Raw genomic sequence first — 85,440 nt, 5'->3', positions numbered from 1 at the left:
CGACCGGGGTTGGCCTTCGCTTCGGCCTTGCGAGCCGCCTGGGCCTCACGGGCCTCGGCCATCGCCTCGGTCTTCTTCTTGTGCGGACCGAGAACCATGATCATGTTTCGGCCGTCCTGCTTCGGGTTCGACTCGATGAACCCGAGGTCCTCGACGTCCGAAGCCAGACGCTGCAGCAGTCGGTAGCCGAGCTCCGGCCTGGACTGCTCGCGACCGCGGAACATGATCGTGATCTTGACCTTGTCGCCCTGCTTGAGGAACCGGACGACGTGACCCTTTTTGGTGTCGTAGTCGTGCGGGTCGATCTTCGGCCGGAGCTTCATTTCCTTGATGACCGTGTGCGCCTGGTTCTTGCGCGCCTCACGGGCCTTCATGGCCGACTCGTACTTGAACTTCCCGTAGTCCATGAGCTTGCAGACCGGCGGGCGTGCGCTCGCCGCCACCTCGACCAGGTCGAGGTCGTACTCCTGCGCAAGCTCCAGGGCCTTGGCAAGCGGAACAATCCCGACCTGCTCGCCGCTGGGACCGACAAGTCGCACTTCGGGAACGCGAATCCGGTCGTTGATGCGGGGCTCGGTGCTGATGGATCCTCCTCGGTAGCACCACACGGCGGTCTGGCGGACAGCCGTGTATGTCTCTGATGACAGTGGACCAACCACCGCGGCACATGAAAAATGCCCCGACGGGACACAGGCGGGGCTCCATGAATTACCGGAGCACCGCCGCGGTCAACCGCGGGGCGCACTTTCGGACGACTCCACCGTCCGTACGGAACGGTGGTGGCCGTCTGACCGGGTGACCTGCCGTCCCGGAGGACAGTCAGGTGGGAGATCGGAGCCTCCACTTGTGGGCCGAGCACATACATGCCCGGCCGGTCGTTACACAAGGTTAGCAGCTTGGGCCGATATCGGCTAACCGAGGCCAACTGGGGCCGGGAACCGCCCGGGACCTATCGTGTGGGGCATGAGTGACACCCCTCCCCAGAACCCCGACTTCGACAGCATGACCCGCGACATCGCCGAGGTCCCCGCGGTCGAGGTCCTCGTGACGGTCGCGGTCAACCTGATGAGCGCCGCCGCCGTGAAGCTCGGTCTGACCGAGGAGGGCGACAAGTACAAGGACCTCGACGAGGCCCGCAAGCTGATCCACGCGCTGGCCGGGCTGCTCGACGCGAGTGCCACCGAGATCAGCTCCTTCCACGCGTCCCCGCTGCGCGACGGCCTGAAGTCGCTCCAGCTGGCGTTCCGCGAAGGGTCCCTCGTCCCGGACGAGCCCGGCCAGGGCCCGGGCGAGAAGTACACGGGTCCCGTCTACGGCTAATCCCTAAGAACGTACGTACAAGGGCTCGCCCGGTGGCGTCGTCCCGGCCGGCAGCAGTGCCAGGTCGAGGCCGCGCACCAGGCGGGCCCTCAGTGTCTCGTCGGCGGCGAGCCGCCCCGCGAGCGCGCGGGCGGCCTCGCCCGGTGCCGCTGACGCGTCCAGGACGAGTGCGAGGGTGCCGTCCGCGTGGCCGGGGCCGAGGTGGGCGCGCACGACGGCGGGCTCGGCGGCCACCGCGGCGCGTACCGCCTCGACCACGGCGGGATCGGCGAGCGGGTCCGCCGTCGTGCGCCCCTCGGCGAGCGCCAGCAGCGCGGAACCGGTCAGCTCGTAGGTGACGGGGCCGGCCAGGTCGAGAACCAGCGTGTCGGCCTTCTCGTGCGCGGCCGCCTGCAGGGCCTGGTGCAGGGGGACCGCGACCGGGCGCGCCGCGGGGTCCCAGCGCGCCAGCGTCTCGGTGGACGTGAAGGCGGGCAGGGCCGTACGGCCTCCGGCCCTCAGGGTCGGCACCGCCATGTCGCTGGTCTTCTCGTGACGCAGTCCGTTCCCGTCCTCCTCCACCTCGCCGAGGACGGCCACGACGGGCACCAGCAGCCGGGCGCCCTCGAGCGCCTCCAGGACGGGCCCCACGGCGGTGCGGTCCTCGGCCCAGGCCGCGAGCGCCGCACTCAGCCGGGGATCGGCGGAGCCGTCGTCGTCGGGGAAGCCGGAGTCGGGAATGTTCTTGTTCGCCACGGTCCCCGACCCTATCGGGGGGATGCCGCCGCGCTGATGCGGCCCCGGAAACCCGGTGGTGACGGCTCTCACCCGATTCTCAGGTCTCGCTGACACGGCTCTCACGCACGCCCAACGCCGGGCACAGCCGGGGCCCCGAGCATCGCGGGATGGCCCCTCACCGAGCTCGTCGGCGGCGCACCCGCCCCTCCGGACACAGGACCCTCCTCTGCGCGGCGGTCGCCTCCGCCGTGCTCGTGGGCGGTACGGCGGCCGGAACCGTGTACGTGAAGGCACAGGCGCACGACCGGGGTGGCCTCGTATCCTCCTCCTCGGCGGCGTCCGGCGCGTCGCCGGCGGCATCGGAACCGACGAGCGGGGAGACATCGGTGGAACCCGTCACGGAGCCCTCGGTGGACCGCGCCGCGCTGCTCGCCGAGGGGATGCGGGCCGTGACCGTGGCGCCCGGCGTCAAGGTGTCGGTCGCGGTGCTCGACCTGGACTCCGGTGAGAGCGCCGCGTACGGCGGTGGAAGCTTCGACACCGCGAGCATCGTCAAGGTCGACATCCTGGCGACGCTGTTGCTCCAGGCGCAGGACGCGGACCGGCGTCTGACGGCCCAGGAGAAGACGTACGCCACCGCGATGATCACGAACAGTGACAACGCGTCCGCGTCCGCCCTGTGGGACGCCATCGGGCGGGCGGACGGTCTCGACGCGGCGAACGACCGCTTCGGCCTGCACGGCACCGAGGGCGGGGACGGCGCGCTGTGGGGGCTGACCCAGACCACGGCCGCCGATCAACTGGCCCTTCTCCAGCAGGTGTTCGGGGACGACTCACAGCTCGCCGAGGCCTCGCGGACGTATCTCCAGGGCCTCATGGGCGAGATCGCCGCCGACCAGCGGTGGGGGGTCTCGGCGGCGGCCGACGGCTCCGGGTGGGCCCTGAAGAACGGGTGGCTGCCGCGCAGTACGACCGGGTTGTGGGACGTCAACAGCGTCGGGCGGATCACCGCCGGCGGCCACGACTATCTGGTGGCGGCCCTGTCCGACGGCAACTCGACCGAGGCGCGGGGGATCTCGCTGGTGGAGGCCGCGGCGCGGGCGGCGGTCTCCGCGTTCTCCGCCACCTGAGTCCGCGGAGCGGCGCTTCGGCAGCCGCTTGAGCAGCATGTTCACCTTCAGCTGCGCGCCTGCTCTCCCCGAAGGAGCGCCTCAGCCCCGGCCCCTGGAGCGGCGTCTCAGCCCCTGGCGCGGCGCCTCGCTCCCGCGGCCCCTCCACAGCAGCACCGCCGCGGCCAGCAGGGCCACACCGGTTCCGCCCGCCGCCGGACCCACCCAGCCGGAGGCCCCGTGGTCCTCCCGGGGTGCGTCGGGGCCCGCGCCGAAGTACTTCCTGCCGTACGCCGCGGCGTGCAGGTCCTCCCCCTTGAGCCGCCCCGCCGCCTGGATGGCGGCCGCGGGGTCGATGAAACCGAAGCCGCGGGAGTCGTCACGGCCGCCGCTGGGAGCGTTGCGGGCGGTGTCCTCCAGGAGCTTCTTGATCTGCGCCGGGGAAAGGCCCGGGTGGGCGGCCTTGATGAGCGCGACCGCGCCGGAGACGAAGGCGGAGGCGGCACTGGTGCCCCAGCCCTCGTAGTACCGGTCGTCCGGGTCGGCGATGACGACGTCGACACCGGGAGCGCTGACGGTGGCGTACCAGCGGCGGGTGGAGAACGACGCGTGGGTGCCGTAGCGGTCGACGGCCGCGGCGGCGATCACACCCGGGTAGGCCGCCGGGTAGGAGATGTGGTCGCCCTTCTCCCCGCCGTTGCCCGCCGAGGCGACCACGACGGCGCCCTTCTTCAGGGCGTACTGGACGGCGGCGTCCTCGGCGGGCTCGGGGTGGGCGGACTTGGAGTCGTCGCCCAGGGAGAGGTTGATGACGTCGGCGCCGTGGTCGGCGGCCCAGCGGATGCCCTCGGCGAGGGCGTTGCCGCGGGTGCTGCGTGCTCTCGTACGGGAGGAGTCGCCGTCCTCGAGGATGACGCGGACGGGGAGGATCTTCGCCTCGGGGGCTATGCCTAGGACACCGTCGCCCCTGCCCGCGCCGTGTCCGTGGCCCGCGATGATGCCCGCCATGGCGGTGCCGTGCCGGGCCCACGCGCGCTGACCGCGGTGCGCTCCGAAGCCGACCATGTCCTTGCCGGGAAGGATGTTGCCGGCCAGGTCCGGGTGCTGGTCGTCGACGCCCGTGTCGAGGACCGCCACCGTGATGCCGCTGCCCTTCGTCGTGCGCCAGGCCTGCTGGGTGTGCATGGCGTCGAGGGCCCACTGCTGGGCCCGTATGCCGTCGGCGTACGCGGTGGTGGACGGGGACAGCGTGAGGGACGCGGCCAGCAGGACACCGAGGAGCGCGGCCCGGCGGGTGGGGGTGCGGGTCATGACGGCTTCTCCGAGGCCGAGCCGACGGTTCTGCGCAGGCTTCGCTCGACGCGGTCGGCGAGGCCCTGCGCGTCGTTGCCGAGACCGGCCTGGGCCGGGGCCGTCGTCACACCGGGCCTCACGGCGTCCGCGGCGGGCTGCGGGGCGGTGACGACACGTCCGTCGGCGAAGCCGGAGACGGCGTAGACGACGACGGGGGCGTCGGTGAGGACGGACACCGTCCAGGACGCGCGCTGGGCGTCGCCGAAGCCGGCGGCGACGGTGCCCTTGACGGCGTAGGGACGGGGCATCAGGTCGGTGCGCCGGTCGAGTCCCTGCTGCTGGAAGCGGGCCTTCAGGGAGGTCATGGCCGCCGCGTCCGTGTTGGTGAACAGCAGCCCCACGGTGGTGATCTGACTGTGTGTCACATCGGTGTAGGTGGCGCGCAGCAGCCGCAGGCAGCCGACCGGAGCCAGGACCTGGCGCAGGAGCGGGTCGAAGGCGTTCGCGCAGTCGCTGTCCGGGGCCACGGCGATACGGGTCCAGGTGCGGTCGGCGCCGCCGGGTCCGGCGCCCTGGCCGTCGACGGTGGGCGGGAAGAGCTGGTCCACGGGCACGCTGTGCCACAGGCCGGCCGCCGCCGCGAACGAGCTGAGCGCGCCGTCCGCGCCCGCGCTGTCCCCGGTGAGCCAACTCCCGGTCACCGCACCGCCGATGAGCCCGAGGCCCAGCACGAGGCAGGCCGCGGTCGCGACGAGCCGGGGACGGGTACGGGCGGCGCGGACGGGGACGGTACGCAAGCGTGTGGTGGCCTGGTCGAGGGGGTCATAGGTGTCGAAGGAGTCGAAGGAGGTGAAGCCGTTGTTGGTCTCGGGTTCCGCGAACGACACGTAGGGGCGTCCGGTGCCCGGCGCCGGGCTTGCGGGGGTGGGGGGTTCGGCGGTCGTACCCCCCGGGTTGGACCGCAGCCGTCCGGTCGTCTCCGTGATCCCGTCGTCGGGCACGCCGGACCGCCGGGCGGCGGGTGGCGCGTCGGGGAAACGGGCGGAGGCCGGGGGCGGGGGCGGGTTCGTGGGAGCGGTACGGCGGCCGGGGACGCGCGGGTGGGCGGGCTCGTGGTGCGGGGCCGGGGCGCGCGGCGGTTCGGGGGTGCGGGTGACGCTCGGCGCGGAAGCAGACGGGGACGCGGACGGTGCCCCCGCCGGGGAGGACTCGGTGGGCCCCGCGCCTCCTGTGGACCCGTCGGAGGCCAAGGGCCCTGAGGACCCCGCGGACTCGGGGGACAGGGAGGACCCCGAGGCCGAGGCCGAGGTCGCCCAGGAAGGTTGCGTCTCCTGGAAGGGCCGGAAGGGGCGTGACGGCGTACGGGATCCGCCGTCCGCGTGCGGGCCGGTGTCCTTGGAGGCGTCGGACGCCCGCGCGCGACGGACGTCGGGCGCCTCGTCGACGGCGGAGCCACCCGGTGCCTGTCCCCAGGAGTCCTCGCCGGGGCGCGGGACGGTCGTCGCCGCAGGCGGTTCCCCGGGGCTGGGCAGCGACCAGGGCTCACCGCCGACGGGTTCCACCGGACGGGGCCGCCAAGTGGCGCCCGTGGGAGGGTGATCGGGGCGGGGCGGCACAGCGGGCCCCGTCTCGGGAGACCGCTCGGGCCATGGCGGGGCCGCCGGACGCCGTGGCATCGTCTCCCCTCCGGTGGGAGAGGTCCCGGACCCGTGCGGGGCCACCGGACGGCCGGGCCCCGCGTCACCCCGCGCGTCGGCGGTCACGGAACGAGGGGGCGTCGCCGGCCGGGGCGGCGCCGTGTCCGCCCGCGCCGGGAACCGCTCGGTCCTGGACGGGGCGGCGTCCTGGCTCTCCGAGGGACGCTCGGCACGTCCCGGTCGCGCGGGCCGGAAGAACCCGGCGTCACCTTGCTCCGGCGACCACTGCGGACGGGAGGGCCCGGCGTCGCTCGCGGGGCTCTCGAGGCTCGCGGAGCTATCGGGGTCGTGCTCGGGACGGCGGTCCCGGGGCGTGCGTCGGAAGAATCCCGTGTCATCCGGCCCGGACGGCCGTTCCGTGCGGGAGGCCGGTGCGGTCGGCGGGCGGTGTGCCGCGGTGCCGTCGTCCGTGCGGGACCCCGCCTCTCGGTGAGGCGGGGTCCCTCCGTCTGTCGCCGTGCCCTCGGGAGATCCCGTCCCCTCGGGAGTCCGGTCCCCCTCGGCGGACCGGCCCGTGGCGGGCGGCTGTTCCGGGTGGGGTGGGACGGCCGGGCGCGGCGGGAGGGAGGCACGACGCGCTTCCGTGCTCATGCACCCCCCGTTTCCTCGTACCCGGGCAACCGATCCGGCCCGGAGTCCGCCGGGCCGTCCACCTGTACGTAAGGGACCACCCCGGCGACTCATCCGTCACGGGACACGCATACCCGCGCCGACGGACCGTCATCCCGGGCAGGCGCCGCCCGGACAAGGTCGTTCGCCCCTCGTTCGCGTCACTCTACGGGTTGACGTGGGCCTGAAGGGAACCAGTCCGAGACCCCGGGGCATCTGCCCGGAACGTCCCCCTACCCTGCGGTAATCGAGTCTGGCAGGCTTCGCTCATGACTGCCCGCGCCGCAGACCGGGCCCGCTACGACCGGGCCACCGCTCACCTCGACGCCCCCCTCGCGATCGTGGACCTGGAGGCCTTCGACGCGAACGCGGACGACCTCGTCCGCAGGGCGGGCGGAAAGCCGATCCGGGTCGCCAGCAAGTCCGTACGCTGCCGCGCCCTGCTCGAACGCGTCCTCGCCCGGGACGGCTTCGCGGGGATCATGTCCTTCACCCTCGCGGAGTCGATCTGGCTGGCCCGCTCCGGTTTCGACGACGTCCTGCTCGCCTACCCGTCGGTGGACACCGCGGGGTACGCGGAACTGACCGGCGACCCCAAGCTCGCCGCCGCCGTCACCGTCATGGTCGACGACCCCGCCCAGCTCCGGCTCATCGACGGGGCCCGCCGGGGCGGCACCGAAACCGTGCGGGTCTGCCTGGAGTTGGACACCTCGCTCAAGCTGCTCGGCGGCCGGGTCCGGGTCGGGGCGCTGCGCTCGCCGCTGCACTCGGCCGAGCAGGTCGCCGGGATGGCGGAGGCAGTCGTCGGCCGGCCCGGCTTCGAGCTGGTGGGGATCATGGCGTACGAGGGCCACATCGCGGGCGTCGGCGACGCCGTCGCGGGGCGGCCCTTCCGCTCGCGCGCCGTCAGGCTCATGCAGGCCACCGCCCGCAAGGAGCTCACGCGACGGCGCGCCGAGGTCGTCCGCGCGGTGCGGGCGGTGGCGCCCGGCCTGGAGTTCGTCAACGGCGGGGGCACCGGCAGTGTGCAGCAGACGGCCGCCGAGGACGCGGTGACCGAGGTCGCGGCGGGCTCCGGGCTCTACGTTCCTCGCCTGTTCGACAACTACACGTCCTTCAGCGGACGTCCGGCCGCGCTCTTCGCGCAGCCCGTCGTACGCCGTCCGGGCGTCGGGGTCGTCACGGTGCTGGGCGGCGGCTATCCGGCCTCGGGGGCGCCGGGCGCCGACCGGCTCCCGGTCCCCCACCTTCCGGAAGGGCTGCGCTACGACCCCCAGGAGGGGCCGGGCGAGGTGCAGACCCCGCTGCTCGGCTCCCCCGCGGACGACCTGCTCATCGGGGACAAGGTGTGGTTCCGGCACGCCAAGGCCGGGGAGCTGTGCGAGCGGTTCGACGCGCTGCACCTGGTGGAGGGCGACGAGGTGACGGCGACCGTCCCGACGTACCGCGGAGAGGGCCGGACCTTCCTCTGAGGCGCGCGGCGCGGGGCCGCTACCGGGAGGAGCCGATGCTGCTGCCCACTCCCCCGCCGGTGTCCGTGTCGCCCGTCGGCCGGATCCCCTCGGTGATGCGGTCCATGTCGGCGAGCGGCGGTCCCTCGGCGCCGGCGTCGAAGGCGAAGCGGACGATGACGGGAGACTCCGAGCCCACGCTGGAGGCGAACGCCAGCGACTCGACGTATCCGCCCGGTCCCACCCCGGTCCTGACCCGCCAGCGCACCAGGTATCCGGCGCGGCCCGCGACGGCGACGGAGCCCGCCTTCAGCAGCCGGTGGGACGTGACGCCCCGGTAGGGGCGGCCGCCGAGGACGTCGCGGTCGTAGGCGGTGTTCGCGGCGTCGTCGATGTCCTGCTCGGCGAGGGCCTTCGGGGAGCGTTCGGCGTTCGCCGTGACGGTGCGCGAGGCGACCCGGCCGTGGCGGCACAGGCCGGGGTCGCCGGGGCAGTCGTACGTTCCGGGGGTGGTCATCACGACGTCGTCCTCGGCGACGTCGACGGGTTGGACCCAGCCCTCGGGCAACGGCAGCGTGATGCCGTTGAGCTCGTCCACGGCGACGGACGGGGCGCCGGAGCGCGGCGCGGAGGGGCTCGGTGCTGAGGAGGAGGCGCCGGTCGGGGAGAGCGCCGCCGACGGTGTGGAGGGTGTGCCGGACGGTGTGGTGCGTGCCGCCGCGGCGCTTCCGCCGCCGCCGTCGTCGTTCCGGCCGAGGACGAGGACGCCCGTGACGATCGAGGCGACCAGGACGGCTCCGGCGATTCCGGCGGCGACGAGTGCCACGGCCCTGGCACGGCCGGAGCCGGGGCGGGGGGCCGCCGGTTCCGGTGGGCCGAGGGGCGGCGGGACGATCCCGGGCCGCCTCCGGTGATCGGTCCACGCGGTGCCGTCCCACCAGCGCTCGACGAGCGGGTACGACGGGTCGCGGTACCAGCCGGGCGGGGGTGTCATGCTCATCCCGGCACTCTAGGACGCGCCCCGAACGTCAGTACATGGTGCTCAGTGCACGGTGTCCTTCTGGTCGGGTACGACCGAACCGTCGCCCCTCAGGACGGGTTCCCTGCCGCCGTCGGTCGCGTTGTAGGCGCTCGTCGAGCACGGGTACGGCTCCGGCCTGCGCGGCAGCGGCTCGATGAACATGGGGTTGACCAGCCAGCGGCCGTCGGCGTCGTCGTAGGCCCGGCACATGAGTTCGCTCTTGTTGCGGTTGAGCACGAGATGCGCGCCGGTGGCGTCCCCGACGAAAGTGACGTCGGTGTCGGCGTCGCCGGCCGCGAGCGCGACGCGGTGGCGCGGGTCCTGCCGCTCCCAGGCCGCGGCGCCGTGGACACCGTAGATCTCCTGGTTGATCCAGCAGCGCTTGCCGTCGATGTAGGGGATGGCCTCGCCGCGGGTCGCCGGTACACCGCCGCAGCCCTGGTTCCAGGGAGTGATCCGCCCGTGCCGGTCGAGGACGGACCGGATGGCGATCGTGTGCCGCGCGTCGACACCGACGCCGCGCGACCAGACCTCGGTGACCGGTTCGGAGCCCGCCGAGACGATGTAGACGTCGAATCCGGCCCGTTGCAGGGTACGGATCAAGTCACGTTGCCGGGCGTAGTAGCGGACGTACGCCGGGAGGGTGTGCGTGCCCACCGTGCCGGTCGAACCGACGGGCGCGGCCAGGGCCTCGGTACGGGCACGGCGGGCGTAGGAGGTCAGCTCGGCGACGGTGTGTCCGGCGAGGAGCTGGGGCACCCAGGCGTACTGGGGGACGGTGCGCCGGCGGTTCCAGTCCCCGGCGAAGGCGGCGGCGCCGCCCATGGTCCGCCCGGTCTCGCGGATCTCCAGGATCTCGTCGGCGCAGCGGGGGCCGGCCGAGGTGGGGAGGGGAGCGCCCACGGGGGTGGCGGTGCCGCAGGCGGTGGTCAGTGCCCGGTCGGCCGCGTCGGTGAGCCACTCGCTGGTGTCCTTCCAGCGCGCCGGGCGCAGGATCCGGTCGTGCCGCAGGATCCAGGCGAGGGTGGCGTCGGTGACGTCGTTCTTGGTGACCGTGTTGTCCCAGTCGAACGCGGCGACGGGGGTGTTCCCGCTCCCGGAGCAGGTGCCCCGCGTGTCGATCAGACGTTGCAGGCGGGCGCGGTTGTCGCCGTACCAGCTTCCGGAGAGCCGCGGACAGCCGGGGCGGGGCCCGGCGGGGACGGGGGCCGCGGCCGCCGGGGTGGCGGCCGCGACCAGGGCCCATACGAGAGCGGCACGGACGGATCGGAATCGCATGGGTCGTGCATACACCGGCGCGGTCTACAGGGGCGTGACGTACGCGCCCGAGATCCCTCCGTCGACCAGGAAGTCGGAGGCGTTCACGAAGGAGGAGTCGTCGCTGGCGAGGAAGGCGACCGCCGCGGCGATCTCCTCGGCCTCGGCGAACCTGCCGACCGGGATGTGGACGAGACGGCGCGCGGCGCGCTCGGGGTCCGTGGCGAACAGCTCCCGCAGGAGCGGGGTGTTGACCGGTCCGGGGCACAGGGCGTTGACCCGGATGCCTTCGCGGGCGAACTGCACACCCAGCTCGCGGGACATGGCCAGTACGCCGCCCTTGGAGGCCGTGTACGAGATCTGGGAGGTCGCCGCGCCCATCCGGGCCACGAAGGACGCCGTGTTGATGATGGAGCCCCTGCCCTGGCGGCGCATGTAGGGGATCGCTGCCTTGCAGCACAGGTAGACGGAGGTGAGGTTGACCTCCTGGACGCGCTTCCAGGCCTCCAGGCCGGTGTCCAGGATGGAGTCGTCGTCGGGCGGCGAGATGCCCGCGTTGTTGAAGGCGATGTCGACCGAGCCGTAGGTGTCGTGCGCCGTCCTGAAGAGCGCCTCGACCTGCTCGGGGTCGGTGACGTCGACCTTGACGAAGATCCCGCCGACCTCGTCGGCGGCGGCCTTGCCGCGGACCTCGTCGACGTCGCCGCAGACGACGTGGGCGCCCTCGGAGGCGAGCCGGCGGGCGGTGGCGAGTCCGATGCCGCTGCCGGCGCCGGTGATGACGGCGGTGCGGCCGACCAGGCGGCGGCAGACGTTCCCTGCGGTGGCTTCGGTCGCTTCGGTACCTGTGGTGGCTTCGGTACCTGCGGTGGCTTCGGTCACTGTGCGGGGCCCTCCGTGCTGATGAAGACGTTCTTGGTTTCGGTGAAGGCGGTGAGCGCGTCCGGGCCGAGCTCGCGGCCGATCCCCGACTGCTTGAAGCCGCCGAAGGGGGTCCAGTAGCGGACGCTGGAGTGGGAGTTGACGGACAGGTTGCCGGCGCGGACGGCTCCGGAGACGCGCAGCGCCCGCCCGACGTCACGGGTCCAGATGGAGCCGGCGAGACCGTATGCGGTGGCGTTGGCGAGCCGGACCGCGTCCGCCTCGTCCTCGAAGGGCAGGACCACGGCGACCGGGCCGAAGACCTCCTCGACGGCCACCCGGGCGTGCGGTTCGACGTCGGTGAGGACCGTGGGCGGGAACCAGAAGCCGGGGCCCTCGGGGGCCTTGCCGCGGATCCCGGGAAGGCCGGCCGGGACGTACGACCGGACGCGCTCCAGCTGCGCCCGCGAGATCAGCGGGCCCATCTGCGTCGCCTCGTCGGACGGGTCGCCCACCACGACGGACTCGATCGCCGGGGCGAGGAGCCCGAGGAAGCGCTCGTACACGGAGCGCTGGACGAGGATGCGGGTGCGGGCGCAGCAGTCCTGGCCGGAGTTGTCGAGGAAGGACATGGGGGCGGCTGCCGCGGCGGCCTCGATGTCGGCGTCGGCGAAGACGATGTTGGGGCTCTTGCCGCCGAGCTCCAGGGTGACGCGTTTGAGGAGAGCCGCACCCTTCGCCAACACTTGTTTGCCCACGCTCGTGGACCCCGTGAAGACGATCTTCGCGACGCCGGGGTGCTCGACCAGCGCGTTGCCTGCGACGGGGCCCGCTCCGGGAAGCACCTGCAGAAGGTGCTCCGGAAGACCCGCTTCCAGGGCGAGTTCGGCCAGCCGCAGTGCGGTCAGGGGGGTCGTCTCGGCGGGCTTGAGAACGACCGCGTTGCCGGCCGCGAGCGCGGGGGCGGTGCCCCAGGCCGCGATCGGCATCGGGAAGTTCCAGGGAGCGATGACGCCCACGACACCGAGGGGTTCGAGGAGGGTGACGTCGAGGCCGCCCGGGACCGGGATCTGACGGCCGGTCAGCCGTTCCACTCCCCCGGCCGCGTAGTCGAGCAGATCGCGGACGTTGCCCGCCTCCCAGCGGGCGTTGCCGAGGGTGTGCCCGGCCTCGCGGACCTCCAGCCGGGCGAGTTCCTCACGGTGTTCGTCGACGACGACGGCGAACCGGCGCAGGAGCCGGGCCCTGTCACCGGGTGCCAGCGCGGCCCACCGGACCTGCGCCCGGCCCGCCCGCAGGACGGCGGCGTCCACGTCGGCCTTGGTGGCGGCCGGGACGGTGGCGACGACCTCCTCGGTGGCCGGGTCGAGCACGTGGAGCTCATGGACGACGTCGAGTTGCGACTCGTGCGACTCGTGCGACTCGTGCGACAAGAAGGACCTCACATACGTTCGAAGGAGCGGCGCAGCTCCCAGTCGGTCACCGCGGCGTCGAAGGCCTCCAGCTCGACGCGCGCCATGTTGCGGTAGTGCGCGACCACCTCGTCGCCGAAGGCGGCCCGCGCGATGGGGCTGTTCTCCCAGAGCTCGGCGGCCTCGCGCAGGGTGGTCGGCACGTGCTCGTACGCCGAGGTGTAGGCGTTCCCGGTGCACGGCTCGGGCAGTTCGAGCTTGTGCTCGATGCCGTACAGGCCGGCCGCGACGAGCCCGGCGACGGCCAGGTGCGGGTTGACGTCACCGCCGGGCAGCCGGTTCTCGAAGCGCATCGAGCGGCCGTGACCGACGACGCGCAGGGAGCATGTGCGGTTGTCGTACCCCCAGGCGACGGCGGTCGGCGCGAAGGAGCCGGGCTGGAAGCGCTTGTACGAGTTGATGTTGGGCGCGTAGAGGAGGGAGAAGTCCCTGAGCGCGGCGAGCTGTCCGGCGAGGAACCGGCGCATGGTCTCGGACATGCCGCCGGGGTCCTGGGCGGTGCCCGCCATCACGTTCGTCCCGTCGGCGTCCGCGAGCGAGAGGTGGATGTGGCAGGAGTTGCCCTCGCGCTCGTCGTACTTCGCCATGAAGGTGAGCGAGACGCCCTCCTGGGAGGCGATCTCCTTGGCGCCCGTCTTGTAGACGGCGTGCTGGTCGCAGGTGACGAGGGCCTCGTCGTACTTGAAGGCGATCTCGTGCTGGCCCGGGTTGCACTCGCCCTTGGCGGACTCGACGGTGAGGCCCGCGGCCTGCATCTCGTTGCGGATGCGGCGCAGCAGCGGCTCGATGCGCCCGGTCCCCAGCACCGAGTAGTCGATGTTGTACTGGTTCGCCGGGGTGAGGCCCCGGTAGCGCGCGTCCCAGGCCTGCTCGTAGGTGTCCTTGAAGACGATGAACTCGAGTTCGGTGCCGACCTGGGCGGTCAGGCCCCGTTCGGCGAGCCGGTCGAGCTGGCGGCGCAGGATCTGGCGTGGGGCCGCCACCACCGGCGAACCGTCGTTCCAGGCGAGGTCGGCGATGAGCAGGGCCGTGCCCGCGTTCCAGGGGACGCGCCGCAGGGTGCGGGGGTCGGGGTGCATGGCGAAGTCACCGTAGCCCCGCTCCCACGAGGACATGGCGTAGCCGTCGACGGTGTTCATCTCGGTGTCGACGGCGAGGAGGTAGTTGCAGCCCTCGGTGCCGTGTTCGAGGACCTCCTCCAGGAAGAAGCGCGCGGCGAACCGCTTGCCCTGGAGGCGTCCCTGCATGTCGGGGAAGGCCAGGACGACGGTGTCGATCTCGCCGCCCGCGACGAGGGCGCGCAGTTCCTCGACAGCGAGCGGGGGTGTGCGGTCTGCCACCGGAATAGCCTCCTTGGGTCAGCCGAGAGCCATAAGGTATTGCCGCGTACCATTGCTTGGGAAGGGGGCACGACCAGATGACGCAGGCGGGTCCTGACCGTGGTCCGGGAGGCGCGGGCGACGGGCTGGCGCCGGTGCTGCGCCCGGTGCGGGCGGGCAACGGTTTCGAGGAGGCACTGGAGCAGATCCTCCAAGTGGTCCGGCTCGGCCTGGTGCCGGGCGGCGAACGGCTGCCCTCCGAACGGGAGCTGGCGGAGCGGCTCGGGATCAGCCGGGTGACCCTGCGCGAGGTGCTGAAGGTGCTGCAGGACCAGGGTCTGGTCGAGTCGCGGCGCGGCCGGTACGGCGGCACCTTCGTCCGGCCGAAGGACACGGCACCCGGCCAGGACGAACTGCGCCGCCGGATCAGCGGGGTCGACATCGAGGACGTACTGCGCTTCCGGGAGGTGCTGGAGGTGGGGGCGGCCGGACTGTGCGCCGCGCACGGGCTCGACGACGACCGGGCCGGCCGGCTGCGCGAGGCGCTCGCCCGCACCCATGACGCGCCGCTCGCCGACTACCGCCGCCTGGACACGATGCTCCATCTCACCCTCGCGGAGCTGGCCGGCTCCCCGTCGCTGACGGCCCAGTACGCGGCCGTCCGCGCGTCCGTCAACGACCTGCTCGACTGCATCCCGCTCCTGGTACGCAACCTGGAGCATTCCCAGCGTCAGCACACCGCGCTGGTCGAGGCGGTGCTCGACGGGGACGCGGACGGAGCACGGGAGATGATGCGCGAGCACTGCGCGGGAACGGCCGCGCTGCTGCGGGGCTTCCTGGCGTGAGCGGCGGGTGGCGCGGTGCCGGTGTGATGCCGCCGCCCGGCCCTCGCGGGTGAGAGCATCCGCCAAAGGCATGTTTTTGATCCATTGAATTCGGACAGGGAGCGCAGAGTGGGCAGCAGACCGCTGATCGGCGTGAGCACGTATCTGGAGTCCGGGGCGCGCTGGGGCGTGTGGGAGCTGGAGGCCGTGCTGCTGCCGGCCGGCTATCCGCGGCTGGTCCAGCGGTCCGGGGGGCTCGCCGCGCTGCTGCCGCCGGACGAGCCCTCGGTGGCGGCCTCGGCGGTCGCCCGACTCGACGCGCTCGTGGTCGCGGGCGGCCCGGACGTCGACCCGGTCCACTACGACGCCGAGCGCTCCCCGCGCACGGGTCCGCCGACTCCCCGGCGCGACGCCTGGGAACTCGCCCTGATCCGGGCCGCGCTGGACGCCGGAACCCCGCTCCTGGGCATCTGCCGGGGCATGCAGCTCCTCAACGTCGCCCTCGGCGGCACACTCGTCCAGCACATCGAGGGCCACGTGAAGGACGTCGGGGTCTTCGGCCGGCACGACGTGACACCCGTGCCGGGCACGCTCTACGCGGAGATCGCGCCGGAGTCCTGCGCCGTGCCGACCTACCACCACCAGGCGGTGGAGCGTCTCGGCCAGGGCCTGACAGCGTCGGCGCACGCCGCGGACGGCACGGTCGAGGCGATCGAACTCCCCCGCCCCGACTGGGTGCTGGGCGTGCAGTGGCACCCGGAGATGGGCGAGGACCTCCGGGTCGTACGGGCGCTGGTACGAGCCGCGTCCTGAGCCGAGGCCGGACGGGCCCGGCCGCGCACCGCCTCCCTGAACCGGCGTCGTACGGGCGCTCCCGCGAACCGGCCTCCCCGAACCGACACCGCACGGGCGCTCCCGCGAACCGCCTCCCCCAACCGTCCGAGCTCGGCGGCACCCTCGTAACGCCACCGCCCGACGCGCTTCCGGCACCCCACCGGCACCCTGCCGGCGACCCGCGCGGCAGCCGGGGCTACACCCCGCGCGTCAGCGACAGCAGGTCGCGTGCCGGGCCCGTGGGGCGGTGGCCCGTGGGCCACACCGCCCGAAGGGCCCTGCGCAGCTCGACGCCGGAGAGCGGGACGCTCACCAGACGGTGGGTGGCGAGTTCCTCGCCGAGGGCCAGTTCGCTCAGGACGGCTGGGCCCGCGCCGCTCACCGCGGCGGCCTTGACCGCCGTCGTCGAGGACAGCTCGATCAGGGGCCGGGCCAGACCCCCCAGCGCCGCGTCGAGCACCTGGCGGGTGCCCGAGCCCTCCTCCCGCAGGATCAACGGGGTCGCCGCGAGCTCGGACCCCTCCAGCGGTGCCCGGCGCCGTGCCCACGGGTGTCCCGGCGACGTCACCACGATCAGCCGGTCGTGCGCGATGACCGTGGAGTCCAGCCCGGCGGGAACCGAGAGTCCCTCCACGAAACCCAGGTCGGCCTCGCCCGTGAGGAGGCGTTCGGCGACGGCGGTGGAATTGCCCGCGAGCAGGGACACCGCCGTGTCCGGACGCTGCCCGCGCAGCGCGATCAGCCAGCCCGGCAGCAGGTACTCGGCGATCGTCATGCTCGCCGCCACCCGCAGTCGCGAGTCGCGCCGGTCCCGCAGCGCCTGTGCCCCCGCGTCGAACACCTCGGCCGCCTCCACGACCCGCCGCGCCCAGTCCGTGACCAGCGCGCCGGCGTCCGTGAGACGGGAACCCCGGGGGGAGCGGTCGACGAGCGCCACGCCCAGCTGCCGTTCCATGGAACGGATCCGGCTGCTGGCCGCGGGCTGCGTGATCCCGAGCTCCCGCGCGGCCCGTCCGAGGCTCCCGAGCCGGGCCACCGCGAGCAGCAGCTCCAGCGCCCCGAGATCGGGTACCCGGTGCGCGATCCCGACCGCGGCCGGCCCACCGGCGCCCCGGCCCCTGACCGGTTCACCGGCCTGTGCCGCCCTGCCGTCCGTCGGTTCCTCCGCGCTCGCACCCATAAAGCCAGCTTATGCCCCCATAGACCGGTACTCCCTGGCGGGGAACCCGTACCGGCGGGACCGTGGAGCCATGGTCACCGCAGCCCATCCCGTCCTCCCGCTCACCGCCGCCGGAACCCGGCGCCCGCGCGCCGCCGCCGTCCGCCATCTCGGCCCGAACTGGTACGCCTCGGTCATGGGCACGGCGATCGTGGCCACCGCGGGGGCCGGACTCCCCGGCACCGTCCCGGGTCTGCGGACCTTCTGCCTCGTCGTCTGGGCGCTCTCGGCCGTCCTGCTCATCACCCTGCTCGGCGCCCGCGCCCTGCACTGGACGCACCATCGCGACCAGGCCCGCGCCCACCTCCTCGACCCGGCCATGGCCCCCTTCTACGGCTGCCTCGCGATGGCCCTGCTGGCGGTGGGCGGCGCCACGCTCGTCGTGGGCCGGGACTGGATCGGCGTCCCCGCCGCGGTCGCCGTGGACGCGGTGCTGTTCGCAGGAGGAACGGTGGCCGCCCTCGCGGCCGCCCTGGCCGTCCCCTACCTGATGATCGTGCACCACCGCATCCGCCCCGACCAGGCAACTCCCGTCTGGCTGCTCCCCCTCGTCGCGCCCATGGTCTCCGCCGCCGTCGGACCGCTGCTGGTCCCGCACCTCCCGCCGGGGCAGGCCCGCGAGGCCCTGCTCCTCGGCTGCTTCGCGCTTTTCGGGCTCAGTCTGCTGGCCACCTTCCTGATGCTGCCGGTGATCTTCGCCCGGCTCCTCACCGGGGGGCCGCTGCCGCTCGCCCTCACCCCCACGCTGTTCCTCGTCCTCGGTCCGCTCGGTCAGTCCACGACCGCCACCGGCAAGTTCGCCGACTTCGCGCCGGGGGTCGTACCGGCCCCGTACGACCAGGGCTTCGCCCTCCTGGCGGTGCTCTACGGGGTTCCCGTCATGGGCTTCGCGCTGCTGTGGCTCGGGCTGGCGGCCGCGATGGTGGCACGGGCCCGCCGCCGGGGCATGGGGTTCTCGATGACGTGGTGGGCGTTCACCTTCCCCGTGGGGACCTGCGTCACCGGCGCCGAGTCGCTGGCCCGGCACACCGGTCTCCTCGCTTTCGACGGAATCGCCGTCGCCCTGTACGCACTCCTGGTCGCCGCATGGGCCGTGGCCGCCGTCCACACCCTGCGGGGCGTGGTCAGCGGGGCGCTGCTCGCAACGCCTCGATGAAAGCAGCCTCTTGGGTCGCGTCTTCAGCGCGGGAAGCGGGATCGCATGACGTGGATCAAGCCCTCATTGCGCTCAGGGGCAGCGGCTGGTCCGTAGGAACGGTGGCTTGATCCAAGTGAAGGCGTGTTCACCAACCTCCTGCGACTGTGGGGTTGTGGCAGCCACGGCACCGGAAGCCGATGTCTGGTCTCGTCCCGGACAGTTCTTGGAAGGAGAGAGGGCCGGCCCAGTCGCTACAGGGCGTCGAACGGGGGAACGATGCGGACGATGATGATGAGTGGGGCGCGCGGGGCCACGAGGAAGCAGAACCAGCCGCCGGCCGCGTCCATACGACGTAGGCCGCCCGGTCTTGGGCCGTTGCCGGGATCACTGACGTCGATTCCCGTACTGGCGAGCTCGACGAGTTGGCCGACCAGGCTTCGACTTCCGCCACGACGTGGGCCGGGAGGCCGCCTGCCACGTGGTCGTGATCAGGGCCGTATTCCCAGCGCCAGTCCGGACTCACCCGGTCGAGAGACCGACGGCCGCGTGGGCTTCGTCGAGAAGTCGTCCGATCTCGGCGGCGGCGTGTCGTGCCTGTGGGGCGTCGCCCGCTTCGGCGGTGCTCTCCCAGCGGCGGAAATCCGCTGCCAGACTGGGCTGACGCTGGATGTGGACGTAGACGGCCCACTGGGTGACGAATCGCCGGAGAGGGGCAGCATCGGAGCCCTGCCGGGACTGGTCGGCCGCTTGGTCCAGCTCCCGGGTGAAGGCGGGGAGCGAGGCGGGCGCGATCTGACTGATGGCCTGCCGTAGCGTGGCGACCGTTGCAGGCGGCTGCGGGATGAGCGGTTGCTCAGCGGCTGGGGTGGTCACGGCTGCTCCCATGGACGCGATTCTGTCCCACGCCTCAGCCTGGTGGGCAGGAGCATTTTCGCTTCCGCCCGAACGAGTGAGGGAGAAGCGATTCAGCTGTCGCCCCGACCGGCCCCGGGGGCGCAAGTTTCCGTGAGGCTGGAGTCGCCTGTTCCCGTGAGGCCTGATGATCACGACAGGTGGACGATCGGCGTTGTGCTACATCCCTTTGGCATCTCCTGGCGCTGCTCGCAGCGCCCCGCCGAGTACCCCCGGCGCCCGCGCCAGCGACGGCCCGTACCAGGTCAGATGCCGTCCGTCGACCAGGGCACAGGGCACGTCCCCGAAGGCCTCGGGGCCGTCGTCGGGGGTGAAGCGGTACGGCTCGTCGGGCAGCACCACCAGTTCCGGGGCCGCCGCGCGGAGCTCGGCGAGAGGGATACGGGGATAGCGGTCCTCATGCCCCGCGTACACGTTGTCGACGCCCAGGCGCGCCAGGACGTCCCCGGCGAAGGTGTCGCGGCCGAGGACCATCCAGGGGCGCCGCCAGATCGGCACGATCGCGGCCGTCCGGTGCTCCGGGGCGGGCAGTCCGGCCCAGGCCGACTCCGCATCGTCGAGCCAGCGGGGCCGGGTCCGCGCCCCGCACGCCGTCAGCACCCGGTCGAGTTCCCGGAGCGCTCCCGGTACGTCCCTGACCTCCGTGACCAGCACCTCGATCCCCGCCGCGCGCAGGGCGTCCAGATCGGGGCCGCGGTTCTCCTCCTCGTTGGCCACCACCAGGTCGGGACCGATCCCCACGATCCGCTCGACCCGGGGACTCTTGGTGCCGCCGACCCGGACGACGTCGAGGTCCGGCGGATGGCTGCACCAGTCCGTCGCGCCGGCCAGGGCGCCGGGGACGGTGACCGCGACGGCCTCGGTGAGCGAGGGCACGAGCGACACGACCCGTGGTGCGCCGGTGCTCGTCGTCCCGGTCATGGGCGCGTCCCCCCTGCCGTGACCAGCGGGGGCGAGGTGACGGCAGCGATTTCGACGACGTGACGGGAGGTCCCGGACATGGCGCCAGTATCGCAGTGGCCCCCGGCCCGGATCCGCGCGGGCGGGTCAGCGCCTGCCGAAGCCGTGGTGCTCCTCCACCGCCTCGATGTGGTCGGCGACCTCGACGACGATCACCCGGGTGTCCGGCACGGTGGCCCGCCACCGATGGCGCACTCCGCCCGTGAGGTACAGCGTGTCGCCGCGCCCCAGACGGTGCGCGCGGCCCTCGGCCTCGACCTCGACGGCGCCGTCGGCGACGTACATCAACTTGTCGTTGCGGTGCTGGAGTTCGCGGCCCTCCTCGTGGTCACCGACGAACTCCGTGGCGTGCAACTGGTGGTGACCGCGCACCAGGGGGCGCGTGCGGGCTTCGGAAGCGCAGCCGGCACCGTCGTCGGCGCGCACGACATCGACACTGCACGCCGGGTCGGCCGCGGCGAGCAACTCGACGGCCGTGGTGCCCAGCGCGTCGGCGACCCTCTCCAGGGAGCTACGGCTCGGTCTGGCCCGCTCGTTCTCCACCTGACTGAGGAACGGGACCGACAGGCCGCTGCGCGCGGCCACGACCGCGAGGGTGAGCTCCAGTGCCCGGCGCCGCCGCCGGACGGCCGCGCCCACCCGAAGGGGTTGTTCTTTGTGGTCGCCCATCGCTCCGGCTCCCTCCCACGCGTCGTCGGTCCACCGCTTCGGTCCACGCCTCGGGCCCCTTGCCCCTGAAGAGTTGTTTGCACCCTACGCATGTTCGGCAAACCGTTTCATGCGGCCGTCATATCGCCGTCATGTCAGGGGAGGGCGAGGGTCACAATTCGCGCCAACAGCCGAGTTGCCCCGCCTCCCCCGGCACCGCGGCCGCCCTCCGGACGAAAGGGCTGACCAGGAGGGCCGGACGTCCTTCCCGAGGTGCCCCGGAGCAATGCCGACCCCACGTCGGCCTCATCTCCCCGCGGCGGCGTTCCGAGGACGGTACCGGTCATCTCCGCCACCACGCGCCCCCAGGACTCCAGGACGCGGTCCGGCCGCCGGCGGCGGACCACACCGGGATGCGAAGTCCCCACGCGTTACGTTGAGTTGGCGACCCGTGTCGCACCGTACACGGTCGTGGCCGGTCAGCTGGGCCGTGCCGTCGCGCGGGACGGTGAGGCGCGTCGTGTCCTCGGCACGGCGCGAGGGGGTGCGGGGCGCGTCGTGGGCGCGGGCCGCCTCCGGGCGGGCCGGGGTCCGGGCCGGGGCGGCCGTGGACGGCGACGTGGTTGTCCGGATCCGGTGCGTACGCGTCGACATACCCGTCCCGGCCGTCCAGCGGCGGCGACACCCTCGGCGGGGCGCGGCGGGCCGGGACGCGCGGACCCGTGGGGGTTGCGGCCGCCGCGCGGAATCGACCGTCACCGAGGGGCGGGCGGCAGGCGGCCGACGGAGCGAGGGGTGGGGGGGGCCGGGCCCCGGGGGCCCGCGGCGGCGGGGGGGGGGCCCCCCCCCCCCCGGCCGGGGCGGGCGGGGGGGCGCCCCCCCCCCCCCGCCCCCCCCCCCCGCCCCCGCCCCCGCCCCCGCCCGCCCCCCCGGCGCCGGTGCGTGCAGCGCCCCACACCCTGGGTCCCGCGACGGTGACGAGGGGTGACACGAGACCGAAGGCGACGCGGATCGAGGCAGCACGGCTCGACGGGAGGGCGCACCGTCAGCACCCGACAGCGTCCGTCCGGCTCCTCCGCCCCTTCCGCGCCATGCGGCACGGTCACGCAGCGCACACGCCCATCCCGGGCCGACGGGGCCGTCCCCGCTCCCCCGCCGCCGGGAAGCACTACCATCGGCCAGCATCGGCGGGCGGCCGCCCGACCCTCAGGCCAGGGAGCGAAACGTGCTGATCACCCACGACACCCGGTGCGCCCTCGACACCGTGGTGGATCTGGTGAACACCGCGCCGGAGGACGACACGGCGGACGGACTCGCGGATGTCCCGTCCCTCGCCGATTTCGTACGAAACCACGAAATCAGTGACGTCGGTGTGCTGTCGGAGCGGGATCTCGCGGCCGTACACGGGGTCCGCGGCCGGTTCGCCGGGGTCTTCGCCGCCGACGAGCCGCGGATCGCCGCCGGGCTCATCAACGAGCTGGTCGCCGCCGCGGGCACCACGCCCCGTCTCACCGACCACGACGGCTACGACTGGCACGTGCACTACTTCGCACCCGGCGCCTCGGTCGCCGACCACCTCGCGGCCGACTGCGGGATGGCGCTGGCGTTCTTCGTGGTCGCCGGGGAACAGGACCGGCTGCGCCGGTGCGAGGCACCGGACTGCCGGCGGGCCTTCGTGGATCTCTCGCGCAACCGCTCGCGCCGCTACTGCGACAGCCGGACGTGCGGAAACCGCCTCCACGTGGCCGCGTACCGGGCACGCCGCAAGGAAGCCGCGGGCTGAGGGGTCCGCCGGGGGTTCCGGTCACGAACGGAGCGCCGCGTGACGGACCCACGCCTGACGGACCGGCCTGTGACGGACTGATGCGGGACGGACTGGACGGCGGCGGGCTACGGAGCCCTCGGCGGGTGACGCCAGGGGCTCCGTGTACGGCTCAGAGCAGCAGCAGGTCGTGCAGCGAAGCCATGAGCAGGAGACAGCCGATCACCGCCAGGAAGATCATCAGCGGTGGCTGGGAAAGTGCGAAGAGACAACCCCGCCGCTCCTCGGACGGCGGGGCGGGGTCGCTCTGTGTTGTGTCCAGCATCTCGCGGCGATGATGACGCAGCCACCACCCGCTTCGCGATCAACACGCCCGGGATGACAGCGAGTTCGCCAATATCCTCAATATCCGCGATGAGCAGGAACGAACGTGATCGTTTCCGCGACCCGCGTGATCCGCCGTGTCGCTTCAGACCGCGCGCGGCGTCATATGCCGTGCTTCTTCAGGATGGCCTCGATGTCGCTGAAGTCGTCCCCGGCGCCGGAGGCCCGGGGACTCGTCGCGGGGCGCGCGGCCGGGCGGGAGCCCTGGCTCAGCGAGGGCGCCGAGGCGGTGGGGGCCACCGCCTCACGCCGGGCGGCCCTGGCGGCCGCCTTGCGTTCCTTGCGTGTTCCGCCGCCGCGACGCTCCACGGCCTGCACTGTCATGAACAGCAGCCAGGCCGCGGCGAGCACGGCGAATCCCGCCCACGCGGTCGGGCTGAACGCGGTGTCGGCCAGCCAGCCGACGACCCCGGTCATCACCAGTCCGACCGGCACCAGCGCGTAGGCGGCGATGCGGGCGGCGGCGAGGAAACGCTTGCGGTAGGCCGTGACCGCGGCGATGCCCAGGCCGGCGGCGGAGACGGCGGAACAGACGGTCTCGGCAATCATCCGGTCCTCCAGGGCAGGCCTCGACGGGGCGGGGGCGGTTCGTCCCTTCCATCCTGCACCGCCCCACGCCCGATATGCCATGCTCCGGGCATACCTCAGGGACATCTCCGGGTCGGGGTCCTCCCCAGGTCCCGGTCCGCAGGTCACCGGGCCGCGCGCCCTCGGTCCCGTGTGGGCCGGCGGACCCGGGACTGGGAGACTGGGGGCATGAACGACTCCTCCGCACGCACCACCGCCGTCCTGGACGTCTGGTGCGAACTCCAGTGCCCCGACTGCCGCGACGCCCTCGACGACCTGCGCGCGCTGCGCGCCCGCTACGGCGACCGGCTGGAGCTGCGGCTGCGGCACTTCCCGCTGGAGAAGCACCGGCACGCCTTCGCCGCCGCGCAGGCCGCCGAGGAGGCCGCGGAGCAGGGCCGGTCCTGGGAGTACGTCGAGGCGGTGCTCGGCCGTGTCGAGGAGCTGGACCGCGGGGGCGAGCCCTTCCTGATCGAGATCGCCCGTGAACTCGGCCTGGACGCCGAGGAGTTCGACACCGCCCTGATCGACGGGCGGCACATCCTGATCGTCGACGCCGACCAGGCCGAGGGCAAGGCCATCGGGGTGACCGGCACCCCGACGTACGTCATCGGCGGCGAACGGCTCGACGGCGGCAAGAGCCGGCAGGGCCTGCGCGAGCGCGTCGAGGAGATCGCCGACCGGCTGCTGGCCGAGAACGCGTAGCGCCTTCGGAGCGGGTGTGCCTCAGAGCAGGTTCTTGTAGAGGTGGTACGAGCTCGTCGTGTAGCCGAGCGACTCGTAGAGCTTCTCGGCCGGGGTGTTGCCCGCGAACACGTTCAGGCCGATGCGGTCCCGCCCGCCGGTGACCGCCTGGGCCTCGGCGAGCAGCATCAGGGTGCGCCCGTGACCGCGGCCCCGGTGCGCCGCGTCGGCCTCGACGTCGAGCACGTACGCCGTGTCGGGCCACAGCCCCACCCACAGGGTGCCGACCGGGGTTCCGTCCTGCTCCAGGACGCTGATCAGCGTGTTCTCGCTGGCCAGGCCGTCCGGCATGAACCTGGCGTGCCCCTGGTCGGTCTTGGAGTACGCCTCCGCCTCCGGCACGCCCCACTCGATCAGCGCGCGGGCGAAGGCCTCGCGCTCGGCGGCCAGCCAGGGCACGTACTCGGCCTCGGTCATGGGCCGCGCGACGCTCCCGGCGGGCAGTCCGGGCGGCGGCCCGTCCAGGCGCTTGGTCATGTTGCGGTTGCTGAGGACGTATCCGAGCGTCGTGGCGAGCCGGAGCGCGGCCTCCGCGTCCCCGGGCACCGAGGTCTCGACGCGTCGGCAGCCCCAGCCGCGCGCCACCTCCTCGGCCGCGAGCGCGGCCACCGTGCCCCGGCCCCGTCCGCGGTCCGGCTCGTCGATGCCCAGCTCCCCGATCACCCCCACGGTGGGCCCGTACTCGGGATGGGTGGAGAGCTGGACGCCGCCCACGGGGCGGCTGTTCACGCACACCTGGTAGTGGCGGGACAGCGCCCCGCCGGCTCCGCGCTGAAGCGACTCGGTCGGCCGCAGGGTAGTGGTCATCAGGGGTGTTCTACCCGCCCCGCGGTCCCTCGTCATCCCGATTTACGACCGCCGCCTGACCGTTCACCGCCGACGACGGACCGGGACCGGGGCTCCGGGCCGTGGCGCGGGTGGTCGGGCCCGGCCGTCCTACGGATCGAGGTCGTGTCCGGCCCGCTCGTCGAAGATCCGCATCGCCTTGGCCGTCACCGGTCCTGGCGCGCCCGGGAGTTCGCGCCCGTCGGCCCGGTGCACGCCCTGCACGTCCCGCAGGGTGGAGGTCAGGAAGATCTCGTCGGCGCGCTCCAGGACGTCCAGCGGCAGGTCGGACTCCCTGGCGCCGGTCCACTCGACGGCGAGCGCGCGGGTGATGCCGGCGAGGCAGCCGGAGGCCACCGGCGGGGTGTGGATCTCGCCGTCGAGCACGACGAAGACGTTCGACCCCGTGCCCTCGCACAGCTGCCCGACCGTGTTGGCGAACAGCGCCTCGGACGCGCCCTGTTCGCGCGCGCGGGCCAGCGCGACCACGTTCTCGGCGTACGAGGTGGTCTTGAGGCCGGTGAGGGCGCCGCGCTCGTTACGGGTCCACGGCACGGTGATCACGGCGGTGGAGTCGGGGCGCCGCGCGGACTCGCCCAGGGCGACGACCAGGGTCGGACCCCGGTCGCCGCGGTCCGAGCCGAGCGGGCCGTGACCGCCGGTGTACGTGATGCGCAGGCGGCCGAGCGGCATCGGGGCGGCGTCCAGGACGGCCGCGCAGGCGCGGCGCACCTCGTCGCGATCGGGGTCGGGCAGCCCGAGGCCGCGCGCGGAGCGGGCCAGCCGGTCGAGGTGCCGGGTCAGCGCGAACGGCCGCCCCTCCACCGCCTTCACGGTCTCGAAGATGCCGTCGCCCACGGTCAGTCCGTGGTCGAAGACGGAGACACGGGCGGACTCGCTGTCCTGCAGCCCGCCGTCGAGCCAGATCTTCACGTCAGGATCCCTTCACTCACCTCGAATGCTCCCGACGCTACAGCGAGCAGTCGGGACGCCTTCAGCTCGGTCTCGCGCCATTCGCCCTCGGGGTCGGAGCCCCAGGTGATGCCCGCCCCGGTGCCGAACCGTAGGACGCCCTCCTCCCGGTCGGCCCAGAAGGTGCGGATGCCGACGGCGAGTTCCCCGGTGCCGCGGTCCGCGTCGACCCAGCCGATGCCCCCGCAGTAGGGGCCGCGTGGGGCGGTCTCCAGCGCGTCGATGATGTGCAGGGCACTGGCCTTGGGGGCGCCGGTGACCGAGCCGGGCGGGAAGGCGGCGGCGAGGAGTTCGGGCCAGCCGGCGTCCTCGCGCAGCTCGCCGCGGACGGTGGAGACGAGGTGGACGAGCCCGGGATGCTTCTCGACGGCGCACAGGTCGGGCACGGTCACGCTGCCGGTGGCACAGACCCGGCCGAGGTCGTTGCGGACCAGGTCGACGATCATCACGTTCTCGGCGTAGTCCTTCTCCAGCAGGTCGGCCTCGGTGCGACCGGTGCCCTTGATGGGGCCGGACTCGACCGTGCGGCCGGTGCGGCGCAGGAAGAGTTCGGGTGAGGCGGTGGCGATCTCGACGCCCCGCCGGGGCAGCCGGACGGTTCCGGCGTACGGGGCGGGGTTGCCGCGGGCCAGCAGTGCGGTCAGGGCGTCCAGGTCGGCGTCGGGGGCGAGCGGCGCGGACAGGACGCGGCAGAGGTTGGCCTGGTAGACCTCGCCGGCGGCTATGTGGTCGCGGATGCGGCGGACACCCCGCGTGTACGCGGCGCGGTCGAGCGACGACGTCCAGTCACCGGCGGCCGGACCGCGCCACAGCCCGGGCACGGGAGCGGGCACGGGTTCGCGCCGTACGTCGGCGAAACGGGCGCAGACCAGACGCCCCTCGAAGTCCGCCGAGACGGCCCAGAAGCCGGTGGAGTCCAGGGCCGCGGGGTCGTCGGTGACATCGAGGAGACCGGTCGCGACGAGGTCACCGAAGCGGGCGAGAGGAGGCAGGTCGAGCACGCAGTCGAGTCTAGGGCGGGTGACCTGCGGGTGCCCTGACCGTGTCCTCGGGTGGACAGACCGCAGCACGCTGCGCAAACGCGTTTTTGTACTGGCCCGGGAATCCGCTAGAGTTCAACACGTCGCCGGGACGCGTGAGCCGACCGGAAACGACAAGCGGACGTAGCTCAGTTGGTAGAGCGCAACCTTGCCAAGGTTGAGGTCGCCAGTTCGAACCTGGTCGTCCGCTCGCAGGACAGTGGGGGATCCACCCGAACCCCCGCACTCCTGGTGGAGTGGCCGAGAGGCGAGGCAACGGCCTGCAAAGCCGTCTACACGGGTTCAAATCCCGTCTCCACCTCCAAGGACGATTAGCTCAGCGGGAGAGCGCTTCCCTGACACGGAAGAGGTCACTGGTTCAATCCCAGTATCGTCCACTGGATCGCCCCGCACTGGTGTGCGAGATCCGAACCCGCGCGATTAGCTCAGCGGGAGAGCGCTTCCCTGACACGGAAGAGGTCACTGGTTCAATCCCAGTATCGCGCACGCAGTACGCCGCGGATCCTGTATTTTGAGGTCCGTCCCGCGCGATTAGCTCAGCGGGAGAGCGCTTCCCTGACACGGAAGAGGTCACTGGTTCAATCCCAGTATCGCGCACCAGCCAGAAGCCCCCGGCCGTCTCGTACGGTCGGGGGCTTCGTCGTGTGCGCCACGCCCGGCCGGGGACACCCCGGCCGGCACGTTCACGACGAGAAGAGCATGTGCCCGAAGCTCTTGTGACGGTGGTGGCCGCCGTGGCCGCCGCCGTAGTGACCGCCGCCGTGGCCACCGCCGTGCGGGGCGCCCCAGGCGGGCGCGGGAGCGGACGGGTACGCCTGCGGGGCGGCCGGGGGCGGCGGCGCGGGCTGCGACCACTGCGACTCCACGCGGGTCAGCGCCTCCAGCTCGCCGTAGTCGAGAAAGATCCCGCGGCAGCCGCTGCACTGCTCGATCTGGACACCGTTGCGGTTGTACGTGTGCATCGGCGCATGGCACTTCGGACACTGCATGCTCGGCTCAACTCCTCGCCGGTCGGTACTGCTTCCGCCAGGACAGACACTGCCCGGCATCGATCGGTTGCACCCTACGTCGTCGGACCAGGTCCCAACTGCGGCGGGACGGCTCCCATTCGGGCGCAGGCGTCGATCACGGCCTGCTGCACCTCGTCCAACGGGCGGTCCGCGGCGACGGACTTGGCGATCGCCAGAGCCGCGGTCTGCACCGTGAGGGCGCGGGCCGCCACGTCCAGGGCGGGCCAGGGGTCGCCGTCCGCGGGGACCGCCGGGCCTGCCGCGCCCCGGTAGGCGGTCAGGAAGCGGGTCCAGTCGTCGGGCGGGAGAAGGCCGCAGGCGTACCAGGCAGCCGGTCGGGCCAGATCCCAGGCCGGGACGCCCGCACCGAGGTCGTCCACGTCGATGAGGAGCCAGCGGCCGCCGGGCGCCGGGTGGCGGACGAGCTGGCCGAGGTGCAGGTCTCCGTGACACAGGATGTCCGGGCCGGGCATGGCCGCCTCGGCGCGGGCCCAGGCCGGGAGGCCCTCCCAGGCGCGCAGGACCGGAGCGGTGGCCGGGTGCGGACCCGCCGCCCTGAGCCGCGCGATCGCCCGGGCCGCCTTGACGGGGCCCCGCATGGGCGGCAGACCGGCCGGAGCGGGGGTGCGGTGGAGACGGGCGAGCAGGATCGCGGCCGCCTCCCAGGGGGCCTCCTCGGGGGCCTCGGGGTCGACGGGGGCCCCGTACGGCCAGAAGGTGACCGGCCGCCCGTGGAGGTCGGCGGGCTCCGGGCGGAGCGGGGCGAGGAGGATGCCGGCCAGGGCGGGGTGCGCGGCGACCGCGAGGCGGCGGGAGAGGCCGGCGGGATCCGTGGCGGACGCGTGGGCCTTGGCCACGGTGTCTCCGTGGCGTACGACGGTGCCGTCGGGCCGGTCGGCGAGGACACTGTCCCGGTGCGCGCAGGCGCCGGTCGTGGGGTGGGCCGCGCTCCGCGCCCCGGCGGTCAGGGCGGGCAGCACATCTGCGGTCACGGGTCCCCCTGGGTGCGTTCGGTACCGGGCGAGCGTACGCAGCGGGGCGCGCCGCGAGGAATCCCGCGTCCCTCGGTCCCCGGCCCCCTCGTCCGACCCCGGCGCCCGATGTCAGGTTCCCCGGGCCGCCAAGGCGGCCGACGGCGGGGCGGGAGCGGCACGGGTTCGGGGTCGCCGGAACACGGGAACACCGGATCACCGGACCCGTCGGGCCAAAAAACAATGCCCGCGCAGCTCCCCAGCTGCGCGGGCATCTTTTTGCCGTCCGCCGCACCCCCGTCCCCACGGGGTTTCATGGCCGGATGTCCCCGCCCGGACCGCTCATCCGGGCCTGGGGCGCCGCTCAGCGCCCCAGCATCACGCCCACGGACGACGCTTGTGTGACCACTGCCTCCCAGCCGCCGAAGACGACCACGAGCAGGGCCGCCAGAGGAAGGACCATCGCTGTCGCCACCAAGGGGTGGCGCTGACCCTGACGACGCGGGCGGAACGCGGCGCTGTATGCCCTGCGTCCCTGCGTGCGGATCGCCGTCCGCGGTGCCGTGTGGGCCATGGTCCCTCTCCTGACCGAGCATCTGTGTGGTTGGCAGCGGCGGGTGTCTGACCTCGGGGGACGAGTGCTGCACCCGCCGCTTGACCTCAAATCTATGGGCGCGGCGGCACCGGGTCGTCATGCCCTCGTACCGATTGCCGGGCCTCCCGGAGGATGAGCGATGACCTGCTGTGTACTCCCCTGGGTGGAGACGAGGACCTAGGTCTCAGGGTCTTCCCGGAGGGGGCGGCCGGCGCGCCCCTACTGTTCCGAACGGTCCTCCCTGGGCACCGGCTGCTCGACCAGCGCCAGCACTCGCGTCGCCATGAAGCGCGCGGTGCGCACGACTGATCCGTTTCGGGTGACTTCGCTCACTTCCACGACACCTCGGCGTACCGCTGTCTCCACCCTGCGGCCCGCCCTGCTCGCCACCACCTCGTACGTTCGCGTCGTGTCCCCGGCATCAACGACTATCTCCACGCGATCACCCTTCACAGGCCCAATCCCCCTTCTGCGACGGATGGTTGGGATCACAGCCGGCCCAAGGCCGCGCTGTTCGCAGCTTCCCTGACCACCTCTCAAGTTTCCCACCCGGCACTGACAATCGGTCGGGCCGCGAGGGCGCGGCCTCTGCGCGCTCCCGGCCGCGGAAACGTAAGCTGTGGCTCGTCAAACGGACCGGGCAGCGGGGATGGACATGGCGATGATGCGCCTGAGGCGCGAGGACCCGCGTGTCGTCGGCTCGTTCAGGCTTCACAGACGGCTCGGCGCGGGTGGGATGGGCGTGGTCTACCTGGGCTCCGACCGCCGTGGGCAGCGGGTCGCGCTCAAGGTGATCCGGCCGGATCTGGCGGAGGATCAGGAGTTCCGGTCACGGTTCGCGCGCGAGGTCTCGGCGGCACGGCGGATCAGGGGCGGCTGCACGGCCCGGCTCGTCGCCGCCGATCTCGACGCGGAGCGGCCCTGGTTCGCCACGCAGTACGTGCCGGGGCCCTCGCTGCACGACAAGGTCGCCGAGGAGGGCCCGATGGCGGCCGCCGACGTGGCCGCCGTGGGCGCCGCGCTCTCCGAGGGGCTCGTGGCGGTGCACGAGGCGGGGGTCGTCCACCGCGACCTGAAGCCGTCCAACATCCTGCTGTCCCCGAAGGGGCCGCGGATCATCGACTTCGGCATCGCCTGGGCGACCGGGGCCTCCACCCTCACCCATGTGGGTACGGCCGTCGGCTCGCCCGGCTTCCTGGCGCCCGAGCAGGTGCGCGGCGCCGCCGTCACCCCGGCCACGGACGTCTTCGCGCTGGGAGCCACCCTGGCGTACGCGGCGACCTCCGACTCGCCCTTCGGACACGGCAGTTCCGAAGTGATGCTCTATCGAGTGGTGCACGAGGAACCGCAGCTGCACGGTGTGCCCGACGCACTGGCTCCGCTCGTCCGGGCCTGTCTCGCCAAGGACCCCGAGGAGCGTCCCAGCACGCTCCAACTGTCCCTGCGGCTCAAGGAGATCGCAGCTCGCGAGGCACAGGGCATGACGGACGTCCGGCCGCCCGCGCAGCGCAACGACCCCGACCGGCCCACGGGGCGCCTCGCCGAGCAGTACGCCGAGCAGCCCACCCAGCGCCGCCCACAGGGCACTCCCCCGCCGCGCACCGGCGGAACGAACGGCGGCGGCTCCCGGCCGGTGCCGTCGGGTTCGCGCCCCGCGCCCTCCCGGAACACCGGGCGCTCCGGCAGCCGGCCCGCGCCCCGCAGCGGCACCGGGCGACAGGGGCCGCGGACCACCGGGACCGGGCGCCGGCCCGCCAACCCGCGGCTGCTGCGGCAGCGGCTGTTCGTGTTCGTCGTGGTGACGCTGCTCGTCGCCCTGGGCATCGCGGTGGCGCAGGGCTGCCAGGGTCCGGCGCGAGGACTCGACGACGGGGACGGGCGCCAGGTCGTACGAGTCCTCGGGCAGGAGCGTCCGCTGTCCCGGCCCGCGCCCATAAGGGACACCGGGAGCGCGCGGCACGGGGGCGTCAGCGGGACGGACGGCTAGCCCGAAGCACGAGGCCGCACGGAGATCCGGGCGTCCGGGCGACGTCCGCGCGTCCGGGACGGAGACCGGAACGGCTCACGCCCTCCCGCGACCGGACAACGGCCGGTCAGACGCCGGGGCGCCCCGTCGCCACCGCGTAGAACGCGACCGCGGCCGCCGCACCCACGTTGAGGGAGTCGACGCCGCGCGCCATCGGGATGCGGACCCATTCGTCCGCCGCCATCAGGGCCTTCGTGGACAGGCCGTCGCCCTCCGCGCCGAGCATCAGCGCGACCCGTTCCATCCGGTGCGGGGCCGCCTCGTCGAGGGACCGCGCCTTCTCGTCCGGGGTGAGGGCGAGCAGCGTGAAGCCGGCCTCACGGACCGACTCCAGGCCCCTGGGCCAACTGTCGAGGCGCGCGTACGGGACGGAGAAGACCGCGCCCATGGAGACCTTCACGGAGCGGCGGTAGAGCGGGTCGGCGCAGTCCGGGGAGAGCAGGACCGCGTCCATGCCGAGGGCGGCGGCGGAGCGGAAGATCGCGCCGATGTTGGTGTGGTCGTTGACGGACTCCATGACGACCACCCGGCGGGCGGACCCCAGGAGTTCGTCCGCCGTCGGCAACGGTTTGCGCTGCATGGAGGCGAGCGCGCCGCGGTGCACGTGGTAACCGGTGACCTGCTCGGCGAGCTCCGGGCTGACCGCGTAGACCGGTGCCGGCAGTTCGTCGATGACATCGCGCATGACGTCGACCCACTTGGCGGACAGGAGCATGGAGCGCATCTCGTAGCCGGCGTCCTTGGCGCGTCTGATGACCTTCTCGCCCTCGGCGATGAACAGGCCTTCGGCGGGTTCGCGCTTGCGGCGCAGTTCCACGTCGGTCAGGCCCGTGTAGTCGCGCAGACGCGGGTCGTCGGGGTTCTCGACGGTGATGAGATCGGCCACAGGGTGATACTGCCTTGTCCTGGGTGCGGTGCCAACGGCTGGGAAGGGGTCGGGTTACCCCGGGTTACTCGGATACGTCCGGAGCCGGCCGTACCGGTTGTCCGGGGCCCACGTTCACGACCTCGCCGACGACGATCACCGCGGGCGGCTTCACGTCCCGCGCGACGACGGTCTCGGCGACCGTCGCCAGGGTCGCGTCGACCCGGCGCTGCGCGGCGGTCGTGCCCTCCTGGACCAGGGCGACGGGGGTGTCGGCCGGCTTGCCGTGGGCCATCAGGGTCTCGGCGATCCGGCCGATCTTGTCGACGCCCATCAGGACGACGAGCGTGCCGCGCAGGGCGGCGAGGGCCGGCCAGTCGACGAGGGAGCGTGCGTCGCCGGGGGCGACGTGCCCGCTCACCACGGTGAACTCGTGTGCGACACCCCGGTGGGTGACCGGGATACCGGCCGCACCGGGCACCGAGATCGAACTGGAGATACCGGGGACCACGGTGCAGGCGATGCCCGCCTCCGCGAGCGCCTGGGCCTCCTCCATGCCACGGCCGAAGACGAAGGGGTCGCCGCCCTTGAGACGGACGACGGACTTGCCCTGTCTCGCGTGCTCGATCAGCGCGTTGTTGATCGCCTCCTGGGCCATGTACCGGCCGTACGGGATCTTCGCCGCGTCGATGACCTCGACGTGCGGCGGGAGTTCGGCCAGCAGGTCGCGCGGGCCGAGGCGGTCGGCGATGACCACGTCGGCCTCGGCGAGCAGTCGGCGGCCGCGGACCGTGATCAGGTCCGGGTCGCCGGGGCCGCCTCCGACCAGGGCGACCCCCGGGGCACGGGTGCGGTGGTGCGGTGCCACCAGAGTGCCGTCGCGGAGTCCCTCGACCACCGCGTCGCGGATCGCCGCCGTGTGCCGGGGGTCGCGGCCCCGCGCGTCCGTCGTGAGGACCGCGACCGTCACACCCTCGCTGTGCCCCGTCGCCGGGGTCCAGGCCGTCGCCGCGTCGGCGTCGTCGGAGCGGACGCACCAGACGCGGTGCCGCTCGGCCTCGGCGGAGGCCGCCGCGCTCGCCCGGGGGTCGCTGGTGGCGATCAGGGCATACCAGGCACCGGCGAGGTCGCCGTCCTCGTAGGGACGCCTGGTCCAGGTGATCTCGCCCGCGTCCGCCATCGCCTCGACGGAGGGGGTCGCCTCCGGTGACACGAGGTGGATGTCCGCGCCCGCGGCGATGAGCGCGGGGAGGCGGCGCTGGGCCACCTGGCCGCCGCCGAGGACGACCACGCGGCGGCCGGTGAGGCGGAGGCCTACGGGGTAGGCGGGGTGTTCGGCCATGGCGGTGCGGCTCCTCGTGCGGACGGTGCGGGGGGCGCGCCGCGGCTGTGGAGCGGCCCTGACGTGGGGATTTTAGGCGCCGGCCCGGTGAACGGGCCAAGTGGGGGTCTCTTCCCTGACCCGCTTCCTCCCGAAACCGGGGCTGTGCCCCGGCCCGGCGTGCGGGCGGGTTCGCGGTGGTGGGCAGGTGCTCCGCACGGCGGAGCACCTGCCCACCACGCCCGGCCGGCTACTTCTCGGTGACCCCCGCGGAATCAAACGTGGCCACCTCGTGCATGGCGCGCGCCGCGCTCTGCACCACGGGCAGGGCCAGCAGGGCGCCGGTGCCCTCGCCGAGGCGGAGGTCGAGGTCGATCAGGGGGCGCAGTCCCAGCTTGTTCAGGGCCGCCACATGGCCCGGCTCGGCGCTGCGGTGGCCCGCGATGCAGGCCGCGAGCACCTCGGGGGCGATGGCGCGGGCCACCAGGGCCGCCGCGCCGGCGCTGACGCCGTCCAGGATCACCGGCGTACGGAGGGAGGCACCGCCCAGCAGCAGGCCGACCATGGCCGCGTGTTCGAGGCCGCCGATGGCCGCGAGGACGCCGATGGGGTCGGCCGGGTCGGGCTGGTGGAGTTCGACGGCGCGCCGCACGACCTCGGTCTTGCGGGCCAGGGTCTCGTCGTTGATGCCGGTGCCCCGGCCCGTCACCTCGGACGGGTCGGCACCGGTGAAGACCGAGATCAGGGCGGCGGACGCGGTGGTGTTGGCGATGCCCATCTCACCGGTCAGCAGTGCCTTGTTGCCGGCCGCCACCAGGTCGCGGGCCGTCTCGATGCCCACCTCGATCGCCGCGGTGACCTCCTCGCGGGTCATCGCGGGACCGGTGGTCATGTCGGCGGTGCCCGCGCGGACCTTGCGCGGCAAAAGCCCCGGTGTCGCGGGGAGGTCGGAGGCGACGCCCACGTCGACGACACAGACCTCCGCGCCGACCTGGTTGGCGAACGCGTTGCAGACCGCGCCGCCGCCCAGGAAGTTGGCCACCATCTGGGCGGTGACCTCCTGCGGCCACGGGGTGACGCCTTGGGCGTGGACACCGTGGTCGCCCGCGAAGATCGCGACAGCGGCGGGCTCCGGGATCGGCGGCGGGCACATCCGGGACAGACCCGACAACTGGGCCGAGATGATCTCCAGCATGCCGAGCGCGCCCGCGGGCTTGGTCATCCGCTTCTGCCGCTCCCAGGCCTCGCCGAGCGCCTTGGCGTCCAGCGGGCGGATGTTGGAGACGGTCTCGGCGAGCAGGTCGTGCGGCTCCTCGCCGGGCAGCGCGCGCCGGCCGTACGTCTCCTCGTGCACGACCCAGGACAGCGGACGGCGCTTGGACCAGCCCGCCTGCATGAGCTCGGGCTCCTCGGGGAACTCGTCGACGTAGCCGACGCAGAGATACGCCACGACGTCCAGGTGTTCGGGCAGGCCGAGGGCGCGGACCATCTCGCGCTCGTCGAAGAAGCTGACCCAGCCGACACCGAGGCCCTCGGCGCGCGCCGCGAGCCACAGGTTCTGGACGGCGAGCGCGGACGAGTACGGGGCCATCTGCGGCTGGGTGTGCCGCCCCAGGGTGTGGCGGCCGCCGCGGGTCGGGTCGGCGGTGACGACGATGTTCACCGGGGTGTCGAGGATCGCCTCGATCTTCAGTTCCTTGAACTGCTTGGCACGGCCCTTGGGCAGCGACTTGGCGTACGCCTCCCGCTGGCGGGCCGCCAGTTCGTGCATCGTGCGGCGGGTCTCGGCGGAACGGATGACGACGAAGTCCCAGGGCTGGGAGTGGCCCACGGACGGCGCGGTGTGCGCGGCCTCCAGGACCCGCAGCAGGACGTCGTGCGGGATCGGGTCGTTGCGGAAGCCGTTGCGGATGTCGCGGCGCTCGCGCATCACGCGCAGGACCGCCTCGCGTTCGGCGTCGTCGTAGCCGGGGGCCGCCGGGCCGGTGGACTCTCGTACGTCTTCCACTGCGGCCGTGCTCTCTTCCTGGTCGGCGACCTGGGTGTCCAGGTCCTCCGCTTGCTGTGCGACGACGGGGTCCGCGTCGAGCGGCTCCGGTACGGGGGGCGCCTCGGCCTCGCGGGGTGCGGGCACCGGGGCGGCGTACTCCTCCTGGTGGGCGGGAGTCTCCGTGGTCCGTCCGGGCGCGGTCTCCGGCGGGCCGGCGAAGACCGGGGCCTGCTCGTGGGCGGGCTCCTCGGCCGGGAGCCACTCCTGCGTGGGCAGCGGCGGCACGGTCATGGCGTGCGGCGGGGTCGGGGCGAGGTGCGGGGTCGTCGGCACCTGTCCGTCGACGGGCACGAAACGGCCGAGCGAGTCGTCCGCCGAGGGTTCCGCGGAAACGTTCCGGAAGCCGGCCTCGTCACGCGCCTCGCGCTGGAGTTCCTCGCTCTGGAGGTCCTCGCCGTGGAGGTCCTCGTCGTGCGACGGGCGCGCCGCGTGGGACGGCTCGTCGTGCGGCTGGTTCGCGGGCGGGTGCGACGCGTCGCCGTGTGCGGCGACGCCGACCGGGGCGCCGGCGGCGGCCTCGGCGAACGCGGCGTGCGCCTCGGCGGAGGGCGCGAACTGGGCGGCCTGGACCGGGAAGGCTCCGGCGCCGGGCACCGCCCGGCCGTACGAGTCGTCCGCGGCCGGTGTCCGCGCCTCGGCGGACTCGGGCATCAGGGAGGGCACCTGGGGGTGCGGGCCGGATGCGGGCTGCGCGGCCTCCGCGAATCCGCCCTCCGCGCCGCCCGCTCGGCCACCTGCCGCGACGTGCGCGAACCGGTCCGCCGACTCCGGGATGCGGACACCGGCGTCGACGAACCGGACGGCGCGGTCCGGGAACCGCGCCGCCTGCTCCGCCGCGTGGGCGGCCTGCTCGACGAAGGGGACGGCTCGGCCCGCGAAGTGCACGCCCTGATCGGTGAGGTGGCCCGCCGGGTCGGCGAGGTGGACGGACGGGTCACCGGCGTCCGGGTGAGCCGCCTGGTCCTGGTGGGCGGCCCCGGCCTGGGCGAGCAGGTCCCGCGCGGCCTCGTCCCGGACGGACTGGAACGCCTGCTCGGGTGTCAGGCCCCCTTCGTCCACGGGAACCCCCGCGGGGGTTGCGGCGTACCCCGCCGCGTGGGCGCCGGGCACCTGCTCGGCGGCGACGTCGTCCGCCGCCGGCTCCGTGCGCGAAACATCGCCGACCGCCGTGAAGGAATCGGCGTCGGGGGCCGCGGGGACCCGGGGGTCCGGCGTGTGGGTGGCCTCGGGGCCCCGCGCGGCCTCCGCACGCGCCGACGAGAGGTGCTCCTGCGCGGGCTCGGCCGTGCGGTCGGCCTCCGGTGCCGCGGGCGTGTGGGCGAGAGCCGCGTCCGCGTCCGCCGCGTCGACGGCGAGGGGGGACGCGAGTCCCGCGTGCCCGGCCTCTTCGACGGCCCGGTACGCCAAGGGGGACCCTGGGGTCTCCAACGCTTCGTCGTGCGCCGGCGCCGCCCCGAACGCCGTCTCCGGTCCGGCGGCGAAGCCGGCCTCGGAGTCCTGCCCCGCGGCCGGGACGACCGTTTCTTCAGCCGTCGGCCCGGGACCCGCGGGCGGCGCCCCCCAGGGCACCGCGCCCTGCGGCGGGATCTCGGAGAGCTGCGGCACGTCGAGGTATTCGGGACCCAGCGTCGCGGGACCGGCGTGCCGGACCACGCTCGCCGGGTGCGTCGCGTGGGCGGGGGTGGCGAGCGGTGCGGAGGCGGGTCCGCGGTCGGCGAGCGAGCGCACCGGTCCCGCGGAGACGTCCGGGGTCGGCGGGCCGAGGTGCAGGGGACGGCGCGGCGCGACCGGCTGCGCGGCGGGTACGGGGCCGGCTCCGCGGACGGCGCTGAGGTCGACCGCACCGCTGTCCCGGCCCGCGGTCTCGTGCGGACCCGGTTCGTGGAGGGGCTGGGGGGCCGGCGGGCCCACCTCGTTGCCCCAGGCGCCCTGGGCACCCGGCATGAGGAGCAGGTCGTCGTCGTCGGCGTGGTTCTCGGAGGGGTCGAGGAAGGTGTACGCGTCCGGGGCGGGGGCGCCCGGCTGCTCCACCATGCCTGCGTTCTCCGGCAGTCCCTCGCCCGGGACCTGGCCGGTGTCGGTCATGCGTACCCCTCGCCCATCGGTTAGTGCTTCCAAGTCCTGCTCGCCCGGAACGGCGCACCGACCGCCCCACAGTGAAGAACGAGCGTGCGTGCCCAGCGGCACGAACGACCGGCCAACAAAGACGACAAAGCCATTAACTGGCATTGTCCCGGTCGTCCGACCCTCGCGACAGCTTGATCCGCGACGGCCCGCTGTGGACTGCGCCACGTTGCGCGTCCTCCGGTTCTGCCGTACCACACTCGCCTCAAAACGGGCGCGTTTTCCGGACATTGACCCACGAAAGGCCGATCGTCCGGGCGCGGTACAACGATCGGCCAGCCTACCGCGCGCGGTACGACAACAGGATCACGGGTTGCGGTCGGGAAGTCGGCCCGTGAGCAGGAACGCGACGCTCCGCTCCGTCTCCGTCCAGGCCCTCGTGTCGAGTTCGACGGACTGGATGAGGGCACACGCGACCTGGTAGCCGTGCTCGGTGAGGTCGCGGCCGACGAGTTCGGCCGCGTCACGGGTCGCCGCGTGCGTCACGATGCGCTGCGGACGGCGGTCGGCGACCGCGGAGACGACCTCCGCGCCCCCGCCGCCCACCCGCACGACGTCGGGTTCGGGGAGGTTCTCCAGGACGTGCGGGGCGTCGCCGTGCACGATCTGCATCTGCACGCCGTAGCGGCGGGCGGAGTCATCGGTGCGGGTACAGGCCACCAGGTCGCGGTCCACCGCGATGACGGCGGCGCCTGTGCGGGCGGCCTCGGTGGCGAAGGCGCCGCTGCCGGACCCGATGTCCCACACCAGGTCACCCGGGCGCGGGCCCAGGCGGGCGAGTTGCGCCGCGCGCAGCAGATCCGTTTCGCCTTCTCCGAGCGCGCCGCCGTACGCCTCGGCGGGCAGCGCCCAGCCGCGCGGTTCGGTGGCCGGGTCGCGTCCGGCGATCCAGCCGCCGTCCTCGGCCGCGGCCACGAAGCCGCCGATGACGATGACGACGTTGGGGTCGCGCCAGGTGTGGTCGGCGGCCTTGTCGGAGGTGAGGATCGTGACCCGCTCGCGCGCGGTGCCGAGTTCCTCGCAGATGACGAAGGTGCGGTGGACGCCTTCGAGGAGCAGGCCGAGTTCGGCGGGGCCCGCACCGGGCGAGGTGAGGACGGCCACCTTGGTATGGGCTCGACATACATTCACCGCGCGTCGCAGCGAGCGGCGGTGTGCGACGACCACATGTGCGTCGTCCCAGGGCATTCCGGCGCGGGCGAAGGCGGCGGCGACCGAGGAGACAGCGGGCACGACCTCGACCTCGAGGCCGAACTCGGGAGCGCGCAGGGTGCGGACGACGCCGAAGAAGCCGGGGTCCCCGTCGGCGAGGACGACGGCGCTGCCGCGGTGGCCCGCGATGCGGCGGGCGGCGAGGGCGACGCTGCCGAGCCGGATGCGTTCGGCGCCCCCGGGCACCTCGGGGAGCGTCAGATGGTGTGCGGCTCCGGCCACCAGGGTGGCCGCGCCGAGGGCGGAGCGCGCCGCCTCGGTCAGGGGGGAGCCGTCCCAGCCGATCACCGTGACGCGGTCGGCCATCGTCGTCAGTCTCCAGAGGGTCTTCGCAGGTCGTCGGGGGGCAGCCCATGAATGGGCTCCGTGAGGGTACCTGGCGTCGCCGGACGGGGCCGCGCGCGGGTCCCACCAGGTGCGAGAGCGGTTCCGCCGGGCCTCAGCGGTGGCGTCGGGCGTGAGCGGTGCCGAGGGGCGTGCGCGGTTGTCGGGGTCCGGCCGCGGGTGCCCCCGGGTTCCGGGTCCGGATCGCCCTGGTGCCCGGCTCCGTGTTCGGTCCCGTGCCCGGCTCCGTGTTCCGTCCCGTGCCCGGCTCCGTGTTCCGTCCCGGGTTCAGTTCCAGTCGGAGAACGACGTGAAACCGCTGGAGTCGGCGAGTTGGTCGCCGACGCCTTCGAGGTCCTCCGGGAGGAGGCTCCAGACGATGAAGTCGGTGCGGTGGTCGACCCAGCGGCCGTCCTCGGTGCGGCTGTGCGCTATGCACGCGTTGCGCAGCACGCCCTCGCTGATGCAGCCGATCTTCTGGGCGACCTGCTGGGAGGCGGTGTTGTCGGCCGCCGTGCGCAGCTCGATGCGCTCGAACTTCTGCTCACGGAACAGCCATCGGGCGGTGACGAGCGACGCCTCGGAGGCGTAGCCCTCGCCGCGGGCCCAGGGGGCGATGACGTAGGAGAGTTCGGTGGAGCGGATGTGCCAGTTCGTCTTGCCGAGCTGGATGACGCCGACCAGCCGCTGGGTGAGGAACTCGGTGACGGCGAGGTCGAGGCCGCGGCCCGCGTGGCGTTCCGCGGGCGCGTACTCACCGATCCAGGTGCGGGCGGCCTCCTCGGTGAAGGGCCGGGGCACGTCGGTCCAGGCCGCGACCTGCTCGTCGTTCATCATTTCGGCCAGGGCGGGGACGTCGTCCTCGTCGAGCGCGCGCAGGACCAACCGCTCCGTGCTGATGGAGATGTCGGGGAAGGTGCTAGTCATGCGCAGCTCCGTAACCGTCGGGGACTTGGGGCCGTCGGAACCTGCGGGCCCGCTGAACTGCCCAGCATGCAGCATGAAAGCACTCAGCCGCACCACGGGGTCCTCCCCCAACTGCCCGAAGGGGAACAGGGAAGGACCGCCGGATGCGGATGTGGGCCCCGTGCGGCGGCACGGACCGTCGGAACGGATCAGAACGAGGGGATGACCGAGCCGGCGTACTTGTCCTCGATGAACTTCTTGACCTCGGGCGAGGTGAGGAGCTCGGCGAGCTTCTTCACCCGCGGGTCGTCCTCGTTGCCCTTCTTGACGGCGAGGAAGTTGCCGTACGGGTTGTTCGTCGCCGACTCCAGGACGAGGGCGTCCTTGGCGGGCTTGAGACCGGCGGATATGGCGTAGTTGCCGTTGACGACCGCGGCGTCCACGTCGTCCAGGGAGCGCGGGGTCTGGGCCGCCTCGACCTCCTTGAACTTGAGGTTCTTCGGGTTCTTGGAGATGTCCCGCGGGGTCGCCTCGTTGCCCACGCCGTCCTTGAGGGTGATGAGCCCCTTGGAGGCGAGCAGCTTCAGGGCGCGCGCCTCGTTGACGGCGTCGTTCGGGACCGCGACGGTCGCACCGCTCTTGAGGGCGTCGGCGCTCTTCACCTTGTGGGAGTACAGGCCGAGCGGCTCCAGGTGCACGGTGACGACGGGCACGATGTGGGTGCCGCGCTTCTTGTTGAAGTCGTCCAGGTACGGCTGGTTCTGGAAGTAGTTGGCATCCACCGAGCCGTCCTCGGTCGCCGTGTTCGGGACGATGTAGTCCTGGAACTCCTTGACCTCCAGGTCGAGGCCCACCTTCTTCGCCAGGTTCTTCTTGACGAAGTCGAGGATCTCGGCGTGCGGGGTCGGGCTCGCGGCGACGATCAGCGGGCCGCTCGTGTCGGAGGCGGAGGCGGAGTCCTTGTCCGAGCCGCAGGCGGAGAGACCGAGGGTGAGGGCTCCGGCGGCGAGGACGGCGGTGGTGATCTTGGCAGTGTTACGCACGAAAAGTGCCTTTCCTGAGGGGTGGAGCGTCCCCGTGTTCGGGTGGGACGGGGAAGACCGCTGGGGGTGAGGTATGCGGGCGGCCCGGCTCAGACGGCCTTGCCGACGTCGGCGGTGGCGGCCTCCGCGGTCGTGGGCGTCCCGGCCTTGAGCAGCCGGAGCCTCGGCGCGGCGCCGGAGTGGCCGCCGCGTCGGTGCAGGCGGCGGGCGGCGTGGTCGCCGGCGAACTGGATGACGGAGATGACCACGGCGAGGATCGCCACGGTGATCCACATCAGCCCGGTCTCGAAACGCTGGTAGCCGTAGCGGATGGCGATGTCGCCGAGGCCTCCGGCGCCGACGGTGCCCGCCATCGCCGAGTAGCCGATGAGGGCGACGACGGTGGTGGTCGCCGAGGAGATCAGCGAGGGCAGCGACTCCGGTACGAGCACCCTGCGCACGACGGTCCAGGTGTTGCCGCCCATCGACTGCACGGCCTCGACGAGCCCGCCGTCCACTTCGCGGACGGCCGTCTCGACGAGCCGCGCGAAGAAGGGGATCGCGCCGATGGCGAGCGGCACGATCGCCGCCTCGCGACCGATCGTCGTTCCCGTGATGGTGCGCGTGAAGTTCATCAGCGCGACCATCAGGATGATGAACGGCATCGAGCGGGCGATGTTCACGACCTGTCCGATGACCTTGTTCGCGGAGAGGTTCTGCAGGAGTCCGCCGCGGTCGGTGAGGACGAGCAGGATGCCGAGCGGCAGACCCCCGACGACGGCGATCAGCGTGGACCAGCCGACCATGTAGAGGGTGTCCCAACACGCCTGGGACAGCAGCGGCTGCATCTCCGACCAGGTCACTTGGCACCGTCCTTCGCGAGTGCGGGCTCCTGGCCCTGGATGTCGATCTGCAGGCCCTGCTCGCGCAGGAATCCGATCGGCACGACGTTCTCGTCGTAACGGCCGGGCAGTTCGATGCGCATCCGGCCGACCTGCTTGCCGCCGACGGTGTCCATCGCGGCGCCGAGGATCGAGATGTCGATGTTGTAGGTGCGGGAGAGCTGCGAGATGACGGGCTGTGTCGCGGCCTCTCCGTGGAAGGTGACGTCGATGACCGTGCGGTCGTCACCGGAGGCGTCGCCACTGACCGGGAAGAGCGCGGAGGCCAGCTCGGAGCCGGGGGTCGCGAGCAGTTCGCCGACCGTGCCCGACTCGACGATGCGGCCGTTCTCCATGAGCGCGGCCGAGTCGCAGACGGTCTTGACGACGTCCATCTCGTGGGTGATGAGCAGGACGGTCAGACCCAGTTGCCGGTTCAGGTCGCGGATCAGCTGGAGGATGGAGCGGGTGGTCTCGGGGTCGAGGGCGCTGGTGGCCTCGTCGGAGAGCAGCACCTTGGGGTCGCCGGCCAGGGCACGGGCGATGCCGACGCGCTGCTTCTGGCCGCCGGAGAGCTGTGCGGGGTAGGCCTTCGCCTTGTCGGACAGGCCGACCAGGTCGAGCAGACCCAGCGCCTTGGTGGAACGTTCCTTCCCCGAGATGCCGAGGATTTCGAGCGGCAGCTCGACGTTCTCCTGCACGGTGCGCGAGGACAGCAGGTTGAAGTGCTGGAAGACCATGCCGATACGGCTGCGCGCCTGGCGGAGCTCCTTGCCGGCGCGCGGACCGCGTCCGACGAGCGCGGTGAGGTCCTGTCCGGCGACGGTGACCGTGCCGGCGGTAGGACGCTCCAGGAGGTTGACGCAGCGGATGAGCGAGGACTTCCCGGCGCCGGACTGGCCGATGACGCCGTACACCTCGCCTTCGCGGACATGCAGATCGACGCCGTCGAGGGCGGTCACTTCACGGCCGCGCGAGCGGTGAGCCCGATAGATTTTCGTGAGGCCCGTTGTCGTGATCACTGGGGATTCCGTCACTGTCGAGTGCGGGGCGTGGGTGTGCGCCGGCACGGGTGCATTCGGTCTTGAACGCGGCACGGTTCTCGCGATGGCGAGGGCGAGGGAACCGGGGGGAACCCGGAGGAGAACGTGTGCGCGGGGCAGCCCCTGTCGCGTACGCGGTACGGACTCAGGGCGCGGTGGTCCCGCTTCGGGGCGCGGGATCAGGCGGTGGTGCGGGGGCCCTCTAGAAGGCGCACATTCGACACATACAGCGAGCACCGGGCGTCATGGTCGCCTCGGTCGCAAGGGTGCGGCTGCTCGTCGTGGTCATGGAGTGAAGTAAAGCAGACGGAGTGACTCGGCCCGGAACCGCTGTCCGCATCGTGGACAGCGGTGGACACTTCTCAGCCGCGGACGGAGATCTCCACACCCCCGTCCGTGACCAGCGCGGACAGGGCCGAGAGGTCCTTCACCACGAGGTCCGCGACCAGCTCGGACGCCGTATGGGTTGTGGCCAACGCCACGGTGGTCATGCCGGCGGCGCGGCCCGCCTGGAGGCCGGCCGGGGCGTCCTCGAAGACGACACAGCGGGCCGGGTCGACTCCCAGCTCACGGGCGGCGAGGAGGTAGGGCTCGGGGTCGGGCTTGCCGCGGGTGACGTCGTCGGCGGAGACCAGGGTCTTGGGCCGGATGCCGACCTCGTCGAGCCGGGCCTCGGCCAGCCGCCGGGTGGCGGAGGTGACGACGGCCCAGCGCTCGGCGGGCAGCGAACCGAGGAAGGCGGCGGTTCCGGGCAGCAGCCGGACGCCGCCCGGAACGTCCTCGACCTCCAGCTGCTCGATGCGTGCCAGGGCCTCGGGGACGAGGTCGGCGGGCAGCAGGTCGGCGGCTATCTCGACGGCGGGGCGGCCGTGCAGTTCGATCCGGGCGAAGTCCTCGGCGGTGATGCCGTACTCCCGCGCCCAGCGCGTCCAGCAGCGGTTCACCGACTCGAGGGACGAGACGAGGGTTCCGTCGTTGTCGAACAGCAGGGCGTCAGCGTGGATCTTCATGTCCCCGACCCTACGGGGCGGCCGGGGGCGAGGGCATCGGGCCTTTTGGCCCGTAATAGGGTCACGGCATGCTTGATGCCCTGACGGTCGCGACCGCCGTCGCCGCGCTCGCGCTCGCCGCCTGGTGCGGCTGGGCCGCCTTCCGTGATCAGCCCACCAAGGACTGGCACTTCATCGGCATGGCCGTGGTGTCACTGCTCGCCGCGGTCCAGCTGGTGATCGGCATCGTCCAGCTGGTCCGCGGCGAGAAGGCGGAGCAGGGCACGACGATCTTCGTGGCCTATCTGCTCGGGGCCTTCGTGTGCGTACCGGCCGTAGCCTTCATGTCGCTGACGGAACGCACCCGCTGGGGTTCGATCACGGTGGCGGCCGGCGGCGTGGTGCTCGCCGTCCTCGAAGTGCGCCTGTACGACATCTGGGGAGGCTGACGTGACGAAGGCCGAGGTCACCGTGACCGAGGAAGAGACGACCGGGCGGAAACGGACGCGGCTCATCAGCGGTCCGGGCATGCTGCTGGTCTGGCTGTACGGGGTGATGGTCGTCGGCGCCGTGTCGCGTTCCGCCGTGCAGATCTCGACGGAGTTCGACAAGGCCCCGCTCGCCTACTCGCTGTCGGCGGTGGCCGGCCTCGTCTACGGCTTCATCACGTACTCGCTCGTCCGGGGCGGCGAGAAGGCCCGAAGGGCGGCGCTGGTGTGCTGCGCCGCCGAGCTCGCGGGTGTCCTGATCGTCGGTACCTGGACGCTGGTGGAGCCGTCCGCCTTCCCCGACGCCACCGTGTGGTCGGACTACGGCATGGGGTACCTGTTCATTCCGGTGCTGCTGCCGCTGTCGGCCATGTACTGGCTGCGTGGGCGTACCGCGGGGAGCCGCTAGTCCGACCGCGGGCCGGCGGAGGTGCGTACCGCCGGTCGCGGGTCTCCCGGCCCCTTGTCGCCGCGCCGGCCGGGCGGGCGTGGCTACGCCGTCGTCGCGTAGGTCTCCGCGGGCTTCTCCAGCACGATCACGGTGACGCCGTCGTCGCCCTTCGAGGTGCCGACCGTCTCGTAGCCCACGCTTCGGTACAGCCGCAGGTTGCCGCCGCCGCGCTGACCGGTGTGGAGCTGGATCCTCTTGGCGCCGCGCTCTCCCACCAGGACCGCTTCGGCCGCGCGCAGGAGCCGGGCGCCGATCCCGTGACGCTGCATGCGCGGGTGGACGATGAGCTTGTTGAGCCGGGCCGTGCCGTCGGGGTCCACGGTTCCGCGGACCGAGGCCACCACCTCCTGCCCCAGCCGGGCCACCAGGACCGTACCGTCCGCCAGCTCCGACCTGAGGGAGTCGAGCGGCTGCGTGAGCGGCTCGATGCCGTAGTCGCCGGACAGCTCGGCCTCGTTCTGGTAGCAGAGGTACTGCAGCTTGAGGATCTGCTCTGCGTCCTGCTCGGTCGCCCCCGAGATGGTCACGCTCATGCCCATGTGTGCATGCCTCCCGCTCACTTGTTCCACCAGTTGTTCCCCACTCCTATCCCCGTGGTCCGCGGGCCGCAACCACCGGTGCCAGCAATCGCCGCAGACATCCCAGACATCTGGAACGTTCTGGACCAAGACTGCCCTGTGAGATACCCAACTCACCCGCGATCTCACGGTAGGTGAGGTCTCTTGGGGAGAGCAGTGCCGCCATGAGGCGCGGGCAGCGGCCGGGCAGCCGGCGCACGGCGGCGTGCAGTGCGCGGCGGGAGTCGGCGGTCAGCGCGCGCTGCTCGGGGCCGGGCCCGCCCGGATCGGCGGGTTCGGAGCCGTACGGCTGTTCCCGGCGGGCCGTACGGCGGGCGCGGCGGGCCTCGGAGCGCACCGCGCGGCGCAGCCATCCCTGGGGGTCGGCGGGCGGGCCGGCCGAGTCCAGGCGCTCCAGGAGGCGGAGCCAGACGGCCTGTTCGAGGTCGCTCTGTTCGGTCCCGGTCGCGTGCGCCTCCGCCGAGGCCTCGGCGACGAGCAGCGGACGCAGCGCGGAAACCATCTCGTGGGTCATGTGCGGCGGGACGCGGCCGCCCCGGCGGAAGGTTGCCGGGACGGCCGGGTGTCACCCCATCGGGGTGCCCGGATCATCCGTTGACGAAGTCCTCGCGGGCGAGGAGCGCGGTGTCCGCGTTGTCGGAGAAGACGCCGTCGATGCCGGTGGCGAAGTAGGTCCGGAAGGCGCCGAACGCGTCGCCGTAGGCGTTCGGGTCGGTGCCCCGGCGGAAGTCGGCGGGCAGGAAGACGTTCTCGTTGCGCATGGTGTAGGGGTGCAGGATCAGGCCCGCGCGGTGCGCGTCGGCGACCAGGGTGGTCGGCGTGGTGAGGGCGCCGCTCGCGTCCTTGGGGATGACCAGGTCGAGCGTGGGGCCGATGCCCTGGGCGTACGAGGCCAGCCACTTCAGGCCCGCGGGCTTGACGAGGTCCGCGACCGTGCGCGGGTCCCCGGTCGCGACAAAGTCCCAGGGACGGGTGTTCGCCGCGGAGAGCAGGACGACGAGCGGGTTGTCGACGAGCTTGTCGAGGCGCTGGATGCTGCTCGGCTCGAAGGACTGGATGATGACGGGCGAGTTCTTCCCGTCCTTGCCGTGCTTGCGCAGCACCTTGGCGAGGCGCTCCTCGAGGCTCAGACCGAGCGCCCGGAAGTAGGTGGGGTGCTTGGTCTCGGGGTAGATCCAGACCTGCTTACCGCGCTTGCGGGTCTGCTCGTCCTGCCACTGGAGGACCTCTTCGAAGGTGGGGATCTCCCAGCGGCCGTTGTAGAGGGTGTTGTTCGGGCGGTTGGCGGGGATGCGCTCGACGGCCCGCAGGGTCTTCAGCTCGGCGAGCGTGAAGTCCTCCGTGAACCAGCCGGTGGTGGGGACGCCGTCCAGGGTCTTGGTGGTCTTGCGGCCGGCGAACTCCGGGTGCGCCGACACATCGGTCGTTCCGCCGATTTCGGGCTCGTGCCGGCAGACGAGGTGTCCGTCCTTGGTGGGGACCAGGTCGCCCGCCTCGACGACGTCGGCCCCCAGGTCGAGCGCCAGCTGATAGGAGCCGAAGGTGTGTTCGGGCCGGTAGCCGCTGGCGCCGCGGTGTCCGATCACGGTCGGCTTCGGCAGACTCCGGTACCCGCGGCCGTGACCGCCGCCCCCGTGGCGCTCGTCGGCCCGCGCGGCGCCGGACAGTCCGAGGACCGCTCCGCCCGCGCCGAGCACGGCGGCCCCGAGAAGTGCCCGCCGCGCAGTGCCCCGGCCCTGCCCGTTCGACTCCTGCGACTCCTGTGACTCCTGCGTCCCCATGTGCGCTCCTCCTGCGTACCCGCCCTGCACCTGTCAAAGCGCGTCGATCGTAGGGGCCCTTGCGTGACGGGAGGGAGACCCGGGGCGGAACACCTGGGCTCCGCCCGATGGCGTACGGGAGGCGGGTGGTGACGGATCGTCGGGCGGGGGGCGGCCGACCGGGGGGCTTGCGCCGTCCGGGGGCGACTTCCGTCACATCGTGTCGAACGGGTGACACATGCTCGACCGCAGGCCACGGCAGGTAAACATTGGTCAACAGTGCGTGTCCGGGCCGTGAACCCGATGTGCAATCACCCGGGACCCGCGAGTATCGTCCTCACCTGCACAGACTCATACCGAATCCCTTGACACCGGAGGGCCCGTTGTCCCGCTTCGTGCTCATCAAGGCAGTGCTCGGACCGATCATGCGCCTGATGTTCCGCCCACGGGTGGAGGGCGTGGAGCACATCCCGGGCGACGGTCCGGTCATCCTGGCCGGCAACCACCTCACGTTCATCGACTCGATGATCCTGCCCCTGGTCTGCGACCGGCAGGTGCTCTTCATCGGCAAGGACGAGTACGTCACCGGCAAGGGGTTCAAGGGCCGCCTCATGGCCTGGTTCTTCACCGGCGTCGGCATGATCCCGGTCGACCGGGACGGCGCCAACGGCGGCGTCGCGGCGCTGATGACCGGCCGTCGCATCCTGGAGGAGGGCAAGGTCTTCGGCATCTACCCGGAGGGCACCCGCTCCCCCGACGGACGCCTCTACCGCGGTCGCACCGGCATCGCCCGGCTCACTCTGATGACCGGCGCGCCGGTCGTCCCGTTCGCGATGATCGGCACCGACAAGCTGCAGCCCGGCGGTGCCGGGATGCCGCGTCCCGGCCGGGTCACCGTCCGGTTCGGCGAGGCCATGGAGTTCTCGCGGTACGAGGGTATGGACCGTGACCGCTATGTCCTGCGCGCCGTGACCGACTCGGTGATGACCGAGGTCATGCGGCTTTCGGGCCAGGAGTACGTCGACATGTACGCCACGAAGGCGAAGGCGGCGTAGGGACGGGGCAGCCGCACCGGCGAAGCGTCGTCGGTGCCGCGACAGGCGACGCCCGTACGGAGGAACGTCGCCTGTCGTCGTGCTAGATCGCTAGATCCCGCTCTCCAGTTTCTGACCCTTCAGCAGGAACCAGGCCGCTGCCGCGGTGGCGAGCAGTACCGCCGCTCCGATGCCCGAGGCGAAGGCCAGGCCGTCCACGAAGGACGTACGGGCCGCGTCCAGCAGTGCCTCCGAGGTGTGCGCGGGGAGCGCGGCCGCCGCCTCCACCGCGCCGCCGAGGGACTCGTGAGCTCGGGCCGGGGTGCCGGCCGGCCCGGTGAAGCCCGCGTACACGCCTGTGACGATGGAGCCCAGCAGGGCGATACCGAGGGCGGCACCGAGTTCGTACGCCGTCTCGGAGACCGCGGAGGCCGCGCCGGCCTGCTCCTTGGGCACGCTGGAGAGGATCACGTCGGCGGTGACGGTGAACGAGAAACCCGCGCCGACGCCGACGGCCAGCAGCGCGGTGCCGAGCAGCGAGTAGCCGGTGGACTGGCTCAGCAGGGTGAGCGCGGCGAGCGCGAGGCCGACCGCGGCGAGCCCGCCGGAGACCACGGCACGCACCGAGTACCGCCGGGCGGCCGAGCCCGCGACCAGACCCGCCCCCACCGCACCGATGGCGGCGGGCAGTTCGGCCAGGCCCGCCTCGAACGGCCCCCGGCCCTGCACCAGTTGCAGATACTGCGAGAGGAAGAAGACGAGTCCGGACATCCCGAAGACGGTCAGCAGATCGGCGGCCACGGCCGCCGAGAAACCCCGGTTGCGGAACAGTCGCATGTCCAGCAGAGGTATCGGCATGCGGAGCTGGCGCTGTACGAACCCGTACAGGGCCCCGGCACCGAGCACACCCACGGCCACCGGCTGCCAGGCGAACCCGTGCATGGCCAGTTCCTTCACCGCGTACACGATGCCGATCATGCCGACGAGCGAGAGCGCGACGCTGGCCAGGTCCCAGGGACCGGGGTTCGGGTTGCGCGACTCGGGCAGCAGCTTGATGCCGACGGGCACGAGGACGAGCATCACGGGCACGTTGATCAGGAAGACCGAGCCCCACCAGAAGTGTTCGAGCAGGAAGCCGCCGACCACGGGTCCGACCGCGGTACCGGCGGACGCCGTGGCGCCCCAGATCCCGATGGCGAGGCTGCGTTCGCGCGGGTCGTGGAAGAGGTTGCGGATCAGGGCCAGCGTGGCGGGCATCAGGGTCGCGCCCGCGACACCGAGCAGCGCCCGCGCCAGGATCATCAACTCCGGTGTCGTGGCATAGGCGTTGAGCACGGATATCGCGCCGAACACGGTGGCGCCGATCAGCAGCAGCCGCTTGCGGCCGATGCGGTCACCGAGGCTGCCCATGGAGACGAGCAGGCCGGCGATGACGAAGGAGTAGACGTCGCCGATCCACAGGAGCTGGGTGCCGGAGGGCTCCAGGTCCTCGCTGATGTAAGGGGTCGCGAGACCGAGCACGGTCGCGTCGACGGCCACCAGCAGCACGGCGAGTACGAGGACCGAGAGCGCGAGCCAGCGGCCCGGTCGCTTCTCCGCCTTCGCCGTGTACTCGCCCGCCTTCCCAGCCTCGTCCGAGCCGTGGACACCCCCGTGCCGCAGGGTGCTGGTCATGATCACTCTCTCCGTAGCGCGCCGCCGAGCAGCAGCTCGACGATCATGAAGGTGAAGTCCTTGGTGGCGACCCGCCCCTCCAGCACCGCCCAGGCGCCCGAGGCGATCAGCCCGTAGAGCGCCTCGGTGAGCCAGGCCGGGGTGAGGTCGATGCGGAATTCGCCGCTGTCCTGGCCGCGCCGGAACAGCGCGGCGATACGGGCGTCGAGCCGGGCCCAGCCCTCGTTCTGCTCCTCGCCCTCGAACAACTGGTTCTCGGTGTAGAGGAAGGCGAGGAGTCCGGCGGCCTTCTCCAGCTCGCGCACCAGACGGCGCAGCGCCTCCTGCGCGGTGCCGTCGTCGAGGCGGGCGGCGTCCAGGGCCGCCTCGCACTCCTCGATGCCGAGCGCCTCCAGCGCCCGTACGAGCGCGTCGCGCCCGGCGAACTGGCGGTGCAGCGTGGCCCTGCTGATCCCGGCCGCTCGGGCGACCTCGTCCATCGTGGCGGTGGATCTGCGGGTGAGGAGGGCCGCTGCACTGCGCAGCACGTGGTCACGGTCGACAGCCATGAGACAAGGGTAACCCATATGAGACACTCATGTCTCATCGGAAGCGTTGACGTCTCACACATCCCCCGCTCGGCCGGGGTCGGGGTTCCTCAGTCCTCAGTGCCAGGGCAGCCGCGCGCGGCGCTCCCAGTACGCCCCCGGCTCCTCGGCGAGGGCGTCGAGGCGGGCCAGCCGGTCCTGGCCGAGATCGACGACGGCGGCGTGCAGGTTCGAGGCGAGCTGGCCCGCGGTGGCCGCGCCGGAGAGAACGACTCCGGCCCAGGGCCGGCACAGGACGAAGGCGAGGGCGACGGCGTCCGCGCCCAGCTCGGTCTGCGCGGCCACGGCGGCGACGGCGTCCGGCACGCGCCCGGTGGCGAGGCGGCCGTTGGCCATGGCCTCCTTGACGATCACCGTGAGTCCGGCGTCGTGCGCCTCGGCGAGCGCGGGCGCTGCCGAGGTCTCGAGAACGTTATACGTGGACTGGACGGTACGGAAGAGGGGTGCGCCGTCGACGGTCACGGCGAGCGCGGCGCGGATCGCGTCGGCCTGCGCCGGCCCGCTCGTGGAGAAGCCGATGGAGAGGCCCCCGGCCGCGGCTTCGGCCAGCTCGGCGTGGAGTTTCCTGTCGGTGAGGGCCGGGCTGTCCGGGGTCACCGAGTGGATCTGGTAGAGGTCGAGCCGGTCACCGAGCAGCTCCGCGGTCTCGGCGCGCTGCCGCTCGTAGGTGGCGAGATCGTGGTCCTTGACCTCGTGCGCCTCGGCGTCGGTGCGCCAGTCCGCCGTGTAGGTGTAGCCCCACTTGCTGCCGACCACGACGTCGTCGACGCCGGGACGGGAGCGGAGCCAGTCGGCGAGGAACTCCTCGGCGCGGCCGTACGAGCGGGCCACGTCGTAGTAGCGCACGCCCTGCGCGTAGGCGGCGTCGAGGAGTTCGTGGGCGCGCTCACGCAGGGCGTCGACACTGCGTACGGCCGGGAGGTCGTCCTCGCGGCCGAGGGTGATGTAGCCGGGGCGGCCCACCGCGGCCAGGCCGAGCCCGATGTGCGCGGTGGGAGTCGTGGCTGAGGCGAGGCGGGCGAAGGGCATCGCGGGCTCCGTTTCGATCGGCTCCGTACGGCTCCCGACCAACGTAACCCGCGATGCCCCCGCCCCACCGGACCCACCGCTTCTTCCGCCCGGCGCTGCCACTTCCTGCCCGACAGCGCTCGAACTTGCCCAGCGTCGCTCACATTTGCCCGGCACTAACTGTTCTCGGCCGGAGGCTGATGTCGGCCGGAGGTTCGCTCAGGTCCGGGGCCGACCGTTCCCGGACCGCGTCACTTCTTCCGCTTCGCCGTGGCCCAGGTGTGCTGTGCGCTCACGTCGGACCTGATCTCCGCGAGCTGCACGGCGACCGCGCTCGGCGCCGTACCGCCACGGCCGTCGCGGGAGGCGAGCGCGCCCGGCACGTTCAGGACGGACCGCACCTCGGGGGTCAGCTGCGGGGAGATCTTCGCGAACTGCTCGTCGCTCAGGCCGTCGAGCTCGATGCCCTCGGCCTCGGCGACCTTCACGCACTCGCCGGCGACCTCGTGCGCGACACGGAACGGCACGCCCTGCCTGACCAGCCACTCGGCGATGTCGGTGGCGAGCGAGAAGCCGGCCGGGGCCAGTTCCTCCATCCGCTCGCGGTGGACGGTGAGGGTGGCCATCATGCCGGTGAAGGCGGGGAGCAGGACCTCCAGTTGGTCGCAGGAGTCGAAGACCGGCTCCTTGTCCTCCTGGAGATCGCGGTTGTACGCGAGGGGCAGCGCCTTGAGCGTGGCCATCAGGCCCGTCAGATTACCGATGAGGCGCCCGGACTTGCCGCGCGCCAGCTCCGCGATGTCCGGGTTCTTCTTCTGCGGCATGATCGACGAGCCCGTGGAGAACGCGTCGTGGAGCGTGACGAAGGAGAACTCCTTCGTGTTCCAGATGATGACCTCCTCGGCGATCCGGGAGAGGTTCACACCGATCATCGCGGTGATGAAGGCGAACTCGGCGGCGAAGTCGCGGGACGCCGTGCCGTCGATCGAGTTCGCTGCCGAGCCGTGCTCGAAGCCGAGGTCCTTGGCGACCGACTCCGGGTCGAGGCCGAGGGAGGAACCGGCCAGCGCGCCCGAGCCGTAGGGCGAGACGGCCGTGCGCTCGTCCCACTGGCGCAGGCGCTCGGCGTCCCGGGACAGCGCCTGGACATGCGCGAGGACGTGGTGCGCGAAGAGCACGGGCTGCGCGTGCTGGAGGTGGGTGCGGCCGGGCATCGCGACGTCCGGGTGGGCCTCGGCGAGGCCGATCAGCGCGTCCTGGAGGTCGGCGGCCAGGCCGCCGATGATCCGGGCGTGGTCGCGCAGGTACATCCGGAAGAGGGTGGCGACCTGGTCGTTGCGGGAGCGGCCGGCGCGCAGCTTGCCGCCGAGGTCCGGGCCGAGACGCTCCAACAGGCCGCGTTCCAGGGCGGTGTGGACGTCCTCGTCGGCGACGGTGCCGACGAAGGAGCCGTCCGCCACATCGGCTTCGAGCCGGTCCAGGCCTTCGAGCATCCGGGTCAGCTCGTCGTCCGAGAGGAGGTCCGCCTTGTGCAGCACGCGCGCGTGGGCACGCGATCCGGCGATGTCGTAGGGCGCCAGCCGCCAGTCGAAGTGGACGGACGCGGACAGCCTGGCCAGGGCCTCGGCGGGACCGTCGGCGAAACGGCCGCCCCAGAGCCGTACGTCACCGCTGTTGCTGCTCACTTGCGTTGCTCCTCAAAGATGGCGGTGTGCGACCGCCTCCGCACCCAGGAAAGTGAGGAGGCGGCCGTCAGGCTAGTGCGTACGGGGTGGGCTTCGGTGTCACCCCAGGTCGCGCTTGGCGGCGATCTTCGACGACAGCCCGTAGATGTCGATGAAGCCCTTGGCGGCCGCCTGGTCGAAGGTGTCGCCCGTGTCGTAGGTCGCCAGGTCGAAGTCGTAGAGCGACGCGTCGGAGCGCCGGCCGGTGACGACCGCGCGCCCGCCGTGCAGGGTCATCCGGATGTCCCCCTCGACCTGCCGGCCGGCCTCGTCGATGAAGCCGTCCAGCGCGCGCCTGAGCGGGGAGAACCACTGGCCGTCGTAGACGAGTTCGCCCCAGCGCTGTTCGACCTGCCGCTTGTAGCGGGCCAGTTCACGCTCGACCGTGACGTTCTCCAGCTCCTGGTGCGCGGTGATCAGCGCGATCGCGCCCGGAGCCTCGTACACCTCGCGGGACTTGATGCCCACGAGCCGGTCCTCGACCATGTCGATCCGGCCGACGCCCTGGGCGCCGGCGCGCTCGTTGAGCTGCTGAATGGCCTGGAGGACGCTGACGGGACGGCCGTCGACGGCGACCGGCGCGCCCGCCTTGAAGGAGATGACGACCTCGTCGGCCTCGCGGGGTTCGGCCGGGTTCGCGGTGTACTCGTAGATGTCCTCGATCGGCGCGTTCCAGATGTCCTCGAGGAAGCCCGTCTCGACGGCCCGGCCGAACACGTTCTGGTCGATGGAGTACGGGGACTTCTTGCTGGTGGCGATCGGGAGCCGGTTCGCCTCGCAGAAGGCGATCGCCTTGTCGCGGGTCATCGCGTAGTCACGGACCGGGGCGATGCACTTGAGGTCGGGGGCCAGGGCGACGATGCCGGCCTCGAACCGCACCTGGTCGTTGCCCTTGCCGGTGCAGCCGTGCGCGACCGTGGTGGCGCCGTGCTTGCGCGCGGCGGCGACGAGGTGCTTGACGATCACCGGCCGGGAGAGCGCGGAGACCAGCGGATAGCGGTCCATGTAGAGGGCGTTGGCCTTGATCGCCGGGAGGCAGTACTCGTCGGCGAACTCGTCCTTCGCGTCCGCGACCTCGGCCTCGACGGCACCGCAGGCGAGCGCGCGCTTACGGATGACGTCCAGGTCCTCGCCGCCCTGGCCGACGTCCACGGCGACGGCGATGACCTCGGCGCCGGTCTCCTCGGCGATCCAGCCGATGGCGACGGAGGTGTCCAGACCGCCGGAGTAGGCGAGTACGACGCGCTCGGTCACGGGATTCTCCTTCGCAGTGCATCCGCTGGTATGCATGAGTATGCAGAACCCTGCATGATTCGTCAATCGAGACTCACCCTCGGGGGCCTCGGGACGTCCCGGGGTGAACACGCCGGGGAAATCCTTAGACAAGCGAAGCACCTTGCCCGATAATCGTTAGACATGGGAAAGACTTATGAACGCATCGACGGCCGGCTGCGCACGTTCATCGAGGCCCAGCCACTCTTCTTCACCGCGACCGCGCCGCTGTCCCCGGACGGCACGATCAACCTCTCCCCCAAGGGCGTCACCGGTTCGTTCGCCGTGCTCGACGAACGAACCGTGGCCTACCTCGACTTCGCCGGCAGCAACGCGGAGACCATCGCGCACCTGCGGGAGAACGGCCGGGTCACCCTCATGTGGTGCGCCTTCCAGGGGCCGCCGAACATCGTGCGGGTGCACGGCCACGGCGAACCCGTCTTCCGTGACGACCCGCGCTTCAAGGAACTGCTCACGCACTTCCCCGGCGTCGACCCCACCCCGCACGGCCTGCGCGCGGTCATCGTCGTGACGGCCGAGCTCGTCCGGGACACCTGCGGCTACGCGGTGCCCTTCATGTCGTACGACGAGGACCGCGACCTGCACGCCAAGCGCTTCGGCCGCGAGGACGACACCTCCCTGAACACCTACTTCAGCAAGAAGGAGCACATCGCGACGAGCCTGGACGGCCTACCCGGGCTGCCGCTCCCGCTGCCGCCCACTACCGTCTGAGCCATGCGCCTCGGAGCCGTCGCCCTCGCGTCCGCGTCCCTTCTCGCCCTCGCCCCGAGCGGGCCGCCGCCCCTGCCCGAGCAGCTCGCGGACACCGGCGGCGGCAGCCAGCTGATCACCGCACAGGCGCCGCGCGCCGACGCGACGTCGGGCACGCTCACCTGGTGGGACCGGCGCGACGGACACTGGGTGAGAACCGGGTCGGCGGTGGCGCGCTTCGGGGCCAGGGGGCTGGTCGAGGGCGGCTCACGCAGACAGAGCACGAACACGACACCCACGGGGCTGTACGGCCTCCCGTACGCGTTCGGCATCCGGAAGGCCCCGGACGGCACCCGCACCCCCTACCGCCGGGTGCGCCAGGAGTCCTGGTGGTGCGAGGACAACGACTCCCGCTCCTACAACCGCTGGACCGAGCCCCGCCCCGCCGACTGCCGGGCCACCGAGTCCGAGCACCTGATCACGTACGACCCGCAGTACGCGTACGCCCTCGTCGTCGGCTTCAACTACGACAGGCCGGTACGGGGTCGCGGCGCCGGCATATTCCTGCACGTCGACGGGCGCGGGGCGACCGCCGGCTGCGTGTCCGTGCCGGTGGAGGCCATGCGACGGATCCTCGCCTGGGTCGATCCCTCGCGAGCACCGCACATCGCGATCGGAACGACGGGAGGAGGCACCGCCCTGACCCGGTACTGAGGTGCCGGGGGCGACGAGGCGGACCTGCGGCTCGTCGCCCGGCGCTCTCGATGCCCGGCGCCCGGCACCAAGCGCCCAGTGACCGGGTCCAGGTGCCCACGTGCGTGTGCCCACAAGCGTGTGCCCACCCGTGTTGGCCCACTCGCGTTGACCCACCCACGTTGACCGACACCAATGTGCCAACACATGTGGGCCAACGTGCGTTCGCCGATGCGCAGCGTGCCGAATACCCGAATCGTCCCCGTCCGTGCGGCCACCTGCCCCGCCGGGGGCCACCGGCACTCACGGAATCGGGACCGGACTGCGCAGCCACTGAACGCACAGCCGTCGGCGCCCGTATCTCTGGGCCAGGGGACCCCTCCCCTCACCCCGTCCCCAACGGACGTCCACGGAGGAACCGTTGTCCACGATCGCCGGTGGCCGCGCCGCGCGGCGCCAGACCCTGCGCCGAATCCGCCCACGACGCTCCCCCGCAGTCCCCCTGCTGCTCGCCGTCTGGGCGGGCGCGGCCGGGGTCATCTGGCTGTGGTGGAGCAACACCCCGTCCATCGCGGACGACAACAGCAAGATCCTCAACGCGGGCCGCATCACGGGGCTGCTGGCCGGGTACCTGATGGCATTGGTGGTGCTGCAGATGGCCAGGGTGCCCGCCCTGGAGCGCCGGGTGGGCTCGGACCGGGTCGCGCGCTGGCACGCGATGAGCGGCCGGTACACGCTCTGCCTGGTCCTCGCCCACCTCGTCCTGATCATGTGGGGCTACGCGCTGCAGGCGGGCAAGAGCTTCGGCGACATCGTCCAGCAGACCATCGACTCGATCGACCAGTTGCCCGACATGGGCAAGGCGGCGATCGGCACCGGTCTGCTGTTCCTCATCGGTCTGCTCTCCATCGGCCCGGTGCGCCGCAGGATGGGCTACGACACCTGGTACCACATCCACCTGCTCACCTACGCCGCCGTCTTCCTGACCTTCTGGCACCAGCTGTCCACGGGCAACGAGTTCGCCGTCGAGCCGACCGCGAAGACCGTCTGGTACGGGCTGTACGGGTCGGTGACGGCGCTGGTCCTCTGGTACCGGATCCTCGCCCCGATCCGGCTGAACCTGAAGCACCGGATGCGGGTCGAGGCGGTCGTCGAGGAGACGCCCGGCATCGTCTCGGTGCTGATCAGCGGACGCAAACTGCACCGTATGGGTGCGGAGGCCGGGCAGTTCTTCCGCTGGCGCTTCCTCGCGCCGGGCATGCGGCTCAGCTCGCACCCGTACTCGCTGTCGGCGGCGCCGCGCCCCACCATGCTGCGCATCACGGTGAAGGCGATCGGCGACCACAGCTCCGCGCTGCGTGACCTGCGGCCCGGCACCCGGGTCTGGGCCGAGGGCCCCTACGGAGCGCTGACGGCGGCCAAGCGCAGCCGCGGCAAGGTCCTGCTGGTGGCCGGCGGTGTCGGCATCACGCCGATGCGGGCGCTGTTCGAGACACTGCCCGGCTCGGCGGGCGATCTGACCCTGCTCTACCGGGCCAACACCACCCAGGACCTGGCCCTGTGGGACGAGCTGGCCTCGATCGCCGAGGAGCGCGGGGCCCGGCTGATGTACGCGGTGAACAGTCCCGAGGGAGAGCGGCCGGACATCTCGGCGGAGACCCTGAGCCGGAAGCTGCCCGACATCGACCACCACGACGTCTTCATGTGCGGGCCGCCCGGCTTCGCGCAGCAGGTCTACGAGGCACTGCGCGGCGCGGGGGTCCCCGCCCGCCGCATCCATCACGAGTCGTTCGAGATGTGAGCGACGGGAGTCAGGAGCGATGAAGAAGAGCCACCCCATTCGACGTGCCGTGCTGGCCGGCGCCGCCACCGTGTCCGGGATCGTCCTGCTGCTGTCGCTGAAGCCCGCCTCCGATCCGGCGTCCGCGTCGGCGCAGGGCGCGGCGGCATCGCAGCAGTCGGCGGCGGCGCAGGAGTCGCCCCAGGGCGGCACCGCGCAGCAGTCGTCCTCGGGTGCCCGGACCGTCACCGGCGACGTGGCCCAGACCCAGTACGGCCCTGTCCAGGTCCGTGTCACCGTCAGCGGCGGCAAGGTCACCAGGTCCGAGGTCGTCCAGATCCCGAGCGGTGGCCGCAGTACCGAGGTGAGCAACAGCTCGGTGCCCAAGCTCAACCAGGAGGCCGTCGCCGCGGGCAGCGCCGACATCGACGCCGTGTCCGGTGCCACGTACACGAGTGCCGGGTACAAGAAGTCGCTGCAGTCGGCGCTCGACAAGGCGAAGGCCCAGGGCGGCGGGGCGTCGGGGTCGGCGGGGACCGCCGGTGCCGCGGGCCCGGCCGGCTCGGCGGGCTCGTCCGGTTCCTCCGCGGCACCCCAGGCTCCCGCCGCGCAGGCCCGCACCGTCACCGGAAACGTGGCCCAGACCCAGTACGGCGCCGTCCAGGTCCGTGTCACCGTCAGCGGTGGCAAGATCACCAAGGCCGAGGCCGTCCAGGCGCCCAAGGGCGGTCTGAGCGACCAGAAGACCGCGATGGCCGTTCCCAAGCTCAACCAGGAGGCCGTCGCGGCCGGAAGTGCCGACATCGACGCCGTGTCCGGCGCGACCTACACCAGTACGGGATACAAGCAGTCCCTGCAGTCGGCCCTGGACAAGGCCGGTGGCTGACCCCTCCCAGGAGCCGCACGCGCTGCGGCACGCAGAAGAAGTCATGGGTACCGTCTTCTCGTTCGACGTGCGCGGCGGCGAACCCGACGTCGTCCGGGCCGCGTTGGATGAGGCGGTGGCCGAACTCCACAAGGTGGACGAGGTGTTCAGCACCTATCGCGAGGACAGCCAGCTCTCCCGTCTGGCACGCGATGAGCTGAGCGTCGAGGAGTGCGATCCGGAGGTCGGCGAGGTGCTCGGCCTGTGCGCCGAGGCGGAGCGGCTGAGCGCGGGCTGGTTCAGCACGAGGTACGGGGGGCGGCTCGATCCGACCGGCCTGGTGAAGGGCTGGGCCACCGAACGTGCGGCCCGCCGCATGGCGGCGGCCGGCGCGAGCGGGGTGAGTGTGAACGGGGGCGGTGACGTCCAGCTGTTCGGAGTTCCCGGTTCCCACCGTCCCTGGCGGGTCGGCGTCTCGGATCCGCTGCGTCCCGGTGGGCTCGCGGCCGTGGTCTCCGCCGCCGGTGTGGACGAGCTGGCCGTGGCCACCTCCGGCACCGCCGAGCGCGGCGCCCACATCGTCGACCCGAGCACCGGCCGCTCCGCGGTCACCGACCTGGTCGCCGTGACCGTGGTGGGTCCCCGCCTGACCTGGGTGGACGCCTGGGCGACGGCCGCCTTCGCGATGGGTTCCCGCGAGGCCCTGAGCTGGCTGGAGTCCCTTCCGGACATCGAGGCCCTCCTCATCACGGCGGGCGACGAGGTGCGCTGCACCGGTGGGCTCGCCCAACGCCTGGGATGACCGGAGCGGCCCCATCAGGGGGCGCGGGGAACCGCGCGACCAGCCCGTGCGGTCCGCAGCCGAACACGAGCATGCGGACATAGGACATACGGCATACGGCATACCGAAAGGGAGGGGCACCCCCGGTCAGGGGTGCCCCTCCCCTCGCGACTCCGTCAGTGGTCGTTCTGGGCCAGCCGCAGCAGATGGTCTGCCAGCGCCTGCCCGCCCGTCGCGTCCCGGCTGATCAGCAACAGTGTGTCGTCGCCGGCGATCGTCCCGAGGATGTCGTGCAGTTCCGCCTGGTCGATCGCCGAGGCGAGGAACTGCGCGGCCCCCGGCGGGGTGCGCAGGACCACGAGGTTCGCGGACGCCTCCGCGGAGATCAGCAGTTCCGAGGAGAGCCGGCGCATCCGCTCCTCCTTCGCCGACTCCCCCAGGGGCACGCGCGGGGTACGGAAGCCGCCCTCGCTCGGCACCGCGTAGATGAGGTCGCCGTCGTTGTTGCGGATCTTCACCGCGTTCAGCTCGTCCAGGTCCCGGGAGAGTGTCGCCTGCGTGACGTTCAGCCCGTCGTCGGCGAGGAGCTTCGCCAACTGGCTCTGTGAGCGCACCGGTTGCCGGTTGAGGATGTCCACGATCCTGCGGTGGCGTGCGGTACGGGTCTGCGGCACGGCAGGCCCGGCATGCTCGTGGTCCTGCGCCTGACTCATCGTCGTCGTCCCATTTCTCAGGATCCATCCCCGTTGACTGCGTCGAGGACGCCGGGAAGGGCTCCGAGCAGGACGTCCACCTCGTCGTCGCTCAGGTTCAGCGGGGGCATCAGCCGTACGACATCGGGGGCGGGCGCGTTCACCAGGAGACCGGCGTCCTGAGCCGCTTGCTGCACCTGGGGCGCGAGCGGCTCGGTGAGCACGATACCCAGGAGCAGGCCGGCGCCCCGGACGTGGTCGACCAGCGGGTGTCCGAGTGACTCGATCCCGTCCCGCAGCCTGGCGCTCGTACGCTTCACGTTCTCGAGGAGCCCCTCGGACGCGATGGTGTCGAGAACGGCGAGTCCGGCGGCGCAGACGACCGGGTTCCCGCCGAAGGTCGTCCCGTGCTGACCGGGCCCCAGGAAGCCGGCGGCCCGGCCGAACGCGACGGTCGCGCCCAGGGGCAGTCCGCCGCCGAGACCCTTGGCGAGCGTGACGATGTCCGGCAGGACGCCCTCGTGTGCCTGGTACTCGAACCAGTGGCCGGTACGGCCGATTCCGGTCTGCACCTCGTCGAGGACCAGCAGCGAACCGGTGGCGGCGGTGATCGCGCGGGCCGCCTTCAGGTAGCCGGCCGGTGGCACGACCACACCGTTCTCGCCCTGGATCGGCTCGATGACGACGAGCGCCGTGTCGTCGGTGACAGCCGCGGCCAGCGCCTGCGCGTCGCCGTACGGAACGTGTGTGACGTCACCGGGCAGGGGCAGGAAGGGCTCCCGCTTGCCGGACTGGCCGGTGAGCGCGAGGGCGCCCATGGTCCGGCCGTGGAAACCGCCCCGGGTCGCCACCATGTGCCCGCGGCCGGTCAGCCGGCCGATCTTGAAGGCGCCCTCGTTGGCCTCGGCGCCCGAGTTGCAGAAGTACACCCTGCCGTCGCGGCCGAAGAGCTGGAGCAGCCGTTCGGCGAGCGCGACGGGCGGCTCGGCGACGAAGAGGTTGGAGACATGGCCCAGCGAGGCGATCTGCGTGCTGACGGCCTCGACGATCGCCGGGTGGGCGTGGCCGAGCGCGTTGACCGCGATACCGCCGACGAAGTCGAGGTACTCGTTGCCGTCGGCGTCCCACAGCCGGGTGCCCGCGCCGCGGACGAGGGGGAGCCGCGGGGTGCCGTAGTTGTCCATGAGCGAGCCCCGCCACCGCTCGGTCAGTTCCTGGTTGGCGGTCATACGGCGTCCCCCTCCTGCGCGTCCGGCACGACCATCGTGCCGATCCCCTCGTCGGTGAAGATCTCCAGCAGGATCGAGTGCTGGACCCGGCCGTCGATGACGCGGGCCGTGGTGACGCCGTTGCGTACGGCGTGCAGACAGCCCCGCATCTTCGGCACCATGCCGCTGGCCAGTTCGGGCAGCAGCTTCTCCAGTTCGGAGGCGGTCAGCCGGCTGATCACCTCGTCGCTGTGGGGCCAGTCCTCGTAGAGGCCCTCGACGTCCGTGAGGACCATGAGGGTTTCGGCGCCAAGTGCCGCAGCGAGTGCCGCAGCCGCCGTATCAGCATTGACGTTGTAGACATGTCCGTCGTCCTGGGAGCGGGCGATCGAGGAGACGACCGGGATCCGGCCGTCGACGAGCAGCGCCTCGATGGCGCCCGTGTCGACGGCGGTGATCTCGCCGACCCGGCCGATGTCGACCGGTTCGCCGTCGATCTCGGGCAGATGCTTGGTGGCGGTGATGGTGTGCGCGTCCTCGCCGGTCATGCCGATGGCGAGCGGTCCGTGCTGGTTGAGCAGTCCGACCAGCTCACGCTGGACCTTTCCGGCCAGCACCATCCGTACGACGTCCATGGCGTCCTCGGTGGTCACCCTGAGGCCCGCCTTGAACTCGCTGGCGATGCCGTGCCGGTCGAGCTGCGCGCTGATCTGCGGGCCGCCGCCGTGCACGACGACGGGCTTGAGCCCGGCGTGGTGCAGGAAGACGACGTCCTGTGCGAAGGCGGCCTTCAGCTCCTCGTCGATCATGGCGTTGCCGCCGAACTTGATGACGACGGTCTTGCCGCGGTGCCGGGTCAGCCAGGGCAGCGCCTCGATGAGGATCTGGGCCTTGGGGAGTGCGGTGTGCTTCCGCGTGATGTGGCTCATGAGGAGTAGGCGCTGTTCTCGTGGACGTAGTCGGCGGTGAGGTCGTTGGTCCAGATGGTGGCGGTGGCGGCGCCCGCGGCGAGGTCGGCGACGATGTGGACCTCGCGGTAGCGCATGTCGACGAGTTCGCGGTCCTCGCCGACCCCGCCGTTCTTGCAGACCCACACGCCGTTGATGGCGACGTTCAGCTGGTCCGGCTCGAAGGCGGCCCCGGTGGTACCGATGGCGGACAGCACGCGTCCCCAGTTGGGGTCCTCACCGTGGATCGCGCACTTGAGGAGGTTGTTGCGGGCGATGGAGCGGCCCACCTCGACGGCGTCCTCCTCGGTCGCGGCGCCCACCACCTCGACCCTGATGTCCTTGCTGGCGCCCTCGGCGTCCCGGATGAGCTGCTGTCCGAGGTCGTCGCAGACCGCTCGTACCGCCTCGGCGAACTCCGCCGGGTCGGGGGTGACCTCCGAGGCGCCGGAGGCGAGCAGCAGCACGGTGTCGTTGGTCGACATGCAGCCGTCGGAGTCGACCCGGTCGAAGGTGGTGCGGGTGGCGGCGCGCAGGGCGCTGTCGAGGGTCCCGGTGTCCACGTCCGCGTCCGTCGTGAGGACGACGAGCATGGTGGCGAGGCCCGGAGCGAGCATGCCCGCGCCCTTGGCCATGCCACCCACGGTCCAGCCGTCGCCGGTGCGCACCGACGTCTTGTGCACGGTGTCGGTGGTCTTGATGGCGATGGCGGCCTTCTCGCCGCCGTGCGGGCCGAGCTGGGCCGCGGCCGTCTCCACACCCGCCAGCAGCTTGTCCATCGGCAGGAGGACGCCGATGAGTCCGGTGGAGGCCACCGCGACCTCGCCGGCGTTGAGGTCGAGTACCGCGGCGGCCTTCTCCGCGGTGGCGTGGGTGTCCTGGAAGCCCTTGGGGCCGGTACACGCGTTGGCGCCGCCGGAGTTGAGGACGACGGCGGAGACCTGGCCGCCTTTGAGGACCTGCTCGGACCAGAGCACCGGCGCGGCCTTCACGCGGTTGGAGGTGAAGACGCCCGCGGCGGCCAGACGGGGCCCGTTGTTGACCACGAGGGCCAGGTCCGGGTTGCCGTTCCCCTTGATGCCTGCGGCGATGCCGGAGGCGGTGAAGCCCTTGGCGGCGGTGACGCTCACGGTGCCACTCCGATCGTGGTGAGACCCAGCTCCTCGGGGAGCCCGAGGGCGATGTTCATGCTCTGGACGGCCCCGCCGGCCGTGCCCTTGGTCAGGTTGTCGATGGCGCTGATCGCGATGATGCGGTGCGTGGCTTCGTCGTGTGCGACCTGGACCTGAACGGCGTTGGAACCGTAGACGGACGCGGTGGCGGGCCACTGCCCCTCGGGCAGCAGCCGGACGAAGGGCTCGTCCGCGAACGCCTTCTCGTACGCGGCCCGTACGGACTCGGCGGTGACCCCGGCTCTGGCCCTGGCGCTGCACGTGGCGAGGATGCCGCGGGGCATCGGGGCCAGGGTCGGGGTGAAGGAGACGGTGACGGGCTCGCCCGCGGCACCGCTCAGGTTCTGGATCATCTCGGGGGTGTGCCGGTGCCCGCCGCCGACGCCGTACGGGGACATGGAGCCCATGACCTCACTGCCGAGCAGATGGGGCTTGGCCGCCTTGCCCGCGCCGGAGGTCCCGGAGGCGGCGACGATCACGGCCTCGGGCTCGGCGAGTCCGGCCGCGTAGGCCGGGAAGAGCGCGAGGGAGACGGCCGTCGGGTAGCAGCCGGGTACCGCGATGCGCTTGGACCCCTCCAGCGCGGCGCGGCCACCCGGCAGTTCGGGAAGGCCGTAGGGCCAGGTGCCGGCGTGCGGCGAGCCGTAGAACCGCTCCCAGTCGGCCGGGCTCGCGAGCCGGAAGTCGGCGCCCATGTCGACGACGAGGACGTCCGGTCCGAGCTGCGCGGCGACGGCCGCGGACTGCCCGTGCGGCAGCGCGAGGAACACGACGTCGTGCCCGGCCAGCGCCTCGGCGGTCGTCGGCTCCAGGACGCGGTCGGCGAGCGGCGGCAGATGCGGCTGCAGCGCGCCCAGGCGCTGGCCCGCGTTGGAGTTGCCGGTCAGGGCGCCGATCTCGACCTGGGGGTGCGCCAGGAGCAGACGCAGCGCCTCGCCGCCCGCGTACCCACTCGCTCCCGCCACTGCTGCGCGTACCGCCATGGAACCCTCCTCCTAGATGGCATGACTATACGTATCGATGCACGTTTATGCAAAGAGGTCATGGGAAGGCCCGGACGCGGGTCAGGGGTCGGCGGCGAGTGCGCCGAGGTGCGCGGCGCGAGGTGCGCGGAGTCGGCAGCGTCCGCGGAGCCCGGGTCGACGATCGTCGGATGCGCGCGCGGGGCTCGGTGCGGTCACCCACCACGTGGTCCCACCCATGCGCACAGCGTAGATCGCGGCACGCACGGGTGGGATGGTCCCTCCCCGCCGGGGAGGGAAAAGGAGGCGGGAAGCGAAGCTCGGAGGTGGCGGAGGTCAGGAGCGCGAGTCGCGGGGCTGGGCCGCGCGCTGCGCGTTCCGCTCCTTGATGCGCTCCTCTTCCTCGCGGACCTCGGCCTGGGTGGCGCGCTCCCGGCGCAGCCAACCGGGGTCGTCCTGCTTCAGCGCGTCGATCTGCTCCGTGGTGAGGGGCTCGGTGACCCCGCCGCGCGCGAGCCCGGCGATGGAGATCCCCAGCCGCGCGGCGACCACGGGCCGGGGGTGCGGACCGTTGCGCCGCAGTTCCTGCAGCCACGCGGGCGGGTCGGTCTGCAGCGCGTTCAGCTCGGCGCGCGAGACGACGCCCTCCTGGAACTCGGCGGGGGTGGCTTCGAGGTACACACCCAGCTTCTTCGCCGCGGTGGCGGGCTTCATGGTCTGGGTGGTCTGGTGCGGCGTCATGGTGTCAAGGGTATCGAGCGTGTGCGCGACCTCCGACCACGACCGATAGCCTGGCGAGGTGACAGGCTCGGAAGTACCTCCTTCGTTCCGGCTCGCCTATGTCCCGGGAGTGACGCCCACGAAGTGGGTGCGGATCTGGAACGAGCGGCTGCCCGACGTCCCCCTGACCCTCGTCGCGGTGTCCGCCGCCGAGGTGTTCGACGTGCTGCGGGACCGTGGCGCCGACGCCGGATTCGTACGGTTGCCGGTCGACCGGGAGGACCTCAGCGCGATCCCGCTCTACACCGAGACGACGGTCGTGGTGGTCCCCAGGGATCACGTCGTGGCGGCGGTCGACGAGGTGAGCGCCGAGGATCTGGCCGACGACATCGTGCTGCACCCGCTCGACGACACCCTCGGCTGGGAGCGTCCGCCGGGCCGGCCCGCGTTCGAACGACCCGCCACCACGGAGGACGCCATCGATCTCGTGGCGGCGGGCGTCGGGCTGCTCGTCGTGCCCCAGTCGCTCGCGCGCCTGCACCACCGCAAGGACCTCACCTACCGGCCGCTCACGGACGCCCCCGAGTCACGCGTCGCGCTGTCCTGGCCCGAGGAGGCGACCACCGATCTGGTGGAGGACTTCATCGGGATCGTCCGGGGCAGGACCGTCAACAGCTCACGCGGACGCTCGCAGACGTCGGCGTCCCCTTCGGGCGCGGCATCGGGTTCGACGTCGGATTCGGCTTCGGCTTCGGGCAAGAGCCGGCGTCCCGAGTCGGGTGGCGGGCGGAAGAAGCCCGCGGGTGGCAGGGCGAGCGGCACGGCGGGGGGCCGGGCGGGCGGCAAGAACCCCCGCGGCGGATCCGGAGGCTCCGGTGGCGCCAAGAGCGGCCGGCGGGGCAAGCCCCGCCGGCAGTCGTGAGCAGCCCATGGGTGAGTTGTGGCCGGTGGCCGACGTCCTGGCGTACCTGACCGGGAGCTGGCGGGTGGAGCGTTCGGTACGGGATCGCGCGAGCGGCGCGGAGGGCTGTTTCACCGGGACGACCGCGTTCTCACCGCTCGACGACGGCGGCGACGGGCTGCTCCATCACGAGTCCGGCCTCTTCACCTGGCAGGGCTCGTCCAGGCCCGCGGAGCGCACGCTGTGGTTCCTGCCCGGACAGCGCGCGGGCACCGCGGCCGTCCGGTTCTCCGACGGCCGCCCCTTCCACGACCTGGACCTGACCACCGGCCGGCACGTCGCCGACCACCCGTGCGCGGCGGACCTCTACCGCGGCGAGTTCACGGTGTCCGGCGCGGACCGCTGGCGCACGCGGTGGCGGGTGGGCGGGCCCGCCAAGGACCTGCTCCTCACCACCGAGTACACGCGGACGCGCTGAGAAGGCCGCCGACGAGACGGACGGACCTGCCGGTGCCGCGGTACTAGCTGTACCAGCCGTACCAGCTGTACTAGCCACGCTGTGCCGACGCCTCGAGGCGCAGGTTCCAGCGGCCGTTGTGCCCGGTGAGGGTCATCGTCGACAAGGGGCGCACGTCGATGTTCCAGTACGTCGTCGGCTGGGCCCGCAGCGCGTAGACGAGCGCGGCCCGCACCACGGAGGGTTCCGCGACCGCGATGATCCGGCCGCCGTCGTCCGCCGGGCGGGTGTCGAGCCAGCCGCCGACACGGGAGATGAAGGACATCAGGGACTCGCCGCCGTGCGGGGCGGAGCGCGGGTCGGCGAGCCAGGCGTCCACGGCCGACGGCTCGCGGGCCATCGCCTCGCCCAGGGTGAACCCGCGCCAGCGGCCCATGTCGCAGTCGCGCAGCGCGGGTTGGACCAGCGGCGCGAAGCCGAGCGCGTCACCGGTGGCGCGGCTGCGCGGGGTCGGTGAGCAGTAGCGCAGCTCGGCCGCCGCCAGCGGCACCAGATCGGGGGCGGCGCGCTGCACTTCCTCCCAGCCGGCCTGGTCCAGCGGCCGGTCGTCCTCGAAGCGCTCGGCGAGCAGCGACGAACTGCGCGCGGCAGCGACGAACGTGACCCGAAGATGCATGGGCAGATCGTGGAGCGCGGGACTCCGCAGGTCAAGGGGGGCTACGCTCGGTGTTCGCGGGCTTACCGCGGTGCGAGTGCCATCCACCGGTCGGGGCGGTCCAGCGGCTTGAAGCCGAGCTTCTCGTAGACGCCGTGCGCGTCGTGCGTGGCGAGCAGGACCCGGCGCAGACCGAAGGGTTCGAGGTGGTCGCGGACGGCTGCCACCAGGGCGGAGCCCAGTCCCTTGCCGCGGACGGACGGGGCGACGTAGACGTCGCAGAGCCAGGCGAAGGTCGCCTCGTCGGTGACCACTCGGGCGTACGCCACCTGCTCGCCCGACGGGCCGTCGTACACCCCGAAGTTGAGCGAGCCGGCGATCGCGCGCTCCTGCTTCTCGCGGGGGAGGCCCAGGGCCCAGTACGCGTCCGTGGAGAGCCAGTGGTGCACGCGGGCGACATCGATGCGGGCCGGGTCCGTGGAGATCTCGTAGCCGCCGGGGAGCTGCTGTGGGTCGGTCATGCGGGGAGGCTCGCAGGTCGGCGCGGCGGGGTCGAGCGGTTTTCGTCACCGCCGCGAGAAGCGGGGGCCGGATGCGTGGCAGGCCGTCGGGAGCTGCCCCGGGCCCGGCGCAGCCTCCCGCCCCCGGCGGCCCGGACTCAGCACGGCGCCCGAGCCCCGGCGGCCCGGACTCAGCACAGCGTCCCGGCCCCGGCGGCCCAGGTCAGCGCAGCGTCTCATCATGGGCGGCGCGCAGCCGTCGTACGCCCTCCGTGATCTCCTCCGTGCCGGCGACCGCCGCGAAGCTCAGGCGGAGGTGGGCGGCCGGGGGTTCGGCGCTGAAGTAGGGGCGGCCGGGGGTGACGGCCACGCCCGCCCGCAGGGCCGCGGCGGCCAGGGCGGACTCGTCGGAGCCGTCGGGCAGCCGGAGCCACAGGTGGTATCCGCCGTACGGGATGTGCGGCAGGGCGAGTTCGGGCAGCCGCAGCCGCAGCGCGGCGGTCATGGTGTCCCGTCGGTTCCTCAACTCGGCGGAGACGGACCGCAGATGACGGGGCCAGGCCGGCGATCCGACGAGTTCGAGCGCGGCCTCCTGAAGCGGACGCGGCACGAAGAAGGTCTCGACGACCTGGATGGCGCGCAGCCGTTCCAGGACCGGGCCGCGCGCGGCCAGTACGCCGACCCGGAAGCTCGGCGAGGTCGCCTTGGTCAGGGAACCGACGTGCACCACGACACCGTCGGGGTCCTCGGCGGCCAGCGGGCGCGGCAGCGGGCCCGCGTCTTCGTGCACGAGCCGGCGTACGAAGTCGTCCTCGACCACGAACGCGCCGGCCTCGCGCGCGATCCGCAGCACCGCGCCCCGGCGCTCGGGGGCGAGCACGGCGCCGGTGGGGTTCTGGAACAGCGGCTGGCAGACGAAGACCCGGGCGCCGGTGGCCCTGAAGGCGTCGGCGAGCAGATCCGGCTTCACCCCGTCGGGGTCCACCGGCACCGGCACGGGGCGCAGTCCGGCGGCGCGGGCGATGGCCAGCATGCCCGGGTAGGTGGGTGACTCGACGAGGACCGGTGCGCCGGGCGGGGCGAGTGCGCGCAGGGTGGTGGTGAGCGCCGACTGGCCGCCCGCCGTGACGAGCACCTCCGCGGCGGTGATCGCGCCGCCGATCCCGCGCGCGAACCACTCGCGCAGCTCCGCGAGCCCCTCCACCGGGGGCCGGGACCAGGCGCCGGGGCGGCGGCCCGCCCGGGACAGGGCCGCGCCCATGGCACGCTCGGGCTGGAGCGAGGGGTGCAGATAGCCACCGTTGAACTCGACGACGCCGGCCGGCGGGGCGGCCAGCGTGGCCAGGACTCCGGAGGCGTCCACCGTGCGCGGAACGAGTTCGGCCGCGGCGTCCGCGCTCAGCGCGACCTCCTGCCAGGAGGTGTCCCCGGCCGGCGCGTCGGGGGTCCGGGGGCGGGCCCGGAAGGCGCCGGCGCCCGGTCTGGTGACCACCAGGCCCTCGGCGGCGAGCTGCGCGAGCGCTCGTGACACGGTCACCGGGCTCACCCTGAAGCGCTCCACGAGAGCTCTGCTCGACGGCAGCTTTCCACCAGGTGAGTAGCGGTTGACCTCCTGTCGCAGCTGTTTCACCAGTTCTGCCACACTGCTACTCTGCTGCATGAGAGCACAGAGTAGCGCTACCGAGAGGTCGGGGATAGCGGTCGCCACCCCCGGGGCGAACACCCGGGCCGACCGCCGCTCCGGGACCCTCCAGGCCGCCCTCGGCGTCGTCGCCTTCTCCCTCACCTTCCCCGCCACCGCCTGGGGCCTGGAGGGCTTCGGCCCCTGGTCCCTGGTCGCCGTGCGCAGCGCTCTCGCGGCCGTCGTCGCGGGCGGCTGTCTGCTGGCGCTGCGCGTGCCCGTACCGGCGCGGGAGTACCGGGCGGGGCTCGCCGTGGTCGCCGCGGGTGTCGTGCTGGGCTTCCCGTTGCTGACGACGCTCGCGCTGCGGACGTCCACCACCGCGCACGCCGCCGTGGTCGTCGGCCTGCTGCCGCTGACGACGGCGCTGTTCTCGGCGCTGCGCACCGGCGCGCGGCCCTCCCGGCTGTTCTGGGGCGCCGCGCTGGCGGGCGCGGCCGCCGTGATCGCGTTCACGGTGCTGCAGAGCGGCGGAGCGCTGACCAGGGCGGACGCCTGCCTCTTCGGCGCGCTGCTGATCTGCGCGGCGGGCTACACCGAGGGCGGCAGGCTCGCTCGGGCGATGCCGGGGTGGCAGGTGATCGGCTGGGCGCTGGTCCTGTGTCTGCCGCTCTCGCTGCCGGGCGCGCTGGTGGCCCTGTCGTACGAGCCCGCGCGGCTGTCGGCGCACAGTGTGGCGGGGCTGCTGTGGGTGGCGGTCGGGTCGCAGTTCCTGGGGCTGGTCGTCTGGTACCGCGGTATGGCGGCGATCGGGATTCCGAAGGCCAGCCAGTTGCAGCTCGCGCAGCCGCTGCTCACACTGGTGTGGTCGGTACTGCTCCTCGGCGAGCGGCTCACACCGGCCGCTCCCCTGACGGCGGCGGCCGTACTGGTCTGTATCGCCCTCACCCAGCGAGCGCGGGGCTGAGCAGCACACCGGTGCCGGGATCGACCGGCACCACCAGCCGTGGGCTCACGGCCACGGTCCACCACTCCCGCAACTGGCGAGGGAGACCTCAGATGCGCGCAACCGAGGGCGACCAGCTCGTACAGCACGGCAGGGTCGTCGGACAGCACGACAAGGTCGCGGAGATCACCCAGGTCATGGGCAAGGAGGGGACTCCCCCGTACCGCGTCCGGTTCCCGGACGGGCACGAGGCCGTCTGCTCGCCCGGCCCCGACTCCGAGATCCGGCACAAGGACCCCATGCGGTAGTCCCGCCGCGACGGCCGGCGACATTCGTGCGGTGGTTCACCGCACCGATGTCGCCGGCTGCCGGTAGTGGTCGGCGACGACCCGCGTCATCGCGCCGAGGGGATCGGAGCCGACCCCCTTGGCGGAGAAGAAGACGTGGCCGCCCACCTGGGGATACGTCCGCGCGAAGGTGAGATGCCGGGAGAGTTCGGCCGGGTCCTGCCAGGCCGCGGGCTGCGCCGGGTCCCCGGCCTTGTAGAGCGCCTCGCCCACGTACAGCCGCACGCCGGTGTTCTTGGTGACGGCCGCCCACCAGGGCACCAGCTTCGCGTAGTCGGCGGCGGCGAAGCCGAGATTCCAGTAGACCTGCGGGCAGATGTAGTCGATCCAGCGTTCACGGACCCACTTCCTGGTGTCGGCGTGCAGATCGTCGTACGTCTCCACACCGGCCCGGGTGTCCGAACCGTGCGGGTCGCTCGCGGCGTTGCGCCACACTCCGAACGGGCTGATGCCGAAGCGCGTGGCGGGGCGGATCTGCCGGACGCGGGCGCCCATCTCCCGTACCAGCCGGTCGATGTTGTCGCGCCGCCAGGCGGCCCGGTCCGGGAAGCCCGCGCCGTGCGCCGCGTACGCGGCGCCGTCGTCGAAGGCCTGTCCCGCGACCGGGTACGGATAGAAGTAGTCGTCCCAGTGCACCGCGTCGACCGGGTACTTGCGCACCGCGTCGAGCATCGCGTCCTGCACGAAGGTCCGCACGGCCGGCAGCCCGGGGTTGTAGTACATCTTCCCGCCGTACCGGACGACCCAGCCGGGGTGCGTACGCGCCGGATGGTTCGCCGCCAGCCTTCCCGGGTCGGTGTGCGTGGCGATCCGGTACGGGTTGAACCAGGCGTGCAGTTCGAGGCCCCGGGCGTGGGCCTCGGTGACCGCGGTGCCGAGCGGGTCCCAGCCGGGGTCCCGGCCCTGGACGCCGGTGAGGTACTGCGACCACGGCTCGTACGCCGAGGGCCACAGGGCGTCGGCCGCGGGGCGCACCTGGAAGATCACGGCGTTGAGACGGCGGCGGACCGCGGTGTCGAGGTGGCCGACGAGTTCGGCACGCTGCCGGTCCGGGGAAAGTCCTGCGCGCGAGGGCCAGTCGCGGTTCAGGACGGTCGTCAGCCACATGCCGCGCAGCTCCGCGGAGGCGCGGGGCCGGCCGGGCGGGCCGGGCGGCCCCGGGGTGCCTCCGATGACGGGTCCCGCCACCGAGTCGCCCGTGGCGACCGGTCCCGCGAGCGCCGCCGCCGCGGCCACCGTGAACGTCCGCCGTGACAGCAGCCCCATCCGCGCACTCCTCTTCACCCTGTGGACCCGTCCGGTCACGGATCGTCCCGTCGTCGCCCAGCATGCCCGCCCCGGGCGATCGATCATCGATACTTCGGAGTAACGTGCACGATCGGAGCAGGCACCGAACAACGGGGGACCTGCGAGGCCGTAGATCAGCGAAGGGGACGATGTGACCGACATCGAACGCGTCGGAGTGGTGGGCTGCGGCCAGATGGGAGCGGGCATCGCCGAGGTGTGCGCCCGTGCGGGTCTTGACGTCAAGGTCGCCGAGACCACGGGCGAGGCCCTGGAGATCGGCCGTACCCGGCTGTTCAACTCCCTCTCCAAGGCGGCCGAGCGCGGGAAGATCTCCGCCGACGAGCTCGCGGCCACCCAGGACCGGCTGAGCTTCACCACCGATCTCGGCGAGTTCGCCGACCGGGACCTGGTGATCGAGGCCGTCGTCGAGAACGAGCAGGTGAAGACCGAGATCTTCCAGGTGCTCGACCAGGTGGTGACCCGCCAGGACGCGATCCTCGCCTCGAACACCTCCTCGATTCCATTGGTCCGGCTCGCCGTCGCCACCTCGCGCCCCGACCAGGTTGTCGGGATCCACTTCTTCAACCCGGCGCCGGTGCAGCAGCTCGTCGAGCTGATTCCGGCACTGACCACCTCCGAGGGCACCCTCGGGCGGGCCCAGCTGTTCGCCGAGAAGGCACTCGGCAAGCACGCGATCCGCGCCCAGGACCGCTCGGGCTTCGTGGTCAACGCGCTGCTGATCCCGTATCTGCTCTCCGCGATCCGGATGTTCGAGTCGGGCATCGCCAGCCGCGAGGACATCGACAACGGCATGGAGATGGGCTGCGCCCACCCGATGGGACCGCTCAAGCTCTCCGACCTGATCGGCCTGGACACGGTGGCCTCGGTCGCGTACTCGATGTACGAGGAGTACAAGGAGCCGCTGTACGCCGCGCCCCCGCTGCTCCAGCGCATGGTGGACGCGGGACGGCTCGGCCGGAAGTCGGGCTCGGGCTTCTACACCTACGGCTGACCTGCGCGAACTCCCTCGCCGCGAGTCCCCTCGTGACATACCGAAGGCCGCTCCCCCGCCGTCCGGGGAGCGGCCTTCGGCAACTCGTCACCAGGACAAGGGAGTTGCGAGGGTTTCCGAACGGAACCCACGCACTTCCCTTCGGAATCGTCTCCCTCGGACTCGTCTCCAGGCCTCGCCGAACGGAGCGAGGCCGCTGCGGGCGGAACCGGGATCCCCTCCCGCGCGCCGCGGCGGGGGCTCACGGCCGTGCGTCCTAAGCTCCGTCCCCGTGACAGACATCGAACGCCTGATCCCGCTGGAGCGGACTGCCGAGGAGGAGCGCGCCAAGCTCGCCGGCCTCTCCGGAGCGGAGTACGAGGACCAATGGCGGATCTGGCGACACGCTTCCGATCTGGTACAGGCCGCGATCGCCGAGCACGCGACCGCGTCCGGGGAGGATCGGTCCGACGTGGAACAGGCCGTGAAGAAGGCGGCGCGGTGCGCGGACGAGGATCCGTGCCAGTAGTCGTTCTCCGCGTGGCAGACCCGCCGGCCCGCGGGGTGGCGCGCCTGACGCTCAGCAGTGGTGCAACGCCGGCGTGTCGACACCCCGGACGTCCGCGTCAAGGTACACAGCGCCCACCCGGACGTTCTTGCCTCCGGTGGCGTCGATGGGCCCGGCACCCTTTGTGGTGCCGGGCCCACGCCGTTCACACGCCGTGTGCGCGCCGGGCCCGCATATGCCGCTCGCACACGCTCCCCACGCGCCCACCAGGCGAGTTGACTTTCCATGCACATGTAAGGGATGTGACGACTACGGAAAGGAGCGGACACGTGACCGCCGACCCGGAGCATCCCGTGGTCCATGGAGAACTCGCAGAGTTACGCCGCAGACTCGACGTGGCACAGGCCCGCGTCGAGGGAGGACTGACCCTGCTCAGTCATCGCGCCGAACAGACCGCCAAGGACGTGGACGACCTGAGCACACGCGTCGTCGCGATGGAACACACCCGCTGGCCACTGCCCGCGGTCGCGGCCATCACGGCCGTGGGCGCACTCGCCGTGGCGGTCTGGCAGGCCCTGGGCCACTAGGTCCCCGGACGCCGTCGGGGAATCGATCAGGGCAGGGCGTCCTGTCCGAGCCTGAGGTGGTGCAGGAGGAGTAGCGCGGCAGCCATGTTGGCGGCCGGGACCTCGCCGCGGGCGACCATGTCGGGGACGAGCTTGAGGGGAACCCACTCCCGACGGTCGGACTCGAAGTCGTCCACGGGGTGTCCGATGTACGCGCCTTCGTCGGCCCAGAAGATGTGGTGCCGGGCGTCGGTGAGCCCGTTGGAGGGCTCGACGCTCATCAGCGGGCGCAGGGGCCCCGGCCGCCAGCCGGTCTCCTCCTCCAGTTCGCGGGCCGCCGCGACGGCGATGTCCTCGCCGTCCTCGACGACGCCCGCCGCGAGTTCCCACCCCCAGCTGTCGGTGATGAAGCGGTGCCGCCACAGGAGCAGCACCTCGTTGGCGTCGTTCACCACGGTGGCCACGGCCACGGGCCGCAGCCGTATCAGGAAGTGATCGAGGTGCCGGCCGTCCGGCAGCTCGACATCTGCGAGATTGACGCTGAACCAGCGGTTTGCGTACACAGTTTGTTCGTTCAGTTTCGTCCACTGCACGGTTCTGCCACCTTCCGCCGAGTAGATGGCAATATCGCAGCAGAAGCGGCCTGACAGCAGGCGCACAGCGGCGCACGGCGCGAGACGGGCCCGGTGGTCTAGAGCGGTACGCGCAGTGCTCCGTCGATGAGTTCGGCCGCCTCGGCCGTGCCCGCGCAGCCGCTGCGCACCAGGTGCTCGCGTACCGCGCGCAGTCTGTCGCGCAGCCGCTGGGACTCCATTCCCCGCGCCTGCTCGGCCATCTGGACGGCGGTGGCCACCGCCTTGTCGGCATTGCCCTGACGCAGCTCGATCTGACTCAGCATGGCGAGCCGGTGCACCCTCCCCCGGTCGTGCGCCGGGGTGTCCACGGCCGCGGCGGCGTGCGCGGCCGCGGCCACCAGGTCGCCGAGGCTGAGCAGCGCCTCCGCCACTTGTACGTTGACCAGGCCGGGCTGGACATAGCCGGTCTCGTCGGGCTCGTAACCGCGCCGGATGCGCTCGGCGGCCTGCTCGGCACGCCGGATGCAGGACAACGCGCTGCTGCCGTCGCCGAGGTGGGCGTAGGCCTTGGCCTGCATCGCGTAGAGGTCGGAGGCGAGCGCGGGGGTGATGTGGCGTCCGGCGGCGCGCAGCGCGGCCTCCGCGAAGGCGACGGACTGCCGGTACTCCCGCATGAACAGCGACTGGTTGACCAGCAGCGCTATGACGTAGGCGCCGAGCCCCCGGTCCCCGCTGGCCTTGGCCAGCCGCAGAGCCTGGTGGAAGTAGCGCTGGGCGAGCCCGTGCGCGTCGGAGTCGTACGCGCAGATACCGGCGACGGCGACCAGGCCGCCCGTCGCACGGTGCAGTTGGCGGCCGGTGGCGTCGGTGTAGCTGCCGCGCAGCAGGGGCGCGGTCTCGGCGTTGAGGAAGCCGACGATCCGGGTGCGGGTCGCGACGCCGCCGGCCTTGCGGTACATCTGCTCGTAGTGCGCGCGGGCCGAGCGCAGCATCTCGATGTCGGCCATGCTCACGTGATGGCGGCCGCCGCGCGAGACGTCCACGTCCTCGGGCGGGTTCTCCCACTCCCACACGGGCATCACGGCGGGCGTGCCGGTGACCGCCGGTGCGCCGAGGATGTGCGGGCGCTGCTGTTCGTCGGAGCGCCACAGGGCGGTGGCCCGTTCGACGAAGCCGGAGAGGGACGTGCCGTGCGGAGCGGACGGCTCGCCCGGCACGCCGAGTCCGATGTCGTCGAGCGTCACGGGCCGGTGCAGGCGTGCCGCGAGCACCTCACAGATCAGGTCGGGCACCTGGCCGCGCGGGCGCTGGCCCTTCAACCACCGTGCCACGGCCGTGTGTTCGTACCTGAGGGCGAGGCCGCGTGCCCTCCCCGCCTGGTTGACATGGGCCGCCAGTCCCGCGTGCGAGATGCCTGCCTCGTCGAGAATGGCGTCGAGGAGAGTGTTGGGCTGCATGAGGGCCCCCCGGTGGCTCGGTGCCGTCGGCGCCCACAGTGCCGACGGTGCCGACACAGTAGTACGTCCCCCTTCACACGGGGTGTGAACGGAATGCCCGTATCCGTGCCGTACGCGCGCTGTCGCGGAGCGTTCCGGGCCGGTTGACTGAACTGCCTCGCAAGAGGCCGGCCGGGCCGCCGGCTCCCCCTCGTACAGTGCGGCGGCCCGCCACCGCGCCGTCCGCCCAGCCGCCTGCCCGACACTCCGTGGCGGGGCGGACGGCTCCGCCGGTCCTACCGCCCCGGGGTGACGGTCCGTCGGCCACGGCGCTTCGTGGGGCGTCGCGCGGTCCCGGTCCCCGTAACTCCGCTAGCGGGGCACGTGGTGGGCCACGGGGCGGTCCTGTTGCACGGGGGTGCGCGGACGGTCGTTGCGCAGGACCAGGACGGCCACGTCGTCGGCGGGTCTGCCGCGCGTGTGGCGCAGCAGCCCCTTCAGGACGGTGTGCAGGACGAACTGAGGTGCCGCGGGGCGGATCCGGACGGCTTCGGTCAGCGCGCTCGGCAGCGGGAAGAACCGGCCGCGGCCGTCACGCGCGTCCTCCACGCCGTCGGTGTGCAGGAACAACGCCTCGCCCGGCAGCAGTTGACCGCAGCGCACCAGGGGCAGCTCCGCCGGGAGCGGGAACGGCCCGAGCGGCGGCAGGGGTTCACCGGCCGACAAGCGCTCGACCCGGCCGCGGCCGGCCGCCGGTGCGGCGTGGCCGGGCAGCCGGTACGGCCAGGGGTGGCCGCAGTTCAGCGCGTACACCTCCCCGTCGCGGCGGATCTCCAGCAGCAGTACGGTGACGAACTCCTCGGCGACCGGACTCTCGGGGGCCGCGCCCGCCGCGGGGTGCTCGGCCTTCGCCCGCTCGCGCAGATGCCGGGCCAGGGCACGCTCCAGTCGTCCGAGTACGCGCCCGAGTGAGGGCTCGTCGTGGACCGCCTCGCGGAAGCTGCCGAGGACCGCGGCGACGGTCCCGAGCGCGCCGAGGCCGTGCCCGCGGACGTCACCCATGACGATCCGCACCCCGTGTTCGGTGGCGATCACCTCGTAGAGATCGCCGCCGATGTTCGCGCCGCGGTCCGCGGAGACCTGGGCCGCGGCGACGTTCAGCCCGTCGATGCGCGGAGGCAGCGGGCGCAGCAGCACGTTCTGGGCGGCGCCCGCGACCTCGCGGACCTGTCTGAGCTCTCGCAGGAGCGTCCCCCTGACGTGGAGTATCAGCCCCGTTCCGACCACGAGGAAGACGGCGCTGGAGACCAGCCGGGGCCCCAGCCCGTCCTGCTGGCCCAGCGGACAGGTCATCCTGTACGTGATCGCGATCGTGCCCCAGACGGTGGGCAGCCCCAGACTCAGCGCCCGCCGCAGGGGCGGCCGGTCGGCCCGCCGGACCGACCGGTCGAGGTCATCGCGCGGGCCGCTCCCGCGGGGGTTCCGCGACGGCCGCACCCGGCGTCCGCCCCGGCGCACAACCTGGACGAGCCCGGCGCGCAGACCGTCCGCCCGGCTCCGCGCCGCGAGGCTCGTCCGGGCCTGCCCCCGTGCGTTCGTCCGGAGCCGCGCCCCGCCGGGGGCCCCAGCCTTGATACGGATCATGCCGATGGCCCCCCAATAGGCCCGACAGCGCGGACGGCCTCCGTGAGACCGGTCCGATTCTGTCGACCGGATGCCCCGGTCGGGCCATATCCCCCGCACTTCCCACCCGAACGAGTGAGACACCCCTCACCGCTTGCATTTATGCAGGTGGTCGGCCCTTGTGGGGGGGTGGGTGGAGGGCGCGGCCCGTCGAGGTCGGGTGCGGGAAACCGCGCTGGTCGACCACGGACAAGCCGTGGCCGACCAGGAACCCGCAGTCCCCCGGCCTCACCGGGCGGAGGCCGTCGCGGAGCTACCCGCGCAGCACCGCCCCGGCCCGCTCGCCCGCGAGGGCCACCGCCGCGTCACGGGCCGCCGACGCCTCGTCGACGGTCAGGGTCCGGTCGGCCGCGCGGAAGCGCAGCGCGTAGGCCAGGGACTTCTTGCCCTCGCCGAGCTGCTCGCTCTCGTAGACGTCGAACAGCCGGATGGACTCCAGGAGGCCACCGGCGCCCTCACGCAGCGCCGCCTCCACCTCCGCGTGCGGAACGCCTTGGTCGACGACCAGGGCGACGTCCTGCGTGGCGACCGGGAACCCGGAGATGCGCGGCGCCTGCAGTGCTCCGGCGCCCGCCTCCTCCAGACGGTCGAGGTCGAGCTCCATCGCACAGGTGCGTCCGGGCAGGTTCAGCGCCTTCAGCACGCGCGGGTGCAGCTCACCCGCGTGACCGATGACCTGCTCCTCACCGTCGAGCACCACGGCCAGTTCGGCGCAGCGGCCCGGGTGCCACGGCCCGTAACGGCCCGCGCGGACGACGAGCTCGGCGCCCGCCTCACGGGCGACGGTCCGTGCCGCCTCCACCGCGTCGGCCCAGTCGGCCGGGCGGCCCCTGCCCCACCAGCCGGCCTGCTCGCGGGCGCCCGTGAGGACGACCGCGACGTGCCGGGGCTGGACGGGGAGGATGGCGGTGAGCGCCGTGATCTCCTCGTCCGTGGGACGCCGGTCCACCGGGAGCCGGGACGCGATGCGCTGCTCCCCATGGGGGTGGAAGACCAGTCCGGTCTCGAACAGCCCCAGGTCGTGCGCACCGCGGCCGTCGTTGCGGCGCAGCGCGCCGAGCAGGCCCGGCAGCAGCGTCGTGCGGAGCGCGGGCTCCTCGTCGGACAGCGGGTTGACGAGCGTGACCACCCGCCGGTTCGGGTCGTCCGCGGCCAGAGCGAGCTGGTCGAAGACGTCCACGCTGAGGAACGGGTAGTTCAGCGTCTCGACGAGTCCGGCGCCGGCCAGCGCCCGGCCGACCCGGCGGTGCAGCCGCTGGCGCTCGGTCAGACCGCGGCCGGCGGGGGGCCTCGGCAGCGTGGAGGGCAGGTTCTCGTAGCCCTCCAGACGGATGACCTCTTCGGCCAGGTCGTTCGGCGCCACCAGGTCGGGCCGCCAGGACGGCACGGTGACGATCAGTTCGTCCTGCCCGTAGACGTCGCAGCCGACCTGCTGGAGACGGCGTACGACGGTCTCGCGGCCGTAGGCGACACCGGCCACCTTGTCCGGGTGGTTCGCCGGGGCGGTGATGGTGTGCGGTGCGGACGGTGTGATGACCTCGGTGACCCCGGCCTCGGCGCTGCCGCCCGCGAGGAGGACCAGCAGGTCGACGGTGCGCTGCGCGGCGGCGGAGGAGGCCCCCGGGTCGACGCCCCGCTCGAAGCGCTTGGACGCCTCGGAGGCCAGCTTGTGACGGCGTGCGGTGCGGGCGATGGAGACCGGGTCGAAGTGCGCGGCCTCGATCACGACGTCGCTGGTGGCGCGCGTGGTGTCCTCGTGGTCGGCGATCTCCGTGTCGGCACCGCCCATGACGCCCGCCAGGCCGATGGGCCCGCGGTCGTCGGTGATCACCAGGTCCTCGGCGTCGAGGACCCGCTTGGTGCCGTCCAGTGTGGTGAGGCGCTCACCCTGCTCCGCCCTGCGCACGCCGATCGTCCCCTGGATGAGGGAGCGGTCGTAGGCGTGCAGGGGCTGGCCGAGCTCCAGCATCACGTAGTTGGTGACGTCGACGGCGAGCGAGACGGGACGCATCCCGGCCTTCTGCAGCCGGCGCCGCAGCCAGATCGGGGAGCGTGCCTCGGAGGACAGTCCCGTCACGGTGCGCGCGGTGAAGCGGTCGCAGCCGAGCGGCTCGGAGACCCGCACCGGGTAGCCGAACGCGTTCGGGGCCGGTACGTCGAGCAGCGCCGGGTCGCGCAGCGGCAGCCCGTACGCGATGGCGAGCTCGCGGGCGACGCCGCGCATCGACAGACAGTCGCCGCGGTTGGCGGTGACGGCGATGTCCAGGACCTCGTCGACGAGTTCCAGGAGCTCGATCGCGTCGCTGCCGACCTCGTGCTCGGGCGGCAGGACGATGATGCCGCCACTGCCGTCGTCGCCCATGCCCAGCTCGTCACCGGAGCAGATCATGCCGTGCGAGGTCCGGCCGTACGTCTGGCGCGCGGCGATCGCGAAGTCACCGGGCAGGACGGCGCCCGGCAGGACCACGACGACCTTGTCGCCGACGGCGAAGTTGCGGGCGCCGCAGACGATCTCCTGGGGCTCACCGGTGCCGTTGGCGGTGCCGACGTCGACGGTGCAGAACCGGATGGGCTTCTTGAAGCCCTCCAGTTCCTCGATGGTCAGCACCTCGCCGACGACGAGGGGGCCCTTGAGGCCCGCGCCGAGCTGCTCCACGGTCTCGACCTCGAGGCCCGAGGAGATGAGCTTGGCCTGGACGTCGCGCCCGGTCTCCGTCGCCGGCAGGTCGACGTACTCCCGCAGCCAAGAAAGCGGGACCCGCATCAGATCTCCATCCCGAACGGCCGGGTGAACCGGACGTCACCCTCGACCATGTCTCGCATGTCTTCGACGTTGTGGCGGAACATCAGCATCCGCTCGATGCCGAACCCGAAGGCGAATCCGCTGTACTTCTCGGGGTCGACGCCCGCGGCGACCAGCACGCGGGGGTTGACCATGCCGCAGCCGCCGAGTTCGATCCAGCCCTCGGAGGAGCAGGTGCGGCAGGGCCGGTCGGGGTTGCCGACCGAGTCGCCGCGGCAGACGTAGCACACCATGTCCATCTCGGCGGACGGCTCGGTGAACGGGAAGAAGTTCGGGCGCAGCCGGGTCTTCATGTCCGGGCCGAAGAGCGACTGGACCATGTGGTCGAGGGTGCCCTTGAGGTCGGCCATGGTCAGGCCCTCGTCGATGGCGAGCAGCTCGACCTGGGTGAAGACGGGGGTGTGCGTGGCGTCCAGCTCGTCGGAGCGGTACACCCGGCCCGGGCAGATCACGTAGACCGGAGGCTCGCGGTCGAGCATCGAGCGGATCTGTACGGGCGAGGTGTGGGTGCGCAGCACGATGTTCGACTCCTCTTCGTGGCCCTTGGGGCCCTTCACGAAGAAGGTGTCCTGCATACCGCGCGCCGGGTGGTCCGGGCCGATGTTCAGGGCGTCGAAGTTGAACCACTCGGCCTCGACCTCGGGGCCCTCGGCGACCTCGTAGCCCATGGCCACGAAGACGTCCTCGATGCGCTCCGACAGTGTGGTCAGGGGGTGGCGCGCTCCGGCCGGTACCCGGTCGTACGGCAGCGTGACGTCCACCGCCTCCTCGACCAGTACCCGGGCGTCACGCTCGGCCTCCAGCTCGGTCTGGCGGGCGGCGAGGGCCTTGTTCACGGCGCCACGGGCCTGGCCGACGAGCTTGCCGGCGGCGGCCTTGGCGTGCGGGGGCAGGGCGCCGATCTCGCGGTTGGCGAGGGCCAGCGGTGAGGTGCCGCCGGTGTGGGCGACCTTGGCCTCCTGGAGCGCGTCGAGGTCACCGGCGGCCGCGAAGGCGGCGAGCGCCTCGTCCCGCATGCGCTCGATCTCTTCCTGTTTCAAGGCCTCGACCTCTACAGGGTCGTACGACTTATTCGGTGCCGACATCTCTTCCCGTGCTTCCGGTTGGCTGGCGGATGGTCCCCGTCCCGACTCGGGGGACGCGCATCGTCCCTGAAACATGAAACGGGGACGCAAAGGTGCCAAAGGCCGAGTCTAACGGGGGTGGGAGGCCGTGCCGGACTGCGCGTCCCGGCCGGGGCTCCCCGGTGTGTGCGCCCGTGGGCCCTCGTCGGCGTTACAGCAGATACGCCGGGGTGCTCACGGGCAGCGTAAATCGGAACTCGGCGCCACCGCCGGGGGCGCGGCCGACCGTGATCGTCCCGCCGTGGGCTTCGACGATCCCCTTGACGATGTACAGCCCGAGGCCCGTGCCGCCACGCTTGCTGCCCCGCCAGAAGCGGGTGAAGACGCGGTTCATGGATTCCTCCGGGATGCCGGTGCCCTCGTCGCTCACGGTCACCGAGGTGGCGGCGTGTACGGCGCTCGCGGCGGTCGCGTCGGGCGCGTCGTCTCCCCGCTCCCGCGGGGACGCCGAGGGCGTGATGTCGATAGTGACGGTTCCCTCGCCGTGGCGCACCGCATTTTCCAGCAGGTTGCTGAGCACCTGGTCGATCTTGTCCGGGTCGGCCCACAGCGGGGGCAGCGGCTGTTCGACGCGCAGCAGGAAGCGGTCGGCGGGCTGGCCCGAGGTGACGTAGGCCTGGATGTGGCGGCCGACGGCGGCGCCTATGTCGACCGGCTGGCGGCGCACTTCGAGACGCCCGGAATCGATACGGGAGATGTCGAGCAGTTCGGCGATGAGGCGGGTGACCCGGTCGGCGTCGGCGTCCACCGTCTCCAGCATCAGCTTCTTCTGGTCGTCGGTGAACCGTTCCCACTTGGCGAGCAGCGTGGCCGTGAAGCCCTTGACGGAGGTGAGCGGGGAACGGAGTTCGTGGGCGACCGTGGCGATCAGTTCGGCGTGGCTGCGCTCGGTGCGGCGGCGGGCCTCGGTGTCGCGCAGCGAGACGACGACCCGGCGGACCGGTCCGGTGGGCCGGCCGCGGACGTACCGCGCGGAGACCAGGACCTCGCGGCCGCCGGGCAGCAGCAGGTTGCGTTCGGGCTGGCCGACGCGGATCGCGAGCCCGCCGTACGGGTCGGTCAGCTGCCACCAACGGCGGCCTTCGAGGTCCTCGAGCGGGAGGGCCGCTTCCAGCGGCTGTCCGAGGGCCTCGGCGGCGGGGACCGCGGTGATGCGGGCGGCGGCGGCGTTGAAGGAGATCACCCGGCCGTGCTCGTCGGCGACGACGAGTCCGTCGGGCAGGTCGTCGGGATCGACACCGAGGTCGGCTCCGCGTTGCTCCTCGCCCCGGGGCGCGGGCGTGTCGCGCACGTCCCGTGCGCGCAGTGCGCTGTTCGCACCGCTCGTGCCGACACCCATCCCCGTATCCCACCTCTCGTCTGGCGGTGGGGGTACCTCCCTGCTCGAGCGAAGCCGAGAGCTTGGGGGAGGTCCCCCGAGCCCGTCACCCTACTAGCCGTCAGTGACGGAGCGGCACCCTCCGGAGGCACGCTGTGCACGGGCGGACGCGTAGAGACATACGGCGGCGGCCGTCGCCAGGTTCAGACTCTCGGCCTTTCCGTGGATCGGAACGCGCACGACGGCGTCGGCCAGCGCGCGCGTCTCCTCCGGGAGCCCCCACGCCTCGTTGCCGAACACCCAGGCGGTGGGCCCGCCCATGGTCCCCTGGTCCAGCTCGTCGTCGAGGTCGTCCTGCCCGGCGCCGTCCGCGGCGAGGATCCGCACACCGGCGGCCTTCAGGCCCCGCACGGCGTCCTCGACGGGGACCCCGACGGCGACGGGCAGGTGGAACAGGGACCCCACGGAGGCCCGTACGGCCTTGGGGTTGTAGAGGTCGACGGAGGCGTCGGTGAGGACGACGGCCTCGGCACCCGCGGCGTCCGCGCACCGCAGCACGGTGCCGGCGTTCCCGGGGTCGCGGACGTGGGCGAGGACGGCGACGAGCCTGGGCCGCGCCGCGAGGATCTCCTCGAACGGGGTGTCGAGGAACCGGCAGATACCGACCAGGCCCTGCGGGGTGACGGTCGTCGAGATGTCGGCGATCACGTCCTCGTCGGCGAGGTGCACACGGGCGCCCACCTCACGGGCGTCCCCGACGATGTCGGCGTAGCGCTCCGCGGCCTCGGGGGTGGCGAACAGCTCGACGAGCGTGGGGGCCGCGTCGGCGCGGTGCGCCGCCGCCTCGCGCACCGCCTGCGGGCCCTCGGCGAGGAACAGCCGCTCCTTGCCCCGGTAGTTCCTCCGGGCCAGCCGCCGCGCGGCGGCGACGCGGGGCGACCGCGGGGAGATCAGCTCGACGGGGGCGGCGGGCATGGGGTCACCTCAGGGGGTCTGCGAAGGGTGGGACGACGGTCCGTGCTGCGGGCCACGGGCGCGGGCTGTGCGGGCCGGGTGCGACCCCGGCCCGCACCCGTGCGGCACCCGTGCGGGCCGGATACGCGGGAACACCCAGGTACCGAAGAACCGAGGACGCCCCGTGGGGCAGAACGGCACGCCTCCCCCGCCGGACCCGCGGAGCGCGAACGCACAGGACCCGCAAGCCGTGAGGCAAGCGGGTCCACAGGTACGTCCGGCTCAGGCCAGTACGAGCGTCACGCGGCCTTCGGCGCGTTGACGTCCGACGGCAGCGCCTTCTGCGCGACCTCGACGAGCGCGGCGAACGCGCCGGCGTCGTTCACGGCCAGCTCGGCCAGGATCTTGCGGTCGACCTCGATGTTCGCGGCCTTGAGACCCTGGATGAAGCGGTTGTAGGTGATGCCGTTGGCGCGGGCAGCGGCGTTGATGCGCTGGATCCACAGCTGACGGAAGTCGCCCTTGCGCTTCTTGCGGTCGTTGTAGTTGTAGACCAGGGAGTGGGTGACCTGCTCCTTGGCCTTGCGGTACAGGCGCGAACGCTGACCGCGGTAGCCGCTGGCGGCTTCGAGGATCGCCCGGCGCTTCTTGTGGGCGTTGACTGCCCGCTTGACGCGTGCCACTTGTTAACTCCTTGTAGCGGGGCCGTGGTGCTGGTCACACGGCCCGAATTCGATGGGGTCCCGGTCCTGACGTACGGCGGCGAGGCGCCGGTACGTCACTTGCCGAGAAGCTTCTTGATCTTCTTGGCGTCGCCCGGGGCCATCTCGGCGTTGCCGGTCAGGCGCCGCGTCAGACGGGACGACTTGTGCTCGAGCAGATGGCGCTTGCCGGCGCGCTCACGGAGCACCTTGCCGGAGCCGGTGATCTTGAAGCGCTTGCTGGCACCGCTGTGCGACTTGTTCTTCGGCATAGCGCCGTTCTCTCCTCGTCAGTGGCGTTCCGGTGCCCGGTCGCGAAACCGGGCACGGTGGAACGTCATGTGTGTGTCGGTTGACATCCCCTGACTCGTCTCCCGGCAGGTCCTGGACTCTCGTCCCGGACTCCCCGGAGCCTTCGCCCTGGGATCAGGCTTCGGCGGAAGCCTCGGCCGGGGCCTCGGCGGTCTCGGCCTCGGTGATCCCACCTTCGGCGATCTCGCCCTCGGTGGTCTCGCCCTCGAAGGTCTCGCCCTCGATGTCGTCGATCTCACCGTCGGCGGCGTTCTGCGAGCGACCGGGGTTGGCCTTCGCTTCGGCCTTGCGAGCCGCCTGGGCCTCACGGGCCTCGGCCATCGCCTCGGTCTTCTTCTTGTGCGGACCGAGAAC

At 72.5% G+C, this 85,440-nt stretch carries 81 protein-coding genes, 5 tRNA genes and 2 pseudogenes; 29 read left to right on the top strand and 59 right to left on the bottom strand.

All coding sequences use genetic code 11. The features are described 5' to 3' along the window. Nucleotides 1-608, bottom strand: a 608-nt coding sequence (gene infC / locus ABZV34_RS25795; RefSeq protein ID WP_356281090.1) for a translation initiation factor IF-3, incomplete at its 3' end; no start/stop codon positions are given. Between the two features lie 355 nt (nucleotides 609-963). On the opposite strand from infC, the gene ABZV34_RS25790 reads away from it, so the two are divergent. Beyond that, nucleotides 964-1,320: a DUF1844 domain-containing protein gene (locus tag ABZV34_RS25790; RefSeq protein ID WP_153291566.1), complete on the top strand. Its 357-nt coding sequence runs from the start codon at nucleotides 964-966 to the stop codon at nucleotides 1,318-1,320. A 3-nt stretch (nucleotides 1,321-1,323) separates the two neighbouring features. On the opposite strand, the gene ABZV34_RS25785 is transcribed toward ABZV34_RS25790, so the two are convergent. Further along, nucleotides 1,324-2,055, bottom strand: a complete 732-nt coding sequence (locus tag ABZV34_RS25785; RefSeq protein WP_356281086.1) for an SseB family protein — start codon at nucleotides 2,053-2,055, stop codon at nucleotides 1,324-1,326. Nucleotides 2,056-2,204: 149 nt separating this feature from the next. Between ABZV34_RS25785 and ABZV34_RS25780 the strand changes: the two are divergent. Further along, nucleotides 2,205-3,164: pseudogene (locus tag ABZV34_RS25780) on the top strand (serine hydrolase); the annotation flags it as partial. Nucleotides 3,165-3,248: 84 nt separating this feature from the next. Here ABZV34_RS25780 and mycP read toward each other — a convergent pair. Both mycP and ABZV34_RS25770 read right to left on the bottom strand, forming a co-directional pair. Next, on the bottom strand, nucleotides 3,249-4,457 hold the full coding sequence (gene mycP / locus ABZV34_RS25775) for a type VII secretion-associated serine protease mycosin (RefSeq protein ID WP_356281084.1): 1,209 nt from the start codon (nucleotides 4,455-4,457) through the stop codon (nucleotides 3,249-3,251). Then, nucleotides 4,454-6,001, bottom strand: a complete 1,548-nt coding sequence (locus tag ABZV34_RS25770) for a hypothetical protein (RefSeq protein ID WP_356281081.1) — start codon at nucleotides 5,999-6,001, stop codon at nucleotides 4,454-4,456. Before ABZV34_RS25770 ends, mycP begins: the two co-directional genes overlap by 4 nt. 1,013 nt (nucleotides 6,002-7,014) lie before the next feature. Here ABZV34_RS25770 and ABZV34_RS25765 point away from each other — a divergent pair. Next, a complete protein-coding gene (locus ABZV34_RS25765; protein ID WP_356281080.1) occupies nucleotides 7,015-8,217 on the top strand; it encodes an amino acid deaminase/aldolase in 1,203 nt (400 codons plus the stop codon). A gap of 19 nt (nucleotides 8,218-8,236) precedes the next feature. Here ABZV34_RS25765 and ABZV34_RS25760 read toward each other — a convergent pair whose 3' ends face one another. The 5 genes from ABZV34_RS25760 to ABZV34_RS25740 all read right to left on the bottom strand — a co-directional run bounded on the left by ABZV34_RS25760 (nucleotide 8,237) and on the right by ABZV34_RS25740 (nucleotide 14,147). Then, a complete protein-coding gene (locus ABZV34_RS25760; RefSeq protein WP_356281078.1) occupies nucleotides 8,237-9,196 on the bottom strand; it encodes a DUF2510 domain-containing protein in 960 nt (319 codons plus the stop codon). 42 nt (nucleotides 9,197-9,238) lie between these two features. Beyond that, nucleotides 9,239-10,495 carry a haloacid dehalogenase-like hydrolase gene (locus ABZV34_RS25755; RefSeq protein ID WP_356281075.1) on the bottom strand — a complete coding sequence of 419 codons (1,257 nt, stop codon included), beginning with the start codon at nucleotides 10,493-10,495 and terminating at the stop codon, nucleotides 9,239-9,241. Between the two features lie 24 nt (nucleotides 10,496-10,519). Then, nucleotides 10,520-11,275 (bottom strand): 3-oxoacyl-ACP reductase, encoded by a 756-nt coding sequence (locus ABZV34_RS25750; protein ID WP_356281104.1) that lies wholly within the window; start codon nucleotides 11,273-11,275, stop codon nucleotides 10,520-10,522. Nucleotides 11,276-11,352: 77 nt separating this feature from the next. Next, nucleotides 11,353-12,768 (bottom strand): aldehyde dehydrogenase family protein, encoded by a 1,416-nt coding sequence (locus ABZV34_RS25745; RefSeq protein ID WP_356281072.1) that lies wholly within the window; start codon nucleotides 12,766-12,768, stop codon nucleotides 11,353-11,355. Between the two features lie 8 nt (nucleotides 12,769-12,776). Continuing rightward, nucleotides 12,777-14,147: a glutamine synthetase family protein gene (locus tag ABZV34_RS25740; RefSeq protein WP_356281069.1), complete on the bottom strand. Its 1,371-nt coding sequence runs from the start codon at nucleotides 14,145-14,147 to the stop codon at nucleotides 12,777-12,779. Between the two features lie 77 nt (nucleotides 14,148-14,224). On the opposite strand from ABZV34_RS25740, the gene ABZV34_RS25735 reads away from it, so the two are divergent. Both ABZV34_RS25735 and ABZV34_RS25730 read left to right on the top strand, forming a co-directional pair. After that, on the top strand, nucleotides 14,225-14,971 hold the full coding sequence (locus ABZV34_RS25735) for an FCD domain-containing protein (RefSeq protein WP_356281066.1): 747 nt from the start codon (nucleotides 14,225-14,227) through the stop codon (nucleotides 14,969-14,971). 108 nt (nucleotides 14,972-15,079) lie between these two features. Next, nucleotides 15,080-15,763 (top strand): gamma-glutamyl-gamma-aminobutyrate hydrolase family protein, encoded by a 684-nt coding sequence (locus ABZV34_RS25730; RefSeq protein ID WP_356281063.1) that lies wholly within the window; start codon nucleotides 15,080-15,082, stop codon nucleotides 15,761-15,763. 217 nt (nucleotides 15,764-15,980) lie between these two features. On the opposite strand, the gene ABZV34_RS25725 is transcribed toward ABZV34_RS25730, so the two are convergent. Next, entirely contained in the window at nucleotides 15,981-16,964 is a 984-nt protein-coding gene (locus ABZV34_RS25725) for a LysR family transcriptional regulator (RefSeq protein WP_356281060.1), read from the bottom strand. A 70-nt stretch (nucleotides 16,965-17,034) separates the two neighbouring features. Between ABZV34_RS25725 and ABZV34_RS25720 the strand changes: the two genes are divergently transcribed. After that, nucleotides 17,035-18,159, top strand: coding sequence for a TDT family transporter (locus ABZV34_RS25720; protein WP_356281057.1), 1,125 nt, complete (start codon nucleotides 17,035-17,037; stop codon nucleotides 18,157-18,159). Between the two features lie 501 nt (nucleotides 18,160-18,660). Here ABZV34_RS25720 and ABZV34_RS25715 read toward each other — a convergent pair. The 3 genes from ABZV34_RS25715 to ABZV34_RS25705 form a co-directional block, all read right to left on the bottom strand. Next, nucleotides 18,661-19,014 carry a hypothetical protein gene (locus ABZV34_RS25715; RefSeq protein ID WP_356281101.1) on the bottom strand — a complete coding sequence of 118 codons (354 nt, stop codon included), beginning with the start codon at nucleotides 19,012-19,014 and terminating at the stop codon, nucleotides 18,661-18,663. A 198-nt stretch (nucleotides 19,015-19,212) separates the two neighbouring features. Next, complete coding sequence (locus tag ABZV34_RS25710; RefSeq protein ID WP_356281054.1) at nucleotides 19,213-19,974, bottom strand: helical backbone metal receptor; 762 nt, start codon at nucleotides 19,972-19,974, stop codon at nucleotides 19,213-19,215. A gap of 126 nt (nucleotides 19,975-20,100) precedes the next feature. Then, entirely contained in the window at nucleotides 20,101-20,682 is a 582-nt protein-coding gene (locus tag ABZV34_RS25705) for an XRE family transcriptional regulator (protein WP_356281052.1), read from the bottom strand. A gap of 1,204 nt (nucleotides 20,683-21,886) precedes the next feature. On the opposite strand from ABZV34_RS25705, the gene ABZV34_RS25700 reads away from it, so the two are divergent. Next, nucleotides 21,887-22,444 carry a CGNR zinc finger domain-containing protein gene (locus tag ABZV34_RS25700; protein WP_356281049.1) on the top strand — a complete coding sequence of 186 codons (558 nt, stop codon included), beginning with the start codon at nucleotides 21,887-21,889 and terminating at the stop codon, nucleotides 22,442-22,444. A gap of 151 nt (nucleotides 22,445-22,595) precedes the next feature. Here ABZV34_RS25700 and ABZV34_RS25695 read toward each other — a convergent pair whose 3' ends face one another. Then, nucleotides 22,596-22,748, bottom strand: a complete 153-nt coding sequence (locus ABZV34_RS25695; RefSeq protein WP_356281046.1) for a hypothetical protein — start codon at nucleotides 22,746-22,748, stop codon at nucleotides 22,596-22,598. 161 nt (nucleotides 22,749-22,909) lie between these two features. After that, a complete protein-coding gene (locus ABZV34_RS25690) occupies nucleotides 22,910-23,356 on the bottom strand; it encodes a hypothetical protein (RefSeq protein WP_356281044.1) in 447 nt (148 codons plus the stop codon). Nucleotides 23,357-23,563: 207 nt separating this feature from the next. Here ABZV34_RS25690 and ABZV34_RS25685 point away from each other — a divergent pair, with 207 nt between their 5' ends. After that, entirely contained in the window at nucleotides 23,564-24,079 is a 516-nt protein-coding gene (locus ABZV34_RS25685) for a DsbA family protein (protein ID WP_356281041.1), read from the top strand. 21 nt (nucleotides 24,080-24,100) lie between these two features. On the opposite strand, the gene ABZV34_RS25680 is transcribed toward ABZV34_RS25685, so the two are convergent. The 3 genes from ABZV34_RS25680 to ABZV34_RS25670 form a co-directional block, all read right to left on the bottom strand. Further along, nucleotides 24,101-24,925, bottom strand: a complete 825-nt coding sequence (locus ABZV34_RS25680) for a GNAT family N-acetyltransferase (protein ID WP_356281038.1) — start codon at nucleotides 24,923-24,925, stop codon at nucleotides 24,101-24,103. Between the two features lie 129 nt (nucleotides 24,926-25,054). After that, the gene (locus ABZV34_RS25675) at nucleotides 25,055-25,876 is read right to left on the bottom strand and encodes an aminodeoxychorismate lyase (RefSeq protein WP_356281035.1); all 822 of its coding nucleotides are present in this window, start codon (nucleotides 25,874-25,876) and stop codon (nucleotides 25,055-25,057) included. Then, entirely contained in the window at nucleotides 25,873-26,916 is a 1,044-nt protein-coding gene (locus ABZV34_RS25670) for a chorismate-binding protein (RefSeq protein WP_356281032.1), read from the bottom strand. Before ABZV34_RS25670 ends, ABZV34_RS25675 begins: the two co-directional genes overlap by 4 nt. Nucleotides 26,917-27,072: 156 nt before the next feature. On the opposite strand from ABZV34_RS25670, the gene ABZV34_RS25665 reads away from it, so the two are divergent. From ABZV34_RS25665 to ABZV34_RS25645, 5 genes are all read left to right on the top strand, one after another. Then, nucleotides 27,073-27,145, top strand: a tRNA-Gly gene (locus tag ABZV34_RS25665). A 40-nt stretch (nucleotides 27,146-27,185) separates the two neighbouring features. After that, nucleotides 27,186-27,259, top strand: a tRNA-Cys gene (locus tag ABZV34_RS25660). A 1-nt stretch (nucleotide 27,260) separates the two neighbouring features. Then, nucleotides 27,261-27,332: transfer RNA gene (locus tag ABZV34_RS25655), tRNA-Val, on the top strand. A gap of 37 nt (nucleotides 27,333-27,369) precedes the next feature. Next, a tRNA-Val gene (locus ABZV34_RS25650) sits at nucleotides 27,370-27,441 on the top strand. A 39-nt stretch (nucleotides 27,442-27,480) separates the two neighbouring features. Further along, nucleotides 27,481-27,555: transfer RNA gene (locus ABZV34_RS25645), tRNA-Val, on the top strand. Between the two features lie 83 nt (nucleotides 27,556-27,638). Here ABZV34_RS25645 and ABZV34_RS25640 read toward each other — a convergent pair. The 4 genes from ABZV34_RS25640 to ABZV34_RS25625 form a co-directional block, all read right to left on the bottom strand. Further along, nucleotides 27,639-27,944, bottom strand: a complete 306-nt coding sequence (locus ABZV34_RS25640) for a zf-TFIIB domain-containing protein (protein WP_356281029.1) — start codon at nucleotides 27,942-27,944, stop codon at nucleotides 27,639-27,641. A gap of 74 nt (nucleotides 27,945-28,018) precedes the next feature. After that, entirely contained in the window at nucleotides 28,019-28,957 is a 939-nt protein-coding gene (locus ABZV34_RS25635; protein WP_356281026.1) for an aminoglycoside phosphotransferase family protein, read from the bottom strand. A gap of 343 nt (nucleotides 28,958-29,300) precedes the next feature. Beyond that, the gene (locus ABZV34_RS25630) at nucleotides 29,301-29,510 is read right to left on the bottom strand and encodes a hypothetical protein (protein ID WP_356281023.1); all 210 of its coding nucleotides are present in this window, start codon (nucleotides 29,508-29,510) and stop codon (nucleotides 29,301-29,303) included. A 240-nt stretch (nucleotides 29,511-29,750) separates the two neighbouring features. Beyond that, nucleotides 29,751-29,984: a hypothetical protein gene (locus ABZV34_RS25625; protein WP_356281020.1), complete on the bottom strand. Its 234-nt coding sequence runs from the start codon at nucleotides 29,982-29,984 to the stop codon at nucleotides 29,751-29,753. 196 nt (nucleotides 29,985-30,180) lie between these two features. Here ABZV34_RS25625 and ABZV34_RS25620 point away from each other — a divergent pair, with 196 nt between their 5' ends. Then, nucleotides 30,181-31,518 carry a serine/threonine-protein kinase gene (locus tag ABZV34_RS25620; RefSeq protein ID WP_356281017.1) on the top strand — a complete coding sequence of 446 codons (1,338 nt, stop codon included), beginning with the start codon at nucleotides 30,181-30,183 and terminating at the stop codon, nucleotides 31,516-31,518. 106 nt (nucleotides 31,519-31,624) lie between these two features. On the opposite strand, the gene ABZV34_RS25615 is transcribed toward ABZV34_RS25620, so the two are convergent. From ABZV34_RS25615 to ABZV34_RS25575, 9 genes are all read right to left on the bottom strand, one after another. Further along, nucleotides 31,625-32,443, bottom strand: a complete 819-nt coding sequence (locus ABZV34_RS25615; protein WP_356281014.1) for an RNA methyltransferase — start codon at nucleotides 32,441-32,443, stop codon at nucleotides 31,625-31,627. Between the two features lie 64 nt (nucleotides 32,444-32,507). Further along, the gene (gene cobA / locus ABZV34_RS25610; protein WP_356281012.1) at nucleotides 32,508-33,764 is read right to left on the bottom strand and encodes a uroporphyrinogen-III C-methyltransferase; all 1,257 of its coding nucleotides are present in this window, start codon (nucleotides 33,762-33,764) and stop codon (nucleotides 32,508-32,510) included. Between the two features lie 229 nt (nucleotides 33,765-33,993). Then, nucleotides 33,994-37,878: a nicotinate-nucleotide--dimethylbenzimidazole phosphoribosyltransferase gene (gene cobT / locus ABZV34_RS25605; RefSeq protein WP_356281009.1), complete on the bottom strand. Its 3,885-nt coding sequence runs from the start codon at nucleotides 37,876-37,878 to the stop codon at nucleotides 33,994-33,996. Between the two features lie 345 nt (nucleotides 37,879-38,223). Then, entirely contained in the window at nucleotides 38,224-39,435 is a 1,212-nt protein-coding gene (cbiE, locus tag ABZV34_RS25600) for a precorrin-6y C5,15-methyltransferase (decarboxylating) subunit CbiE (RefSeq protein ID WP_356281006.1), read from the bottom strand. A gap of 306 nt (nucleotides 39,436-39,741) precedes the next feature. Then, nucleotides 39,742-40,380 (bottom strand): GNAT family N-acetyltransferase, encoded by a 639-nt coding sequence (locus ABZV34_RS25595; RefSeq protein ID WP_356281004.1) that lies wholly within the window; start codon nucleotides 40,378-40,380, stop codon nucleotides 39,742-39,744. Nucleotides 40,381-40,568: 188 nt separating this feature from the next. After that, nucleotides 40,569-41,402: a MetQ/NlpA family ABC transporter substrate-binding protein gene (locus ABZV34_RS25590; protein WP_356281001.1), complete on the bottom strand. Its 834-nt coding sequence runs from the start codon at nucleotides 41,400-41,402 to the stop codon at nucleotides 40,569-40,571. Nucleotides 41,403-41,491: 89 nt separating this feature from the next. After that, on the bottom strand, nucleotides 41,492-42,244 hold the full coding sequence (locus ABZV34_RS25585) for a methionine ABC transporter permease (protein ID WP_356280999.1): 753 nt from the start codon (nucleotides 42,242-42,244) through the stop codon (nucleotides 41,492-41,494). After that, a complete protein-coding gene (locus tag ABZV34_RS25580; protein ID WP_356280996.1) occupies nucleotides 42,241-43,284 on the bottom strand; it encodes an ATP-binding cassette domain-containing protein in 1,044 nt (347 codons plus the stop codon). The genes ABZV34_RS25585 and ABZV34_RS25580 overlap by 4 nt, the downstream gene beginning before the upstream one ends. 383 nt (nucleotides 43,285-43,667) lie before the next feature. Further along, the gene (locus tag ABZV34_RS25575; protein WP_356280993.1) at nucleotides 43,668-44,315 is read right to left on the bottom strand and encodes an HAD family hydrolase; all 648 of its coding nucleotides are present in this window, start codon (nucleotides 44,313-44,315) and stop codon (nucleotides 43,668-43,670) included. 68 nt (nucleotides 44,316-44,383) lie between these two features. Here ABZV34_RS25575 and ABZV34_RS25570 point away from each other — a divergent pair, with 68 nt between their 5' ends. Then, nucleotides 44,384-44,743 (top strand): hypothetical protein, encoded by a 360-nt coding sequence (locus ABZV34_RS25570; protein WP_356280990.1) that lies wholly within the window; start codon nucleotides 44,384-44,386, stop codon nucleotides 44,741-44,743. 79 nt (nucleotides 44,744-44,822) lie between these two features. Beyond that, the gene (locus ABZV34_RS25565) at nucleotides 44,823-45,191 is read left to right on the top strand and encodes a hypothetical protein (protein ID WP_356281098.1); all 369 of its coding nucleotides are present in this window, start codon (nucleotides 44,823-44,825) and stop codon (nucleotides 45,189-45,191) included. Nucleotides 45,192-45,274: 83 nt separating this feature from the next. On the opposite strand, the gene ABZV34_RS25560 is transcribed toward ABZV34_RS25565, so the two are convergent. The 3 genes from ABZV34_RS25560 to ABZV34_RS25550 form a co-directional block, all read right to left on the bottom strand. Continuing rightward, nucleotides 45,275-45,772, bottom strand: a complete 498-nt coding sequence (locus ABZV34_RS25560; protein ID WP_356280987.1) for a GNAT family N-acetyltransferase — start codon at nucleotides 45,770-45,772, stop codon at nucleotides 45,275-45,277. Between the two features lie 46 nt (nucleotides 45,773-45,818). Continuing rightward, on the bottom strand, nucleotides 45,819-46,325 hold the full coding sequence (locus tag ABZV34_RS25555) for a sigma-70 family RNA polymerase sigma factor (protein ID WP_356280984.1): 507 nt from the start codon (nucleotides 46,323-46,325) through the stop codon (nucleotides 45,819-45,821). A gap of 73 nt (nucleotides 46,326-46,398) precedes the next feature. Continuing rightward, on the bottom strand, nucleotides 46,399-47,592 hold the full coding sequence (locus tag ABZV34_RS25550) for a glycerophosphodiester phosphodiesterase (RefSeq protein ID WP_356280981.1): 1,194 nt from the start codon (nucleotides 47,590-47,592) through the stop codon (nucleotides 46,399-46,401). Between the two features lie 344 nt (nucleotides 47,593-47,936). Here ABZV34_RS25550 and ABZV34_RS25545 point away from each other — a divergent pair, with 344 nt between their 5' ends. Continuing rightward, a complete protein-coding gene (locus ABZV34_RS25545; RefSeq protein WP_266697787.1) occupies nucleotides 47,937-48,626 on the top strand; it encodes a lysophospholipid acyltransferase family protein in 690 nt (229 codons plus the stop codon). 90 nt (nucleotides 48,627-48,716) lie between these two features. Here the strand turns inward: ABZV34_RS25545 and ABZV34_RS25540 are convergent, their stop codons facing one another. The 5 genes from ABZV34_RS25540 to ABZV34_RS25520 form a co-directional block, all read right to left on the bottom strand. Further along, a complete protein-coding gene (locus ABZV34_RS25540) occupies nucleotides 48,717-50,279 on the bottom strand; it encodes an MFS transporter (protein WP_356280978.1) in 1,563 nt (520 codons plus the stop codon). Nucleotides 50,280-50,281: 2 nt separating this feature from the next. Then, entirely contained in the window at nucleotides 50,282-50,827 is a 546-nt protein-coding gene (locus tag ABZV34_RS25535; RefSeq protein ID WP_356280975.1) for a helix-turn-helix domain-containing protein, read from the bottom strand. Between the two features lie 96 nt (nucleotides 50,828-50,923). Further along, nucleotides 50,924-51,895, bottom strand: coding sequence for an aldo/keto reductase (locus ABZV34_RS25530; RefSeq protein WP_356280972.1), 972 nt, complete (start codon nucleotides 51,893-51,895; stop codon nucleotides 50,924-50,926). Between the two features lie 230 nt (nucleotides 51,896-52,125). Further along, complete coding sequence (argH, locus tag ABZV34_RS25525) at nucleotides 52,126-53,559, bottom strand: argininosuccinate lyase (RefSeq protein ID WP_356280969.1); 1,434 nt, start codon at nucleotides 53,557-53,559, stop codon at nucleotides 52,126-52,128. Nucleotides 53,560-53,658: 99 nt separating this feature from the next. Further along, nucleotides 53,659-54,852, bottom strand: coding sequence for an argininosuccinate synthase (locus ABZV34_RS25520; RefSeq protein ID WP_356280966.1), 1,194 nt, complete (start codon nucleotides 54,850-54,852; stop codon nucleotides 53,659-53,661). Between the two features lie 162 nt (nucleotides 54,853-55,014). Here ABZV34_RS25520 and ABZV34_RS25515 point away from each other — a divergent pair, with 162 nt between their 5' ends. The 5 genes from ABZV34_RS25515 to ABZV34_RS25495 all read left to right on the top strand — a co-directional run bounded on the left by ABZV34_RS25515 (nucleotide 55,015) and on the right by ABZV34_RS25495 (nucleotide 59,721). After that, nucleotides 55,015-55,602 carry a pyridoxamine 5'-phosphate oxidase family protein gene (locus tag ABZV34_RS25515; RefSeq protein WP_356280963.1) on the top strand — a complete coding sequence of 196 codons (588 nt, stop codon included), beginning with the start codon at nucleotides 55,015-55,017 and terminating at the stop codon, nucleotides 55,600-55,602. Nucleotides 55,603-55,605: 3 nt separating this feature from the next. Next, nucleotides 55,606-56,295, top strand: a complete 690-nt coding sequence (locus ABZV34_RS25510) for a L,D-transpeptidase family protein (protein ID WP_356280960.1) — start codon at nucleotides 55,606-55,608, stop codon at nucleotides 56,293-56,295. A 400-nt stretch (nucleotides 56,296-56,695) separates the two neighbouring features. After that, complete coding sequence (locus ABZV34_RS25505) at nucleotides 56,696-58,075, top strand: ferredoxin reductase family protein (protein ID WP_356280957.1); 1,380 nt, start codon at nucleotides 56,696-56,698, stop codon at nucleotides 58,073-58,075. A gap of 19 nt (nucleotides 58,076-58,094) precedes the next feature. Beyond that, nucleotides 58,095-58,940, top strand: a complete 846-nt coding sequence (locus ABZV34_RS25500) for an FMN-binding protein (protein WP_356280956.1) — start codon at nucleotides 58,095-58,097, stop codon at nucleotides 58,938-58,940. Between the two features lie 43 nt (nucleotides 58,941-58,983). Beyond that, a complete protein-coding gene (locus ABZV34_RS25495) occupies nucleotides 58,984-59,721 on the top strand; it encodes an FAD:protein FMN transferase (protein WP_356281095.1) in 738 nt (245 codons plus the stop codon). A 155-nt stretch (nucleotides 59,722-59,876) separates the two neighbouring features. Here ABZV34_RS25495 and ABZV34_RS25490 read toward each other — a convergent pair whose 3' ends face one another. The 6 genes from ABZV34_RS25490 to ABZV34_RS25465 form a co-directional block, all read right to left on the bottom strand. Beyond that, nucleotides 59,877-60,413 carry an arginine repressor gene (locus tag ABZV34_RS25490; protein ID WP_356280953.1) on the bottom strand — a complete coding sequence of 179 codons (537 nt, stop codon included), beginning with the start codon at nucleotides 60,411-60,413 and terminating at the stop codon, nucleotides 59,877-59,879. Nucleotides 60,414-60,430: 17 nt separating this feature from the next. Next, complete coding sequence (locus ABZV34_RS25485) at nucleotides 60,431-61,621, bottom strand: acetylornithine transaminase (RefSeq protein ID WP_356280950.1); 1,191 nt, start codon at nucleotides 61,619-61,621, stop codon at nucleotides 60,431-60,433. Next, complete coding sequence (gene argB, locus ABZV34_RS25480) at nucleotides 61,618-62,529, bottom strand: acetylglutamate kinase (protein WP_356280947.1); 912 nt, start codon at nucleotides 62,527-62,529, stop codon at nucleotides 61,618-61,620. Before argB ends, ABZV34_RS25485 begins: the two co-directional genes overlap by 4 nt. Further along, complete coding sequence (gene argJ, locus ABZV34_RS25475) at nucleotides 62,526-63,677, bottom strand: bifunctional glutamate N-acetyltransferase/amino-acid acetyltransferase ArgJ (protein WP_356280944.1); 1,152 nt, start codon at nucleotides 63,675-63,677, stop codon at nucleotides 62,526-62,528. The genes argB and argJ overlap by 4 nt, the downstream gene beginning before the upstream one ends. Beyond that, nucleotides 63,674-64,702, bottom strand: a complete 1,029-nt coding sequence (gene argC / locus ABZV34_RS25470; RefSeq protein WP_356280941.1) for an N-acetyl-gamma-glutamyl-phosphate reductase — start codon at nucleotides 64,700-64,702, stop codon at nucleotides 63,674-63,676. The genes argJ and argC overlap by 4 nt, the downstream gene beginning before the upstream one ends. Before the next feature lie 315 nt (nucleotides 64,703-65,017). Then, complete coding sequence (locus tag ABZV34_RS25465; RefSeq protein WP_356280938.1) at nucleotides 65,018-65,422, bottom strand: DUF5997 family protein; 405 nt, start codon at nucleotides 65,420-65,422, stop codon at nucleotides 65,018-65,020. Nucleotides 65,423-65,480: 58 nt separating this feature from the next. Between ABZV34_RS25465 and ABZV34_RS25460 the strand changes: the two genes are divergently transcribed. Both ABZV34_RS25460 and ABZV34_RS25455 read left to right on the top strand, forming a co-directional pair. Continuing rightward, nucleotides 65,481-66,323, top strand: a complete 843-nt coding sequence (locus ABZV34_RS25460) for a LysR substrate-binding domain-containing protein (protein WP_356280935.1) — start codon at nucleotides 65,481-65,483, stop codon at nucleotides 66,321-66,323. Nucleotides 66,324-66,330: 7 nt separating this feature from the next. Beyond that, nucleotides 66,331-66,780 (top strand): DUF6314 family protein, encoded by a 450-nt coding sequence (locus tag ABZV34_RS25455; protein ID WP_356280932.1) that lies wholly within the window; start codon nucleotides 66,331-66,333, stop codon nucleotides 66,778-66,780. Nucleotides 66,781-66,850: 70 nt separating this feature from the next. Here ABZV34_RS25455 and ABZV34_RS25450 read toward each other — a convergent pair whose 3' ends face one another. The 3 genes from ABZV34_RS25450 to ABZV34_RS25440 all read right to left on the bottom strand — a co-directional run bounded on the left by ABZV34_RS25450 (nucleotide 66,851) and on the right by ABZV34_RS25440 (nucleotide 69,574). Continuing rightward, nucleotides 66,851-67,435 carry a histidine phosphatase family protein gene (locus tag ABZV34_RS25450; protein WP_356280929.1) on the bottom strand — a complete coding sequence of 195 codons (585 nt, stop codon included), beginning with the start codon at nucleotides 67,433-67,435 and terminating at the stop codon, nucleotides 66,851-66,853. 62 nt (nucleotides 67,436-67,497) lie between these two features. Beyond that, a complete protein-coding gene (locus ABZV34_RS25445; protein ID WP_356280926.1) occupies nucleotides 67,498-67,935 on the bottom strand; it encodes a GNAT family N-acetyltransferase in 438 nt (145 codons plus the stop codon). Between the two features lie 202 nt (nucleotides 67,936-68,137). Then, the gene (locus tag ABZV34_RS25440) at nucleotides 68,138-69,574 is read right to left on the bottom strand and encodes a PLP-dependent aminotransferase family protein (protein WP_356280923.1); all 1,437 of its coding nucleotides are present in this window, start codon (nucleotides 69,572-69,574) and stop codon (nucleotides 68,138-68,140) included. On the opposite strand from ABZV34_RS25440, the gene ABZV34_RS25435 reads away from it, so the two are divergent. Beyond that, complete coding sequence (locus ABZV34_RS25435) at nucleotides 69,573-70,502, top strand: DMT family transporter (protein WP_356280921.1); 930 nt, start codon at nucleotides 69,573-69,575, stop codon at nucleotides 70,500-70,502. The genes ABZV34_RS25440 and ABZV34_RS25435 overlap by 2 nt on opposite strands. Before the next feature lie 92 nt (nucleotides 70,503-70,594). Then, entirely contained in the window at nucleotides 70,595-70,789 is a 195-nt protein-coding gene (locus ABZV34_RS25430) for a DUF1918 domain-containing protein (protein WP_168527246.1), read from the top strand. A 36-nt stretch (nucleotides 70,790-70,825) separates the two neighbouring features. Here the strand turns inward: ABZV34_RS25430 and ABZV34_RS25425 are convergent, their stop codons facing one another. Then, nucleotides 70,826-72,094, bottom strand: a complete 1,269-nt coding sequence (locus tag ABZV34_RS25425; RefSeq protein ID WP_356280918.1) for a family 10 glycosylhydrolase — start codon at nucleotides 72,092-72,094, stop codon at nucleotides 70,826-70,828. 172 nt (nucleotides 72,095-72,266) lie between these two features. Here ABZV34_RS25425 and ABZV34_RS25420 point away from each other — a divergent pair, with 172 nt between their 5' ends. The 3 genes from ABZV34_RS25420 to ABZV34_RS25410 all read left to right on the top strand — a co-directional run bounded on the left by ABZV34_RS25420 (nucleotide 72,267) and on the right by ABZV34_RS25410 (nucleotide 74,201). Then, nucleotides 72,267-73,127: a 3-hydroxybutyryl-CoA dehydrogenase gene (locus ABZV34_RS25420; protein WP_194280731.1), complete on the top strand. Its 861-nt coding sequence runs from the start codon at nucleotides 72,267-72,269 to the stop codon at nucleotides 73,125-73,127. 271 nt (nucleotides 73,128-73,398) lie between these two features. Next, the gene (locus ABZV34_RS25415; protein WP_356280915.1) at nucleotides 73,399-73,635 is read left to right on the top strand and encodes a hypothetical protein; all 237 of its coding nucleotides are present in this window, start codon (nucleotides 73,399-73,401) and stop codon (nucleotides 73,633-73,635) included. Between the two features lie 308 nt (nucleotides 73,636-73,943). Then, on the top strand, nucleotides 73,944-74,201 hold the full coding sequence (locus tag ABZV34_RS25410; RefSeq protein WP_153291574.1) for a hypothetical protein: 258 nt from the start codon (nucleotides 73,944-73,946) through the stop codon (nucleotides 74,199-74,201). A gap of 26 nt (nucleotides 74,202-74,227) precedes the next feature. On the opposite strand, the gene ABZV34_RS25405 is transcribed toward ABZV34_RS25410, so the two are convergent. From ABZV34_RS25405 to ABZV34_RS25360, 10 genes and pseudogenes are all read right to left on the bottom strand, one after another. Beyond that, on the bottom strand, nucleotides 74,228-74,773 hold the full coding sequence (locus tag ABZV34_RS25405) for an NUDIX hydrolase (protein WP_356280912.1): 546 nt from the start codon (nucleotides 74,771-74,773) through the stop codon (nucleotides 74,228-74,230). Between the two features lie 98 nt (nucleotides 74,774-74,871). After that, entirely contained in the window at nucleotides 74,872-76,212 is a 1,341-nt protein-coding gene (locus tag ABZV34_RS25400; protein WP_356280909.1) for a transcriptional regulator, read from the bottom strand. 351 nt (nucleotides 76,213-76,563) lie between these two features. Beyond that, a complete protein-coding gene (locus tag ABZV34_RS25395; RefSeq protein ID WP_356281093.1) occupies nucleotides 76,564-77,544 on the bottom strand; it encodes a PP2C family protein-serine/threonine phosphatase in 981 nt (326 codons plus the stop codon). Between the two features lie 583 nt (nucleotides 77,545-78,127). Next, nucleotides 78,128-80,638, bottom strand: coding sequence for a phenylalanine--tRNA ligase subunit beta (gene pheT, locus ABZV34_RS25390; RefSeq protein ID WP_356280906.1), 2,511 nt, complete (start codon nucleotides 80,636-80,638; stop codon nucleotides 78,128-78,130). Further along, entirely contained in the window at nucleotides 80,638-81,762 is a 1,125-nt protein-coding gene (pheS, locus tag ABZV34_RS25385) for a phenylalanine--tRNA ligase subunit alpha (protein ID WP_356280903.1), read from the bottom strand. Before pheS ends, pheT begins: the two co-directional genes overlap by 1 nt. Before the next feature lie 190 nt (nucleotides 81,763-81,952). Beyond that, nucleotides 81,953-83,140, bottom strand: a complete 1,188-nt coding sequence (locus tag ABZV34_RS25380) for an ATP-binding protein (RefSeq protein ID WP_356280900.1) — start codon at nucleotides 83,138-83,140, stop codon at nucleotides 81,953-81,955. Nucleotides 83,141-83,233: 93 nt separating this feature from the next. Then, nucleotides 83,234-84,094 carry an RNA methyltransferase gene (locus ABZV34_RS25375; RefSeq protein WP_356280897.1) on the bottom strand — a complete coding sequence of 287 codons (861 nt, stop codon included), beginning with the start codon at nucleotides 84,092-84,094 and terminating at the stop codon, nucleotides 83,234-83,236. A gap of 278 nt (nucleotides 84,095-84,372) precedes the next feature. Next, the gene (rplT, locus tag ABZV34_RS25370; RefSeq protein ID WP_054236131.1) at nucleotides 84,373-84,756 is read right to left on the bottom strand and encodes a 50S ribosomal protein L20; all 384 of its coding nucleotides are present in this window, start codon (nucleotides 84,754-84,756) and stop codon (nucleotides 84,373-84,375) included. Between the two features lie 95 nt (nucleotides 84,757-84,851). Then, nucleotides 84,852-85,046 carry a 50S ribosomal protein L35 gene (rpmI, locus tag ABZV34_RS25365; protein ID WP_003947156.1) on the bottom strand — a complete coding sequence of 65 codons (195 nt, stop codon included), beginning with the start codon at nucleotides 85,044-85,046 and terminating at the stop codon, nucleotides 84,852-84,854. A gap of 154 nt (nucleotides 85,047-85,200) precedes the next feature. After that, a pseudogene (locus ABZV34_RS25360) lies at nucleotides 85,201-85,440 on the bottom strand (translation initiation factor IF-3); the annotation flags it as partial.

The sequence above is a fragment of the Streptomyces sp. NPDC005195 genome (assembly GCF_040608315.1).
Classification (GTDB): domain Bacteria; phylum Actinomycetota; class Actinomycetes; order Streptomycetales; family Streptomycetaceae; genus Streptomyces; species Streptomyces kaempferi.
Note: the sequence above shows the minus strand (reverse complement) of the source record. Positions and strands in the feature narration are given on the sequence as shown.

Coding starts and splice junctions, on each gene's coding strand:
- ABZV34_RS25790 (WP_153291566.1), top strand. CDS start 964: ATGAGTGACACCCCTCCCCAGAACCCCGACTTCGACAGCATGACCCGC.
- mycP (WP_356281084.1), bottom strand. CDS start 4,457: ATGACCCGCACCCCCACCCGCCGGGCCGCGCTCCTCGGTGTCCTGCTG.
- ABZV34_RS25765 (WP_356281080.1), top strand. CDS start 7,015: ATGACTGCCCGCGCCGCAGACCGGGCCCGCTACGACCGGGCCACCGCT.
- ABZV34_RS25760 (WP_356281078.1), bottom strand. CDS start 9,196: ATGAGCATGACACCCCCGCCCGGCTGGTACCGCGACCCGTCGTACCCG.
- ABZV34_RS25755 (WP_356281075.1), bottom strand. CDS start 10,495: ATGCGATTCCGATCCGTCCGTGCCGCTCTCGTATGGGCCCTGGTCGCG.
- ABZV34_RS25735 (WP_356281066.1), top strand. CDS start 14,225: ATGACGCAGGCGGGTCCTGACCGTGGTCCGGGAGGCGCGGGCGACGGG.
- ABZV34_RS25725 (WP_356281060.1), bottom strand. CDS start 16,964: ATGGGTGCGAGCGCGGAGGAACCGACGGACGGCAGGGCGGCACAGGCC.
- ABZV34_RS25720 (WP_356281057.1), top strand. CDS start 17,035: ATGGTCACCGCAGCCCATCCCGTCCTCCCGCTCACCGCCGCCGGAACC.
- ABZV34_RS25710 (WP_356281054.1), bottom strand. CDS start 19,974: ATGACCGGGACGACGAGCACCGGCGCACCACGGGTCGTGTCGCTCGTG.
- ABZV34_RS25705 (WP_356281052.1), bottom strand. CDS start 20,682: ATGGGCGACCACAAAGAACAACCCCTTCGGGTGGGCGCGGCCGTCCGG.
- ABZV34_RS25695 (WP_356281046.1), bottom strand. CDS start 22,748: ATGCTGGACACAACACAGAGCGACCCCGCCCCGCCGTCCGAGGAGCGG.
- ABZV34_RS25690 (WP_356281044.1), bottom strand. CDS start 23,356: ATGATTGCCGAGACCGTCTGTTCCGCCGTCTCCGCCGCCGGCCTGGGC.
- ABZV34_RS25685 (WP_356281041.1), top strand. CDS start 23,564: ATGAACGACTCCTCCGCACGCACCACCGCCGTCCTGGACGTCTGGTGC.
- ABZV34_RS25680 (WP_356281038.1), bottom strand. CDS start 24,925: ATGACCACTACCCTGCGGCCGACCGAGTCGCTTCAGCGCGGAGCCGGC.
- ABZV34_RS25640 (WP_356281029.1), bottom strand. CDS start 27,944: ATGCAGTGTCCGAAGTGCCATGCGCCGATGCACACGTACAACCGCAAC.
- ABZV34_RS25630 (WP_356281023.1), bottom strand. CDS start 29,510: ATGGCCCACACGGCACCGCGGACGGCGATCCGCACGCAGGGACGCAGG.
- ABZV34_RS25620 (WP_356281017.1), top strand. CDS start 30,181: ATGGACATGGCGATGATGCGCCTGAGGCGCGAGGACCCGCGTGTCGTC.
- cobA (WP_356281012.1), bottom strand. CDS start 33,764: ATGGCCGAACACCCCGCCTACCCCGTAGGCCTCCGCCTCACCGGCCGC.
- cobT (WP_356281009.1), bottom strand. CDS start 37,878: ATGACCGACACCGGCCAGGTCCCGGGCGAGGGACTGCCGGAGAACGCA.
- cbiE (WP_356281006.1), bottom strand. CDS start 39,435: ATGGCCGACCGCGTCACGGTGATCGGCTGGGACGGCTCCCCCCTGACC.
- ABZV34_RS25595 (WP_356281004.1), bottom strand. CDS start 40,380: ATGACTAGCACCTTCCCCGACATCTCCATCAGCACGGAGCGGTTGGTC.
- ABZV34_RS25575 (WP_356280993.1), bottom strand. CDS start 44,315: ATGAAGATCCACGCTGACGCCCTGCTGTTCGACAACGACGGAACCCTC.
- ABZV34_RS25570 (WP_356280990.1), top strand. CDS start 44,384: ATGCTTGATGCCCTGACGGTCGCGACCGCCGTCGCCGCGCTCGCGCTC.
- ABZV34_RS25565 (WP_356281098.1), top strand. CDS start 44,823: ATGCTGCTGGTCTGGCTGTACGGGGTGATGGTCGTCGGCGCCGTGTCG.
- ABZV34_RS25560 (WP_356280987.1), bottom strand. CDS start 45,772: ATGGGCATGAGCGTGACCATCTCGGGGGCGACCGAGCAGGACGCAGAG.
- ABZV34_RS25555 (WP_356280984.1), bottom strand. CDS start 46,325: ATGACCCACGAGATGGTTTCCGCGCTGCGTCCGCTGCTCGTCGCCGAG.
- ABZV34_RS25550 (WP_356280981.1), bottom strand. CDS start 47,592: ATGGGGACGCAGGAGTCACAGGAGTCGCAGGAGTCGAACGGGCAGGGC.
- ABZV34_RS25540 (WP_356280978.1), bottom strand. CDS start 50,279: ATGACCAGCACCCTGCGGCACGGGGGTGTCCACGGCTCGGACGAGGCT.
- ABZV34_RS25535 (WP_356280975.1), bottom strand. CDS start 50,827: ATGGCTGTCGACCGTGACCACGTGCTGCGCAGTGCAGCGGCCCTCCTC.
- ABZV34_RS25530 (WP_356280972.1), bottom strand. CDS start 51,895: ATGCCCTTCGCCCGCCTCGCCTCAGCCACGACTCCCACCGCGCACATC.
- ABZV34_RS25515 (WP_356280963.1), top strand. CDS start 55,015: ATGGGAAAGACTTATGAACGCATCGACGGCCGGCTGCGCACGTTCATC.
- ABZV34_RS25510 (WP_356280960.1), top strand. CDS start 55,606: ATGCGCCTCGGAGCCGTCGCCCTCGCGTCCGCGTCCCTTCTCGCCCTC.
- ABZV34_RS25500 (WP_356280956.1), top strand. CDS start 58,095: ATGAAGAAGAGCCACCCCATTCGACGTGCCGTGCTGGCCGGCGCCGCC.
- ABZV34_RS25495 (WP_356281095.1), top strand. CDS start 58,984: ATGGGTACCGTCTTCTCGTTCGACGTGCGCGGCGGCGAACCCGACGTC.
- ABZV34_RS25490 (WP_356280953.1), bottom strand. CDS start 60,413: ATGAGTCAGGCGCAGGACCACGAGCATGCCGGGCCTGCCGTGCCGCAG.
- ABZV34_RS25485 (WP_356280950.1), bottom strand. CDS start 61,621: ATGACCGCCAACCAGGAACTGACCGAGCGGTGGCGGGGCTCGCTCATG.
- argB (WP_356280947.1), bottom strand. CDS start 62,529: ATGAGCCACATCACGCGGAAGCACACCGCACTCCCCAAGGCCCAGATC.
- argC (WP_356280941.1), bottom strand. CDS start 64,702: ATGGCGGTACGCGCAGCAGTGGCGGGAGCGAGTGGGTACGCGGGCGGC.
- ABZV34_RS25465 (WP_356280938.1), bottom strand. CDS start 65,422: ATGACGCCGCACCAGACCACCCAGACCATGAAGCCCGCCACCGCGGCG.
- ABZV34_RS25455 (WP_356280932.1), top strand. CDS start 66,331: ATGGGTGAGTTGTGGCCGGTGGCCGACGTCCTGGCGTACCTGACCGGG.
- ABZV34_RS25450 (WP_356280929.1), bottom strand. CDS start 67,435: ATGCATCTTCGGGTCACGTTCGTCGCTGCCGCGCGCAGTTCGTCGCTG.
- ABZV34_RS25445 (WP_356280926.1), bottom strand. CDS start 67,935: ATGACCGACCCACAGCAGCTCCCCGGCGGCTACGAGATCTCCACGGAC.
- ABZV34_RS25435 (WP_356280921.1), top strand. CDS start 69,573: ATGAGAGCACAGAGTAGCGCTACCGAGAGGTCGGGGATAGCGGTCGCC.
- ABZV34_RS25440 (WP_356280923.1), bottom strand. CDS start 69,574: ATGCAGCAGAGTAGCAGTGTGGCAGAACTGGTGAAACAGCTGCGACAG.
- ABZV34_RS25430 (WP_168527246.1), top strand. CDS start 70,595: ATGCGCGCAACCGAGGGCGACCAGCTCGTACAGCACGGCAGGGTCGTC.
- ABZV34_RS25425 (WP_356280918.1), bottom strand. CDS start 72,094: ATGGGGCTGCTGTCACGGCGGACGTTCACGGTGGCCGCGGCGGCGGCG.
- ABZV34_RS25400 (WP_356280909.1), bottom strand. CDS start 76,212: ATGCAGCCCAACACTCTCCTCGACGCCATTCTCGACGAGGCAGGCATC.
- ABZV34_RS25395 (WP_356281093.1), bottom strand. CDS start 77,544: ATGACCTGTCCGCTGGGCCAGCAGGACGGGCTGGGGCCCCGGCTGGTC.
- pheT (WP_356280906.1), bottom strand. CDS start 80,638: ATGCGGGTCCCGCTTTCTTGGCTGCGGGAGTACGTCGACCTGCCGGCG.
- pheS (WP_356280903.1), bottom strand. CDS start 81,762: ATGTCGGCACCGAATAAGTCGTACGACCCTGTAGAGGTCGAGGCCTTG.
- ABZV34_RS25380 (WP_356280900.1), bottom strand. CDS start 83,140: ATGGGTGTCGGCACGAGCGGTGCGAACAGCGCACTGCGCGCACGGGAC.
- ABZV34_RS25375 (WP_356280897.1), bottom strand. CDS start 84,094: ATGCCCGCCGCCCCCGTCGAGCTGATCTCCCCGCGGTCGCCCCGCGTC.
- rpmI (WP_003947156.1), bottom strand. CDS start 85,046: ATGCCGAAGAACAAGTCGCACAGCGGTGCCAGCAAGCGCTTCAAGATC.